This is a genomic window from Fluoribacter gormanii (genome assembly GCF_900156395.1).
Lineage (GTDB): Bacteria > Pseudomonadota > Gammaproteobacteria > Legionellales > Legionellaceae > Legionella > Legionella gormanii.
Genome location: NZ_FTNL01000005.1, coordinates 57,672 through 163,204 on the forward strand (window position 1 = coordinate 57,672; position 105,533 = coordinate 163,204).

Consider the following 105,533-nt stretch of genomic DNA (forward strand, 5'->3'; position numbering starts at 1 on the left):
ATTATCGCCATGTCTGGCGACTATTTTGGTGGAAAAGAAGTATCCCTTGATTTACCCAGTATTGGGGAGTTTAAGGCTAATCGGAAAGCTTTTGATCGCAAAGGAACCAGTGAAACTCTAGGGAAGTATTTAATTAAAAAACCAGTTAACGAGAGCGAGGAACAAAAATTAATCAGCTCTTATAAAAGACTGGCAAATAACAACGTACAACAAAGTGATATTAATACTATTTATACCATAAATAATGGTAAGTACATCCCATTTTCAAGCACTTTAAATTTCTACGCACAACAACTCATGTTTGCTCTACGGGTAAAAAATTACAGTGAAATTTTGACCAGAAATTTATCACATTTTACCCCGTGGTCTGTTCGTGTTTACACTATAGGTCATCATATAGCCCTCAAATATGCGCGCATTCATTATGAGTTAAAACAGTACATTACTCATAAAGATTATCAATCAAAGAACGATGAATTCAATGCACTGCTTAAGGTTCTCAAACAGACTCCTGACGGTTTGGATCGAGATAAATTGCTGGATCTGGCCCATCGATATCAGGCATTGGCATTGGGCATGGAGTTTTTTTGTTTTCACTATTATACCGACCACTTTGCTGCCGGTCATATTTCATTTGTGGGTGATTTAAGAGCCCTGCTTCCACAGCGTTTTGGAGTTTGGGGCAGTATTTTGGTCAACAGTTTACATGATGAATTAAACAAAGTGACCGTTTACACCAAACGCATTTATGATCCATCACCCGATAAAAGCGAGCCGCCAGTTACCGCGGGGGGGGATGATGATTTTGATGTAGCAAATAATTATTTTAATAAACAAGCCTGTTTGGCAGGCATGGCTTGTTCACTACAAGACCTAAATTTTGTGTTTAATGGAAGTAAATTACCTGAACAGACGCAATATGGCGGTTTGGAACAAATGCCTGATATTGATAAGGAATACCGACAACCACAGCCCTTACTATTGTTAGGTGACGACAATAAAATTTATTACCGTACCGATCTCAATCGCATTGAGATCTTATCGCCATCTCAATTGCAGGCAACCTCTGCTGCTCCAGCACAACACGGATATAGTGAGTTAAGTAATAAACTTGAAGCTTTTATGTTGGTTTTCAAACTTCGTATGTTACCTTTTATCTATACCAGTCAAGTCGAAACGCCTACCGCCGAGCAACTTCAATTACTGGAAGCAGAGGAAAATGAACTTAATCCAGGAAGAAGGCCTATACCCCAACCACCAACTGCTCTTGGGCCAATACCTGTTACAGTACCGGTCTGGCAACAACCTGCGAGCAAACACATGGTAACTCAGGGGATTATGCGAAATGGATTCTTAGCTACCTCAGGAGAAAGAAAACGTTCCTTGGAACAGGATAGTTTGGACATTGAAGCAACATTAACTGCTTCTTCACTATAATAAGTGCCAGCCTGTATTAAGAATACAGGCTGCTATTTCCACTGAAAATATCTTTTTGCATCAATCCACGAAGATTTCCGGTAGATGCTGATTTTTTCATAGCAAACAAAGAGAGTTGACGATGAGCAGACATCGCCCCATCATTGCCATGAATATGTAATGGATTACTAACTTCTAGCTCATCAATTGGCTCAACATTCTTTCCAACTCCAGCAGGGAGAGTTTGTTGTATTGGTTGTGTTTCTTTGAGCTTTAATTGTTCACTTACTTGAGTTACTTTTTCTTCTGCTGCTGCTAGTTTAGAACTTAACTCGTTCTTCTCTTGTTCCAAACGATCTATTTTTTCTTGCATTGTATTAATTTGCGCTTTATCTGCTGCCTTCTCCTGAAGCGCCTTTATCTGAGTATTAATGTCATGAATTAATTCGCCTAGTTTTTCTGTCTCTTTATCCACAACAGTTGGTTTGCATAATTCATCAATTTTTTCTTTATCCAGGCCCTTCCAACGGCTAATCAGATTTTCAATCCCCGGGCGCTCAACAAACCAGTACACGGCCAGTGCTGCAAAGCCTACACCAACTGCAGCAACAACAATAGGCCAGGCCGTTGCAGACATAGTAGCGACGAATAAACTGGCAATTGCCAAGGATACCGTTTGCCCGGCAAAAAAACCGCCACTGAAAAAGATAAAACCTGCAAAAATTGCCGTAAGTTTTTTCGCAGTGTCTAAGTATGGATTATCGGAAGCTAATGTTAGATCCCCACGGACTTTATTTAACTCCAAATGTCTTTGGAGTAACATTAGTGCGAGCTTGCGATATTCATCAAGCTCTTCTTGTGTTTTATCTTGTTTAGCAAGGCGGGTAAGGCGTGCGCGAATCGCTTTTATTTCTTTAAACTCTTCGAGCGCCGCATCAATTAACTGGGGCGTTTCTGAAGATTTAACCCCCAGATTCTTGGAAATTTCAACTAAATCAAAACTGCAAAATACAATCACCGAAACAATTGAAAATACCAGGCCTCCCGCAAAAATCGCGATCGTAGGAATTGAAGAAAAAATTCCCATGAATGCGGTAATACCATCAAACCCCTCACAGCCAAAATAAATAGTTCCCGCAAGAGCAAGTAAGGCATATTTAGCTTTTGCAGACATTGGAGTTTTTGTAGTTTCTTCTTCCTTTGCCCCTGGATTTAATGACTTATTCAATTCTTTTAATAAGGAGGCCCGTAAGGAAGTGACTAAAAAAAAGGTATTCTCATCACTCTTAATAAATCGAGTTTGTGCAAACCAATCAATTATAGTCTGTACATCAATATCCGCTTTGTTTGCAAATACTGTAACGAGGGTTGGATTAATTGCTCCTAATTGTACTATTAAATCTTGTATCGTTTGAGTCAGTTTGACTGGATCGGTCATATCGCCTCCCCCCTAAATTTCTGGGCTTATTTGTTTTTCCCAAGCGATATGGGAATAGCTTATATAATACTGACCATTTATTAACCAAACATTAAATAGTATAAGTAAATGCTGTAATAAGTATTGATTTCGTTAAAAATGATCAAAATAAGCCCATTTATTCACATTCACCAAAGGAAAAAAGTGTAATTAGTTTTATTCGCTGATTTGAGCTATTTGTGAGAACATATAAAAACTTGGACCTTTTCTTACCGATGGATTCGGATAGTTAAGAGGAATGTGGCACCGTAACGATGAAGGACTAATCATGCCCAAAAAGGTAATCGAAGTTCCCGAATTACTTTCTTATGAAAAGTATGGATTTACACAATGTATTCAATACAGTGATTTGATTTTTGTCACCGGGCAAGCAGGGCAAGATAAGGAAGGAAAAATAGTCGGCCTCGATATTGAATCTCAAACCCGACAACTGTTCCAAAATATCGAATATGCCCTTCATGCAGCCAATTCAAGCTTGGAACATATTCTCGCCATGACATCGTACATTGTCGAGATTGAGAAAAATGGCCCTGCTTATTTTGCAACCAGGAAAAATTGTATGCCTGTTTCCTCCTATACAAGTACCTCTATTGGAGTTGCCGCATTGGCATTACCTGGGCTGCTCGTTGAAGTCAGTTGCATTGCAGCACCTGGAAAGTAAATAATTTTAGGGAGATTTTCAATGATAATTTTATATTCTTACCCAGAGCTCTTTGGCCTTCCTGATAATAATCCTTTTGGTCTAAAAGTAGAAACTTTTCTTAGACTTACGCAAATAGATTACCAGCATGAGCATATTATTAATACCCAAAATGCACCACGAGGACAATTACCCTATCTGATTGACGATGAGCAAACCATTACAGATAGTAATAATATTTTGCAATATCTTTCACAAAAATATGTGAATTTAGATCACGATCTAACAGAAGAACAAAAGAACATCCATTTTTTAACTACTCGTATGTTAGATAATCATCTGTATTGGGTTATGTCCTATTCACGTTGGCAAGATGAACAATTTTGGCCTTTATTCAAAGCTGGATTCTTAAAACAACGTTCCGAATTATCAGAAACTACTCTTGAACAAATAAGAAAATATAATATTGAAAAATATCATTACCAGGGGATTGGCAGATATTCGACTAAGGATATATATCAATCCGGAATTGATGATCTGCGAGCGATTCTTAATATTTTAGGAGATAAAGATTATATATTTGGAAATAAAGTACATACACTGGATGCTTGTTGCTATGGCTTTTTAGCAAATATTCTCTATTTTGAGATTGAAACGCCACTGAAGGATTTTATGATGCAAACTTCATTAAGAAATTACATCAATAGAATCAGAGCGTTGCTTGGGTACTAGGATGTATTGACATCCCCTAGCAAAGAAGAAGATTAATTTTTATTCCAAATAACATCAAGAGCCCGCAACTCGCTCTCAGTTAAAAGTTCATATTGATCCATTGCACGAGTGACATGATTTGGATAGTGCTCAAGACATTTTTTAATCAACTTCAACAAGTCCTGCTCATTTATAGGCTTGGTAATGAAATCAATTGCACCCGCTTTTATTGCTCTTACGGCCATGGGAATATCACCATAAGCGGTAATAATAATGACGTTGAGTAGGCTATTTTGTCTTTTTAATTTTCCAAGGAGCTCTAGACCATCCATGTCAGGCATACGTACATCGGTAATCAAACATCCGGTATGTTTGGGATCATATTGTTCTAAAAAACTTGTCGCATCCAAGTAAATTTTTACTTCAAAGCTCATTGAGTCAAAAAGCCATTTCAAAGCACGCAATACATTTTCATCATCGTCAACAATATATATTGTCTTATTCACTCTGTGACTCCAAAATATGATTAGGCAATCTAAAAGAACTTATAGTTCCCTTGCCAGCAGTATTTTGTTCTATTTTAATGCTCCCGCCATGAGCTTCTATAATTTTTTTACAAATGCTTAACCCAAGACCCAAGCCATACTCCTTGGTGCTATAACATGAAGTAAATAGATTATCGAGTACACCTTGTGACACACCAGGTCCATTATCAACAATAGTAACCACTACGTCCGTATCAAGATTTGCTATCTTAATCAGTAACGAAGGATTTTGGGTTTGGGAATCAAACATAGCTTCAAAGGCATTATTAATAAGGTTTAAGAATACCTGTCGCATTTGATTGCGATCCAAATAGACTTCGGTCAAATTCGCATCAAATTCATATTGAACTGTTCCGGAAAAACTCGAATAAAATTTTGACAAGATGACAGACTGTTTTGCTAATGAAACCAAATTAACTCGCTCAAAGTGTAATTCTCCATGGGTAACAAAACGTTTCATTCGCTTAACAATAGTACTTATTAGTTCAACTTGTTCTAAGGCTTTTTGGAGTACGTCGATGAACTGATTTGAGCCTTTATCCTCTTGCTGTAAACGCAAAATACTACCAAGAAGATAGGAGTTCAGTGCTAATAAGGGTTGCGAAATTTCATGAGATAATGAAGAAGCCGCTTCTCCCGAAAAATAACATCTTGATATACGATCAAGCGTTGTTTGTTGCTGCTTTATCAATTCCTGATTTTGTTTTTGTTCTGTAATAAAATGCCAGGTTCCAATCATTTTAACTGGGTTATTCTCTGCATCACGAATATAACGACCACGAGCTGATACCCATTCATAATGTCCTTTGGCTGATAGAATGCGAAAATCAGAGTAATGATCCTCAAAATGGGTTAGAGAATTAATTAATGCATTGGCTATTTCTTCGCGATCCTCAGGATGAAGCCGTGTTATGAAATGATCAATATGGCCCACTTTGCTGTCTAAATTTAAAACAGATAACGATTCAGAATAACCAAAATCAATAATTTCATTTGTACTCAAATCCCACTGCCACACATTTAATTTGCCTACATCCAATAATTCCATTAAGTACGTATGGGAAATTTCATAGGTGAGATTGTTTGAAAATAGATCCTCAGAATATTTCCTTTCTAGATCCAAAGACAACTTGGAATTCATCATGATGTATCCCCTATGAACTTGAGTGGAACCGGCTCTATTTTGTATCAAACAAGGAAACTATTTCTTCAATTTTGCAAATAATACCACAGTATTTTTATCATATATGTGCAAAAATATGAATTATTATTTAACACAATGATTTTTATAGAAATTTTTAATTTAGCGCATACAATAGTTTCTCAATGATGATTTAGGTTAACCCAAACCACCATTGAGAAACTATTTAATCGGTAAGCTGATACGGTTTATAAACTGGCTCCCATATATTGTCAGCAAGCTCCTCCCCAAATTCTGATTCATTCACCCCAGCAAGACCTTCCAATATCGCCTGCTTCCCTACTGCCTTTGCTATAGCAAGACTAATTGAGCGGAGGTTTGCCAGCGGAGGTAATAAATTAGCCGACTTATTTTCCCGAGCTGGAGAGCATTCGGCAAGCGCAAGTGCGGCAGCCTTGATCATGCCATCGGAAACTCGTTTAGCCTTAGAGGAGATAATGCCTAAAGCTAAACCGGGAAAAATGTATGAATTATTTGTTTGGTCAATATGAAATACTTTCCCATTGTACTTCACTGGCTCAAAAGGACTTCCTGTCCCAATTAAAGCACGACCTTCCGTCCAATGAAGCAGATCTTGCGGAATTGCCTCGCTATGAGAGGTTGGATTGGAAAGAGGGAAAATAACAGGGCGATCCGTATACTTCGCCATAGTACGCACCACTTCTTCAGTAAATGCACCTTGTTGTGCTGAAACGCCAATGAGGGCGGTGGGTTTTACATTGCGAACCACATCGAGTAGTCCGATTTCCTCAGAATTTGTCACCTGCCATCCGGTTATTTCGGAGCGTTTGCGCGCAAAATCAGCCTGATCTTCGGTCAATCCCTTTCCTCCTTCAACAAGAAGTCCATATCTATCTACTGCATAGATGCGTTCAGCGGCTTCTTGCTCACTTAATCCAGCATCTCTAAGGGCGCCACGTATTAATTGAGCAATTCCATGGCCCGTGCCACCAAAACCAACAAAAACGATTTTTTGCTCGTTTAGTGGAATTCCAGTGACATTAATAGCAGAAAGTAAGGTTCCTGTTGCCATCGCAGCAGTTCCCTGGATGTCATCATTAAACGTGCACAGTTGATCTCGGTAACGCGCCAATAAACGTGTTGCATTGATGCCAGCAAAATCTTCCCATTGTAAAAGAACATGCGGCCAACGACGTTTCACCGCAGATACAAATGTATCCACAAACTCATCATACTCTGCGCCACGAACACGATTGTGGCGCCAACCAACATAAAGAGGGTCTGCCAATCGTTCTTCATTGTCCGTCCCTACGTCCAGCAAAATAGGCAAGCAATATTGTGGCGGAATCCCAGCCAAAGCCGTATAAAGAGCCATTTTACCAATCGGTATTCCCATACCCCCTGCGCCTTGATCACCAAGACCGAGAATACGCTCACCATCACTCACAACAATACACTTAATTAAATCATAACGTGGATGGGATAAAATTTGATCAATCAAATTCTTGTTTGGATAGCTAAGAAATAGACCTCGAGGTTTGCGAAATATTTCGCTGAACTTTTGACACCCCTCTCCTACCACAGGAGTATAGACAATGGGCAACATTTCCTCGATATTATTAATAATCAACGAGTAAAAAAGCGTTTCATTATTATCTTGAAGACCACGTAAAAAACTGTATTTTTCTAATGAAGTGGGCAACTCAGCTAATCCATCGTAGCGACGTTTTTGCTGTTCTTGCAGAGTACTCACCTGGGGCGGTAATAAACCGTGAAGAGAAAAGTCATCTCGCTCCTTATCAGTAAAAGCAGTCCCCTTATTTAATCTGGAATTATTCAGCAAATTATAACCTGTCAATTTGGTTTTAATGATTCCTTCTTTGAGATATTGAGTTTCCTGATCTGATTTTTTCATTTTTCAAGGTCCTTTTAATGAAGTATCTATAACTGGCTGCAAAATATGTTTATTCTGGCAAAGGTATCGATTCTTTATCATCGCCAGGTATTTTCCCAAATCGTCCTTCTTTCCAATCCAATTTTGCTTGTTCAATTCGTTCTTTAGAACTAGCTACAAAATTCCACCAAAGATATCGCCGTTGTTCAAGTGGCGCACCACCCAGAATAATCATATGAACATCAGAGATAGCTGTTATCTTGACTTCAACTCCTGTTTTAAGGATAAGCATTTTTGTAGCTTTATATTGAGTATTGTTTATAGTTATCTCTCCACTTAGAAGATGAATTGCTCGCTCTTCTACTGTCGATGGGATGCTAAATTGAGTATGAGGCTTTAATTTACATTCAACAAAAAGTGCATCGTTTGGAGTGATAACCGATGATTTCAATCCCATCCATTCCCCAGTAACAATCCGCAAACTCAAATTTTTATCATCGTTATATGTAGGAATGGCACTTTTATCATAATGGGTAAATGAAGGATTGGTTTCTTCTTTGTGAACGGCTAATGCTAACCAGCATTGAATTCCAAAAAGATGGTGTGGATAAAAACGAGCTTCGTGTGGTGTGCGCTCTGAATGAGCAATCCCTCGTCCAGCAGTCATTAGATTCACTTCACCAGGAACAATAATTTGATGGCTACCAAGTGTATCTCGATGCTCCAGTTTCCCAGAAAATAAATAAGTCATGGTTGATAGACCAATATGTGGGTGTGGGAGTATATCAATTCCCTTGCCCGATAGGAGTTCGCCTGGTCCTGCTTGATCCCAAAAAACAAAAGGACCTACAGTTTTTTTCTCCTTAGAGGGGATTATGCGGTCTACTTGAAATCCGCCCAGATCAACCGCTCGAGGAAGCAACGCTACACTAATTTGCTGCGGACATCCTTGAGTTTCACATATCGGGTCCTTTGCATTAAAGTAACTCATTCTTGGTATTCTCCCTGGATGACTCTAGACCTCAATATCGCGCGCGGACCTATTTGAAATAAGCATAGCTCAAATTAAGAATTAAGGAGAGACCAAAAAGTCACACGCTTATAATGAACAAACCCATTTAGATAAAATTTAAACCATCATGCCCCTAAAATAATTCAACAGGTTTTTTACGGCTATACTTAATAGTACTTTAAGTCAAGGAAAGGATAGCATATGAACACTCTTCGTTTGGACTTTCCAGAATTGATCAGTCGTTTTTTCAAGTTGATGATAATCTTGTTGCTTTTAGCTCTTTTGAGCCCAACATCGTTCGCAGATCAAGCTAAGGTAGTAAAAAATTCTGACGGTTCTTCGGTTGAAATAAAGGCTGACGGCACCAAGATTATTACCAACACAGACCATTCTTCGGTGGTAGAGAAAAAAGATGGTACCAAAATTATTACCAATGCGGATGGGTCTATGGTACAAAAAAATCCTGATGGCACTAAAATTATCACCAATGTGGATCATTCTTCCATAATCTATAAACCAGACGGAACCAAGATTATTACCAATACAGACGGTTCGTCAGTACAAGTTAATCCTAATGGCAAGGAAATTGTTAAGGATCCCAAGGACAAAGTGAGCCACTAATTCAGTAGAGCTCATCCTATCCTCCTAAAAAAACTGTTGCCCTTGCTCTTAATCAGATTTTTTACAAGTTTGATTAAATTTTGCTGCAAACTCATCTAACATACTTTGTTTTAACTTGGTGTTACCTGCGGCAACATAAGAAATGAATAATTGATTAAAGCAAGACTGGAGCGTCCCCTGATCGGGCATTTCTTTGGTATCTGCAATAGTTCCTAAATCAATGTAATCCAATTTCAGCTGAGCATTCGAGTCCACGCTATAATAGGCTTTAGCAACACAGCAAATGGCACATGCGGCCAAATCATCATATGCTTTAATACTAGGATCAGACTTTTTAGATAATCCAACCAGATCATAGGCGGTAAGGTTTTGACTAAAGCTTAAGTGATTATTGACCTCTAATACGTCTTGCAAACCTCCATTACAACGATCGCCACCTGCCAACGTTTCAAGATCCAAAATATCTGCATTTTTTCTTTTTACTCGATGGATGGCAGTAAAATGCCCTGTGCCACCACCACTATTAATAGTGTAAAGCCAATATGTTTTCTCTCCAGCATTAAAAAATTTGTAATAGCTGTAACCTTGTGCTGAGTCTGAAAATTCGGGATCTTGCCAATCATAGCCTATATAACCGTTTGCAATGAGCTTGGAATTTTGTCCTTTCATAACATATTTTTGTTTTGCTAACCCGCATTGATTCAGGTCAATTACGTTTCCTTCCATATTAAAAAAACACAAAGCATCGAGGGGCTTGTTATGAAACATAAAATCAGCAGGAACTGCTGCCCAAATTTTTACAGTAAATAGATATGAAAAGTAAAAAAACCAAAATATTCTATGCAGCATATTAAAATCATTCCTCAATTACATGGGCCACTCATCCCCCAAAAGGCAATCATGTGGTACTTTTTTGAATTTTATTCTACAGAATAAACCATCCCTGTTTGCGCACCTTCGACACTTTTGCAAAATGCCAGCGCAACACGACTGGCTGGCACCGGTTCAAAACCAGGAAAAAAAGGTGCATATCGACTCATTGATTCCGAGATGACCGTAGGGCTTACTGCATTAATACGAAGATGATGTGGCATTTCAATCGCAGCACTTTTAACAAAAGAATTGAGTGCACCATTGACCATAGAGCCAGATGTGCCCATCAAAATTGGATCATGACTTAAAATACCGCTTGTTAAAGTAAATGAACCGCTCTTATTGATGTATTTAAGACCAACTAATACCAGTCTAATTTGTCCCATCAATTTACTATTCAGGCCGAGAGCATATTGTTCTTCAGTAAAATTCGTTAATCGTTCAAAGCACACTTCTCCGGTTACCGAAACAACTGCATCGAACGAGCCTATTGATTGGTAGAGCGTCTCGATTGAATGGGTATCTCTAATGTCCACTTGAAAATCGCCATGTGTATGGCCTACGGTAACTACTATGTGACGCTGTGCCAGTTCTTTACACACTGCTTCACCTATTATTCCAGTTCCACCGACTACAATAATTTTCATTTGCTTTTCCTTTGCTTAAGATTGCGCCGTCAAAAAATTAAGATAATTAATAGCTAAATGGTGTAATTTTATTTCATTCTAACCCGTATAATTGTTCTAATATGGCATCAATATTTTTTTGGGCAATAGAAATTTCTGTGGCTGAGTTACAATTCATTTTAGTGGTATCCGTTAACAATCTATAAGAACGATGCAAATCCGTCCTTGCGTTAAACCAATATTCTTTTAATATGAACTGCCCGCTGCGATCTACTAATTTTGCAGATTCCTGGATTATGGATGAGCAAGAGTTTGTTTGATCAACGCTTAACGCTTCGATGTTTTGAGACACTTCATGACATTGATTTGCAAGATAGGCTTTTGCTTCTTCAGGCATACTATAGGCTGAGCAAGATAATAAGAAAAAAGTAGTAAGGATAAGAATTTTTTTTAGCATGTGATCATCCTTTATCAATTTAAGTCCAAAATTTTCACACGAAATTCTTACATGAGATGTTCAACTTTTCAATCTTATTCATTTATTAATTCTCGCTACTTAGATAGAAAATACAAATCGACTAATAAAATCAACTAATGTACAATAATTCCCATGATTGCCTAGTTAGAGCTCACTTATGTTCAGCAAAATTTATGTAGCGGCATTACAAGCAAAATCCAAAGAAGATTTAAGGCTGAAATTAAAGAATCTACACCTCGAGTCAAAGGGATGTCACATTGATGAGAAAAGAGGATTTAACCCCTTACTTACTCCGGCAGGTGAATTAGCATCTCAAGGATATACTCAACAAGTCGAATGGTTGCGTGAACTAGGAGCAAGCGTTGATCACATTGCCTATGGTTATGCGCTAGCTGGAAATCATGCTAAAGTCGAGGAATATCGTGACGATCATAGAGCAAGCGTGGATCTAATTGCTCAAGGTTATGCATCTGCCGGAGATATTTATTATCTGAAAGTTAAAGAGTATCGAGCAAAGCACGCGGCAAGTGTCCATGCAATTGCTAAAGGCTATGCTTTTTCAGGAAAACATCAAAGAGTAGAAGAATATCGCACTCAGTATAATGCAAGCGTTCATGAGATTGCAGAAGCTTATGCCATGGCAGGAGACCATGAAAGTGCCGAAATTTATCGAACAAAACACCATGCAAACATTGAGCGCATTGCTAAAGGGTATGCGTTGTTTGGTAATACACCAAAGGTTGAAGAGTATCGCCAATTAAGCCAGCAGAAAACATGTATAGACGCAATTGCTCAAGGTTATGCCAGAGCCGGAAATCACCTTCATGTTGAACGATATCGTACGAAACATAATGCAAGTGTTGATGCAATTGCCCAAGGCTATGCGATAACCGGCAATCATCTAAAAGTAGAAGAATACCGAACAAAATATAATGCAAGCGTTGATGCAATTGCCGAAGGTTATGCATTAGCTAATTATCATAATCAAGTTGAAGAGTACCGGACGCAACATAAAGCATCGCCCTTTGCAATTGCTAAAGGTTATGCGCATGCCGGTAATCATACCAAAGTTGAAGAATATCGTAGCGCCCATAAAGTAGGTGTGAGTGCAATTGCCAAGTATTATGTGCTAGCAGGAAATGATACGAAAGTTGAAGAGTATCGGCGGCATGGCGCAAACGCTTATGCGATTGCTCAAAGCTATGCCATAGTTGGGAATCATGAAAAAGTCGAAGACTATATCTTTTTACCTACTGTAGAAACTTCTAGCATAGTCAATTTCATTGCTAAAGGCTACGCTATAGCAGGTAATCATGAAAAAGTGCAGGAATTTCGGGAGCGATTTAAGGCAGACGCAACGGCGATTGCGCAAGGTTATGCTTTAGCTGGAAATCATGAGAAAGTTGAAGAATATCATACGCAAAAGAATACTGATGCGATCGCCCAAGGTTATATTTTTGCTGGAAATCATGAAAAGGTTGAAGAATACCACGTGAAACATGGGGCGAGCGTTGATAAGATTGCTACAGAGTATGCACTTTTCGGAAATCATGAAAAGGTTGAAGAATACCGCGTGAGACATGGGGCGAGCATAAAGAAGATTGCCGAGGTATATCATTCCCTTCAAAATCAGAAAAAAATCCGAGAATATGACATCCACGCACTCCTTTCTGGCTATCTCGAAGATAGAAAAAAAATAGTAGATTCTTCAGGGAAAACTAAAGAGTATTTTTATAATTTTTTTACACGTTTCCAGAAAAGCTTGAAACAAAAATGCGACGCAGTTGATGCCCTAAGCAAAGCCTTAAATGGAGAAAAGATTGATTTAACCCGACATGTAGATACTTTAAGAAACGGTAATTTAGGCAAGGAGTTAAGAGCGTTTATTAAAGCGGGTAAAGCCGATGAGCTCGTTGATGAAAAAGTTCGTACTGTCAGGGATTTTTTGGATGCGCTGCAACGAAAGAACAATCCTCAATTGGTACAACAGGTTTAAAATTTACTCATGAAAAAGCGAGCCAGACTCGATTCGATAACAGAATGCATCAAAAATATCGAGTCTGGGCCACTCACTTTTAAAAAATACACTCGCGGAAGGAGCATTTAAGTTTTTTGATTTTCCCTTATGCAAAATTACGATATATTGTGGAAACTAATTACAGCTCCAGCATAATCTGTAGATAACCCAGTAATGAATGAACAAATTCAGTTTAGGCAAGAGCTTTATTATCGATTAATTAATAAGGACGATTATGCACCGCTTTATGAATAGAGTTTTATGTACCATACTTTTTTTAGTTAGCACTTCTGTTTTTGCGTCCCCAATTGAAATCAATCTTGACTCTCATAAATCTACTATATTAACGAATACCAATATACAAAAAGTCTCTATGCTCTGTGAAGTACATGCCGTTTCAAGCGCAAAAAGCCAAATTTCCATACAGATAATTCATGGAAAAGGCACATTCAATGGAACTACATTTAAACAAGGAGATTTTTTAGTCTCAACTATCAGCAACCTGCAACAAATTCCTGTCGCGGCAGATCCTGGCACTCAAGCTCAGGTTAACAATTTAGGTGCTTATCCAATAAGAGCAATCTGTAACGGCAATATTTAGTTTTTATACGGGCAGGAACACCCCAGCCCATGTTTCATTTGCCGATTATCTCCCTGCCAATTAGTACTTACCCCAAAGCTATCGCATCGTACTTGCGACTTTGTTCTTCAAGAGCTGCGATGTCACTGCTACAAATATACTGTTTTAAGTGATTAAATTTTTCTTCAGGCCATGAATAGACATCCAGATTGAGAATACGTTGAATCACATTGTCTGAAAATCGTTTTTTTACCAGTTTAGCAGGACTACCTGCAACAATGCTGTACGGCTCAACATCTTTCGTCACCACACTATTGGCAGCAATGATTGCACCTTCACCAATTGTGACACCCGGCATAATCATCGAGCGCATACCAAGCCAAACTCCATCTTTAATGATTGTATTACCCTTGCCTTGGTATGCCTGCACATAATTGTCTGCAAATGGATACAAGCAAAACCAATCGGCTCGGTGATTATGATTTCCTCCCAACATAATAATCACCTCGGCTGCTATGCACACATAATCACCTATGTAGAGCTGATCAATGCTCCATTGAGGCTGCCAATTTCTTAAGCTGAATTCATCTCCATAGAGATATCTCACCACCGTTTCTTCAAAACTACCTGTCCAGGCATCACTGTAGTAACTGTGCATCCCTTTAATGTGAATATTGGGATTTTTTACGTTCTTGTGTAGGTACTCTACTCGAGACCAGTGTTTTTCTACTGTTCTTATCATGATTATTGTTTTTGTTAATAAAAAAAATGATTCTATCTAAAAAGAATAAAAAACTAAATTTTTAAAAATTATATAGATAACCGATAAGACATTGGCTATTCTCAATGAGGAAATAATAAAATTTACAAACACAAGGAGTGTCCTAATATGAATCGTTTCTTTTTAAAAGGAATCGGTATTTCCATTCTTGCAATGCTGTGTTCCTTATCAACTTATGCCGACACCGCCGAAGACTTTCAATCTCGATGTACAAATGCCTGGATGAAAAAAGCAGATGAAGTAAAAGACAAAGTAGATTTTAAGAATTTTGGTGAAAAATATTGTGGTTGTGCAGCAAAACAACCATTAGATAATGAAGCAGCCGTTCAAAAAGCGGCCCAGGTATGCATATCAAGAACATTGCTTCATGACGCGATGGATTCTATAGAAGAGGATGTTGGCTTAGATAAAGCAAAGGATAGTGATGTAGCGGATTATTGTCAGAGTCGATGGGCGCTGGTCATCCCCAAACAAACGGATGAGGATAAAAAATTAATAAATACTTTTTGTGATTGTGCTAAACCCAAATTAGTGGATTTGCTCAAAAAATCCAATGATATGACGGACAAACAGTATTATGCAGAAATTGATACGGTTGCTGATACTTGTGCTGAAAGTACAGCTTCTTCCTCCAAATCAGAACCTGCGCCCGCAGCACCTACACCTGCAAATTAAGAAGCGCTTGAAGCCTGGGTGAAGCATGAAACCCGGGCCACAATTTTTCTCACTGCTTTTCCTTCTGCCCATACAATCAAGTAGGGTCAGATACATTGATCGAAACGTTTTCTAAGAATAAATAAGGTTTTTTTCCTGCGTTAAGCCACTTTCTTCCCCAACACGTTTGACAGGGGATAAATCTCTTGATACAGGCAATTTTTTCTTTGGTGATGTAAATCATACAGGTTCTAAACGCAATATGATATTCCAAACCGGCACCAATTCTCTTTGCTATAGCATCACAATTCGGTTCTACCACCTGTGTTGCCAATGCCTCTGTCGCGGCGAGGGATTCATTAGGCGTTAAATGACTATAGAGCTGACTAAATTTATTATCATAAAAAACCATCTCTTTCTCCAAACAATAGGCATACCTGTCGCGAGTAAGAGTAAACTGACATTTACCGCTGTATCTAAGATAATTTGCATGTACATGAGCCGAAATTAAAAAAACACATAAAAAAACGATATGAGATGTTTTTTTCACAATACACTCCCTGTTTCAATGGATGGCTCCGTACTTCTGTCGAGTTAATGGAACTCCTTAAATTCACTATAAATGCTAATGCAACATTAATTCAACTAATCTATATGTTATGATAAAACCTTGATAAATTGAGTTAATGCAATGCATGAAATACACTAAATTCGGTTATAGGATAAAACAACTGACGAACGGTTTGGGCTACTCCTGGCTCTTCTTACCTGGTGGTCCAGGCTTGGGATCGGAATACCTGACTGATTTATGTACCAAATTGTATTTGCCAGGGTCTGTTTTTCTTTTAGACTTCCCCAAAGATGGCACTAATACTCAAGGCAAACTGGGTATCCCATATTGGCAAGACGGTTTAATTGATTTATTAGAATCCTTTTCCAAACCAGTATTGGTCACCCACAGTTTTTCAGGAATGTTTGCGTTAAACCTACCCGAGCTTAAGCACCATCTGACCGGGTTGGTATTAATGAATACCACTACCAAAAACAGCTTTTTTCAGCATGTAAGTTGCATGCAACAGTCATATCAGTTACCCGATTTGGTTCCTGCTGCCAGCCAATATCATTTGACTCCCTCCAATGAAACCTATAAAGAATTTTGGAACACTTATAAATATTATTGCTTTACAACCGATGAATTGGAAGAAGGAGAAAAACTCATTTCTCTTTTTGCATTTAATAATGCGGCTTACTATCATGCTATTGAACATTTTTATCCGGATTATTTCTGCAAATGGGCTCCAGAAGCAATACCAACAATGACGATTGCCAGTGAACATGACTTTATTTGTCCACCAAACATCTTCATCGAAAACAAAGACTTTCAAAGAAAAAACAATATCAATAAAATAATTGCTAAAGCAGGCCATTTGCCATGGTTACTTGCTTTTGAGCAAGTTCAGCAGTGTTTTGATGATTTTATAGTAAACCTGAACTCTGTAACAACGGATTAATAGGACGTCTTATATTCATTTTTATTGGAGGAGTAAAATGTATCCGGTAACAACCATAAGCAGTTCATTGTTGGCCCTAGCCTATGTTTATCTCTCAATCTATGTTGTGACCCTACGTCGAAAACATAAAGTTTCTATTGGCAGTAAAGAATGCGTTGATTTGGAAATGGCAATAAGAGCTCACGGCAATTTTGGCGAATATGTCCCGCTTACCTTAATATTGCTTTTTTGTGCGGAAGTAAATAAAGCAAACTGGTTAATCCTCTCCATTCTGGTTTTTTTATTTATCTTGGGACGATTATTCCATGCCTATGCGTTTCTTCAGGAAAAGCATCATTTGAAATTTCGTGTTCGAGGAATGATGTTAACCTTTGGCGTGATGGGCTGTCTTTCATTTTTAAATCTAGGTATGCTCGTTCTAAAATAATAACGGATGCGTCTTTATTTGATACTTTTGATTGGATGAGTTATTTTCTTTTAATGAAGAATCGCATAACCTGGGTTAATGGATGACCAATCACCTTATAAATAAAAATGTTGATATTTATAAGTATCCAAATGAATTGGAACACAATTTAGGCTCGATCACCCTCGGTGATTTACATGGCAATCCAATCAAACTCATCCATTTCCTCTTTCGCCAGCAAATCATTCAATTTAAAGATACCGTTGAAAATAATGAAAAAACGTATGAGCAACTCGTAACACTTTATGAGCAATATGGGGAGATCCTTGAAGCGTATCTGGAAAACCGTACCCTTCTGCAATTAACACAAGTCAAAATAGATAATGCAAAAGAACGGATTGCAAATCAGGATAGACAATTATCACTTGAAGCAAATAGTGACACGCATCAATATCAAGCCATAATCCAATTGCGGCAACAAACACTAGAAAAGTTACAAACAGCGGAAGAAGAGTGCGTAAAATTAAAACAAAAATTAACTGAACCTAAAGATAAGCTGTCTCACTGTATTGCTCAATTTAATCTCTTCATGAATCAAGTAGAAGTTCGTGATAATCAAACCATGATTCGTCTTCTTGGTGATGAAATTACCGATCGTGGAAATTGTGATTACTTCACCTTTAGAATTCTTAACTTACTTAAACAAACGCATTGTCCATTAACTATTCTTGTTTCTAATCATGGAAGTGAATTTATCTATGCGTTTGAGCAATTCATGGCTGGGAATCCCTTTTTGCCTCAAGGTTATATTGCTGATTTTCAAATCCCCTCGTTCTGGGGCCTTAAGCTTTTACTCGAAAACGATATTATTTCCCATGAAGAGTTAACCCTTTTAGTCAATGAACTCTATAAACCCACGTTGAAAATAATCGACTACACAATAAGTGAAAAGGGAATTACTTTATTTAGTCACGCTCCCATCCGTTTTGATGCCATTCAATTGATGGCTCAAAGTTTGGGAGTACACTATGATGACGCCACAGCAGAAGCTTTAGCAGCAACTATTGAGCAAATTAATTATCGATTTCAATCCTACCTTGAGAATAATAGTGTTCACACCCTGTTTCATACAGATGCAATTCACGACAGAACCAATATGTCAGAACAAGAAAGAGCTGCATGGCCTTTAGTTTATCTTTTCTGGAATCGATGGGATGAGACGAAAGAAATCCAAACAGCAAGACCAGCAACACACAATAACTACTGCATTACTTATGTTCATGGACATGATTGTTTTCAAAGTCTTCTAACTCATATTTTCAATTTAGACACGCCTTGTGGTAAGGAAGCACGCAAAACTGAAGAGAAACAAATCGACCTGATGTTTCGCTATATCATAGAAAATCGCAATAAAACTGTGGATAAAACGGCTGCAGAATTTTATCTTCGTCATGTTTTAAGATATAAAGTACTCAATTCAGATGAGGCCCACTTAGAACATAAAGAACGAAACAAACCTCAGTCGATAAAAACTCCTCAAGATCATGAATTAAATAGCAGTATAAAAATACTAAGTCGCTTAGGCAGATCTGCACTACCACCTCCAATGTCATACATGGAGTTAAACGCAGCAAACAAACTCAACACCAAAGAATTGATCGTTGCCTCGAGAGAAGAAGAAATAATATTTGCTTCTGCTTTGGGTATAACCAACTAAAAAAGCAAATGATTACCTACCCAAATTCAGGCCAAAAGAAATGATTGCTACGCGTTCCGGGGTTAGAGCAGTGCCTTCACCCGGGCTGCGATTGGATGTTTAATTTATCGTTGGTGTTGAAAAAATAATGTCTTATCACCATAATTTGACGCCAATAAAGGGCTTTCCAACACTAATGTTCCTATATGGTACTCTGTACCTTGATATGCTCCATATACTTCATAGATTGGTCCCATAGGTACTTGTAATAAAGAGACTCTGAAATCTTCCCGAGAGGTTTCAGGAATCAAATCTTTGACTAAACCAGTTGGTCTGAAATAAAGTCGCTCAGGAAAAACTGGAATGCCATTATATTTACCTTCACTTGTCCAAGCCGCTAAATGCCATAGAGGCAGATTATTCGCCGGGTCACGAGTAAATTCAAAAATTTTCTCAATGGCAGTCAAAGTCCAACTGGTAGGATGCGGGATTTGATTGGAAAAATCTTTGGCAAAATAATTCCAATTCTCTTTTTGTCCTTCAAGCAAATTCATAACATGCAAATTTAAAGAGGAATGCTTAGAAATTAAAATTTTAATTGCCATCCCAGGAATGTAATTATCATCAGCAGGCGGAGTTGCCAGAGAAAGGCGTGCAACCCCAATTCCACCGGATTGATAAATGCCGGTGAATGGATGGCCCTCTGCTGGAATCAAAGCGATTTTCCCTACTGAACCATTAGCATGAATAATTTTTACTCGCCCTTCAGGCAGCTCATCACTGGTATAATCAAATGTAGGCTTTAAGTTAAATAAGCCTTTTAATTTTTCGAGTACTTCATTAAAGCTACTCCCCGTCAGTGGAGGTAATGAATCTTCGGCATTGCTTAAGGTGATTTCATTCCATAATAAATTTTGCTTTTCTGCAGCAGATAAATCCTGATAATTACAGGGTAACTGCGCATATAGATCAAAACTCATGAGCAAATAAATGAGTCCATTTAAAACCAAAGTCAAACAACGGCGCATCCTAACCTCCTTGTCATCAAAGTTTATTTTTGTGACAGAGTATACGAAATAAGGAAGCTTTTCTAATATTTTTTTGAGCAGTTTTGTGGCTTGAGCTCAACGCTATAAGCCTCCGTCGTCCCGGGTGCAACGCGAGATGACGGCAAAAACAGATAGGTTACGGTTAAAGCGATTAAGATTATGACTTCATGAAATGATCATAGATAGCACGACTTGCAAGGGCAATAGCGCGGCTGCGCGGATAATCACTAGCTGATTTTGATTTAACATACACTGCAATTGCAATATGTCCTTTATTTTTGGGCAAAGTAATAATCCCAACATCACTAACAAAACGATACAGTTTTTTAGATCCGGGATACCTTAAATAATCCCGTTCATAAATTGACCATGTCCCTGTTTTATGCGCTACCTTTACATTAGGTGGCAGTAACCCCTTTATTCTGCTGCGGCCCGTGCGGCATTGCTCCATAATCTTCATCAAAAGATCGGTACTTGATTCTGAGAGTGCTTGCTTTTTATATAATTTTACGAGTAATTTTGCCATGTCATCCGGTGTTGTGGTGTCACGTATATCTTTTTGAAAACGTTGCCATGCTTGTTGCTTTTCTTTAAGAGGCACACGATTCGATATTTTTTGCCAGGAATAGACCGGTTGGCGTTTTTTTAAAAATGAATGATCGACATGATTTGTATCCAAAAACATTTCCATAATCGAGCGATTAATAAAAGTATTCTTGAATCCTAGTGCACTCATCCGTTTTGCTACATATTTAGGTCCGTTCGCCGCCTGCAACAATGCATCACTTGCACTGTTATCACTATTTTTGAGTGTATGCATCAATATTTGTTTCAGGGAAATGTTTAATTTTTTCTTTTCAAATAAATAATGCAATGCTCCGGAACCAGGAACTGAATTACTTGAATCCATTTTAATCACACGATCTAATGAATCCTTCTTCTCATCAACGCGATGTAAAAAAGCCATCGCAATGGGTAACTTGATGGTGCTCGCCATGAAAAAACGCTGGGAGCTATTATGTTCAATGATCTTATTTTTCTCTATATAAATGGCAGTAAGCCCCATTACGGTATTCGAGTTTTTTTCAATCGCTTGTAATTTTTTTATCAGTTCCGCATCACTTGGAGTAGCAAAACCATTCACTGAAAACACAAAACCCAAAAGCCAACATAGTAAGGTACTTTTTTTCCTTAAAATATTGACGCGTTGCGCCAGTAATTTTATTTTCATAAAGTATTTAATCCATTTCTGATTATTTTTATTCAATATTTTTAGCGTACATATCAGTAAATATGTTTCATTGCGGCATATTTCAACTCATATGTTCAATGTATGTTAGACATTTCCCTATCAGCATGTAACAGTCCATAGTTTTTATGAATCTTTGTGACTTGGATAAGGGGTTTAAATTCTTTTTGTACCGCACTTTTAACTGATTGTCATAGTCTATGCAAAAAATGATACAAAGCATCATGTCAATTTTTATTCTATTTTTGGGTTGATTACAACCTGTTGCACTTATAAATAACAATTTGTTGATAATTTTTTCTCAAAAAGCAATCGCATTCACGAGCGAAATAATAACCTTAATAAACTATCTTCGATAGGACTAATGTATATTCTGAATCAAATTGGAGGACCAACATACAAATAAGAATCTTCCATATGATCCAATAACGCATCCTTATTTACTGGCTGCTGGGTTAAGCCAATATATTTATCAGGACGAATCAGTACTGCCGTGGCTTGATTGATATTAAAGTACTGATGCATTTTTTGATCCTCATCAATTAATAGCGACAGATTTTCAGCAGGTAATGTCATTTCAGCATTGGAGTATACAATGTGCGCTTTGATTAAACCTTTAAATCGCTGCTCTATTGCCGCTGCGGTTTCAAATAAAAGCGATGACTGATTAGAAGCAAATCCAGTAAACAAAAATAAATGATGCCGTGTTCCTTGGGTTAATTGGTGTAGCTCCTTTCTCTCCTTACTTTTGGCATCAATCAAAGAAAAATCAAGAAGAAACTCACCTATTTTGAACTGTGTCTTTTTCCCCAGAACGGTTACTATAGGACTCTTAGCGTAACTCACTGTCAGCTCAGCCAGATCGTTAAGAATCAAATTTTTCATGGCATCAAATGACATGGCTGTATGTAAAATAAAATTACGTATAGCAATCAGCAGTGGATTGGTCATCATGATTAAATGAGTCATTATCCCCGTTATTTTTAATACTCCTGCTGCAACCGGATGACGTTCACTGTGGTAACTATCAAGTAATGAGTCATGTGCCACTCCTTTGTTTACGAGTGCCAGCTTCCAAGCCAAATTATAGATATCTTGTAACCCGGTGTTTAAACCTTGTCCCCCCATAGGACTATGAACATGAGCTGCATCACCAGCAAAAAATACTCGTCCATAACGATACTTTTGGATTTGTTTGTGATCGATACCGAATTGGCTGATCCATATAGGATCATGGAGATTAGCTTGGTCGGTGCATCGCGATTTAAAAGCATGTACTATATCTTCCAATGTGGGCTCCTGACTCATCATTTTTTCTGGCGCAGTCATGACGATACGGTACCGTTTTTCACCCATCGGAAAGCACGCAGCTGGACCTTTGTCACTTACATAAAGAATAAATTTATCTTCAGGTAATTTCCAATCAATCAGCACATCAGCAAGCCACCATGTTTGCTTGTAAGAAGAACCTATAAATTCAGCATTAACTTGCTTTCTTAGAGTGCTGTGTGAACCATCACACGCAATAACCCAACTCGCCTGAACTTTTTCGATACGGCCATCAACATGTCTTAGAGTAGACACTGTATGATTGGATTTTTGCTCCATTTCCGTAAGCTCTGTTTGCCATTCAACCTGCAATCCTCTATCAACTAACCCTTGATAGAGAATCTGTTCTGTTTTACTTTGTGGAAGATCAATAACAAAATGATAATCTGCTTCAACGTTTGCATAGGTTGCATGGATTAACTCGTTCCCTTTGGATTTAAACAAGACACCATGTACCTTTTGTCCTTGAATAAGAATTTCTTCGATAAAACCGCAATCTCTAAGCAGATCGAGTGTTCGAATATGAATAGCTAGTGCCTTGGATTTATCACTAATTGTTGATTTTTTATCAAAAATTCGACAACTCAAACCCTGACGAGTTAGTTCATTTGCACAAAATAACCCTACTGGTCCAGCCCCAACTATCAGAACATCTAATAATTCGTCAGACATAGTCGCTCCATGCGTTAAATCAGACTCAAATAAACATTACTTATTTAGTGTAGCAATTTTATTCATCACCAGTTCGAAGGTCTGAATTTTTTCCTTGATAACTATCCTTAAAAAGTTGAGTTAATCCTTCACGATAAGAAGGATAAAGCAGGTTTATGTTTAACTCCTCTTTAATTTTAGCATTAGAAACTCGACGATTACTTGCATAAAATTGTTGTTCCATTGCGGACAGGGTTGCTGTTTCATAGGATATGAGCGGTAAAGGCTCTTGATTGAGTAATGAGGCAGCGTAAGCATCTACAATATGCGCCGGGGCAGGTTCATCGTCAGCAACATTGTAAATCGAGTAGGGTCGCGGTTTTTTTATCGATGCGCAAATCACTGCAGCAATATCAGCAACATGTATCCTGGAAAATACCTGGCCCTCTTTATAAATACTGACTTTTTTTCCGCCGATAATCCGTTCTATTGCATTTCGATAAGGTCCATAAATTCCTGCCAATCTAAAAATATGAAGTGGTATTCCCTGGGTTCTGGCAAAAACCATCCAATTATTTTCAGCAACCAACCTTAATTTAGCTTGGGCTCCCGCCGCTCTGGAGTCAGATTCTTCCGTTACCCACGCACCATGATGATCTCCATAAACACCTGTTGAGGATAGATACCCCAACCATTGAATATTCACTTTGTTTTCTATCATTAAATCGCTAAAGCGGGAAAGAACTGGATCTCCTCGCTCTGAAGGAGGTATGCTGACTAAAAGGTGGGTTGCCTTACTTAAGTACAGTGCTATTTCATCTCCATCAAAATCAATAAGTTTGAAATCTTTTTGAGTGCTGTTTAGAATTTTATGCTTATCTCGCGTCGTACCAACCACTTTAAAATTCAATTGAGAGAGTTCTCTTGCTAAAAATTCGGCGGTATAACCAAAACCAAAGATAAAAAAACAAAGGGGGTTAGGATGATTTTCCATGACAGTAGCCTATAAATTTTGTCTCATTATTTGATTTTATGTCTTCAAACCCAGATTCGCACGAAACCCAGGCTACGTTTTTAATTGGTTAGATAAGTCGATATTCTATGTCAGCGTGGCGTATGTTTACTACCAGAAACTAATTTCATGACGCGATTAAGAAAATCGGGACCAGGATCCTCCTTATCGGTTTGATAATTCGGGTCTCGTTCAAGCCAAAGTGGCGTGTTTTTAAAATTCAAATATTCATTGTGACCAATAACATACTTTATTTCAGGATATTTCTTTTTGAGATAACACACTAAAAATGCATTGGCTTTTGTTTGTGCTTCGGTTAGATCATCCTTACCATCTATGCCCCCTATATTTTCAATACCAATAGCATAATGGTTCAACCCGATAACATGCCTTGCCATCCAGTTATCAGGCATGAGCTGATAGATACTTCCGTCGCGATCTACTACAAAATGGCTTGAGACATTCAAAGTACCAGGTAATTCTTTAATACGCGGTGAATTCTGTGGAAATGTAGGTGGCTCAAATACACGAAAAGTTGCCTTGAGCGTGGGAATACAAGTCCAATGCAAAACTATCATTTTGGGTTCAATTTCAATTGACTTTGAGTCAATTCCATAATGAGCTAATTGATACTGCCGTGTTAAAGTAATGCGTTGTTTATCAAACTGGATCGGCTTCTGATGAATTTTCTGCGAATCATAACAAGAAAATGCATGTGCCAAAGAACTTATAAAAAATGAGCAGAATAGGAACGTTTTCATTTTTTTAATACCATAAAATAGGCAGCCACATAATCGGGCAAATGACGAGTTGCTTGGGTGAATGCTTCCCTACCCGCATAACTCCCCGCTAGATAATCAACTTGATACAAATTATTTTGGAACGCACCGCCTGTATCAGCAAAAATACCGGCACGCGCCACCATTTTTCCAGTTCGATCAGGGTATTGCACCAACAAAAGTTTTCCTAAACCAAAATGCTCAAGATCTGCTGCAAAAGTGACTTCTGTATTGACCGTAATTTTATGATCTGCATCTTTGCCATACCCTTTAATCCCAGCTACCGGTTTAAAATACCAGTACCGTTCTTGTTGATAAGGGTTTTTCGCTTTGTCGTATGCAATATTGTTGCAACGATGAACATTAAAGATTTTTGTCTGATGATTTGGGCCGAAATCTGCGATAAGGGTTCCCTGCATTAATGCCGCTTCCAGATCATCTCGATTGAGATAAGCCAAGACCGGAACATTTTTATTCGCCAATGCTCCTTTTAATATGGCTTGCTTCCCATATTGGAAACGTAGCAATTCGGATTTTGCATCGGCTTCTTCGAGTGTTAGTAATTCTTCATCTCGAGGAAGTCCATAAAGAGCAAACGAATAGGCTGCGCTGCGTTTCATTGACGCCTTTGCACGATGTACATAATATTTGGTCATTAAAATTTTATCTTGAGGTAAATGAGCAAGAAGCGGTTTTTTTATCTTTAGGGGCTTAACTTGGTCCAGATCGGGATACCAGCGAACAAAATCAAAGTGTCTTTTTATAAATGCAGGATTGTTCAATTCGTTTTGGTGTTGACAAATAAATATCAAAGTCGCTTTGACTCGTGCGAGCGGAACTGGAAAAACGTTACCATCATGAATAACGCGGGGATCATAATGGTTACCCTTATTTAAATACGCCAGAGTTTCTTTAGCGGTTGCGCATAATGCAGGCCCATTGATCTGATATTGAGGAGCTGGCGATGGTTCAGCCGGTACAAAACGAGGTGCAGCAAAAGCCTGAAGACTTACTAATAATCCATAAAAGAAAATTTTTATTTTCATTGTTTGCAATAATTACATGTGAAAACAAAATGATATCACATGCATCTGCTGAAATTCTAAGAATTACATCTAGAAGAGCATTATTCATCCCTGAGGACGACAATTTCGGAAGCTATTTACCTTACTTAGGAATATAAAAAGCGGCGTTACTTATGGTAAATAGCTTGAGCCAGGCACTACGCGGCTTCCGCCTCACCCAATTCTGAGTCATTAGATTCTGCTGTTATACGGTTAAAATGCCAGGAACTATAAAGCGCACCAATCCCGCAAGCAATTAGCCCTAAAGGCAACGCGTTAAGCGTTTGCATCAGCAAATAGGCACTTAAGATTGTTAAAACAGATGAACCAAACATCCGAACGGTATGAATTATAGCCAATGCAAGACCGGTATTTTCTTTATAATCTGCCAGCATGATCGACATAGTAGCTGGTGCAGTTAAACTAATGCCTAAATTACAAATTAAAGCAAAAGATAGAGCATACAAATTGAATTCGTAAAAAACTGCGCATACTAACATCGCGAAACCACCGCTAATAATAAACCAACTACCAAGATAAATGGTCGCTGCCATGCTGAAATATTTACGCAGCCAAATACCTAAATAATTACCGACAATAATATTTAATCCATTAATAATAAAAATGATACCGTACACCAACGGTGAAAAACCAAATTGTTCTATAATAATATAGGACGAATTAATCACCGAAAGCATGACCGCTGCAAAACTAAACATCATAATAAAAGAACCACTCCAGAGCGTAGGAGATGGAATGATCTCTTGATAGGCTCTAATTACTTTTTTAACAATGAAAGGTTCACTGGGTCGAGTCCAAAATGGTGATTCAAATAATCCTTTACGCGACTGTAGCCAGAGTATTATCCCAATCACCGCCATTAAGATGAAATTAGCTTGCCAACCATAATAGGTAAAGATAAGAGAACCCAGAACTGGAGCAAGGATAGGCGATATTGAAACAATCATCGAAACATACGACAGAACCTTGGCGCGCTCTACTGTATCATCAAAGTCTCGGGAAGTTGAAAAAGCAATCAGATTTGCACAGCATAAAGCAAATCCCTGTAATGCCCGACCGAGAATGAGTACAAAAATATTCGGTGCAAATGCACAAATTAAACTGGCAAGAACAGCAAGAACTAAACTGCCAGGTAACAAACGACGTCGTCCAAAATGATCAATTAACGGCCCCCAAACTAATTGGGTCACACCAAAAACAAACAGATAAATACTTAAGGTTAATTGACTTAAACTATGCGTTGTACCAAAAAAACTGGTGATATAAGGCAACGAAGGTTGATAAAGATCAAATGTAAGTAACGAGAAGGCTGATAACAAGCCAATAAGCAAAATCGAAGTTCTTGGTTGGGACATAATATTCATTATATAAAAAGCAGCGGAGCATTATAGTAAAATCTGTTTATTTTTTCTCTAGATTTCGGAAAAAATTTAGAGGCTTCACCAAGAATATTTTGTAGATACTGGGTGAAACGAGTCCGGGCTACCATAAAATGACTATTCCCTTCTCCCAATAATTGGAAAGGGAAAATTTCATTTCACATAATGGCTGCCCAAACTCACTTCCCAGTGAGCTAATCTTAAGTCAATTAACCTTTACGAATCACATAATTGCTCCCCGCATGAATTATTTTTTTCATCCGATTATCTTCTTCTGGATTAGGTTGACATGCTTTAAACTCATCTTTTACTGAGGCGACACTAATAGGTAAAACAGGACGACTATCTGTTTCTAAGTATCCATCTTTATTCTTAAAAATAGTGAACTGATCTGACGCAAATTCCCGACACTCAGTTAACGTTTCATCCTGACAAATCGAAAATTTAATAGATCGCTCCACACGATAAGATTCACCTACTTCATCAGCAAATACCATATCGCCATATACGACAGTATGGCGGGTTCCACAAAAATAATAGCCGTACTTATATTGGCCATTCTCAGTAACATCAGTTCGAATATATCGTCCGTCACCTTGAGCCAAGCCATTGAGTGTCACAATATGGCGCACTTCCTCTTTGGGCCCGCTTTTCGCAATTGCCAAACCAGTCAGAGCCAATCCCATGATTAATAGCGTAATTCTTTTCATTTTTTTATTCCTTATCTGAAAAAAACATCCTCAAGGAACATGTCTTTAAGGACCAATAACCTACTCTAAAGTCAATTTGAAGGAAAAATTTTTACCAAACTGACATCGCGGGCTCATTATCCTAAGAAAAAATCGATTTGAACAGATTAAAAAACATTACTATTTGATTTGCAAAAAAACAAATTGACTCAATAATAGGGAATCAGAGTCTATTGAAAACCGCCTATGCATAAATCAGGATAAAAGGTAAATTACAACGTGATATTGGGAGTACTTAAAACAGTTTTTTAAGTACGTCCCTTGCTTATCGAAAATACCAATGTTAGATACTTCCATTGATATTTAAGTTAGCAGTCTGTTGATGCAGATGAGCATGGCAATCCTTGAAAAATAATAAAGTGCCGGTATCTGGAGCACAATCTTGAGGACTGCTTTTATATTTATCAGCAATATCTACAGACGCACCAGATTGCATAAGCATTTTAATCATCTGTCTATCGCCATTTTTTACAGCTTTGTGCAATGCAGTCTGCCCTTCTTTATCTTGAAGATCTAAAGATACACCTGCGTTGACCAATGCCTTGGCACAATCATAATTCCTGCTTGTAACGGCCCAATGAAGTGCCGTACGCTCATAAGTTCGATCTGCTTTATCCATTTCCGAGAGTGACATCGATTTAATCAATACCTTAAGTTCAAATAATCGCCCCCATGTGGCTGCTCTTCTTAAAGCTTGATCATACACTGGGCTACCCATTTCACCTGATTTACGTAATGAAGCGCAAACCGTAGCCAGTTGGACGGGATCTTGAGTTTTCCTTGAATTACCTAAAAAACCAAGAAGTTTTGATGCGATTTTTCCACTGGCCTGCTCGATAATGGCCTGATTCATATCGGCCAATCTTGAGCTTACAGAAGATATTTCCAGCAGATCTTGAGTTCGTTCCATATTCTTGCGGGAAAGTGGTTTGTTAGCAAAAAGCAAATCAGATAATTCAATAATCATATCAGGCATTGCTCCAAACAGGGAATTATCACTTGCAACCATTGACTTCACCGCAAGTAAATAAGCTGCAACAAATTCCGTGTTGTTCAACATATCTTGATAATAAGTCAGCTTTTTGTCGCGCATGGCTTCCAGAGTACTAGTAACTCCAGTTGATAAAACCAATGGGCTTTCTGCGTGAGCAACTGCTTGACGCATCACTTTATAGGGCAATGATTGATGGTATTCAATTTGTGGTAAAGGCTTAGAGGTGGTCAACGTTGTATCATGTTCATATGCATATCTAATATCATACTTGTTGCTCGCAAAATCCCCAACCAGTACATATGTATCTTGGCCACTTAATTTAATGTATTGTGCAATTAATTTGTAATCTTTAGATGGATCTACTGCTGCAAGATACATAAACCCATAGTCTTTTTTGGGAAGGAGTGCCTTAGCTGACTGCTCAGGAACATTTAAATCTGGTAAATCTTCCGCTTTAGCAATAGTGGGTAATCCTAATCGATCTTGACCAAGACCCGCACTACCTACCATCATATCACGGTCATTAAACGATTCGTAAAGGCCTGGTTGATCCAGTTTGGCTTGCATACGATATAAGGTTTGCGAAAATAAATCCGCAAAGGGAAGCTGGTTTACATTCCCTACAAATAATATTTTACTGTCAGGAGAAAGTACTCGTTTGACCAGGTCTGCTGCTGGAAATTTACATCGATTCGCATCAATAAAGGCTACAACTGTATTTTCAACAGCATCAAACTCCTCTAAAGAGGAAAGCCCAATACTCGTTTCTTCTACAGATATGCGTCCGTTAACAGCAGCACCATACATACTTGTAAACTTACCTATTCCATCAAGTGTACTTACTAAAATGACATCAATATCATTTACACCCCGATCTTGAAGTTCATGAAAAAGGTCCTTTGCGATATTCGCTGCAAAAGCAAAATCACCTTTTGCGGTAGGATTGCGACAATTAGCATGAATAAGAATAACTTTGCCCATAAGTACTCCCTGATTGACGACTTCATGAACAAATTTTAAATCCTTAAACTTAACAAAATATTAACAATGTGTTTTTTTTATATCATAACCACTTGTGCAAAATAGCACGCGATTGCTAAATATGCCTTTGGCGTTAGGTTCTTTCATGCTAGAATAATATTTGTACATTGGGGGTGCCCGTCATGGCTGAGAGGATGAAACCAACCCTTTGAACCTGATCTCATTCGTCTGAGCGGAGGAAAATGTGTCCATTGTTTTGTTTTCAGGCAGTGTTGCTTTTATTACTTCTTTTATTGGTTTATTACCACAAATTATCAAATCATTAAAAACGCGATCAACTCAAGATCTTTCGATGATCATGCTAATCAACTACCTCATTTGTTCTTTAGCTTGGATTATTTATGGGAGTAGCACCGACTCCTTCTTTGTAATCAGCTCCAATGTGGTGGGTTTGATTGTCAGTTTGCTGCTTATTTTATTAAAAAGATATTATGATGCACGATGTAATTAATTTAAGCGGCTATCAATCTATTTTATGCCTCAATGGAGAATTACCCGATTCATCTTTTTTTGTTGCGATGAATTTGCCCATTATCGCAGCTGATGGCGCCGCAAACAGTTTATTTAAACTTGGAATTCGTCCCCAACTAATTACCGGAGATTTGGATTCTGTGCGCCCAACTCTTCTAGAAAGCCACCCTTTTCTTCATGACCGCGATCAAAACAGCAGTGATTACCAAAAAGCACTGAATTATTTAAAAGATAATGATTTATTGCCAGCTATTATCGTTGGCATGAATGGTGGGCATTTGGATCATATTCTCAATAACATAAATATCTTTATGGAAACAAACTGTCTTTTGTATGCTCCACCAATAAGAGGTTTTGTGCTTAATGAACAATCCAGAATGAAGCTGTCATTGCCAGTACAGACAAAAATTTCATTAATGGGAATTCCCGAGGCAACTCTCTCTTCAATCGGTCTGCAATGGGATCTCAATGACACTCATCTTTCCTTTCCAGGGAAGACCTCGTGTTTTAATCGAACGCTCTTGCCGGAAATCGTTTTGGAGGTTCATCACGGTTCCGTTTTAGTTTTGATTTATGAACGAATGATTGAGGATGCAGCGCTATCTGTCCGATAGACTCCATATCGACACAGTCCAACGCACACATCAGGCAAAATAAAATGGCTTTTTGGGTTCCTTTTTAATTGACTACAATAGAGCAACGCTCACCTTTAGTGATCAAAGTTACAATACTGTCTTTGGTTAGAACGTGAGAGCCGCATAAAACATCGGGGCCAAATGCCGAATTTTTTCTATATCCAAACACATATTCTCTATTGACAGGTCCTTTGCCTTCATAAGATTTTCCGCGAGCCCCTGATTTTTTACCATCCACTGTATATCCTAATGCAGCCGCTGTTTTTTCATTAGTTTTGACATGCACTCGTATCGTATCATTAGCAACGGCTTGAATTGAAAAAGAAAGGATGACGAGGCCACTCAAATTCTTTATGGAATTTTTTATCATAATAAACACTCCTTGTTTTATGAACTTTTAATATACCTCATTTAATGAATTAAATTATAGTTAAAATATTATGGATTCTCTTTCATGCTTTTTTCCAATTAAAGGACTGTTCCCAAGAAAAAACAAATATTCTTCTCTTTCAATGATAAACGATGAATTACTAAGATGCGTTCTTGAATTCCAACCCAGATACACTATGATAAACATATACTCATCTTGATTATTTTAATTGCCATTGTTGAGATTTTTGACCAAAGGATGGCCGATGTCAATGCGATAAAAGCAAGTACCAATTATATTGAGGATTTAAATTATGCTCGGTAGGATTAGATTTTTTGGCAGCCGCGTACCTTCCAGTGAGGTCTATTCTTCGATTTATGCGGTTCACGCCTCACATAGACCCAGCTTTTTCAAAGGAAGCTTATCTGGGGATCTTTGGCGTCATGATAGTATCTATAAAACAATAGTTAAGGTAACCACTCCCGAGGAATATAAAGGCTTACAGAAAGCAGCTATAGATAATATGAAGCGTTGGAAAGAATTAAACTCTGCAGCATCCTCTTCATTTGTCGCGAGAGTTGAAGTTGGATATCAAGATTGGGGTGATGCAACTTTTAAAGCCACTAAAGAGAATGCCGTAACTTATACCGTATTGAATCCGTCAAGTGACCGCTATCCGGGAGGTGCTGGATTAGAAGGAGGGAGCGCTCTCGAAGAAAATATATGGCATCGAAGTACATGCATGCTTTCATTAATGGATAAAATAGTTACCTTAGATAAGGACACGAACCTGTTTGTATATACTGAGGAAGGAACCGCATTAGTCCAAGGCAGAAAAAAAATGACAGCAAAAGAGCGTGACATTCTAAAAGAACGTTGCTCCATAATTTATCCTGAGGAAATCTATAAAACCCTCCATAGCACAGAACCTAGAATATGTTTTAGAGGCCCGGAAATAATGCTGCCTTCGACGATGGAAGATTTTGGAGCATCTGGACGTGTTGTAAGTCCAGAATTGAGTTATGCATTTCTTCCTCAAGACAGTATTTTTCCTTTTTACGAATTAAGGTCAGCGGCTCCCGAGCACTTTGCTGAGTCCCAATCCACAGCGCCTCAGGTATTAAAAGAACACAGAGAAGATATACGCCGACGAATCGCGGCCCAACTGGACACATTAATTCTTGCTGGACAAACTCACGCAGTCCTTGGCGCCTGGGGTTGTGGCGCTTTTAAGAATGAACCCGAACTTGTGGCAGAAACCTATGCCGAGGAAATTGAAAAAAGAGCCGGTTTTTTTCAACATCTTCTTTTTCCCATACTTAATACCGAGTCAAACTCCAATAATTACGACGTATTCGAAAATGTACTTAATGGCATGAAGCTTGGCGACACCAAAGCAAATACTCCCTCACTTTAAAATAGACCCAGTATCTCATTTGAGACTATTCTGCATGGAAATAGCTTGTTTGTTGCCTCCAAGGCTACACTTTTTTCTGGTATCAATTGGACGTGTTTTTTCTGTTACTTAATTGCATCTCCTCATCATTTTCTGCATCATCCTCATGCTCACTTTTTTCGCCTCTTTCTTCATCATCTTCAACTGGATTCCTAATTATGCGTCTAAGCATACGAGGAGCAGCTGTGCTCGCTGTAGACGTTGAAGTGGGCTCTTTTGACATTTCGCTCCCCCCCCATGAAACCAGAAGCAATGAACTATAGAGAAGTTGAAATAAGTACATGACTTGTCCAAGTATCTGCTCATCATCAAACACCAAGGTAATTGCTAACCCCAGTATAATGGCAGAAAAAATCGCTTGCAGTCCTTGAATCACTTTTTCATTAAGATGGGTATCTGCGCGGCATAGAGCGTAACCGGAATTGAGTACCTGGGCAAAAGATATAGGGATTAAAGGAATAGGGCTTGTTGCGTTAACAATTTGCATGCCTGCTTGTACTGAGAGTTGGGTCACTGCCAATCCAGCGTTACCACGTTGTGCGTTTCTATGGGCAGATGAGGACTGTGGCGCACGTGCCTGAAGACGCTCTAATACAGTAGAATAAGTTGTTCCTTGTGGCATTTCTAAAATCCTTTTTAAAGTAGCATAAATTGAGATCAAATTAGAATTTAATCGTGAGTTGGTTGTAACTAATTAAAACTCTTCAAATATTCGAATTAAGGTTTTTCATAGGTAACTAATTATTTTAACTCGTTTTTTTTCTACTTCAATGCTATAAGTGAAAAAGAATCAAAGTGACTCAATCAAAAAAATCGAGCTCATTTTAAAATTTATAATTTACCTTATAATAGCGTGAGCAAAAGAATGACTTTTGGGTTCTAAAACACAAGGAGTACTAAAAATGGCTTATGAAAAACAACATCAAACAAACTCAAAACCAGTAACGATGTACAATCTTTTAAATTGGAGCACGATATATCGTGGTTACAATGCACTGGTTGCCACACTTGTTATGTTTCAATACGTTAATAACCCAGAAGCCGCAGCAATAGAATATCTTCCCGATGTTGCAATTCATGCATTCGAAGCAATTGCTCCTAACTCATTAAATAATTTGGCCGCCGCTGCCAATTTTGCCCGCGGAATACAAGCAGGACTCGCCTTTTTTTCAGGCAACTCTACTATTCCCAGCGTCGCTAATGTTACTGACGTATTCAACCATGGGGTTAATATTTATCATCGATTATCCTAGGGTGTTGACTATTGATCCATTCGGCCCATAGGCCGCGGATACCTCATGTCTCTTGATCACATTTGTACCCGCGGTATCTCTGAATGGAGATGGGCTAGTTTTTCAGGGTTGTGTAGAAGATTCAGGAATACGTCACGGGGTTTAGATGGCAGCATGGCAACCTACATGCTGTCTGGCTTATCGTTACATTCATCACTCAACTAGTTCATTTTCAATGAAGTTTAAAGAGAACAGCTCTAGCAAAAGCCTACATCAAGGGCACAACATGATCGCAATAAATTTGTGGAAAAAAGATCATTATCGCCTGATCACGGTGATTAATAACACTCCATGGTACCAATCCACTGGCAGAAATTCGGGTTATGCAGGAACCTGGTTTTTTTTTGGTGGGATATTAGAAAAGAAAAACGATCGACATTCCTCTAATTGGTTAATCAAACCCAATGCGCTTGTTAAGGAGCGCTATAGCAAAACTCAATTTTTTGGTAAAAATACCGCTCATTACATACGAAAGCACTCGATGCATAAGCTCATTAATTTTTCACGTTTTGGAGACATTCAAAAAATTTGTATTTCAGCATCCCTGGATGGAGGATTTTGGTTATCCGACAAGGGAAAAAAACTGAAAATCCATCTCCAAAAAAATTATCCCGAGCATTTTCTATCTAACGAATTAATAGAAGAAATACATCAATCTGCAATGTGTACCGACTTACCTGTTTATACCAACTGCAAAAAAGTAAACCGTTGGTTATCTGAACAGGGTGTTGCCTCTGTCGGAGTATTGCCTAATGAGTCGCTCTTAGTGAAACCTTAGTCAACAGAGCGCTGCAAAGGGCTCGAGGTACGGAGTTTACATGACGGAAAATGAGCGTCAGAGAACCATTTGTAACTCAGCAATAAAGCAAAAGATGCAGGTCATGCACAAGCGCTAATGAATAGCCCAGAGTCTGCAGGTCTCTGGGCTACTAAAATGTTGCTAGTGTGCTGTTTCTCCTTTGGCCTCACCAAACAACCAATCCATACTTACCTCAAGCTCATTGGCAATTTTTTGCATGGAATTAGAATCCACAGCAACGACGCCATGTAATAGGGCTTCAATTTTAAATTTAGGTAATTGGAACAGTTTAGAGCATACGTGTACGCGTTCTGTCATTAGGGCAGGAACTCCAAGCTCATCAAGCTCTTGATTTAAACGTTCAGATAGTTTCTTGTTTGACATGGTAGTCTCCTCTTGACTTTTCTCCAGTGTAAAACAAGGAAGCTTAAGGATTGATTAACATAGAGAAATTTCACCTAAAAAATCTTTGCAGAGGACAATTTTTGAAAGAGAGATGAAAAATAAGAAATAACTCGCTGATTTTAAAGTCATTTTATATGATTCTTTTCGCCAAAAAAGAGGATTATATGAATAAAATCAGCGAGTTGAAGAGAATATTAGGTGAAAATCTTCCTTGGAACAAGGCCAGATTAGATTGTTTTGCACTCATGCTACTGGCTTTATTTGTAGTTCGCACAGTCAATTTAAGTGAAATCGCAGGACTTTTGCATCGAAAACGGAAATAAGTTCTCGTTATAAACGACTTCAACGCTTTTTCAGGTAATTCAAAATCGATTACTCGATTCTTGCGCAGTTAATCTTTAAAATATTTTTTTCTAACACATAAACAATCTATTTAACACTAAGGTGTCTTGACAGATATGGACACTGCCGTGCCTGGCATATGAGGATGCTCTTTCCTATCAACAAATTATTTGCCGCATCCTAATTCTGTAGCAAAAGGTTTGACTTCAAAGTCAATGCTCTCTAAATTATTTGAATGTTGTTCACAAAAGTTAAGTAACAACGCTAGATTACCAGCATCAAGCTTAGGCAAAAAAGTTCTTTTTGTACCAAGGCCCAAATCTAAAGTCTGGTTAAAGAGATTCCAAAGAAAAGCCCCAGACAAATTTGAGAGGACTTTATTACCAACTTCTTGTAAAAAAGAGGGAGCTTCGCCATACAACAATTCGTCGCCAAGAATATAATGTAAATTAGATACTGGTTCTTCTCGCACAGATGAAACAAGGTGTACAATATATTTTTTAAATTCATCGTTACAACGATAACCATATTTTAAGTCGTCACAAGCCATGGCAAAAATAACTCCCCCTAAAAATAAGCTAATCATTTGCTTTTGTTTATCAGGATGAGTTATTCCCTTAATGTTTGAGAATGCTGCGTTCAGGTTTCCCAATATTTTATTTGATATCAAGGATAATTTGTTATCGTGCCCAGAAATAGAAGAAAAAAGCGTATTAAGTAGTTTCTGAATATTAACTTTCAAATAGGCACTAGATGCTATCAAATCACGGTAAAGTTCATCGTCAATAATTTCTTGAACCTTAGCCAATGAAATTTGCGATACCTGAGATTGTTCTATCGTCTCAGGTATCTTAAGAAAAACCTTGGTTGGCATCCCAGCTTGATTATTCGATGCAATGGATAAACAAGGTTTAAATAGTTTTATGCTATTCGCAACTTGCGCTCTTGTAGTAGCATCTACGCAAGCCTCAATATTTGAAGGATAGGTGTAGGCTTTTTCTATTCCATGCAATTTTAAGATATTACCTATGGCTATAAATAAACTTGATTCTGCCCATGATTGACCAATTATTACCATGCTTTTGATTACAGACAACACATAATCCAAACCATACTGAGCTATCAAGCTATTCATATAACTTACTGGATCTTGATTTTCATACTTAATATTAGGGGCATTTATTTCAGAAATAGTTCTAAATAGGGAGGGATGTTCTTGCAAAAAAGACTTAAAAGACGCTTGAAAATTTTTTGGGGCAACGCTCTCTGCCAAGCTCCTCAGTAGCCTCCAAAAACGAATAACTTTGATACTATTATCCACAATAATAAGCTTGGGTATATTCTCTTGATTAGCAAGCTCGCAGATTAAACCAAGCGATCGTAAGCCAGAAGTTCCAACTAAAGCAATTTTTCCTATTGGAGTTACATAGGGTTCCAGACCTTCTATTTTAGGATCATTGCCAACCAACCAGGTAGATTCATAAGTCAAATCCACATCTCGCGCATGATTAATACCAAATTTTTTTCTATGAAGTCTTCCTCGGATTGTGCTTTGGATACGAGTAATGGATTGTTCTTCTTCGGGTGTATAAAAAACTTTGCCGCGCATTTTTACCAAATCGGTGGTTGAATTGATGTCAAATTATACATCCATTTATCCTTAAGAAGAAATTAAAATTATGAGCCTAATGTATTGTTGGAGCCGCTTAAAAAAATTGGGTTTGTTACCGCTCAAAAGAAATACCGTTTCTTTTTCAAAATTTAAGTTGGATTTCACCAGGATCGCACTCAGGGTATGGACTCTATTTTTTAATAAAGATAAGGTTTTTTTAGCTATAAACAGAAGGAATTGGCCTTGGGGTTTGCCTGAGCTCATCGTATTGGTGAATGGAACGCATCTATTAAACCTATTCCTCTTAAAAAATTATGAAATCAAAAAGGACCCAAAAATAGTTTCTCCGATTGGGCTTAGATCATCTTGGATGATTTGCTAGCTAATTCCAAAATTAAAATAAAGCTCTCAAATTGAATTTGATTTAATCTTGAAGAGACTGTTTTTTAAAAAATTGTCCAGCACAAAGCTAAAAAATTAAATTGAAAAATATAAGCAAAACTTTTATCTGCTCCCCCTATTTATTTTTTCAGCACTTTCAGTTAAAAAAGTAACTCCCCACGTCATCCCGAACCCAAGCGCAGCGAGGGTGAGGGATCTCCTGCGATGTATCTCGGATACAGTCATGTAAAAAAAAATTTCAAAAATTATGTGGTTGTGATCAAATAGCTGCATGAAATACTACGAACAAATCATCAGCACACTATTGGCTAGGATTGCGGAACTAGAAAAGAGAGTGACGCAACAGGCGGCAAGGATAGCAGAGCTGGAAAAACGTTTAAACAAGAACAGCAGCAACAGCTCAAAACCACCATTCAGTGATGGCTTAAGAAAACCAGCACTTGATACCAGAGGATCGGATTCAGCAGATGTTTAGGGATATGTATAACCTGCCGATAACGACGGCTTCCATTGCTCCATTTAACAAAATGGCCTATGAGCAATTGGAACTTTTTGAAACGAAGGTCCTGTTACGATGCAGGCACCGATAGGGTGATAAACCTATCCCACAACAGGCGTTACCAATGATTTGATTCGTCGTGTCTATGAGCACAAAAATAAGCTAGTTGCTGGATTCACCAAAAAATACAACGTGGATCGATTGGTATACTATGAAGCTTGTGGGAGTATCATTGTAGCCATTGAACGAGAAAAACAAATCAAGGGTTGGTCACGAAAAAAAAAGCATGATTTGATTAATGCATTGAACCCAGAGTGGAATGATTTGTATCAATCGATTCTTTAAAAATTGTTCCACCTGACAGGAGATCCCTCACCCTCGCTGCGCGAGGGTTCGGGATGACGCGGGGATTTACTTAAAAAAATTCTTATTGGAATAAAACAAAAGCATTAAGTAACATTATTAATGAGCAAGTTACCTCAAGAACCTTAATCATGAACAAAATCAATTTAGAAGAATATCTGCAAAAGGTAAAAGTTATTGTTCCCCCATCGCTAGGTGAGGCCGCCTGTGAGGAAAAAATTAATTTTTTAAATTCTATCTATTTGGCTCATGTTAAGACTTTTCCTTACTCAAATTTTGAATTACGAAAAATCTCCAAACAGCATCTTCTCCAAAGAAATTCATTATCGTTTTTTTGCTATAAGAATTTACTTTCTGAAGAACCTGGGGGATATTGCTTTCAAATAGCAGCATTATTATTTGATGCACTATCACAGCTGGGGTATGACGTTACATTTTGCGCTGCACGAGTCCTGCTCGGAGCAACTCCCAACGACCATGAACTGCTTAAGCTTCCCCCTACCCATCTTGTATTAACGGTCCAAATTGACGATCAAAAGTTCCTTCTCGATCCAGGGTTGGGTTCTTCAGCCCCTCGATTTCCAGTACCCATTACAGGAACCAATGAGTCAATTTCGCAAAATGAAGATGAATATAAGTTTTATTCTATTGATAACGTTCATGTTCTTGAGAAAAAAACCAGACTAGGATGGTTTCGTTTGATGCAGACAGACTTAGTTCCTATTAGTGAAAAACAAGCAGCAATGAATTTACTCAAACTGGGTCGACATCCAGCACCAATTGGCATTCGCGACTCTAAAACTGTAATTGGAATCATTACGGAACATGGCCGTAAATCATTAATTTGGGATGCACAATCCAAACAGTTAAAATATTCTGCAAATGAAAGTACGGAATACACACAGAAAACGATAACCAGTTTTGCAGAAGGCCACCAAATACTTGCAACCGAATTCGACATCAAGCATGTTTCAGTTGAAGCCTTAGAAGCATACTGTACCGGAAGTGTACCTTTGCCAATAAAACCCTGGACAATTAATTTTCCCCTGGATCACTTTGAGTTAAACGAAATGGAAAAAAACTTAAGACCTGCATTTTGACACTCAGCACATTTTGTTCTTTTGCCATTTTATCTCAGTTTGAGAAATTTCTTACACGAATATGAGATAAAAAGACGATGATAATTTAAAACATTTTGTTATGCTAAATACAACGAGGAATGACAGTGGATGTCTTAAAAGGAGTTTATAGCATCATGGAAGACGCTATACCACAAGGATGTGGTTACTATCCTCGTATTAGTCTGCATATAAGTCTGATTATGCGCCCATTAATCAGACTTATTCCATTTTTCATAGGCCCCTGAATTTTTTTGCTACAACACTTAAGAATAAAATTTCATTTTTTTGTAACTGTTTGGCGAAATACACCTATTCTTGCGGAACAGCTACTTTTAGAAAGTTATTTCCACAGATGAATTTGGGTGCAGGTCAGGGTTTTTAATCATGCCAGTATCCTTATTACTACCAGACTTAGTTTTAAATAAAAGGGGAGAATAATTATTTGTGGTTGTTATTTCACTCGTTATTTCTTGCCGCTCACTTTTAATAAATAAATCTTTCTGCTCTTTGTAATCTAATTTTAAAATTTCCCCTGTGTATTTTAGCCGAAATCTGGGATTGGTATCTAATGCGTCAAAAATATACCCATATAATTCTTTATCTCCACTAAGCTGGCATCTTTTCATATTAGAATCGTCCAAGATGATATCTCTAGGAGTTTCAAACGAAACTACATATCCTGAGTAAGATTGAGATGATTTAGATATGGGCTGAATATTTGTATAACGATAGGGTAACTCGCATTCTCTGTCATCTTTTCTTCTAATCAAAAATTGATCTAAAGATCCGCCTAAATCATATGGTCGAATAAGAAAAGGTACTTCTAACTCAATAAGTAGATGCCACATATCCTCTGGAACATAGTCTGAAGGGTTTTTATTATTGCGTAGGTAATAACAGCCATCAGCCAGTAAAATTCCGGTAAAAGGTTTTAAAAGATTGTAGGCTTGTAACAAAGTACCTACTCCATCTACTAAGTGAATGAAAGTCCATCGAGATAAAATTACATCTACTTTTTGAGTCAATGGAAGATTTCTTAACTTAAATTCATCAGTCAAATTTTCTATTTGAAAGCGGCCAAATTTATATAGGTTGCATATGCCTATTTTTTCTAGTTCTGGACCTTCATAATTTTCCCCGCGAATACCAATAATATTAATTTCAATATCCTTTGGAATTTCTTGGGAATCGTTAATTTGCTCAGTTAAATAAGAACTAAGTGAAAAATCGCCAGCGCCGATGTCTAAAAGATAGAACTCTTTCCTTTCAGGATTGTTTTTTATAATATTTTTTATTAGCAAAAACTCATCTACACCACATAAATAGTAATGAGAACTTCCCGAATATACCCACAAATCATTAGGATGATTCGCTAAATTATCCCATGCTTCTGTTATTTTTGATTTTATTTCTTGAGGCCTATCTTTCCACTCTAATTTAGATTTCATATATTTTCCTGCTAAATGGTACACTATATTGCAATGTGATTGTAAATGCAGCAATTCTAACAGCTACAAGAGCGAGGGACTAGCATAACTATCTGGCGAAATACGAGTGGAATTTAGGGCGTGTTGACAATTGCTCTTTCCACCTACGTGCCTCGGATTGCCCCGGTCTCTTGATCACATCTTATCCATGAAGATGCTTATCACGAGCTCTTTGTTCAATCGTATAAAGTTAACGATTACAGGCATAATAACGCTCCCTTTGCCATATTTTTCACCCATCAATATTTTTTTTCGCAACACTGGCACTCAAATACCACTCAGATCAAATTGAGAGCCAAAAGTACAAATAACATCTTGACTCAAGATCGTTTGTAGTACATCTTATATTTACGTTATCCTTTCGAGCCAAAAGATGATCACTAAGCTATTTAACTGGCTTCAAAGCGATGAAAAGATTTTTCATCTATCCAATCAAATCCTGTCTCGAGATCTTCTCGAAATGGAACAAATCCAAGCAAACCAGAAAAACCGTATGCTTCTGAGTAATGTCCGTCTTGCCAAGTTACAAGGCCATGATCCAGGCGATGATATCAGTAAGTTAGAACAACACATCTTATTCATGGATTATCTTCAATTTTGCAGAAAAAGATTTGATGAAGCTCCGCAAGACTCTTTATATTTAATTACGCTAAAATACCTGCTGGCCAAATCTAATGAAGAAACCCCATTTGCAAGTGCTAAATTGAATATGTTATTTGAAGCTTTATTGCAGGATGACAAGGACAATACACTTGCTTTTTATCAACAAAATGAAGCTTTATTCAAAGATTTCCCAGAAGTTCAAAGCCGTGTTGAAACTGCGTTGCATCAACAGAAATTTAATGACGCAACGAGACGAGTTGAAAACTATTTAAAGCATTTGAGCAACAAGTTATCCAACCAAAAGAATCCTTTGGGAATTATTGGATTATGCAGAGATTGGGTTGGTGATACAGAGCAGTTCGCAGCATTAATCCTCTGGTTATTAAAGCGCAATGTAAGCCCAGAACAAATTCTGCAAACCTATTTACTTCATGATTTCTTGAAATACAATTTATTTACGCTACATTCTGAAGACAGTGAAGTTGTTTACTTATATGCTTTGCTCAATCATTTCTCGGAAGCCAAGTTACTTGTGGAAGAGGCCCAAAAAACGGGTAGTGATGAGCGAGGATTCCAGAACTATACACTCGATGGAGTCTTCAGAGAACAAGAACTTCAGAATATTCCTAAAAAGGAATGGCCGTTACAATTTTCCTTAACTGCAACGAATTTTTCAGCCTTACATGAATTGTTTGGACAAAGATTCCTAATCGCCGCTGTAATCACTTGTGAAGAGCATAACAATGCAACATGGTTAGAGGCCTTAGGCCATACCCTGAATGAAGCCAGAATGCTCTCAAAAGAACTCCCCAGTCTTATTAATATTATTGCGCGCGAGTCCTCCCCCGCAATCTTGGAAAATTTAGCTCATTTAATTGACGATCAAAATGCACAAGAGCTTTTATCCAATAATGAAGGAGCTGTATTTTATCTATTACCCTATAAACCAAAACTTTCTGAATACATCAACGAAAAAAATGTTACTGAATTTATCCATCAAATCACTCAAAAGCATACGTCTGACCCTGAACCTCTTTTCCAATTAATGGCATTATTCTCGCTCCTATCGAAGAAAAAAGGTCCTGTTACCCAACTCGTATTCCAAGCAATTATCGATAATCTTGTCCAACATCCTCTTCTATTAGAAGATGAAAAATTATTGCTTCAGCTAAGAAGATACCCGGATTGCGACGTGATACTTTCTCAACAAAGCGAACAAATAAAACAACGTGTCACTGATTGCATAGTAGAACAAGTTGCCGACCGTGCATTTAGCGCCAGCAATTATCAGATTATCGAAGATATTTGGCTTGAAGCAACTCGCAAACTTAACGTATTTAAACTCATCAAACCGCAACCAAAATACAACCTCAATCATAAGTATGCCTTGCAGGCAAAAATCGCTGAAACTGCTTTTTTTCACCATGGGAACCAGTTTGATTTGGATGCCTTTATTGAAGCGCTATCTTTACCTCCTGTAACTCCAGAGGATGGAGTAAGTGAGTACGAGCGTGTTCTTATTGAAATTCTCGCCGCTATTGATAATGAATTAATCCGAAAGGAAATCATTGAAAAGCTGGAAAGTGCTCCAGTACAACGACTTAACTGGGTAGAAAAAGAATATGAAGGGAAAACCATCCTTCTTAAAGCAGCAAAATATGGCAATCTTGGCTTAATCACTCTTTTGGAACAACAAATCGTTCCGGACGATTTTAACAAAGCAATAATTACCGCAGCAAAAGAAAACCAATGGAACGTTGTATCTCATCTGTGTCAAATCGATGAAGTGCAATTGAATAAGGACGAGCTCGAACAAATCATGCTTTTAGCAGCAGGGCAAGGTCAGTTAAACGTTATAAAGAGCCTCCTAAGCATTTACGATTATAAACCCTCTAGTACAGAAATTAGTAAAATTCTTAATCAAGCCATCAATAATGGCAATTTAAATATTGTTAAATATTTTTATAATTCTGCAGACAAGATGCCAAACCAATCAATAATCAACAAGTTGTTTCATTCAGCAATCGAATTGGGATTTTGGGATATTGCTCTGTTTATTGCAGATTCAGAACAATATGCCCCCTCTCTCGCTGCTATTGAAAAAGCATTTAACCATGCCGCAAACAATATGCACATGGAGGCAATACAACGACTTTGTAATTTATCAACAAATGCTCCACGACCAACTGTCATCCTGAAAGCTTTTTTAAAAGCCTGTCAAGCCGGTCATTTATCCTTAGTTCGATGCTTGCATGACCTACTTGGAACATTCGTGCGAGCAGGGTTTGAAGAGGCCGTTGACCAGGCCATCATTAATGGGCATATGGAAGTTGTTACCTTTTTATATAACTCGCCTACTTATTCCTCAAATCAAAATTTGGTAAATCATGGACTTATAACGGCTGCAAAAAAAGGAAAGTCAGCGCTAGTAGAATTTTTTTGTTCCATGACAGCCCAAAACAAACCGACCCAAAATGCGGTGAATCAAGCATTAAACTGGACAGTTAAATGCAATCAACCGGAAACATTAATGACTCTATGTCGTTCATCCCTGAATCGGCCGAGCAAAGCAGCTATTAAAGATGCTTTTTTACTTGCGGCTAAAGGGGGCAAACAGGACATCGTGACATATTTATGTAGTCATCAAATGAACTCACTAAATCAGCGTGCTATCGAGGAAGCGTTAAAATCAGCAGTTAAATCCAAACAACCAGAAATTGTTCGCTATTTATGTGAACTTGCTATCAATTCACCGCAAAAGGAATCACTAAAAATAGCGTATAGGAAGGCTCTTACGAGTGGCCAAACCGAAATTGCCGACTACTTAAATGAGCAATTACACAAAAAAATAAGCCAGAAAAAAATAGACCCTGAAATTGATTTAAGTTCCGGAACTGATAACGATTCAGAAATTGAAGCCATTTCAGAAAGCGATAGCTTATGCGAATCTGACGTAGAAATGTTTCGCAACCCAACTTTTGAGCACGATCCAGTCATCGATAACAGTTCGGAAGGTGAACCGATTGTTGATATTGAAGTCGGTGTATCATTAAAAAAACATGGTTTTTTTAAAACAAATACCCTGCAAGATCCCACTTCGGTATCCGTTGATTTAACTAAAGGATCCATCTTACGTTAAATAGAATCAGGCGATACTAAAATGTAGCATAGCGCCTATACTAAAATCTTAGTATAGGCCAGTTTGCTTGAGAGCGCTTTATGCAAGGATATTGTATTCAAGCAGCCATGTTTCGGCTGCCAATCCCTTTTTTAAATCGTTTTGTTCATGATTTTTGGATTTTAAGAGCGATTGAAAGTAATACCGTAGTCGCCCAACTACATGGCCTTGCCACTTCGAGAAAAAATGGCTGTATCGTTCCTATTGGATACAATAAAGATCATAGCTTAAGAGCTTACTGCATTGCATATGATACTCAATTTGCCAATCAATACGGCTTGCATACAGGTACTTTTGCATTACCGATTCATGCACACCACACGGTGTATCAACAAGAAGATTGTGTCCAACGCTGGCTACAAGGAATAAAAGCAGTTAAGACGATTAATGCGCTGGATCTTAATTATCCTCCATGCGGATTCAAAATACCTTTATCAGCAACCATCAATAGTAATTCCATCTATCATACTTTTGCTCACGTAATGGATATCCCTTTGCATACCTTTGCAGGCTTTTTTCATATAGGAATAAATACTTCTCTGTACGAGCAAATTAAACAGTATTTATAAATAAAAATATTTAAACTTCAATAGATTAATGATAAATCCAAGTCAATCAAACCAACATGTAGCGTCTCTCTTTTTATAAAATCAGGACTTAAGAAACCCATGGTCGAGGCAAAAAATTTTTTAAATAAGGGAGTTGAGAACTAAATGACCGAATTAAAAACATTGTTTAACAAAGCGATTGGGGTTTTCATAAGTCCAGAAAATAATTCTTTACCACTGTTGGTATTTTATATAGTCTTCGCTTTTTAAATTTGATGAATAAGGATCATTCATGCCCAAATTCTCTAAGTTCAGCATTTATGAAAAGGAAATGCAAGCATTCATAAAAAAGGTTGTCGAAACCACTTCTTTAGACCAAGATCAATTGACTACCTGGCTTTATAGTGATGGAATAATGCAATTTCGTGGCGGGCAAAGTGCCGATTATTATCCTTACGTTGCTGAAAATCTAAAACAGTTTGGTCATCGGCCATTAATCTCCAAACAACATTCTATGGGACAAATATTAACTGGCTTTATGACACTAAAGAATGCATTCCTCAACCAGTTTGCCCGAGATCAACCTGAACTCAAAGAACAATTAGAACAATTATTTACCCTCAGTCTTTATACCGCCATAGAGAATCATTTACCTTTTATTGCCCTTCAAAGTGAAATTTCTTCTGAGTTAAGTGCCTATCAAGATAAAAATGGCCCGCTTGAACCAGCTGAGGCTCTTAAACTCTCAATTAAGATATTTGAAGAAAAACGCGTAGCGAATCCTCTGTTGGAAGAAGATTTTAAAAATCAATTAACACTAATGAATGAGTTTTTAGAGTTTTTAAATAAGCAAGCAACATCTTCCGGACAACAATTCTTTAAACCCAGTGACAACAATCTTGATAGCCTAACAACACAGCTATTCACGATAAAAAACAGTTAACTATGCGTTTTTAATTGGCTTGTTCCCTTCCTATATCCCGAGGGTGGCCACGGGATATAGGGACGACACACTATAAAGCACATTATCATTTCACATCAGAGCGCAATCACATCTGTTTGTGAAGGTATGGAATAGAGCCCTGATGTGTTTGTATCATTTGAAAAAGTTATAGTCATACCCAGGTTATTTGCAGGCAAGCCATCTATAAGTACATTAAAAGCACCGGTTAAGGGCGTAACTATAAGCATAAACGTTCCTGAAATCACTCCTCCCATAGTCCCAGCCTGATCCCCATTTGATTCGGGAATAATGGTTCCTGTATTACAGCTTGGCGATGAATTGATTAATACGACCGGGACGAAATCCACACTCATGAGCCAAGTACCAATATTCATAAAAGGATTAGGAACACCTCGAGGAGGCATTTTGCATAGATCAATCGGACCGGGAGTGAGTACCTCGCCCCCCATCATACACGCCATTGTCATTTGTTCACCCTAATTGAATTTGTTTTGCAGCAATTTTAGCATCACCCTCAGCATGAATTTCCATTTCATCACAATCAATCCGATAATTGTGTTTCACAATGGTTCTTAATCGACCCAGGAATTGATGTTCCAGTTCATTTACCCATTGATAAACACGTAATGCCTGGGTATTAATTGTGTCACTAATTGTTTGTATATACTGACAAATCATCTTGAGTGATTGATAGGAAAATTTTAACTCTTCTCCACGAAAGTGAGCATGTATTATCGAAAACTTCCCCGTATCACAATCGATATTCTGTGATGATGCACTTAAATTAATGGTGTCATCTGCCGTCAGGCTAATCGTCGGTGCATGAATTTTTAAATGGTTATTCTCGCCGACCAGACTTAAATTGTCTCCCAATTTAATCGATAAAGCGGCTGCTTGATGACGATGAATAATCGACAAAATATAATAATTACTTGCGTCTTTAAATAGTAAGACTTCGTCATCAACTAAAGGAGTTAGTAAACAGGAAAAAGCTGGCTGAGCACTAACCAATTGTCCTTGAAGAAGGATATGGTATGTGTCATCTGAAAAGAATTTAATTTTCCCCTTCAGCAACTCGCCTTTGGTACTTATACTGGCTACATCAGATTCAAGCATGGTGAATTCCTTAATTTTATGACCATTGTTCTGCTTCCAATAATTCTGGATTTGTGTTTAGTACGTTATCAAGAGCAGCATGCTCCCAATTGACTCGAACTTCGGTAATATGATGCAACGAGGTTAAATTTAAATTTGCCTTAGCGAAATTGCAAGCCGTTAAAGAACTGTTATTGAATCGAGCATAACTGAGTTCGGCTTGTATAAATGAGCTGTCATTTATTTGCGACTCTTCAAATAACGACTGGGTTAAGTTAGCAAAATCAAAGAGACAATTAATTATCCTGGACTGATTAAAATTACTTGGGTTTAATTGGCATTGAGAAAAATCAACACCCTCTAATTGAGCCTCCTGAAGACACGCTGCGGACAGGTCCATTCCTTTAAACCTAGTATTTTTTATAGTCGTTTTGAATAAATTGATGTGTTTTGTTTCAGATGCGATTGAAAAATCGGTTTCCTGAATTTTAGCCTCAATAAATAAGCTTCTATGCAGATTACAACGGTCAAATTGAATTTGATTAAATTCGCTTGCTTCAAAATTTGCCGCCGTCAAGTTGACCTGTTCAAAGAGGACTGCAACAAATTTTGAGTTTTTTGCAGTTATTTTTTCCATCGTACTGTTTATAAATTTACCTTGGGATAAATCACATTTTGAGAAATTGATTTTCGTCAGATTACAGTTAATGAACTCACAATTTTTAAGAGCCTGGCCACGAAATTTGCTGTTAGAAAAATCCGATTCGGTCGCACGAATATCAATAGAGCCCTCATTGGAGTTGAAATCCATAGCAGTCCAGCTGGACTTGTGACTTCTTAGTTGACTGATTGTGGAGGAAATTACGGTACATAACTGCATGCTGCATGATTCAAAGGTAACCTGTTCAAAACGACATTTTTCAAAGACGGATGCAACAAACTGGACGTTTTTAAACACCACGTTTTTAAACACGACGTTCAAAAACACAGCACGGCGTGATTCAATATGATCAATGGTTATGGAGTCCAGTGACACGTCTTTAATTAGTTCTCTTTTGGCTAGTTTAGTTGCTAATTCTTCCGCGTTCATAAGGACTCTTCTTGTTTTAACGAAATGTTTCTCACTAGACAATCCATTGTTTTTACATTATTTTTCTGACAGTCTGTAAACGGTATGCTGTATAAATTACAATGGTTAAATTCAGTATTTTCAAATGTTGAACTGTGAAAAATCCCTTGAAAGAAATTGATATCCTTAAAGAGGCAGGAGTCCACTTTACAATTAACAAACCTGAACTTTTTAGCGTTACATTTGCTGAAATTTGATTTTTTCACAGTGCTATTAATAAACTGGGATGAGTTGATATCACATTCGCAAATAGAAATTTGCTCGTAATGGCCGCCTAATATTGCTCCTTTGCTCAGATTACAATGCTCGAAATTGCAAGTTGATATATGAGTCTGGTCATTACCCCGCAAATTCGTTATCACACATTTTACAAAATCGCCACGAGTTAATTGGGCATTCATCAGGTTTAAACCAGGCAATGAGCAGTTGGAAAAGCGACACTTAGAAATAATTGTTCCTTTACAGTTCAAATGCTCCAAATTGCTATCTTCCATCATTAGATTATCGATAGTACATTTAGTTAGTGAGAGTTTAGGGGCAAGGACATTGTTCCCGCTCACATTGGATAATTTTGTGTCATCAAAGTGTGCATGAGATAAATCGGCTTGAACAAAATTGGGATTTATCCAAACGCATCTATTAATATTGGCAAATTGCAGCCTTGCCTCAGAAAAATTACACGAATCAAAGCGACTGTCTGAAATATCGAGAAAATTGGCTTTTAGACTGACAAATAAGCTTCCATTAAACTGGCAATTTTTAAGTTTGGCATAATTTAAAAAAGCTGCAGAAAAATTGCATTCAACTCCTGAACACCCTTCAAGCTGTGTTTTATGCATGTCGCATTCTTTAAAATCAGTTCGATTTATAGCAGCATTTTTTATTAAAGCCTGGGATAAATTGGCATTGACCAATATTGCTTCGGATAAATTGGTATTAATCAGGGTTGTTGTTGATAAGTTCGCTTTGTACAATCGGGTACGGGTCAAATTGCATTCGCTTAAATTACAGCCTGATAAATTGATGCCTGATAAATCCAAGTCGGATAAATCGATACCCGCCAAATTTTCACTGGAAAATTCTTTTCCTTCTTGGAACGCTCGAATAATATCTTCTCGTGAATAAGCTGATTTTCCAGCTTTTCCAGTGCGAAATTGTGTAAAGGCACTGGCTTTTTCCAAGCGTGCAAATTGTTGTTTAAATTGTTCAAGCTGCTTTAATATTTCTGATTGTTTCGCTTCTGGAAGCTCATTGTTGATGATTTGTTTTTTAAGATAGTCTAAATGGTTTATATGCTGTGGGTTTATGTTCTTTTGAGCATTTGCAAAAGTGAATTTATCAAATACGGGTACCGGTTGATTTTGATTTTTATAAAACTGCGCTACTTCCTGCAGTATTTCCTGTGGGGTTTTTCCTTTAAAAACCTTTGCCGCTTCAATTTCTTCCAGGCTCTTTCCCGGATGAAAAATTTTGGCAATCTCTTTGAACTCTTTATCTAAATCCAAACCGAGTCCAATCGGGGGAGCTGATCGGGCCCTGGTTCTTGATTCTCTGGGTTTGGCTTGCATAGCCATTTCTTTGGGTTTATTGCGGAGTTTAACGTAATAATCGATATCCTTTTTCGGTTCATTTAAGAATTCACTAACGCTGTAAATAAAATCGATATCATTGGCGGCTATATCCTGAGTATCAAGCATACCATGCCAAATGAGGATTCCTTTTTCTTCATCGGGCAATAACCAGAGTGTATCCAAATTTAGATTTAATTCGCTCAAACTCTCCGGACTGTCAATGCGTTTATAAAAACAACGTACACGCAAACCAGGCAGCTGGCCTTTAATTATTGATTGTTCAGCATGCATATTGGTACAAGTAAATACTTCATCACCATTAAAGTAATGCTCATTTTGCTGATCTGCTTCTGCTCGATTAAAATAAAGCCAATCAATGTCAGCAGGATAATAAGGACGTTCGTTTAACAACCAATCCTCGTTAAACGTTCCAAATTTATCCAGTTGGTACTTGCACGTAGGTGAGTGAGGTAGCAATAAAGCCGGCTGAGGGGTATCAGATGGTTGTTTTATCAGTTGTGTCGGTACCTCAACATTTGGCACTTTTATCTCATGGAAGGCACCGGTTGTTATAAATCCTGTACCATCAGGATTGATATCATGTCCCTTACCACCGAAAGCGTTCGTTAAGGTAATCGGTATACTACGAAAGCAAGCTGGTTTAGATAAATGGTAGTTTGATTCTACTTCTACCCATTGCCTGTCGCCAAAAACAGTTAATTGTTTTTGCATGCCATCCAGCGTTATCTTAACAAAACTTGTACTGGTATTGTCGTCATAGGCATAACAAGACCCTTTGACAAAAAACTCCGCTTTTTTTTTGGGCATGTATAAATCGATAAATTCGCCCTGGCTGGAGTTAAATGATTTTTTGGCAACCTTCCAAAAATCCGCATAACTCAGAAATTCACCACTTTTTGAAAAGGAAAACATGGCCATAATCGTAACTGCTAACTGCGGTTTACCCTTGTGGCGGTGGTTGAACGTAATAAGCGTGTGTGGTTTATCTTTAAGTATCTTCATCTTTGAAGAGTAATCCTGATGCGGCACATCAACTTTAACAAGTTGATGACAATATGATGGATGAAAAATTTATTGTCAATGTTGTAAAATTAAAAAAAGTGATATTAATGAATCAACTGGATTAACAAAAGTATGCGGCTTGACAGGCGCAAGAGTACTTCGATATTGTCATCATCATTAGAAGTCCTAACCATTTCAAGGCACAGGAGTGTTAATGAAAACCCAAATAGTGATGCCTCAACTAGAAATTCCAGGAGCTAACACGTCCGAGATCATTGTTTTAGAATTCGAAGGCAAACAGGCTATTTCTGAGTTATATCAGTTTAATATAGAATTTGTGAGCAAAAGTTTAATTCTGGCAAAACAAGTAATCAATCAAAAAGCACAATTAATCTTCCCTAAAAAAATAAGTGGAACGACTCCTTTGCATGGAGAGGTTGTATCCTTTACACAGCTTGATGGGATCGATGAGTACTATAGGTACAAAATTAGCCTAATGCCCAAAGTTAATCGCTTGCTACATACAAAACAAAATGAAATTTTTCTTAAGAAATCAATTCCCCAGATTATTAAAAAGATATTAGATAAAAATGGAATTACACAAGTTGAATTAGATTTGATGATGGAGCACCAGCCCAAAGCGTTTATTTTTCAGTATAATGAAGCGGACTGGAATTTTATTTCACGCTGGATGGAGCGTGAGGGTCTATTTTATTATTTTAGTCAAGATAAAAATGGCGAAAAACTGGTGATTACAGACAGCAACTCAACGCTGAAAAACAACCAGGATATTAACGAAATTTATTATCAGTCCTACACCTTGGCCAGTGAAAAGAACCCCACTGCAAATCTAGTTTATAATTTTCAACTTACCACCAAGGCACTTCCACAGAAAGTCACGGTAAAATCATACAATCATGCACAATCATCCAAACCCTATACCTCGAAAGCGATAATCGATCCACAAAGTTCTGGCGAAGTATCGTTTTGGACAGAAAACGTTAAAAGTAATAAAGAAAACCAGCAAATCGCGAATTTTATTAGTGAAAGTTATAAATGTACAAAAGAAATTCTAACAGGCATTTCTTCAGGTTCGCTCATCATTCCAGGTACTATAATTCATCACCAAAATTTCAAAATCGCCTCATTAAATATTCCAATGTTGATTATTGAAAGTACCTACAGTGGCTCACAAAAAGGTTCATTTTTATCCATTCATTCAGGAGAAGAGCATTCTCCCGAGGATTATTTCAAATGCGAATATCGAGCCATTGATAAATCGATTGCTTACAGAACTGCCCTACAGGAGAGTATCCCCCGTATTCATGGCTTATTTCCTGCGTTTATTGATCATGAAGGAAATGATGATACGGTACAAATTAATAGCAAAGGAATGTATAAATTTCGCTTTGCAATGAGTGATGACAGTCCAGGAAAAGGCTCTGCCTGGGTGCGGAAAATGGAGTCATACATTGGCGATCAATACGCATTTGATATGCCGCTTCGTAAAGGCGATGAGGTGGTAATCGGTTTTCAATTTGGTAATCCAGACTTGCCGATTATACTTGGGGCAGTGAGCAACTCCACTCATCGAAACATCATTACCTCTAATAGCCAAAATTATATGGGGCTGTACACAAAAGAAAACAATGTATTCATCATAAACGAACAGGATGGTAAGACAAAAGGGATACAATTTTCCACAACGAACAATAATACGACGATGGTACTCGGTACTGATAATGTATTTAACTCACAATTAGATGCCGGTTATTGTCTCAGAACAGACAATAACGTATATCAGAGTATTGGAAAAAACTCGGTTACTGATATAGCTAATCATCACGCGGTGAGCATTGGGGGAGATCATATGATGAGTGTTTCGGGCACCTCGTCGAACACCATTTATGGAGCTGACTATTACTCTTGCTATGGTGCTCGTTCCGTTTCCGTGCTCGGACTCGATTTTGTTTCAAGAACTGGTGCAATAATCGACTCTACATCGGGTTTTCAAGTAAAATTAGGCGGTGGTTGGCGATATGAACAAGATACCTCGACAAGTTTGAAAACAGCTCCCGATATTATGCAGGAAGCAGAGGTATCTATTTCACTTACCGTGGGAGCCTCTTCAATTACCATCACTGAAGAGGGAATTACCATCACCGCCCCTACTATTGATCTTGTATCAGAAGCGGCGATCACGTTGGCTACTGATGCGACAATAAATTTAGCAAGTGCTGACGTCAATATATTGGGCAATATATCGGGTGGACCTATGATGGAATTAGGTGCTACAGGTGGAGAACCTGCAGGCCCCTTAAAAGCTGTTGCAATGGCTCAGGTTATGGCAGATGCAGCTATGAAGGCAGCAAAAAGTTCGCCTCTGTACGCGGCGGGAGTAGCCACATGGAGTTCTGCCAAACAAGGGTTTACTGCTACAACCGAGGCGTTTGTTGACATGGGTAGCGCATTTAAATCAGAGTTGAAGCCACTCCAGACCGGAATACAAAAAGTCAAGGGAGGCATAGCGATAGCAAAACAATCGGCTATTTACCCAACAATATCTTATGGGGGTTATTTTACATCATTGGCGGCGAAGTACCAACTATTAGGCCAAGGAATGTCAATCCCTAAATATGAAGCTAAATATGACGAGGACTAATAGACACTTCAGAACCTACTTGACGCGATCGAGATTTATATTCAATTTCAGCCACTTAATTAATTGATAATTACATCGAATAATTTTGCAAATTTGGAGATTTATGCTAGCTTAAATTATATATGAGAAGTTTTTTTTATTTTATCATCCCTTTGATAAGGAAATAAAAAATGACTAATAAGGAACAGTCTGTCGCTCCTAAAGAACGCATTAATATTGTTTATAAAGCCCTCATTGAAGGTGTTGAAGAGGAAATTGAACTTCCTTTACGCCAACTCGTTCTGGGAGAGTTCTATCCTGGCGGAATAAACACCCCTTTAGAAAAACGCCGCACCGTAAATATCAATAAAGATAATTTTAATGATGTGCTAAAAGAACACGACGTCAAATTATCCGTTCGCGTACCAAATCGTTTTAGTAAAAACAAAGACGATACCGTAAGTGTTGATCTAAAATTCGAAACAATGAGAGATTTTGATCCAGATGGAATTCTTCATCAAGTCCCTCAGTTACAAAAACTGTTTGAGATACGTGAGGCGTTAAAAGCGCTGAAGGGGCCTCTTGGCAATATTCCAGAGTTTCGACGCAGATTGGATGCGATCATCAAAGATTCCGCAGCACGCGAAGAGCTGGTCAAAGAAATTAAAGACAAAAAATAAGCAGTATCGAGTCGCTGAATCAAGGAGACAGCCATGGCTGATGCACAAGATAACGCTAAGAAGAAAGAAGAAAAATCGCTGCAAAAATTATTTGCTGGAACGAATATTACTGATGATGAGGAACAGTATGCCCTCACTCAGAAAGGATTGCTCGCTTTTATCGACAATATTGTCGAAAGCAAACTTACTGATGAAACTGTAACTCCTGCTTTGGTAGATGATATTATCGCAAGTCTGGATAAACAGTTATCGGCCCAAATGGATGAAATTCTCCATAATTCTGAATTTCAAAAACTTGAGTCAGCATGGCGCAGCTTGAAGTATTTAGTTGATCGCACAGATTTCCGCGAAAACAGCCTGGTCGAATTCATTCATGTATCAAAAGATGAGCTTTTTGATGATTTCATTGATGCACCTGAAATCCCTAAATCCGGCTTGTATAAACAAGTTTATACGAAAGAATACGGACAATTTGGTGGTAGGCCTTATGGTGCAATCATCGGAAATTATTCATTTGGTCCAAGTTACAAAGATGTAACCTTACTCAGAAATATCGCTGCAGTTTGTGCGATGGCACATGCTCCGTTTATTGCCGCAGCAAGCCCGGAGTTTTTCAACATCAAATCCATGTCTGAGCTGCCACATTTGAATGACATTGAAGCAATATTTGAAAGCCCTGTTTACATTCCCTGGCACAGCCTGCGTGAATCTGAAGATGCACGTTATATAGGCCTGGTTTTACCTCGATTTATGTTGCGGATGCCTTATGGTAAGGACTCTTATGGTGTGCGCACGTTCAATTACGAGGAAAATGTAAGTTCTGGTGAAGATGCTTTTTGTTGGGGCAATAGTGCTTTTGCGTTTGCTGGATGCTTGTCTCAGAGTTTCGCTAAATATCGTTGGTGCGTCAACATTATTGGTCCCCAAGGTGGCGGGGCTGTTGAGAATTTACCTTCTTACTTTTTCGAGGCAATGGGTGAAATTCAATTAAAAATCCCAACGGAATTACTCATATCAGAACGACGTGAGTATGAATTGTCTGAACAAGGATTTATTCCACTCACCATGCGTAAGGGTGCAGATAATGCTGCCTTTTTCTCTGCCAACTCAATCCAAAAGGCGAAACATTTTCCAGATACCCCTGAAGGCAAAACAGCACAAACAAATTATAGTTTAGGAACACAATTTCCTTATATGTTTATAATTTGCCGGCTTGCTCATTACTTAAAGGTAATACAACGTGAAAAAATTGGTCTAGCCAAAGAACGTGATGATATCGAACGTGAATTGAATACCTGGATTAATGGTTATGTTGTTGATATGGATAATCCAGTCCCCGAAGTCAGAGCAAAAAAACCATTAAGGCTTGCCAAAGTAAATGTAGAAGATGTTCCTGGTGAACCTGGATGGTATAAATGTGTATTAATTGTTCGTCCTCATTTCAAATTCATGGGGGCGTATATCACACTCCAATTAACTGGTAGTCTAGATCTTATACAAGGAGAATAAAAGTGGCTTCAAGAGAAAGTGACGGACATGACATAGCCATGTTACCTATACTCCCAGACAGTGAAGTTGCCAGAACTCAGTATAAGTTAATGGCAAAAATAACCACTCAAGCCTCAGGTGTTGTCAAAGGAAGCAGTACTGTAAAAGGATATGAGGGGTGGGTCGCTCTCCTGGACTTCAAACAACGCATTACTCGAGCATTCGATGCGCAAAACCAACTTATTGGCGTTCCCGATTGCAAATATTTTCGCCTTACCGGATTATGGGATCAAGCAGGCGTTGTACCTCATACTCAAAGTATATTTACAGGTGAAAATATAAATACAGCCCTCATCCATTGCCTTCGTTCCAGTGCCTCAGGCGAGGTTGAAGTAGCGGTCGAGATCACCTTGGAAAACGCCAAAGTATTAGAAGTAGATTATGCCTATTCGCATCCAGCAGGCCCATTATTCATTGTGGACATGCGTCCAACAGTTTATAAGGTAATGGATAAGAAGAATAATCAAGAATTCGGTTGGGACTTAACTAAATTAATGCGGGTTGGTTAATGAGAGCTGAGCGTTTAACTGAACGAGTACGTCGTTATGCTCGTCAAGGGGCTCTTTTGTCAGCCAAAATGGATTCATCGATATTAATTGAATCCATACGCAACCATATTGAAAAGATATTATCTACAAGACAAGGTAGCGCACCGATTGACAGAGAATATGGACTATCCGAATTACCGACTCTTGTAGAGGATTATTCATTTGCCTATCAAGAAGAGCTGAGGACCCATTTGGAGAAGACCATTCTTCGTTATGAACCGCGCCTGGAGTCTGTGCAAGTGTCTAAAATCTTAATCGATCCAGGTAAGCAAATCATTACCTGTGATATTTTAGCGCATTTGAATCAATCATATGATGGCCTCAAGGTTTTTTTTACTACTATTTTAACAAGTAAAGGGCGCGTACTTGTTACGTTGTAAATCAAGGTAGAGACATGATAATCGATTACTACCAGAATGAATTAAATAAAATCAGAAAACTCGCAAGAGAATATGCCGAGCATTATCCTGCAATTGCCCCACTGCTCAGAGAGCAAAGTACTGATCCCGATGTTGAGCGCATCCTGGAAGGAGTTGCTTTTCTTACGAGCCAGGTGCGGATGGTAATTGATGAAAAACTACCTGGCATGGTAGATGATTTAACGCAGTTATTTTTTTCTCAATACTCAAAACCAGTACCAAGCACGTCAGTGATTCAGTTTATTCCTAAGGCTAACTTGGGAGAAGCCCTCATAGTGCCTAAAGGGACTGAATTAGCATCAATCCCGATTAATGATGTAAGGTGCCTCTTTCGCACAACAGTACCCATCACCGTTGAACCGGTACTAATTACAGACATTAATTTTCAAGACACCATAAGTGGCATAAGCCAGATCGAAATTAATTGTCATCTTTGCGGCATCACATTGAAAAATTGGCAAGCATCTTCCCTACGCTTTTTTATTAATCAAAATTGGCATGATGCCAGCAATACCTTTTATTTACTTCAGCGATGCGTACGCAGAATTACAATTGAAGCACCTGGAGAAGATAAACTGGTTTTATCACCTGAGCATCTACAACCGTGTGCATTTGAAAATGAAGAAACTTTATACCCAGCACCTCCCAACATTCATCATCCTCATCGAGTTTTATATGAGTATCTCCATCAACCCTATAAATTTTTATTTCTTCGTTTAATCGGCTTGGAACAATGGCAAAAAGACACGGATGGATTTGATTTTAAAATCAATTTTGAGTTAGAAGAAGTACCTCCATGGGCGGCTAATTTAGATAATTTTCAATTGGTCTTGCATGCTGTACCCATAATTAATTTATTTTCTCATCATGCAGAACCAATTTACCTTGATCATAAGCAACCTGACTATCAAATTATTCCCAGTAATGATTTCAATGAAAACTATTCAGTCTATGATGTAAAGCAGGTTACCGGTTATCGCCAACAGGAAAGAAAACGCATCGAATACGATCACTTATTAAATTTTAATCAAGAGCTCAATCTAAATTATAAATATATTTATCATCACCGACCTTCTGTGACAGGACCGGGTCGAAACACCTATATTAGTTTTTTTTATGATTTTGAGAAGGAGTTTCCTGTTGATGAAACTCTATCTATTGAACTCATATGCAGTAATGGCGCTTTAACCAGACTCCTGGATAAAGGGGATATTTTTTTACCTACGGACAGCTCACCTGAGAATCTGACTTACACTAATCTTATTCCGCCATCATCCTTCCTTGTCCCAACTTATGATCGCGGTTTAATCTGGAACTTTCAGTCCTTATTAGCGCTTAATTTACTCCAACTCTTAGATAAAAATCACCTGAAGCATATTTTTAATTTATATATCTATGAAAAAGGGGAAAATTATCAATTGAATATGAGCCGGATAAAAGGGATCGAAAATATAGTTGTTGATAAAGCACGTCGCCTCTATTATGGGGAAATGATCCCAGGATCGCATATCACCCTAATCTGTGACCCTGATTGCTTTAGATGCATTGGAGATATGTATTTATTTGGCTGCATAATGGATGCTTTTTTCGGATCAAATGCTCCTTTTAATACATTTACTCTATTACATTTGCAAAATGCAAGAACTAAAGAGGTATGGAAATGGCAACCGAGGTTGAACAACCCGAGCTTAATATCTTAGATAAACTACTCACTGAGCCTAAAAGTTTTAATTTTTACCAGGCTATTCGCTTAATCGGCCATCTCTTGGCTTATGAAGCAAAAAATGGGCTTAAAGGCTCATTAGATATCATTCCTTTGTTAAGCTTGGCCTTTCCTAAAACAGATATTCATGAGATCGAGAAAAATCAAAAGAACAATCAATTTACACTGACCGCCACTTTTTTTAGTCTTTATGGAACAACCTCTCCCTTACCCACATTTTATACGGAACAGTTAATCCAGGATAATGATCTGGATTCTGATGAAATGAAATGCTTACTTGATATTCTTCATAAAAGACTTTATAAACTGCTGTACGATGCATGGTCAAATAACAGACTATTCGAACAATATTCAGAACAAAATAATGAATTCTATCAAGACGCACTTTATGGATTTATTGGACTGGCAGTCAAAGAGGTTCGAGAAAAAATACCTGATTACAATTACCTCTTGCGGTATGCCAGCCATTGGGTCTCTGATACCAAGTCAATTTGGAGTTTACAGAGCCTATTAACGGATTACTTCAAAGTACCATTCAATGTCCATTCATTTTTCCGCTCCATGCAAGATATACCTGAAGAGCAATATTGTCTTATAGGCAAAGAAAACCACTGCTTAAGCAAAACTGCATATTTGGGTAGTCAGTATAAATCGAACAGCAATAGTCTACTCATTTCTATAGGTCCGTTAAGAGCGGATATTTTTCCTACATTTTTAGCAAATACCGAAAATATAAATCGATTAAAATTACTCCTGCAACTCTATGTGAAAGAACCATTCTCTTATTTTATTGAAGTCATTTTAGACAAAGGTTGCTTCAAACCGATACAATTGACCTGTGAGACTACAAGTATTTTAGGAGTTGTTAGTTGGTTGTCACCACAAAAAGAAATAGACATGTTTAAAATACGTTACTGGCTTAAATAATCAAACTTAGAATAGTAATTACGATTTCATTTCATTGATTGAATTATAATTTTTAGCTTCGGGAAAGCCTATAGAGGATCTATTGTTTCCTAAAGAGTTCTGATACTATGGAATAAATATTCATTTTGTTACTAATTAACGCTCATCTTATGTTAAGGATAATAAAATTAACGTCATGCTAAGAATAATATTTTGTATTTTATTTCTGATGATCGGTGGATGCACGACAGGTGGAAAGGAAAAAGAGCCGCAGTTAGCAAGCAGCTACCAAGATAATGCCATCCTTATTCGAGCTGTGGCCAGCAAGGAATTGAACCAATATGACCATAGAAAGCACACATTGAAATTTGCTGTAGTACAAGTCGAAAAAATAGAAGATGTACAAAATCAAATAGTAAATGCGGAAGGGATCAGCCAATTGCTTGATGGTGATACGGAAGCAGATAACACCACGCAAACGAACAAGAAAGTCCATATTCAAACCTTTTTTATTGCGCCAGGAATGACACAAACCTTTACGCTTGCTCGCATGGCAGCAGTAAAGAAAATTGTTGTTGTTGCAGGATACTTCAATCTAACTCCCGCGAATGCAGTACGCGTCTATGAAATTCCAGTGTTTAAAAAATGGAATCCGCTTACATTTTGGAAAAAAACAAAACAAATGGGACGAATTGCCATTTATCTTGAATTTGGGTCACAAGGAATTAACTATACGGAAAGTTCTTCGAAAAAGACAATCATCACGAAGCAGAAGAATCGTGAGTCCTTAAAAAAATATTGGGATAAATAAATATGATTTGGAATACACCAATTGACTGGGAACATGGACTTTTTCTACAGCCCCAACATTTTCAATATACTGAACTCAATCAACATTACATACACTCTCAATTTTTACGCTACATAACCCCCTTCTTTTGGGGATTTACTGATTTGGTAGTGAATGAAAAATCACTGAAAAGTGGCATTTTCGACGTGGAAAAAATGGCCTTCTTTTTACCCTCTGGCGAGTTTGTTGAAATCGATGTTAATGCCAAATTTTTACCTCGTTCCTTTATGTCGGAATGGCCAGCGAATGCAAACTCACTTAAGGTGTATATCGGTGTAAAAGAGCTTTCAAAAAATATAGGCAACGTCACTGTTGTAGAGAGTCTCGACAACTTAAGCAATGTGAATACTCGCTTTATTAGTTGGAATGCGGGGGATGAACTTCCAGACTACTACCATCAAGGAGCACAGGCTCATCTCAGGTGTCTATACTATGTTGTCAAATTATTTTGGGAATTCGAAATTGAAAATACCCATAATTACTCGATCATTCAAGTAGCAGAATTGAGACGAACAACAAAAGATGAAGTTGTTTATGATCCTAATTTTTATCCTTCCTGTGTCAGCCTGAGTGCTCACAAAAATCTCAATTCATCAATGAATCACCTTTTAAGCGATTTAGTTAAGACAACGAGTAAATTAGAAAAATTTAAACAACCGCTTGATTCATACAGTACCCAAGTAGATAAAAGTAACTTCGGACGTTTATTTTCTTTACGCTCATTATTACGAAATGTTCCGGTTATGGAACATTATCTCAATGCCAAAACGGTTCACCCATGGCAAGTGTTCGGCCTACTTCAGCATATGATTGGTGAATTAAGTTTTTATTCTACGGAGATTAACTTTTTCGAAGGCGGAAGTGGTAATGTATCAGCCATACCTGTATACGATCACAGTAATTTGAGTAAAAGTTTTAACCTGATTGTCGAGCTAATGAATAAGCTATTAATGGCTATTACTGCAGATCCCGATCGTATCCGACGAATGGTTAAAGAGAAAAATCATTATTGGGCCGATCTGGGTAATAATTTTATCCAAAAAAACAGAAACTATTTCTTAGTTATGTATGCACAAAATGATCAAGAGGAAATTGCTGAAATGATAAAAGATTTTGGTAAGTTATGTGCTCATTCAGAAATTGAGAATTATATAGACTTTGCTTTACCCGGAACACCTATCTCCAGACTTATCTCAGCTCCAGAGGGAGTACCTAAAGGCGCGAACTGTCTTTATTATCATATTGATCACAATTCGGGAATGTGGTCCAAAATCGAGCTGGAACGCAAGGTTGCCTTTTATCTTGGAAAAACACCTGTAGACATAATAATCGATATTGTCGCGGTAGGAGGCTAAGGTGAATCTTCAAACCATTTTTTATGATTTATTTAAATACGTCTGGGATTTAAATACAAATCAGTTCGCGACAGTGAGTTATGATGAATTCAGAGGCAAAGTTACTACTTTAATTGCCGAGATTAAATTGAAAGAAAATGAGGTAGATAAGCATAATCTGAATTCCGCTTTATTTGCGGTTTGTGCCTGGATTGATGAATTGGTACAAAAAACAAGTTGGCCAGGTGTTAGACAGTGGCAAGACAAATTATTACAGGCTGAGTACTTTAATACAACCAGCGCTGGTGAGGAGTTTTTTGTCCGTTTAAGCAAGATCCCAAGCAAACAAGAAGACCTGTTTAGAATTTATTACCGATGTTTGGTTCTAGGATTTGAAGGGGTGTATCATAAACCACTGGATAAGCCTGACTTGCTAAAATATAAAAATTTTGCCTTAGAACAACTAAGCCATGGGTTTAATATGGCAAATTACCCTTCTGAATTTGTTGCATTCCCTTTGGCTTATAAAAATGATAACTTGCAAATTACCCCCCCAAAATTAGATCAATATCGAAGTTTACTTTGGTGGTTGTTACCTATTCCAGTGATTTTAATCATTTATTTCTTTTTTTATTTTGTAATTAATAATACAGTTACTAATTATTTACATTTAATTAAGTAAGCAAGAGAGTCAAATGGGACGATTAGGACATATCATTTTTTGGATCTTGCTTGTGGTTATTTTGGGGGCCTATGCCACCTTTATAACATTTCATCTAGATTATCCAATATGGGTAGGAATACTCATTTTCTTAGCAATGCTTCTGGGTTTTATAATACTCGATAGCATTACCTGGGCTATTAGAAAATGGTATAAAAATAGGAACGCCGCGAAAGCCAAAGAAGCCGGCGAAAAAATTGAGACAGAAGGATTGCGCTTAACCCTGGAAAATGCGCTCAATCATATAGAAACAAATCATATCGCCGGTGGTGCAAAGCGTTTTTGGCAAATGCCCTGGATCATTTTTTTTGGTAAAACAACAATCCTCCTTTCTAATGGACTGAAACTACATACCCATTTTATGGTAGGTGATGCTGAAGACGAAGCCCTGCAACGCAATCAGGTTTATGTTCTTGATAATTTTGCCATATGGTGTGTTGATGCAGAACTCCTGGAATCCAACACCTCAAAAAAAGTAGAAAAACAATGGCTGGATTTTCTTAAGTACATTAAGAGTCAAAAGAAAACAATTACGCCTATTGATCAAATTGTTATCGAACTACCCGCCTCCAAGCTCTTAAATGACGATAAATCAGATATTGCCCATCATGCTCGAACATTAAAAGACAGAGTGGATCAAGTCAGCCTAATGACCGGTTATCGCCAGCAAGTCCTTTTTTGCATTACCCAATGCAATGACTTGACCGGTTTTGATGAATACGTAGAACTCATGCCTGACAACTTGTGGAGTCAAGCAATGGGTTATATTGTGACCAATCCATTAAAAGATTCAACATCAGTGGAACCGCTTAATTACATCAGCAATCGTGCGGATGAGGTAATTGATATTGTTTTATTTGATACTCAAAAACCAATCGATGTAACTGTATTTAACTTTCCATTAACCTTGAGAAAGCTTGAAGAAAACTATTCAAGGTTTACCAATCTATTTTTTGCCTCCTCCCCCTATACAGAACCCGCAGTACTGCATGGGGTTTATCTACTGGGTGAATATCAGCACAATGGCAAGGAAGAGAGTGTTTTTTATTATGATTTTATTGATCAAATCCAGCTCTCCCTCATCCGTCCTATGTCTTTATTAAACTCCGAAATTAAACAACGTAATAAGCGGAGATGGGAATATCTAGGTGTTTGGTATTTTGCGAGCGCTCTTGCTGCGGGTTATCTAATTTATGTCTACAACGCAACATCAAATCGTTTGGTTGAACTGATAAAACCTTTACCTAAAAAAGAATCCTTTTCAGATCAATTGGAACAAAATTTACTTCAGTTTGGCGATTATCATGTTTTGATGGGGCAGCTTGATCTCTTTAGAAATCAGTTGCAAATTAAAATATTACCTTACCGAGGCGGTTTAAATCGATTATACGCTTATTATAGCGAGCAATATGTCAATCATTTTAAACAATACATCTTAATGCTTCTTGATAATCGTATGGAGCAGATGCTTACTCACGGAGGTCTTACTGACACCCAGAAAGCCTACTTGGTTCAGAATATGGTAAGTCGGATTAATTTAATCCAGGCCAAAATAATTAGCGGTGTAAGCCCCACTACGCTAATGCAGATGCCTGATCCACAGATTAAATACTTGGGTTACAATCGATTACCGGAGCGTTTTCTTAACACGTTTGGCCCATTATACAAGGATTATGTCATTTGGAATTCAAATTCCGAGCAACTAAGGGGTGAGGCTGGTAAATTAACTCTCTGGCTTGATCAATCACATCTCTTGGCATCGGATTTGCGTTGGCTACTTGCATGGGCGAATACTCAAGACAATGCATCTGAACTGGGATTAAACAGCTTCTGGATAGGATCTAATGTTGTTAAAGAGTACCTTATTGACCCCGCATACACAAAAGCAGGATTTGCGGCCATTCAATCGTTACTAGTACAAATTAACCATGCTCTTCCCTTATACATCGATATGAGCCGATCCAAAAGTAGCTTTGAGGTGTGGTATTCCGAAACACGTCTTAATGTATGGAAAAACTTTGCACTTAATTTTTATAAAGGAACGAAAACCCTGGCCTTTCAATATGAATGGGATCAAACCTTTAATGACATGCTGCAAACCACCAGCCCTTATAATGCCTTCTTGCAAGATTTAGCATCAGAATTTCAGGGCAACCTTCCCTTTGCCAAGCCTCATTGGATTCAACTTGTTTTACAATTTTCCGACCTCATGGTGTACAGCCATAATAGTGAGACAGGAATTGAGTTTAAGCAGCTTTCCGATCTCATGTCAGATTGGATGAAAAAACTGCAGGAAAAGCCCTCTCAGTTGAAAGCAGATAGTCCCAGTAATGTTTATAACAGACCGCCGAGTGTTGCTAATAAGCTAAACTTCAACACTCAAGTGAATGCGGCCAAATCTTATATGAGATATCGTGATTTATTAAAGCAACTTTATAAGGAACCTTACGTACAATCAGTCAAGGCTTATACAAATGCTCGGGAGTTGTATTTAAGTCAAAGTGAAGTCGACAGACAATCTTCATTAGTTATGCAGGCTTATCAAGCTTTAGTTGATATGAGAAGAGCTCTTGAACATTTTGATCAACTCGACGCTTCTAATCCTTTTTGGACACTGATGCGTGGTCCATTGGACTATTACATTGACTATACAAATCGTTTTGCATCGTGCTATATCCAACAGAAGTGGCTGGATGAAGTGTATCTCCGAACGATTGCTTTAAGTGGTGAAGAGTTAAATCAAACATTATTTGCTAAAGGTGGCCTTGTCTGGATCTTTAATGACAAATACGCTCTTCCTTTCATGAAGCAAATAGGAACCCATTTCTTACCCAGATACATTTTAGGCCATGAATTTCCGTTTAAAGAGCAGTATTACCAGTTGTTAACCTTTGGAATGAGAATCAATGAAGATCTGGAAGCATTAGGCCATTTGAAACAAAAACCCGAAGAGCGCTCCCCGGTTAATTTAATGATCTATGCTCAACCCACAAACCTTGATGTGAAGGCTACCGTATTGCCTTATAAAACAGTATTACATGTTGAGTGTAAGGAAAAAGAATACAGCTTGGAAAATTATAATTACCCATCACAACAAAAAATTCCTAATTGGCAATTAGAGAGTTGTGGCCCAACTGAGATTACGTTGTTCTTCCCAGGGGCTAAATTAGTAATTCCATACCAAGGAGATGAAGGGTTTTTACACTTTTTACAGGACTTTGACACTGGAATTAAAGATTTTTATCCGCATAACTTTCCTGAACATACAAAATTTTTACAAGCGAATAAAATTGATAAGATTCGTGTTAGTTACTACATAAAAGGTGGCCATGACATCATGTGGCAAATTGCAAAATACTTTGCAGCACAAAGAGATTACAGAGTAGCGCAAAAGAATCTCTCGCATGTATCAAAGCTTCCAAGAACCATCACTGATTGCTGGGCCCAGGGTGAATACGATGTTTAAAATTGACTCGATCAACAAATTGGGAACCCAACCCATCCCGGGCTTGAATAAAGCAGGCCAAGAATGTTATGAGTTTTCTCAATACGCCCTGATTCGCAATGAAGTGCAAAAATTATCTCGAGTCGGGCAATCCTCAGATGTCCATTGGTTAAGCATTATTGATAATTCGATTGAGTTATTGACCTATTATACTAAAGACATTCAAATCGCTTCTTATTTGGCTTATGGCCTCTTTAATCAATACCAATTTAGAGGGCTTGCAGCGGGGTTAAATTTTCTTTTAGATTTTATCGTACATTTCTGGGAAGAAGCCTATCCTCAGGGACGACTAAAAGCCAAAATTGAGGCGCTAAACTGGTATGCGACCCAATCACTGAATCATTTAAAGCAGATCAAATTAGGTGCAGAAGATGAAGAGTTTGTGCAACCAAGTAGTAGCACATTAAAAAATCTCGAGCGAGAATTACTCACCCGTGGTGTAAATATCGAGCTTTTTTCAAATTTGCAAAAAAAGATCGAGTCCACTGAAGTCATTGTCCTACCCACAGCATCACAAGAGCAACCGATTATTGAGATGCAGAGCTCAAATCAACAGAACGAAGCGAGTGTTAATTTAGAACCGGCCTTCCTTCTATGCACTCGCTTCGCACGCGAATTAATCGAAAAGGATCGAGCCAATCCTTATGCTTATTATTTAAATCGTGTTGCAGCATGGGGTGGAATAGCAAGGATACCTTTTAACGACGATGGGTTGACGCTGGTAAAACCTCCTGAGTATTTCAATCAAGAACGCATCAAAAGAGTTCAAGATACGAAAAATTGGGCTGAAATAGTTGCCACAACAGAAGAAATACTCCCTCAAGAACCTTTTTGGCTCGATTTAAATTTAATTAGCCTTAATGCCTTGCAAAAGCTCGACGGCGCCTTTAATCCTGCCTATGAGACAATCAAATGTGAATTGGTTCATTTTATAAATAGAATTCCAGGTATTGAAAAATTAAAATTTAGCGACAAGACTCCTTTTCTAAGTGAAGACTACGTACCACAACTTAACCTGTTTATCGCCAAAAAGAACTCACAAAGTATAGACAGTGAGAAAACCTTATCTGCAATAGAGCAAAATCAGTTACAAGAAATAAAAGAAGTCATTGCTCAGTTGAATACCAAAAAACCCAATATATCTCCCCTGCAAATTGAATTGCTGCACAAAGACGCCATCAGTAACAAAGTAAAATTATTATCCTACATCGCCATGTGCGAATCATTGCTTGATGCAAATGAGCAATCGATTTTAAAACCCTATTTAACGTTTATTCTGGAATTAATCGATCAACATCAACTAATAGCCTGGGAACCCGGCTTAGCATTAGACGCACTTACTTTGACTTATCGCAGCATGAAGTTTTTGAAGAATTCCTTTTCAACCCAGGAAATGGATCATGTATTTTCCTTGATCACGAAATTGGACCCCAATACAGCAAGGGAACTCGCTTAACTCTGAGGAATAAACCTTCTTTAAAATTCGTTATGAAACGAGTACAATCCGCTTGATTTTTAACTTATTTCATTACTTCCCCAAGAAATCGGTAATGACGGAGGACAGGTAACTTAGCAATCTTAATCAAAAATCCAGCTTGGCTGTTGAGAAAGATTATAAGTAAACTGCCCTCTTGATTCTCGATGAAAACACCTTCACGTTTTATCCAGGAAATCTAAAAACCGTTCACTCATATTTTTCTCATTCAATTGGTCAGCTGATTTAACACTTATGCACTTAAAGTTTGAAACTGATCCATTGGTTGCTCAATGTCCTCATATATGTATCCAGTATTGAAAAGGAATTAAATAATGAAAAATTTAAAAGATCAAATCAAAAAGATCTACCCCCATATACCCACCTACAGTATTACCGATTTGCTATCCCAAATAGAACGATTTATTACCCAGCTCAGTGAATTACAAAACTTCTTCAATTTTTATGGCACTCCCAGTAATGAACTACTCAAAAGTACTGATCCTTTTTCCTATAACATGATTCATATTCTTTTGTCACTAAAGAAAAGGATTGGAAATCTGCAAGAATTTTATAAATGGGAGAATCTCATCTATGTGATCGCCCTGCGAAATGAACTTGATGATGTCCAAGTTCGCAACCATTGGACTGCCTTTTTTTTAACATGTGACGTGCTTCAAACCAGTATCATCAATGCTTTTGCTAAACGACTCCCCAATACTGATAGAAAGCATAACGTTGAAAACATACCCAACCATAAGATTGATGATGAATTGCACCAATTGCTAAAGCAGCTTCGTGCTCAGATTGATGATTTAAAATTAAAAACGCATGAATTATTTGGGTTTGTGAACAACGCTGCATTTAGTGACCAACAGACGGCAGTGCCTTCCGTCATGACCTCAAAGGAAGAGCATCTTTTTTTTTCGATGCCAGAAGAGGTAAAAGTGAGTATTTTGACTCATTTGGATGTAGAGGATTTAATCTCCGCCCAGCTTGCATCAAAAGATTTATCAACTACTGCAGGTACCGCTTTTGCAGTGCGCTTTAAAAAAAATCCAGTGCAAGTTCTCGCCCATTTAAATGAAGTCGCCCCAAAGGAAGCCTATGACTTTGTTGAAGGATACCAACGGACAAGCGAATACAAGGCTCTAAAAAGTCTGGTTGAACATAAAATGCCAATGTCAGATTACGAGGTAGCCTGTTACATGTTGACTCGTCATGATCAACGGCTTCCCGATATCGAACAATTAAAAAGGATCAGCACTGCTTCGCATATCGATGAACAGACGAGAGACCATCTACTTATACTTATCCAAAATACCCTACAGATTGATATAGCAACTCAATTTGCTTATTCAGCGCACAGCTTCGTGAAAGCAAATGCATTATTTGAATTATTTCTAAAAACTTTTCCTAAACGCTACCTCAATCTTTTACCCTTTGTCTATTTTCCAAATGTCCAATTGGTTGATGCAGATTTATCGCATGCGCCGCTTTCTCATACTTATATCTTCTCGATGGACATGTCCAAAATAAACTTAGCTCACGCAGACTTAAGATATGCAAATTTGAGAAGTAACTCATTGAATTTTGCTAATATGCAACAAACAAATTTGAAATGGTCTAATTTGAGCGGTAGCTCATTGAATTTCGCTGATATGCGGCAAGCAAATTTGAGAGGGGCTAATTTGAGTGGTGCGGTACTTGATGGCACCCTCATTGATGGGGCTGATTTTAGCGGCGTGAACCTAGCCTATGCTCAACTTATTGATCTGGATATGCGCAACATCGATTTGAGCCAAGTGAATGTTGAATGGAGTTATTTGAACAATGTACGCCTGGTTCCCGATGCAGCTCTTGAACATGTAGAAGCATTGGAAGATTTTTTTAACTCCTTTGAAAAAAATCTTGCGGAGCATCCTCTTGAGAGTCAAATAAAATGGAGGATCCAGATGTTAAAGGATCTGAAACGACTGATGCATTCATCTGCAGAAAGACATGAAACCAATCTACTGTTTTTAAAAAAAATACTCGCGCATTATCCTCCGCAAACATTATCAAGCACTATTTTTACCAAGAAACATCCATTTGGCCACCTGTTCGAACACGTTCAATTAATTCAAGCAGAACATCGAACGGACAAGGCAGAACTCCCTCTTCAAGAGGAGGTAATTTCCATACTTGATGAGTGGAAACTTCAAATTGAGCAGGCCCCCTTCCCTGACTATCGAATCACCACTGGGGACTTAGATAAAAGATTCGGAAATTGTTTCGCAAAAGTGCCTGGGTTAACGAATGTGAATCAGATTTGTCAACTCTCAGGCAAGCATTTTTTTCTTCAGCAACTGTTTTATTTAGACTACAAATACTCAAAGCTTAAACCTTTTTTAGTGAATTACCCACAACATGAACGGAGTGTTGGAGGGGATTACTGGCGGTATGCCAGCCAAATATTTGATGGCGAGCTGTTTAACCTTGAGCAATTACAAAAAATCCAACCCGAAGAGTTGGACAATTATCTTTATGGCGAGGAGGATTTTATTATCAAGAAAAGTGGGCGCAACTTAAATAGAGTGAAATTGGGCGGCTTATTTATCAGCTATACCCCGGGAGGGAACGGCTCTTGTCCGACAAAGGTAGAAATTATTGATTTTCAGAACAAACGTCTAAAATTTGGGTTCGATATTGGACATTACTCTTCAATAAATTCTGAAATCTACCTTCCTATGGATCTCCTCAATCTTGAGTCGACTCGTTATGGATATTATCTATATCCCAAGGATGTAGCAGCTACGCGAGCAGCCCTTGAATTGAGAGCAAGCGTCACTCATTATATTTTTGCAACCCAAAAGGGGCCTGTACCTGAATTAGTTCCAATCACAACAATAGAGCCCTTCCCTGAAAAGGAACGTGAAGTGACCGAAACTCCGAAGGATGAAGCTGAAAATCCGTTACCAGGAAAGAACCGTTATGGCTTATACCACCATAAACCTAAAAAACCGTGTTTAATGGTTTCGGAAACAATGCTTTGCGTACTAACATGAGAAATTGGAGGCACATTTTATGTGGCCAGCACAACGCTGGTATATAATATCTCTCACCGTGTCATTGTTATTATTTAGAGTAATATCTTTGATTTTATTTCAAAATTTTGTCGCTTTTAAGGTATCCAATGAAATCGTATCGAAAAGAATTATGGTTCCACGTTCCTGAACGGATGGGGTTTATCAATATAACCGAACAGGTACGTGAATGCCTGAGAGATAGCCGCATTCAGGAAGGATTCGTTTTAGTCAATGCAATGCATATTACCGCATCGGTTTTTATTAACGACGATGAGGAAGGTCTGCACCAGGATTATATAAAATGGTTAGAACAAATGGCCCCGCATGAACCCATATCGCATTATCAACATAACAATACTGGAGAAGATAATGGAGATGCTCATATAAAAAGGCAAATAATGGGCCGAGAAGTTGTAGTTGCTATTACTGAAGGAGCGCTTGATTTTGGACCATGGGAGCAAATTTTTTATGGCGAATTCGATGGATGCCGCGATAAAAGAGTCCTTATAAAAATTATTGGTGAATAAAGGATATGTTTGATCATTATCCACACTGCTTACCTGCCACAAACTCATCGCGGGCACGCAGGTAGAGATGAGTTGAGCCATCATCTGAGCACAAAGATTTTCATGTAGGCCAAATTCAAAGCTCTATAAAAATTTTTATTTTTATTTTCAATGAATTGATTTCAATGTACTCATTTAAAAAATCTTTTTAAAATTGCATTCTTTGTTTTAATAAAGTTGAAAATGGCAAAAATAAGCGCATTAAATTATCTACCAGTTTCCTGTTTTAATAGGTCTGTACTTACTATCCAATTCAAATTGAAATAAAGCATTGGTAATTGTCTATGATTACCTTTAATTTCTGTGTATTATCCCTGGCAATTTGTGTTTATTTTAATAAAAGGGGAGTTTTATGAAGCATCTTGCCAATAATATGCTGCGCACAAAAAACATGGTGGGATTGTTGAGCGCTATGGGTGTTCATATAGATGATACCAAAGTGGTATGTCATGATGAGCGCGTTGTTTTTCACTCCAAAACAACAAAGGAAAGTGAACGTCTGGCGGCTGAGTTGCAAGAACTTTTACAGCAAAATACTGTAAAACCAGCCCTGAACAGAGTAACTCTTGCTGAGTTACTGACTGATGAGATTAATCAAGCCTCCTGCGCTGATAGTGTAACCGCTGATACACACAGAAAATCTTGCCTGGCCGTATTGAATGTTTTGCAACTTACTGGACTCGATTTCACTATAGATGAGCAACAGGAATACTTGAACATCCAATTACCCTCTGCCGCCTATGCTCCATTATTTAATTCCCTGAATTATCAATACATGAGTATTGAAGGTGAGAAGATAAAATTTAACGTCAAAGAGTTTCTAAAAAATCACCAGCAAGAACTCATTTTAATTGATGGAAAATCACCTTTGCTTTTGGTGCACTCGAATTCATTTGAAGATAAAAAGATTTTTTATGCAGAAAAACGAGTGAGCGAGGATACGCTTGAAGTGACTCCCTATTTTTTCGTTCCCGAAGCACTGACACCCCCTACTTATCATTTTGTTTTAGACACCAGTGACAGTATGCAAGGACCGCGCTTAACCAAGTTGAAAAAGAGTGTCATTGAGTTCGCCGATGCCTTATTTAAATTTCAGCCCGATGCAGTGATTAATATTAGTGAGTTTAACAGCGAAACTAAAAATGTTGGCATGGGCAGTTACCGACAAAAGGATTTTGTCCAATTGTCTGAAAATGTGAATAGGTTAAAAGCTAAAGGATATACGCGTCTTTTTGGTACGGTCTCCGATCAATTATCGATGCTTATGAAATCAACCCAACATAATAATATTTTATTATTTACCGATGGCGAGAATACTATAGGCGATAACACCGCACTCAGTATGGCTCTTGAAAAATCAGTTATATCCTTGAAAAACGAGTCCTCTCTGGTTCCTGCTCGTAATAAATTCTTTATCTTAAGTTATGGTATAACTCAAGCTTCAGTATTGGATGAAGTAGCCAAACTCTTTGGCTCTCTTGTTCTTAATACAGATACGATTGATTTTGCTGAGGCTTTAGATAAAAAAGAGAAACTGCAGGAATGGGCGGCTGTTCGAGAGTTATTTAACTGTCGCATGGAAGTGGTTGATAACACAACCCTTGATGCAAAATCAGAGGAATATGTTTGTGCTTATGATATGTCGGGGCAATTTGTTGCACTAAAATCAAAACAATATAAAGACAACGAAACCCTATATTTAACTATTACCGACAGTAATGGTAAAACACTGCTTGATGATAAAAAATTGTTTGCTAAAAAACCTGTAGAGGTTTCTCTGGCCCCAGGTAGCGCAAAAACAGCAACTCAACTTGGTGTATTTTCCTTGCAGTCAGGAAATAAGAGTCAAGAAGAAAGTTATACTCCATCAGTATTCTCTACCAATCTATAAATTTTAATTTATTGTTTTTGAAACCATAGGCCAATCAAGGCCTATGGTTTGTTGCAGACTCAAATAGGTAGACCGAATTTTTTTGATGAATAGCTTTTTCTTTTTAAATTCCCTACTTAATGAATTTAAAAATTGTCTTGGAACATGAGATAGAATCCGTCAAAATGAATGATTTGCCTGCTCAAGGGTAAGCTATAAAGGATAAACGATTGAGCGCTAAGAATATTACAGATACTGATTTCTTTGGAAAGACGATAATTTATCGCACGCATGATTCCTGGGGGGATATTTTCGTAATTGATAGAGGAAATATTAGAGCGCTAAATTTCGATCCAGTCTATGATCAGACCGGTATTTATATTCAATATCCTCATATTCCCGTACATGAGTATACTCGCGTGATGTTGTTAGTTCTTGCATTCGTAAAACCAAGCCATATCACTTTATTGGGCTTGGGCGGAGGGAGTTTGATTCATTGCCTTCACTTTCTTTTACCCGAGTGCCCGCTTTTTTGTATTGAACTACGCCAGAAAGTATATGATGTAGCAACGAATTTTTTTCAATTACCAGAAAGTCAAAATATTGAAATATTAATTGCAGACGCCCAGATTGCAATCAAATTTCAAAAAAGTAACAACACGCAAGTCATTTTTGCTGACATGTACCTTGATTATGGAATGGACTCATTTCAAATCCAACAACAGTTTATCGAACAAGCTTATCGTGTTTTGGATGATACAGGCTGGCTGGTTATCAATTTCCATGAACTTCCTGAATTGAATTCCCCTTTTATTCTATCCATGCGAGATTATTTTGCTGAATTATTTATTTGTCCTACAGTGAGCGATAACTATATTTTATTTGCCAGCAAGTGTTCTGTTGCAGAGTTACACTCCGAGCGCTATCAAACAATCCTTACTGAATTAGAAAATAAACTCAACATCAAGCTACTCCGCTTATTTAAAAAAATAAAAAATTATAAAAGTGAATAGCACCGAAAAGAAACCATTCATTAAATCTAATATTACGTCAACAGTAAAACTGCTTTACAATAATAGACAAACCAACTAAAAGAGTGTTTGTCACTCGAACAATAGAATACAGCTATGCAAAAAAAATTCGTATCATCCATTTTACTCATCACTTGCTGTTTATTAACCGGGTGCTGGTCCGTACAAAAAGGGCAAAAATCCGGAGTTATTGTGAAGGTTGCCAAAGAAGGTAGGATTTGGGGGACCTATGAAGGAGAAATGATTCTGGGTGGTTTAGAAAACGCCAGTGGAGCAAGTGGACGTGCTTTTCATTTTACTTTGGGGCAATTCAAATCTGAACTGGTAGAGCAAGCTGATTTTGCCATGCAAAATAACAAACATGTAATCATTAGCTATCATTGTGATGCCTATACTCTCCCCTGGAGTGGCGAAACTAAATGTTTTGTAAACAAAATTGATGTATTGCCGGATAAATAGATTAACAGCATAAAACCTGGGAATTTTTTAAGTCTGTCTATCCTTATGAACACGCCAACTCAGCGTCTTTCAAGGAACATATGCTCATTTTAAGAAATATCTTACAAAAATTTAAGCACATAAGGTAATGACCTTTTAGAAAATTTTGCTATCCTTAACAGAACGAGGAAATAAACAATGGATGTTTTCAAAAGGAATACAGAGCGTCATGGATGACGCGAGCCACATGGACGTGGTAGCTCCTCCTCGTTACTTCATGATTATAAGACTCAATATCAGCAGATCCTACTAAATCATTTCTAAGCATAAAAAACTTCATATTGATTGAACCGTCACTTTTTCTAAAATCAACTGATTCTTCTTCATAAAACAACATAATAAAAAAATATGAGTGAGTTTGGTTTATAATTGGAAGAAGAACATTTTGAATTCCATGAGGGATACTATGATCAAAGGTTCCGAGCTCTTAGTTGCAGCCCTTGAAAACGAGGGGGTAGAACACATTTTTGGTATTCCCGGCGAGGAAAATCTCGATGTTGTAGAAGCACTTCGTAACTCCTCCATCGAACTGGTACTCACCCGGCATGAGCAAGCAGCTGCATTTATGGCCGCGACTTATGGTCGATTAACCGGGAAACCCGGAGTTTGTATGACCACCCTTGGCCCCGGAGCACTAAATCTCACGACCGGCGCAGCTTATGCCCTTCTGGGGGCGATGCCGATGATCATGATTACAGGACAAAAAGGGGTTTTATCCTCGCATCAAGCGCGATTTCAGATGGTGAATACGATAGCTACCATGCAGCCCTTAACCAAAATGTCGCGTCAAATTATATCCCCTGCAATGATCCCAACCATTGTACGCGAAGCATTTCATCTTGCCCAAGAAGAAACACCGGGGCCGGTACATTTAGAACTCCCTGAGGACATTGCCGCAGAACGAATCAAAAAGGTTGCCCTCATCCCGCCACACCCTATTGAATATCCCGTAGCAAGCGAAGCAGCCCTTAATCGCGCCGCAGAAATGATTATTCAAGCCAAGCGACCACTCGTGATGCTCGGTGCGGCCGCTTCACGTCCCAGAGCGACGAATGCGCTTGCGCAATTTATTTTGCGGACCAAACTTCCTTATTTCACCACACAGATGGGAAAAGGGACTGTTTCAGGAGCCACAGAGCTTTATATGGGGACAGCCGCACTTTCAGAACGGGATTATGTTCATGAAGCAATAGAACAGGCGGACCTCATTATTACCATAGGCCATAGTACCGTAGAAAAACCTCCTTTTATCATGGGAACCAGCCATCTTAAGGTCATTCATGTTGGATACCAATCGGCTACCGTGGAACAAATTTATTTTCCTCAAGCAGAAGTTATTGGTGATATGGGGCCCTCTTTAAATTTGCTCGCAGACAAACTTGAAGGAAAGCTTCCTCATGCGAATGCGCTTTTGCATTTACGCGAAGGTATTTTGAACAAAATTACTGCGCGAGCTACTGAAGATCGCTTTACTCCACAACGTATGGTCTATGACGTACGGCAAGTCATGCCGCATGATGGAATTCTCGCATTGGATAATGGAATGTATAAAATCTGGTTTGCCCGCAATTATCGGACACAAATGGCAAATACCATTCTTCTTGATAATGCACTAGCGACTATGGGCGCTGGGCTTCCATCAGCAATTATGGCCTCACTTTTATATCCTAAGCGTCGCGTCATGGCTGTATGCGGTGATGGGGGATTTATGATGAACAGCCAAGAGTTAGAAACCGCAGTCAGGTTAAAGTTAAACCTAGTGGTCCTGATTATTGAAGATCATGCATTTGGAATGATTCGTTGGAAACAGGCGGTAGATCATTTTCCTGATTTCGGCATGACCTTCACGAATCCTGACTTAATCAAATATGCTGAGTCCTATGGAGCACATGGGACCCGAGTTGAAAAAATTGAAGACTTTCAGTCCATTCTCGAGAATGCATTCACTGCAGGAGGAGTACAGCTTGTTATTTTCCCAATCGATTATTCAGAAAATAAACGTGTCCTTGTCGATGAATTACAACAACGTCTATCGCCAGCACCAGCGAAAAAGGGAGCATCATGAAAAAAACACTACACGTGGTACAAGCATTTGACCGGGCATTGATCAAAGAAATTCCCGTAGATGATGAGCAAGCACTGAGCACAAAGCTTAAGATCGCAGCATCAACATTAGAACATCGCAACGGTTGGCTTAAACCTTATGAACGCATGGCCATCTTGAAACACGCAGCTCAATTATTAGCAGCTGAGCAGGAACGCTTTGCCAGGCTCATTGCGCAAGAAGGAGGGAAACCGTTTACTGACGCTGTAATTGAAGTGACACGCGCCATAGATGGGTTAAACGATGCCGCAGAAGAGTTGCGGCATTTCGCAGGCAAAGAAATTCCTATGGGCCTTACCCCTGCAAGTGATCATCGCTGGGCGTTCACAATTAAAGAACCGATTGGCGTCGTAGCAGCTATTTCAGCATTTAATCATCCTTTAAATCTTATTGTGCATCAAATCGCTCCAGCAATCGCGGTGGGATGCCCGGTAATTATTAAGCCGGCTACTACAACACCCTTATGTTGTTTAGAACTCATCCAATTACTACGAAAAGCAGGCCTTCCAGAAGCATGGTGTCAAACCTTTATCACCGAGGATAATTCCCTGGCTGAGCAACTTGCTACCGATGAACGGATTGCTTTCTTAAGCTTTATTGGCTCGGCCAAAGTCGGTTGGAGTTTACGAAGCAAACTTTCCCCAGGAACTCGTTGTGCCTTAGAGCATGGCGGTGCAGCGCCGGTAATTGTAGATCGCAGCGCCAACATCCAGAAAACCACCCAGTCTCTTGTCAAAGGTGGGTATTACCATGCCGGACAAGTATGTGTTTCTGTACAACGCATTTTTGTGCATAAAGACATTATCACGCCATTTATGGATGAATTCGTGAAACGGGTCACATCATTGCGCGTAGGGGATCCGCTCTTAAAAGAAACAGAGGTGGGGCCATTAATTCTCCCACGTGAAACAGAACGCGTCATGTCGTGGATCGATGAAGCAGTGGATAAAGGCGCCCAACTATTTGGTGGAGGCAGGCTCTCTACAACAACCCTACTTCCAGCCGTCTTACTCAATCCACCTGTTGATGCTAAAGTGTCCCAATTGGAAATTTTTGGCCCGGTAACCTGTGTTTATGAATATGAACAACTTGATGAAGCAATTCGTATTGCGAACTCACTACCCGTTGCCTTTCAAGCCAGCGTATTTTCTGAGGATATAGAACCGGCATTAAAAGCAGCAGAATGCCTTGAAGCCTCCACAGTACTGATTAATGATCATACCGCATTTCGCACCGATTGGATGCCGTTTGCAGGATTAAAGCAATCGGGTTACGGTATCGGAGGAATACCATGGACGATGCACGATATGTCCAAGGAAAAAATGATTGTTTTGAAAAAGAACTGAATATGCGTTACAGCTAACTTAATAAGAAAATCTATACCTTGTTGGCCCGGACGGCGAGGAGAGATTTCTTTTAGTTTGCTAAGCCAACTAAAGGGTTTAAGCAAACCAAATATTAGATTCTAAAGCAGTACAGCAAGTTCATGCAAAACCTATTACCAAGGCACCGATGAAAATTAAAAGTCCTCCAATGATGACTGAAAAATTCACATGAACTTGATTAAATAAAAACCAGGTAAAAATGATAGTAAATAGAGGATAGGTTAATTCGACGATACCTGCGATTGTAGCGTTTTTAAGGTTAATGGAGGTGGCGATAAAATAACTGGCGATGAGTACAATTGCAATTTCGGCAATAGTTAACAAAAGTAAACCAGAATCCGTTGTTAGTACTTCAATGTCTCTTTTCATCGTAGTAAAAAAAGAAATACCGGAAAACAATATAGCGCCAATTATCATTTCTAATGCCAATAGGGTAATCGGTGAAATACTATTTAGTATTTTTTCAGCTAAAGCATAATTAAATCCCCATAAGATGGCGGCAAGGATAGCAAAAGTGAACCACATGATTTACTCCATGAAAAACGATTTTCTTTTTTGATTTGTTTTTATTTGAACAAGAACGAATCTTTAAAGCAGAACTGGAACTCAAAACCGAGTGTCTATTATAGCAACAAATAGATAAATAATCAATCACTTGTTGCATGAACAACATATCGAGAAACCTTATAAGTCCGCAGAACCTTTGAACGATTTATTCCGGATTCTCTTTTTGTTGCACTACATTGAATAAAAAATACCTGACATATTCCTGTCTAAATGTTCGAGCATACTCTATATTAGAAACTGTATTTATCACTCAAGTGTGATATCGCAAAGAGAAGAAAAATGATCCACAGAAAATTGAATTTAATCTTTGATTTTGATGGTACATTAGCCGATAGTTTCCACATTGCCATTGAGAAATTGACGCTATTAGCTAATGAACTTAATTTGCGCAAAATAGAACCCTCCGAATTAGAAATACTAAGAAATCTCACATCAAAAGAACTCATCCATTATTTAAAAATTCCATTTTTTAAACTTCCTCACCTAATGCATCGAGCAAGAGAGCATATGAAAAATGAAATTTCTACCTTATCCATATTTATCGATCTGCCTGAAGTACTTACTGAATTGAAGCATTTAGATTGCACCATGGGAATAGTAACCTCGAATTCATTAGTAAATGTTTCAACCTGGCTTGAGCAACATCAAATGCAGAATATATTTAATTTTATTCACGCAGAATCGAGCTATTTTGGTAAAGGATACTTATTAAAAAAAGCAATTAAATCATACGCAATGAAATTGGATGATACTTTTTACATTGGAGATGAAACCAGAGATATTGAAGCGGCTAAAAAATGTCATATTCAATCTATTGCTGTCACCTGGGGCTTTAATTCAGAATCATTACTGACTCGTTATAATCCAACCCATATTGCAAGAAATCCGCAAAATATATTAACTATTGTGAACGATCTATTTTAATTGTTCCGATTGAAAAATATCTTCAAATCATAATATGAATAGTAATGCTGATTAGAAAGACGAACACCAACGTAAAAAATAGGGTAATAGCCTGAAGATAAGTGCTTGATAATGTAATCCTTCGCTTATAACAGAGCTCGACTCATATCGCTAACTCCTAAATGTAGCTGAAAGTAATGGTATTTTTATGTCATCTTGCAGATTTTTTATTTCTAACAAAGCTGCAGAAAATTGTTGGGCAATAACATGCTCAGGACACAGGCTCACACAATATTGAACTTTTTTATACCAGGATGAATTTTTAAATTCTTGGCTTTCTACAAGAAATGATTCAATAATTTGATACAATTGACTATTTCCTGGACCAGAAAATATGGATACTAGGGTACTGATTCCATATTCGCGCGCTATAGCTCTTTGAATTTCATCCAACCTTTTCTGACAATAAAATAGTTTTGCTAACGGCTGAGTTAAGGAATTCACTTCACTCTCTAGCTGCTTTAACTCACGCACCTGCGCAGGGCGTCTTCGAGCCTCTTTGGAGTACCTCTCAACGTTTTCCAGCAAACTGTTTAGCATTCCGTTAAAATTATCAACTGAAATTACCGTTGGCTTGTCACGTGCAACTTCATTAAGAAACAATTCTGCAGCAACTATTACTAATTGTCGCCACTCCTTGCTCACCTTAGATAAGGAATTCCAATCCCGAATGGGAAGAAATGTAAGCAGTTCACATTTTACTTCTGCAGGTACTAGATGAATAAAAGGAGTAATTTTTGTCAGAATTTCTGGAATAAGAGAATCCTCAAAACTATTGTTTTGAATCAATTTAATACTTAAGAAAGGATCTTTAGCAATTACAGCAAGTACCATATCTCGCAAGCTTTGGATAGAGAATTTTTGTGATTTGCCTTCTGTTGCCTCTGATGCTGATGCATCTATCGTATCTGTTGTATCGATCTCTTTGTTATTTTGTGTATCCTGATAAACACCATGCATTTTGTTTAGCCATTCAGTCAAGAATGGAAAAAGTGTACAACATTTCATAAAAACACAACACTCTGTTTCTATACCCTTTTGTCTCAGTGCATGTCCCAAGGAACCATAACTCGAGTTCCACTGCGCATCACCCAGGCTTGTCCCTCTTCATCATATATTCACTGCTAAGATGCTTATTAGTTATATTTCAAAGCCACAAATGTGGCACACGATTGTTTTCCTTTGACCTAAATGTTAGATTATTGTCCTAAAAAGATGCATTACATTGTGACTCACAATTAATTGATTAGGTGTTTAGAAAAAAACATGACCCCTCGTATTATATACTTTCAGGAACAAATGAATCTTATTCATGCAGTCTATTTTCTATTAGAAGAATCCTATAACTACTTAAGCAGTTTCAATCCACAAGACTCAGATAAGCACAATGAAGTGAGTCAATTATTAAAAATCAAACAGGTACTGGAAGAACGAACAGAACTTGTAAACAATTTACAAGGGATGATAAAGGAGCTAAAACAACAAAAAGATAACAAATCGGCTTTTAATTCCCTGAGTACTGAAATAGGGATACGAGTAGAAAAACTACTTATTGACCTCATTGATCTGAGCTGCCCTGTTACATCCCAAACGGCCCTTAAGAAGCAATATAGTACGCTTCTGGCGAAAACCTTTAGCTCGCTACAGTCTCAAAATAAATCGTTGTTGACCCAGTTTACTTCAACTCTTACTGGCTCTCCCGCGATTAAACAATTTAAAGTGGGATTAAAACAATACATTGCCGAATTGACGGTGGCAATTCAACAAAAACAAAAAGTCATCGAACGCGAATTACCGCAAGAAATGCAAAATGAATTAATTACTATTAGGGCAGGTAGTTTTAGTAGATTACCCCGAGAAATTACAGCCTGCATTACTTCTTTTCTAAAACCAAATGATCTATGTAGACTCTCAGAAACAGGACAGTTTTTTAGAAAAATTACCGAGACCCCAAGAGCCAATTGGAAAATTTCTTTTGAAAAGAATGTAACAACAATTATGGTTAATCTGATTGGTGATACAGATATTGGCATTAGAAGCCTAATCTGTCGACTTGCCGAAAACAAATTCATTGATTCGAATAGGACACAGATCGAGAAAAGTCATGTTCAGAATGATAAGTGCTATGGAACATTGTTGTTGCGTTATGAAAGCCCTTTAATTCAAGGACGCGATTATCCAGTGACTCATAATGCGACGCCTTATTATGGAAAACAATATATGGGAGACAAAGTTCATCTCTTGTGCTTTGATATCAGTTCTCGTGAGAGTTTTAATAATTTAAAATTCTGGTATCACGATGTTTTTCGATATAACGAACATAATCCTCAATTCAGGTTCTTATTTGTAGGCTTGAAAGGCGACACTGATTCCGAGCGACAAGTAAGCAAGCAAGAGGCAAAGGAACTTGCAGCAAGTTTTCATACAGTTTATGTTGAAACATCCGCGAAAGAAGGGATTGGGATTAAGCAATTAAATTCTCAAATTATCGAAACTTACGCGGAAATTCATAGGTCCATGTTCGTAAAGCAAAAAGAACAATCCCACTATTTTATAAAGCCTTAAATTAATCAGAAGGTTTTATAGACAGCCGAAGTCGTGTTGGAGCTTAAGAACTGAGAAATCATCTCATTTTTGAATTATTTATTTTAGATATTTGTATCTAACCAATCAAATGGTATATATTTTACTCATTATAGACAATTAAATTCCATGGTTGTTTCTATGAAAAACTCTGAACTGCTGGAAATAGCACACGAGGCATGTGCATATGCAAGGAAACATATAAAACAAGGCGAGACAACGCCTCGGATTAAGTTTTATAAGAAGAATACCACTTTATTTGATAAAGATTTAACTGCAATAAGAAAAGACGACCTAAAAATAAAATACAAAAATCGTTATGAAGAACGCAAAGCAGCTGGACATAAAGAAAGCTCCATTTTCCATAATTTAGAGTATCTGGATAGGTTAGCACTTACAAATGAAGTTGCTGATCTGCGGGAACAAGCTGACACCTTATGGAACGATTTTTGTACGCATAAAGGCATCAACAAAAACTCTGAACGCGGTCAGTCAATTAGAAGACACGCATTAGAACTCTGTGTGTTAGAGAAAAAAATAGGCAATTGCGGCGAATTTGCCACACTGGCCTTTCACTATATTCAAAAAAAATATCCCGAGCGACTGGAAGAAATGAATCTTATTGTTCTTGGGGTCAATGGTGACAAACATGTTGTTGTCAGTTTGGGGCGTGATGAGGATAGGGTGATATGTGATCCCACCTTGGATCTTGTTTTTGAATTAGAGAAGGAACCTCAAAAATTACATAGCTTTGGTCAATTTCATGGCAAGAACTATTATTATCCATACTCCCCTGAGTTTGACACGCTCAATAAATTAGCCACATACACCCCAGAAGGAACGCTTACTCCGGAAGAAATAGAAGCATTAAGCCAATTCAAATTAGAAGAACAAAGCCACGTTGATTCACCATCTACTCGAACTGGGAATTGAAGAGAGTCATGTAACCTGGTTGCTTGCAACCAGAAATATTGTTCTTCACTCATCCCGGCTACAAATAACTGTCGTTTTTAGTCACAAGAATAAGCTGCAAGCAGCAAGACTACACCATGTGACGTTAAATACAACATGCAGAGTTGCCCATTTGGTGCTCATCAAGCACAGACTCCACATTAGGATAGTTATTTAAAAATTTTATACCTGTTTCAAGTTCTTGTAGTTGTTTATCTCCTATAAACCGCGCATCGACATAAACACTATAAGCAGCCGCTGCAAAAACGAGTACCGACAAAATGGTCATCCCGACCCCTAAAAGAGCGAGGCTCAAGGGGCCTGTAGCTATAGAAGCCCCAAATAAAACAACCCCCAGAGCACCTACAGAGGTGACAATCGAATTGGAGAACAAGTTACACCCGGAAAAGCACTTTTGTAATTTCTTATATTCTTCAATCTCATCTTTTAATTGCGAAAATTTATTGCTTAATGTGTTTGAACATTGAACCGAACTAAAGTGAGGGTTAGATATTGCTTCTTGCATCGCCTGCTCAATAAGCAAATACATTGAATCAATCTGTTTGGCCTCTGTAATTGCTTTTAATTGCGCAAGACTTGCCGTCATGCGTAAGAGATGCTTCTTCAAGTTCAATAAAGCTTGATATCTAGTTGGCTCCCAATTCAAAATTTCTCTATCTGAAAGTTTTTCCTGAATTGTTCTTTCAAGGGGTGTTGGAAAAAAACGTGGCAAATATATTTTGGAATATATAAACATAGCATATTAGGATGATTAACATTTAGGCATTATAAAAATTTAATCCATTTTTTCAAGCATCTACTTATATTTTTTTACTCAAGCATCCAAGTGATTGACCAGTACGCTTTCATTACAAACATATTCAATGTATTTTTGACTCATCACGCTCACAATAAAAACAATTCTCAAATATATGCTTTACTGAGCCCCCCTATTGCGTCAATAACCCTCTTAATAAAATCTTAAGGTTTGCTCAATACAATATAAATTCCAATTATTAATCAAAATGTAAATAATATGCCTACTTATATCCACGTTTCAGAAGATGATGCCGTACAATATTCTCCAAGCCAATCAGTCTATTATGAATTGCATCCCAAATTCGATAAGAAATTTCATGCATATAAATCCTCTTATGAGCCAACAACGATCGATCCCAAAGAGGAAATAGTTTTAAAATCAACAGGTGTTCATCATTGTCATACTGTGATTGTCAGGGATCGCACATACAACAATTATTTTTTGCTCCATGTCTCCCCGCAAGCACTACGTAGACCCTATGACCCAGTTAATAAAGAAGTTGGAACAGCAGTAAGTACAAGTGGGCTTGGTATGTTTTTTATGGACAGTGATATAGCGATGACTAATGCCAAAAAACCAGCCTATATTGATTTAGATCCTTATTATTATAATAGTGAATTGATAGGAACCCATGCGAACTCAGAATTAGAAGTGATTGTCGTTGCAAACAATGAATATTGGAACGTTGAGGAAGTCCAAGTAAAGATTTTAAGTACGTTACAAGAACGAGTTCCGGGAAAAATAGTCAAATCGAATGTAATTATTAATGACGCATTAAAGCACGCCTATTATTATAGCGTTGCATTTAATCCAAAGTCTGATTCTTTAACTGTTATTTCAAATAATGGCTTATACACCGAACCTTATGAGAACGCATTTGACAATAATATTCATAAATATGCGTATGAGGTGCTCTCAGCAGAAAAACAATGGGAACTGAAGCAAAGACTGCGAGATTTACAAACACAATCTGACAAAATTTTAGGCGAACTACTTAGAGTAAGCCCCCCCCATGAACCATTTGAGCACCTCGTGTTCAACCCATCTCATGAGTTCATTAAATTGGCTCAGGATAATCGAATAACAATAGAGGAACTTATCAATGGTATGGAATCTGTAATTAGCGAGAGTAAAAACCCTGTAATGAATCTCGGCAGTCCTGCTTTGTATGATGCCTACAAGAATTTAGGCTTACTGCATTTATGCGCAGGAAATTATGATAAAAGTGGGTTCTATCTTAGCAAAACAGCCGATTATGCCACCAATATAAGCAAAGCAGAATTTGATGAGGACAAGGTATTCTTTTCAACTCTTGCAGGCGCTGTATTAGAACGCAGTGGAAATTTTGAAAATGCTTATCCTTATTATAAGGAAGCAACAAACTCATTTCTTGGCTATGTTAACCAAGCCGATACCCAAATGAACTTTGCCCGCATTGCGTCACAAATAAAAGGAAAAGAAGTTGAAGCGCTAAATGCGGTTATTGAAGCCAAAAAAAATCTAGATGAAGTAATCAAGCGAGTTAAGCAGGGTCAGTCCCCAGAGCAGGAGAAAATTCTCAAAATATTAAACTCAAGACAGACTGCATGTGACGGTCTGCTGCACTCATTACAAGACGTTTTAATTGAACATCGCCATGAGGATGAAGAGTTGCAACATGAATACGATAAACTTTTTGCCCTCTCAACAGTAACATTGTAATTGCACGTTGCAGCAAAGGATAGTGTAACCCGGGTAAAGGCGAGCGCCTTAACCCGGGGAGTCTGTTTGGAAACCCGATATAAGCCTCATGTTGATCCGATTAGGGTAATGCAAAATGCCAATTCATGGCTTTAGACAACCCTTGGAGCATGATTTCGCCGCGAATACTATTTCCTTTCGCATTAACGCGTGGGCTTAATACAACAATCCCTGCTTTACCAGGAACAACGGCGATAGTATAACCAGAGACCCCGCTTTTAGCCGGCATTCCGGTTTTAACCATATGAGTCCCTGTTTCATCATATAGTCCACAAGTTGCCATAATTGCTAACGTAATTTTACACGTTTCAGTAGAAATGATTTGCTCCCCGCTTTCTGGATGTCGTCCCGCATTCGCTAATAAAGTAGGCAAAAAGAGCATCTGTTCTAAGTTGGCTTCATAGGAGCATAGAGCAAAATATAAATCGAGCGTTTCATGAACATCCACCCCAAGATTGTTCCTGCTTTTCAATAAATAAGCGAGTGCGCGATTGCGATTCCCTGTGCGTTTTTCTGAAGCAAAAACCAAAGGATTAATACTGAGGCGCTGATTAAACAATTTCTGGGTCCAATGTTCTAACCATCCAAATTGTTGCTCGCCTTTGCCAGGAATCCGTGAACATAAAGTAATGGCCCCAGCATTCAACATGGGATTTGAAGGTTTAGGACCAAATTGTTCCAGACGAGTAATTGATGCAAAATCATCTCCAGAAGGCTCAACCTTAACCCATTCGAACACTTGTTCGCTACCAACCTCTTCAAGCAATCCAATTAAAGGGATCATCTTGGATGTACTTTGCAGTGTTACTGGGCTCAGGAGGTCGTTGCTGTATGAAAGAGGTTGCCCTCCTAATGGTTGAACGGCGATCGCGGTTAAATCGGGATTCACATTAGCGAGTTCTGGAATATAATCTGCAGTCTTACCCTCTTGATTCAACTCAGCGGCACGAACTAAATCTTCTAACAAATTGATTGTAAGCAATGATGACATAAGATCCTTAGACGAAAAAAGCAGCCATTATGATAAATTTAGCACATTAAAACAAATAAATTTGCAAAACGGATTAATTCAAATAAGTAGCGCATTTAATTGTAACTTGCGTTAAAAACCAAGAAAGGTGAAAGGTAAAAACTTAAAAACGAGGCCCTTCATGCTTAACCCCGTCACAGTTTTGTTAATTTAATGATATGATTGAAATAGCTTGTATAACTATCGGAATTTAATGGTGAATAGTTTAAATTCTTTATTAAGCCTGTCAGCTTCACAAAAAAATCACGCGCCTGCTCTTTCTCAGTAAATTCATATTCTTTCGTAATGATATCAAACAGAAGATTAAAAAATTCTTTTTGGCGGTTCATGGGTACGGAAACATCGATTGGATCATAAGCATCTTGTTGTAAGTAAGTCATATCAAACATAAGCGATTTTTGATAGAGAATGTAATCTCTCATGGTAATTCCTTCTTCGCCTGTAACCTGCATCATATTAAAAATCTCTTGTCCTTGATGCAGCAGCTTGATTACTTCCATCACTTTAGTTATCCATGTTGGCTCTAGATTGGTTTCAAACCAAGGTTTAAGTTGTTCAAAATAACGCGACCAGGAAATCAATGGATCAACCGCCGGATAAAAACGCTTATAAGCGCGATCATAACTTAAGCCAAGAAACGTTTTAACTGAGCTTAATGTGGATTGTGTTACCGGCTCTTCAAAATTTCCGCCCGCAGGGGAAACCGTTCCAACTATGGTAAGACTTCCCTTCGATTGCTCATGGCCTTGAATAATGCCTGCTCGCTCATATAATCCTCTGATGCTGCTATCCAAATACGCAGGGAACCCTTCCTCCCCGGGAATCTCTTCCATTCTTCCGGAGGTTTCCCGCATCGCCTGTGCCCAGCGGGAAGTTGAATCTGCGATCAATAACACATTAAAGCCCATCTGCCGATAATACTCACCCAGCGTAATTCCTGTATAAATGGATGCTTCACGTGCAGCAACCGGCATTGAAGAGGTATTACAAATGATAATGGTTCTATCCATAAGCGTCCCACCCATTTTGGGGTCAACGAGTTTTGGAAATTCAGTAATGGTTTCTACGACCTCTCCTGCTCGTTCACCACATGCCACAATGATGACGATATCAACATCAGAATAACGCGCAATTAAATTTTGTAAAACAGTCTTTCCTGCACCAAATGGCCCTGGAATACAAGCGGTTCCACCGCGTGCAATGGGGAAAAAAGTATCGATCAATCGCAAAGTAGTCATCATCGGCTCGCTAGGATAAAGGCGCTCTGCAAGATTATTTTTCATCAGGGTTTGCGCAATGGAAAAACGAACGGGCCACTTCTGTAACATACTGACTTCGCGCACGTTATTTTCAGAATCGATGAGTTTTGCTATGGGGGTATCAGCAGTAACAGTCCCCTGCTGCAACCACTCCACCTTAATGTGTTTCCCCATGTCAAAAGGAACCATGATCTTATGGGTAAATCGACCTTCTTGAACTACCCCCAATACGCTGCCAGCATTCACTGTATCACCTGCATGCACACAGGTTGAAAACACCCATTTTCTATGTGGGTCAATTGGTTCTTCACGTACGCCACGGGGTAAAAAAAAGCCATACTTGTTGGCAAAATTAGTTAAAGGATTTTGTAAGCCATCATAGATCATTCCTAATAAACCTGGGCCCAAAGTTACAGAGAGCAACTCCCCTGATTGCTCAACACGATCACCAATAGCAATACCGCTCGTTTCTTCGAATACCTGAGCAATCGCAGTATCGCCTTTTACGTGTAAAATTTCAGCCATTATGCGTTCGTCAGTAGGACTTTGAGCGGGACAAATATAGATAATTTCATTCTTGGTGATGGGCTTAGCTCCTTTTTGCTGGATATGCACAACCCCCTCTTGAATTGCAATCACTGTGGCATTATGAACTAATTGCTGAGGCCGTTTATCCTTCATGACATGCTCCCTTTGTCGTTCAAGATAACATCATGTGACAGCTGCTTGCTTAATAATAAAGTAGATAGCTCATTCAAATAAGTTAGCGCATTATCTTTATTAAATTGTGACCAATAATGAATGATATTCCATCTGAGTAAGTAAATAATGATTGCCTCAAAATCAAAGTAATGCCCCATTTCAAGAATCGATAAATACTTCCAAATATAGGACAATAAAAACTCTTCGACCGCGACCGTATCTTTTTTGGCAACGTCTGCAGCAACCTTGGGCAGCCAAGGATAAATGGATTTCAATCCAAAATCTGGATCCCCCCAGTTTCTGAGCAATTTATGATTCCATCGCGTAATCCAATACTCTTGAGGGTTTTCGGGTGGTTCTTTTGTTTCATTTCTTATGCGCAATGCCGCAATAATACTGCGTAAATCGAAAAACCAGATGAGGATATCGCGAATAAAAACAGACTCCGTGTCAATCAGGTTTTGAAACGCGCCTCTAAGGTCAGACATGGATTGATGAGGTGAAAACCAGCTTGTCCAAACCAATGATTCTACAGTAAAAGCAAGAGTAAATTTATCTGTTGGAAGTAGTTTTAGCCGTTTTTCCAATTGCAGCCTTGAAATAGGTGTTTCCTGAATTTGGAAATATCGGTTCATTCGTGGCAAGCTGCATACAACCGTATAATATTGAACGCTCATTTCAATAATCCTTCCAGGAGCGCTCTAAATCGAGGCTGCATATGCTTGATGAGTAAACTGCTGACTGCGTCTTCCGTCAAATCCAGGACAATTTCTTCATTCACAAGGTGCACTCGGATCCCGGCGATTTTATTTTCTTGCTGATTGACGCGGATACTCATGCCTTCTCTGAGCATGCGCCCAGTTAAACACTTTACCATCGTTTTTAAGAAATCCTTTTCCAGTAATTCAGGGTTTTTTCTAATCTCATCAAAATCGAGTACTTTTTGGGGCAATTCTATTTCTATATTTTTTGCTTTAAACGCGTGGAGTTGCTCCACAGAGTCTGTTGCAATTAAAAGAATTAATTGTCGCAACACGTCCTTATCATCGAGTTCTTTATGGACAAGACATCTGACTTCTTGAGTAAAACGGTCAATTAGGTTTTGTCTGAGCTCAAGCCGCATATTCCGCGCTGCAAGCTTTAGTGCATCCTCCGCCGCCTTTTTTTCCTGTTGAATCAATTGGTGTGCTTCATTCATCATGGCTTTCGATTTTGTCTGCGCGCTATTAAGGATCGTGTTCGCCTTCTCTTGTGCGTCACTGATTAATCGTGCGGCTTCCTCTTTGCCGGCATTCACGCCATCCTGTTTTAACCGTTCGATTAGTACTTCAACGCCTTGAGAAATCATGTTCGCATCTTGATTTTGCTTGGGTTCCATAAAAGACTCCTATATTCCATTGCTTATTACCAGAGCAAATACAAATATGAATACTGCAAAACCTTCCACAATCGCTGCTGGGGCAATGGATAATCCAAATATTTCCGGCTTGTTTTTTGTTGCATTGATGGCACTGGCGCAACAATATCCTTGTTGTATGGCGCATATCATCAAAGCGATTCCAGCCAGAAACCCAATACCAAAGAGTCCTCCAGCAATTTGAGGCGTCACCGCTCGATTTAAAGCAAACATAATAACTATCCCCATAATGGCTTGGGTCGATGGAAGCACTGAAACACCGATGTATTTTCCATAACCACTTTCGGTATCTAACATCACGCCAATTGCTGCTTGACCTGCAATAGCGCAGCCACAAATACTTCCAACTGTCGCCAATGCCATTGGCGCAAATATGCCTACCCACCCAAATAGTACCATTAACTCATTCATGGGATATCTCCTGTTTCTTAAATGGCTGATAACAATATCCATCCTCCTTGATACTCCACTTAAAAAACTCAATGTAATTAAGACGAAGTCCATGGACTACTGCACTCATGAGACATAAAGCCAAATTAAGCGTTTGTCCAATGAGTAGAATAAGAATCGCTAATATCCAACTACTTGGCTTACCCGATTGCGAAATGTGGTGCGCCATCGTGTTAAATGTTACTGCTAACGAAGCTCCTGCTAATCCTAATGCAAATAAGCGAAGATAACTGAGGATGTCGCCAAATAATGTAGGCAATTCAGTTAAGGCGCCCACGCCATGAGCAATTCTTTTTAAAAGACTCTTAAAGCTAGTAATTGACTCGTTTGAAGCAAAAATCATGATGAGCAACAAGCTCAGGATAAACAGGAGAATAGCCGGTTGGGTCATCGTACTGTTATGTTTCATCGAACCGATGGCATAGATTAATACGGCAATGATTAGTAAAATAAACCCTAAAGAATGAATTCGTTCATTACGATGTTGGGCAAACCAAGCGCGCATACCACTGCCGATACAAATATGCAGACATCCTATGAACAACACAAGAGTCATCATCAATTTGAAATCATTGATATCAATTATTTTGAATGTCGCTAGCCATGTCCCTGCTTTAGGTTCGATACCAAAATAACTCCCAAGCATGGCACCATATAGAATGGAAAAAAGACTAATAACCACTAGTAAAGGTCTTAACCATATTGCGGCATTGAATTTTCCTAACTTTTTCCACCATAGAACGGCGAACAACGCTAATAAAATTCCATAGCCTGCATCCGCAAGAATCATCGCAAAAAAGATTGAAAATGAAAAAAAGACCATTATGGAAGGATCTAGTGCGTGATATCCTGGCGTTTGATAAAAATTAACGAGCTCTGCCCCACCTTGTAACCAGGGATGAGACTCCATAAGCGTCGGCGGCAATTCTTCTGGTAACGGTTTTTCGATAACCAAGCTTAATTGTTTTTCTTGGCAAAATAGCGTGAGCCGTGATAATTCATTATGCGGCAACCAAGCTTGTAACAAGAAAAATTCATCGTGCTCTTGTGTTAATCCTGAAGCTTTCTGTAACTCGGTTCTATCCGAAAATTGAGCCACCTCGCGGGCTAACAAATAACGATAACGCGTTAAATTACGTCGCTCATCCATGAGATCATCAATTTTCTCATTCAATTCGTTTAATTCAACACGCAGTTCTTCTAAAGCGATCGAGCCTGTATGAATCCGATGAAAAGAAAATTGGTCTTCTTGAGGCTCTTCTTCGGATAGCACAATAATAAAAGCAAAACGTTGATTCCGATACACTTCGTGCAAAGGAACATCTTTGGAAATCCGGGTTATTTCTTTCAGTTTAATTTTATAAAACCATAATTTGATTCGACCTAAATCTCCCTCAAGAGGTAATGTAAACTCACCCCATTCAGATACCTCACGAATTCGTGTGGTTAAAAAATCACGTCGATCAATTGCAACTCTCAAATCATGTTGATTTGCTAAAATCTTTTTCACCACAAAATCCGGATTAAAATCTTTCCAAATGAGGCGAGGATTTCCATGTTCTGGTGAATTATTAAGATAAAGCAAGGCACATCGTATTTGATCGAGCAATGTTGTAGAAGTAGTGGTTAATGCCATTTTTCTGGGTGGATTAATAGCAATTAAATGCATGCAGCCTAATTCTTGTAACGCACTTAAAATATCTGCCTTGCATCGATTCGGTCCCAAAACACTCACTTTTTCGAAGATTGCGATGCTCATCGTAGTATCCTTTTCTTTTTAGCAATTTTCGAGCGAACCACTGCTGCACGCTCATTATCGGCCAAAAAAATCTGAATCAGCCGGATGTTATTCAAAGCCTTGGGGATTAATATTTTTTCAAAGAGATTTTTTCGCTGGGTTACCGTTTGAATGGATTTTGCCAAGCGTCGTTGTCGTTCCATTGCAATTTGCAAACGCAGCTGTAATTCGATTTTTTCAGTAAGTACAGTAATTAACCGCTCAAACCACTGCGGTGTATTAAAGTACACATAGTCTATGGGATAAAAAATAATCGTTCGCAACACCGGCAACTTGATGCCAACAATATTTTCTTCAGCAATGGCAATTTCTTTAATTTCAATGAGTTTACTTAGGATGTTCATAGTACTCGCAACCATAGGTAAATCATTTTGTATACTGTGTTCTAATGCCTCTTTTTTTTGCCTTAATTCATTAACTTGAGTATCAACACGGCCTCGTTCGGACAATAATTTTTTCCTTTTCAACTCTAAGGATGGCAAAAATCGCTGATAATTCTTCAGATTTTTTTGCTCTAGACTTAGTGATGCTTTATTGAGTTTGATTTGCGCCATGCTCGGTATCCCGTTGAGTCTTGGCATTAAAATATTTAGCAATCAGTTCTTGTTTCATAAGTAATTCATTTTCATGAAAACACTCCACAAGCGTTTGCCAGCATAAATCTAATGCTTTTTCTAAAGGAATAGACACTTTAATGTCCATAAATCGTTCACGAAACAAACGACCAAATTTAAGTAACCGTTCATCAAATTCAGAAATTTCAAAAGCCATTGCTTGTTTTTGCTCCGCTTCACAGGCAGCCGAAAAAAAGCGAATCATCGTATTCATAATTTGACCGTGATCATCACGAGTCTGTTTGCCAATCACATGTTGTTTGAGTCGGGATAGTGAACCAAATGGATCAATGGAACCTGAGTGCAAATAAAGCTGTCCTTCGGTAATGTACCCGGTATTATCAGGAACAGGATGAGTAATATCATTACCTGGCATCGTAGTTACCGAGAGAATAGTAACGGAGCCGGCACCTTGGAAGTCACAAGCCTTTTCATATCGTCTTGCTAATTGAGAATAAAGATCGCCCATATACCCTCTGTTTGATGGCACACGTTCCATGGCAATACCCACTTCTTTTAATGCATCAGCAAACGCTGTCATATCGGTTAGTAACACTAACACCCGTTTGCCTTCTTCAATAGCCATTTTTTCAGCGACAGCCAATGACATATCCGGAATAAGCAACCGTTCCAAAATAGAATCAGAAGCCTGATTCACAAACATGATCGTCCGGGCGATTGAACCATGATCTTCAAAGGTTTTGCGAAATGCATAATAGTCATCAAACAATAACCCCATTCCACCAAACACAATCACGTCTGCCTCTGCTTGAGTTGCAATTTTTGCCAATAATTCATTGTAGGGTTCGCCTGCGATTGAAAATATAGGAATTTTTTGACTTTCAACCAAACAATTAAAAACATCAATCATCGGAATATTGGTGCGGATCATTTTGGAAGCCAGCGTTCGTCGTGTAGGATTTACAGTAGCTGTTCGAATAGGTGTCGTATCGTCTTGTTCTAGATTAGGACCACCATCAATGGGTTGACCAACTCCATTAAACACACGTCCCAGAATGTTTGGGGAATAACTTACCCGCATCGGATGGCCAAGAAAGGTAACCGAGGCGTTTGTTGATAACCCTTTGGTGCTTCCGTACACCTGCAGGGTAACGATCTCGTCTTCTAAATGGGTAATTTGCGCAAGTAATACCCCTTTTGAGGTATGGATCAAAGCTAAATCATCGAGTCTTGGAACTGAAATTGCTCTCATATCATGAGCGTATGGGACAACAATTTTCAGTATATCCCCAGTAATTTCATGAACATTTTTATAGTGAATATTGCTCATTATACTCCCTTGTTTTATTCGCGTTGGCCATCATAACGGCCACTGCACATGATGCAATCCGGGAACGAATATTGTCAGAACGACTGGTTAAGATAATGGGTACAGCGGCGCCTAAAATGATACCCGCAGACAGTGCATCAGCAATCAATACCATTTGCTTGGCTAAAATATTACCGGCTTCTAAATTGGGTACAACAAAAACATCAACATCACCAATTACGGTGGATTTGATATTTTTAGTTTGGGCCGCATGGAGGCTGAATACATTATCATAAGCAAATGGACCATCGACAATTGCTCCGGTAATTTGTTCACGTTCAGCCATTTTTGCCAAGCATGCCGCATCTGTTGTCGATGTCATCTCGGGATGCACGGTTTCTACGGCGGATAAAAGCGCTACTTTCGGTACTCTTTCTTTGTTAAATGCATGAAACAGATCGACTGCATTCTGAATGATGTCTTTCTTAGCCATCAAGTCAGGGGCGATATTAATTGCTGCATCAGTAACGATAAATGGCTTATGATATTTTTCTATCGCCATAATAAATGCATGACTGATGCGACGACGAGTTCGTAATCCATTTTCTTTCTTAATAACCGCATGCATCAATTCATCTGTATGCAAACTCCCTTTCATTAAAGCCGCAACCTTTCTCTCTCGCGCCAGTCGCACAGCTTTCTCAGCAGCCGCCTGAGGCTCTGCAATATCAATCAAATCATAATCGCCAATATCTGCTTTTATGCCTTTTGCAATATCTTGAATTTTTGATTTAGGCCCAATAAAAACCGGGTCAATTAACCCCAAATGATGGGCTTCGATTGCGCCTTCAAGGGAATCCTCACTGCAAGGAAATACCACAGCTACCTTGATCTTTGGTAAAGACTGACATTTTTGTAGAAAATTTTTTGTTAATTTATCCAAATCAAGTCTTTTGTGATCCATGTCTTAATCCATCCTTTTTCACCAAAACACCCTGTTTTTGGATAAAAGTATTTATTTCTGGAATGATGGTCTTTCGAAACTTGCTGCCATTGAACAATCCGTAGTGTCCGACCCCTTTCGCGAGGTAATACTTTTTCTTACTTTCAGGAAGATTTTTGCATAAACTAATGACTGATTTTGTTTGTCCTAGACCAGTAATATCATCGAGCTCACCCTCAATAATCAAAATCGAGGTATTTTTTATATCCTGTAAACGAATACTAGATCCTCTTGATTTGTATTGGCCTTTAGCAAGCAACTGCTCTTGAAAAACAGTATTGATTGTTTGCATGTAGAATTCAGCCGTCAAATCCATCGTAGAAAAGTATTCAAGATAAAAGCGTATCGTTTTAAATGCTTCTTCTCGTTTATTAACGGCATAATTATCAATAGCCGATTGCAACGATTCGATATGACGTTGCCAGTTCATGCTCATGAAACCAGAAAGTTGCATAAACCCAGGGTAGACTAACCGCATTGCTCCTGGAAACCGACTTGGAACCATAGAAATGACATTCTGTTGAAACCAATCATCACCTCTTGAAGCAGCAAGTTCATTTACCGCAGTTGGAGAATGACTTGTGTCGATAGGCCCACCCAATAAGATGGCGCAACGAGGTAATTTAGGATCTTTAGCAGTTGACATCAACGCAAGGGCAGCCAATACAGGAACTGTAGGTTGGCATACCGCCATCACATTCAATTCAGGTCCCAAAAGCCTGAAATAGGAAATCATATATTCAATAAAATCATCTAAATCAAATGCTCCCTCTGACAAGGGAACATCACGTGCATTGTTCCAATCGGTAATATATACGTCATAGAATGGTAACAATGCTTGCACCGTATCGCGTAACAAAGTCGCATGATGACCCGACATCGGAGCAACAAGAAGCATTGGGGGAAATGCATTATCTTCTAATCCCTTTTTCTTAAATCGCAATAAATTACAAAAACTTTTACTGTCAACCAGTTCCTCCACAACATCGTAATATTCATTGCCTAATTTTATATCCTTAATATCGAATCTCGGCTTCTCATAAATATCCGTAACCATATGAAAAACATAAAAATAGCCAGTTAACTCTCTAAAATATTTAATTGACGAATACATGGCCGATTCACATAACTCTTTTTGCATGTCAGAAAGAAATGGCAGATTAATCGGTAAATCCATGGTATCCGCAATACGTCGAAACCGTTTGGAAAGCATAAGACAATAATCTGAGTAGGGCTGGAGCGACCTCATTGTCAAATCATACCAGTTGTACAAAGAACGACTATCAATCGGGTTGTGCAACATAGAACTATCCTTAATCTTATGCAGCATTGATGTTGAAATTGGCTATTGAAAAAAGTATAGATCATTTTGTTTTTTATTGTATCCATTTGGCTAATTTTTAAAAATTTCGCTTCATTTATTGAAACAATAAGTCTTCCCTATTTTAAACAAAATAGCGCCAGCATGTGTCTAGCCAAGCTCATGACGCAAAACAAGCTGATTGATTTTCGATCTTAAAGATCAAATATTGTCTAAAATTACTTATAAGACGTATTCTTTAGGTTGAAATGTTATGAGTGATGCCAGAAAAATATTTAAGGGCAAATATGGAGAATATGAAAAAGGAACCATGCATGTACAAGAAGGAGGTACTGTACCGAAAATACTCAGAAAGGTGAAGCGCAGTGAAAACGATGATAATGAAATTCATTTTATCGAAAAAATGGAGGATGGTGCTCGCGGAAGTGTCGTAAAAGAAAAAATTTGTCTTGATTTTTATGGACTCGCTGCCAAATCACCATCCTCTCGAATCGGTTTACATCAACAAGACTACATGACCGATTTACTCTTTAAATACTTTAAAGCAAAAGGTTGGGAGCATGAGGAGATAGAAGAAATAAGTAGAGAATTTTTAGCAAACATGACCTATTATGGTTCAGCTCATAATAGACAATATGTTACTTTTTTAGGAAAAAAAATTGATCAATACAGCGATCTTGGCCATGAGTTTGTTGAATACATTCGCGAGCATGAAAGACCACCCGAGGTGGTGGTAAAAGATGGAAGAGAATACCCTTTAGACGGATTAATGAAAATTGCTGCGATGGCTAAAATACTTGGCGACCCTGATTGGTTGGGTGGTTCTGGTGGTAACTCCGGTTTTACGATAGAAGATGGGCGTGCAGAAGCAATTATTGTAGATAGCGGATTAGCATTATCAAGTGAACACCCTGATAAGTTTCTGAGTAAAGACATCCAGTTTGGGAATGCAATAGATTTTGAAATTAGGTTTGAAAGCCTAACAGAAAGACAAAAAGACGAATATATAGGTACTCTGAATAAATTTATTTGTTGCGAAAATCAAGGGGCTTTAATTGAATATATAGTGAAGAGAAATGGCGCCTTTAATACACAAAAAGACGACTCAGGACATCCAATTATCTTATTGGATGATAAGGCGACAATAGATATTATTTCAAAAATTACTGAAAATCTTAATGTGTTGGCTCAAACCTACAGTAACGAGTTGGAGCTTTATAGGAAAAAATACAATTTGCCTGAAACAGTACCTTTAACTGAATTTGCTATTGAGATTGCTGCACAAGAGGAGCAATTTACAGATACCGTAGAAAATGATGTTCTGATATCAGAGCAAACCGCAGAGGTAAAAAAATGTGAGAGTAATTACAGTTTTTTATTAAAAGCAGGACTTGCAGTTTCTGCAGGGCTTGTTATGTCATTGGTTGCTGGCTTTGCATTGAAAAAAGTAGCACAAGAAGATGTTCCCAATGATTATAAGTCATCATTAGGAATTGGTTCCGCTCTCGCGTTAGGAGGATTTGGTTTGTATAAAGCTGCAAGCACGATAAAAAAGAGATTGAGTGATGCAAAAAACACTCAGGAGGAAGACCAAGAATTGAATCTGCGACAAGACATGAAATGATGATATCGGCTCACGAGTAAGGAAATATACGCATGGACAGCACATTACTTGCAGGAAAAAAAGCATTAGTCATTGGCATTGCCAATGAAAGCTCCATTGCTTTTGGTTGTGCACGAGCACTAAATAGGGCGGGCGCTGATCTGGCAATCACTTATCTAAATGATAAAGCCAAACCATTTGTAGATAAAATTGCCAAAGATCTCAAACCATCTATTTATTCTCCGTGTGACGTGACTCAAGATCATGATTTAGATAATTTATTTTTACAAATAGATAAAAAATGGGGGCAAATCGACATCCTCATCCATTCAATTGCTTATGCACCCAAACAGGATTTGCAAAACCCTGTGCATGAATGCTCTAAAGATGGCTTTCTCATGGCTATGGATATTTCCTGTCATTCGTTTATTCGTATGGCCAATCGAGCGAAACCATTGATGAATAATGGGGGCTCATTATTTGCCATGTCGTTTTATGGTGCGGAAAAAGTTGTCGAAAACTATAATCTCATGGGACCTGTTAAAGCGGCTTTGGAGGCTTCTGTGCGCTATATGGCTGTGGAACTGGGGCCCAAACAAATCCGTGTCATTGCACTTTCTCCGGGTCCGCTAAAAACCCGTGCGGCCTCAGGCCTTGAAAAATTTGATGATTTAATCCAGCAAACCAAAGAAAAATCACCGCTAAAATCATTAGTTGATATCGATGATGTAGGGGCAATGGTTGTTTTTCTTGCAAGCCAATATGGGAAAAACATTACAGGAGATGTCATTTATATTGATAGCGGCTACCATATTATTGGTTAGGGTTTGATGAAAACCTGATGGTATTCAAGTCTGTTGTGTCTACTGTTTACGGTTCTTTTTTAGGATTAACCCGATATAAAATACAATAAAAGACCGGAACTAAAAGCATGGTGAGTATTGTTCCTACCGTCAATCCAAACATGATAGTTACAGCCAGAGAACCCCAAAAAATATCTTGCAATAAAGGAATAACCCCCAATATGGTAGTCACTGCTGCATTGACTACCGGTGACAATCGGCTTAACCCCGCTGAGATGACTGCATCATATGGTTTCATTCCGTTCGTGATATTTAAATTCACTTGGTCCAATAAAACCACTGAGTTTTTAATCATCATCCCCGACAAACTCATTGCCCCTAGTAATGCAATAAAACCAAAAGGAACACCAGTAATAAGTAAACCAAACGTAATCCCAATCATCGCAAAAGGTATTACGGCAATAATAATCAGCGGTGGTCGATATGCATTAAAAAGCATGACAATAATCAATAAAATGATAACCACCGCGGGAAAAAGCCCTGGTTTGAGTGCATTTGCAGATTCGGTACTGCTTTTATATTCACCATCCCATGTCAAAGTATAACCAGGAGGCAATTTAATTTTTGCAAACTGTGGCAAGATATCCTCTCGTAACGTGTTTGCCGTGACTTGATAAGGAGAACATTGAACGGTAATTGCTCTTTTACGATCCCAACGCCAAATAATGGGGTCTGTCCAAGCAAGTTTAATGCCATTTACTACTTGTGAGACAGGAGTTGTTTTAGTGCTAAATTGCGAATTAACTTGTAGTAATGGCAAGTCAACTGCCGCAGTTTCTCTCTCATTTAAGGGCTGACGCAAGATAATCGGAATCAGATTGTCTTGTTCACGATAAAGACCCACCGTTACCCCATCACTGGCTCTTTGTAAAGCGTGTGCCAAATCAAGCCGTGAAATATTCGCCCAACGCGCACGTTCTTGTTGATAATCAGGAACAATTTGCAACACCGGTTCCCGCCAATCGGTGCGCACATCAATCGCGTGTGGATTGTTCCTTAGTATTGCGACCGCCTGATCTGCAAGATTGCGTAAAACAGCTGGGTTGGCATTCGCAGGACCACTAAATCGTGCAGCGATTTTCCAGTTATTAAATGCACCCACCGCGTATTTGCGAACTCGAACCATAGATTGTGGATAATTTTTATTATTCCATGAGGGTAACGTAGCGACTATGCGATCAACATCCTGTAAGCTCTTCATATTTACAATTAACTGAGCATATGAGGAATAAGGAAACTCTGACTCCACTGGTAAATAAAAACGAGGTGGGCCTTGACCAACAAATGTGCTCACACTCGTAACACCTGGATCAGTCAACAACTTTTTCTCAAGTTTTTCAAGATCTTCAGATACAACCTCGATGCGAGTTCCTTCCGGTGCCCAATAATCAATCATTACTTGCAATCGAGAAGAATCAGGAAAATAGATGATTGGAACATAGCGAAAATCAATAATAGAAAGCACGAGCAGCCCACACATCATTAGGGAAAAAAATAGGCGATAGCGAACTACTGCTTCCAATATAAACTTATATCCTTTATAAAACCGGCTTGTATAGGCATTCCCCTCACCGGCTAATTGCCTTGGAGCAGGCATAAATAAAATACACAAAAGAGGCGTGGCTGTTTGGGAAAATACCCAGCTTAAAGTAAGCGAAACTGCAATTACAGTAAACAGACTTCCTGCATATTCCCCAGTATCATACGTCGATGCAAAAATAGGAAAAAAGGCCATGGATGCAACAATGGTTGCTCCAAGCAGTGGCCAAGCAGAGATATTTGCGGCTTCTACCGCAGCTTCTTGCCGTGTCATGCCTTGCTGCAAACGAGTAATAAATCCATCAACTACCACAATTGCATTATCAACCATCATCCCCATAGCAATAATCAATGCGCCTAAAGAAACACGTTGCAGATCAATGTGCAACACGTCCATCACGATGAATGTTCCTAAAATTGCCAAAATTAGACCGGACACTCCAATGATCATGCCGGCCCTAATCCCCATGGTGAATGCTAAAACCAGTAATACAATGACGACAGCTTCAACTAAATTGATGAGAAATGCATTAATAGACTCAGCAACGATATCAGATTGCCATGAAATTTTATGTATTTCGATTCCTCGAGGGAGTTTTTCCTGAAGCTCATTAAGCCGCCTATCTACATCTTGCCCTACTTTAACTGCATTGACGCCCGGCAATGGCGCTAATGCAATTCCAATTGCCGGGTAGCCTGAATAGCGCATCAATTTATCTGGAGGATCGATATAACCTTCTTTAACCTGGGCAAAATCACGAATTCTGATGATTTCTTCGTTCTTTTGAGATTTATTATCTAATTTAAACTTTGGAATAATTGCTAAATCGCCTATGGCTTCCGCTGCATTAAACTCACCTGTTGGTGCAATACGCAAACGTTGTAGTTGATAATTTACATGGCCGGCATCAACAACCTGATTTTGTAATTTTAATGTGCGCTCCAAATCATCTAAAGTCACCTCTAATTGAGAAAGCTGTGTATTTGAAATATTCAAATAAATTCTTTTTTGTTGAGCTCCCCATAAATCAACACGAGCAACACCAGGAACAATGCTAAGCTCCTTTTGAATTTCTTTCGTATAGTTTTCAAGCTCACCATAACTGAATCCATCTGAAGTCACGGCCAGAAGAAAACCAAATACATAACCGAAATCATCTCCTACTACGGGTTTGTCTACTCCGGGAGGTAAACTGCTTTCAATATCCTCTACTTTCTTGCGTAAATTGTCCCAAACTTGCGGTAAACGATCTGACCAATATTCGTTTTTAATATTGACTTTAATAATTGAAAGACCTGCTCTGGAAATGGAAGATATATCTTTCACCTCCGACATTTCTTGGATTTTTTTCTCAATCCGATCTGTGACCTCTAATTCAACTTGTTCTGCACTAGCTCCCGGATAATGCGTGGTAATTGTCGCCGTTTTAACCGTAAATTCAGGATCTTCCAACCGTCCCAGCTGGAAGAAACACAGCGATCCTGCAACAAGGAACAATATGAGGATAAATGAGGTTACTGTTTTATTTTTAATTGCATAGTCCGCTAAAGCCATAGCTAATTATCCTGCCCATTCAAAAGAGTCACTTGCTCTCCCTCTTCTAAACTATGGATACCTGCTGTCACCACCCAGTCACCTTCATGCAGTCCTTTTATAACCGAAATTCCCGTCGGAGTGAGTTCGCCAATTTGGATTTCACGTCGATTCACTTCATGTTTTTTTAGATTGATTATCCATACATAAGTCTTTTTTTCTGAGTCACTCGTGAGCACTGCAGACGCAGGAATTGTAAATTTGTTTTGTTCCTTTTTCGTTGGATCAACACGTCCAGTAGCTTTACCCGCCATACCCGGTAAAATTTCAATCTCTTTGGGTTGTTGCATAATTAACGTGACTGGATAAGTCCTGGTTTCTGGAGATGCTTCATTGCTGACTTCTTTTATTTTTGCCGGAATCGCATAATTAGGGAATGAATCAAAATGCACAATAATGTCTTTTACATCTGAAATATAGCTAATCGCTCCCTCGGGGATCTGGATTACCATTTCAATTTGAGAAGTATCTAAGAGCCTAGCTATATTTTGCTGATTGGCTATTGTCTGGTAATTTTCAACATATAAATTTGAAATTTTTCCATCAAAGGGGGCTTTTAGCACACTGTCTTTAAGTGATTTTTCCGCTAAAACTTGATTCGCTTGCGATACCCCAAGTTTTGCTTTTAAAAGATCATAATCAGCCTTTGAAATATGGCCTTTGCCTACCAATGCCTTGGCTCTGAGGAAATTTTGTTCATCACGATTAAATTCAGCCTGGGCTGCTTGCAATTTTGCCTCAAACTCTCGCGGATCAAGTTTTGCAATCAATGAACCTTTTTTCACGTTATCGCCAACTTTTACTGGCAATTCAATTAAAGAACCGCCGACATTAAACGACAAATTGACTTGTTGAACAGCACTTGCCCGACCTGGAAAGGCGCGGCCATTGAATGCGCTTATATTTCCAACTTGAATGGCCTTAACCGGTCTTGCCGAGACAGAGGATTTTTCCTTTTGCTCTTGACTGCATGAAATTCCCAAAGCAGTAGCAAGGATTAAAATAAAATAAGAAACTCGCGATGAAACAGGTATTCTCATAAAAATCATCCTTGATCTTAAGCACATGCCCTTTCTTGTTACTAGCTTCTTTATCGATGTTTGGGTATTACCTTGTACCAGTATAGCTCAAAAAGGTTAAATAAGTTTTTTATTTTATTCATTTTTTACTCAACCACCAAGCATGGTATCATATTGGGGTGGACTGATCATAGGAAGAATTCGAGGATGAGTTGTCAACATACTCTTAAGACTGGAATTGAAGTCATACCATCGATTCGACATCCAAGCTTCTCTTCCGATAATCCCACAATGATGCGTTAATATGCTAAAATCAAAAATAATATTGAAAAGCGCGCTAGTGCTAAATCACATACTCCATACTTAATGTAAATTAATGAAGACCGTCATGAACAATCATCAAAAAATCACATGCCCTATTTGTGGGAAACAAAATACCTGGCGCCCTGAGAACCAGTTTAAACCTTTTTGCTCTGACCGATGTAAACTCATTGATTTAGGTGAGTGGGCCAGCGAAACACGAACAATTCCTGGAAATCCTCTTGATCCTGATCTCAACATTGCAGTCCATCACAAAGAAGATGAATAGTTTATTCAGAAACAAATAATAATCTATGAGTCCCCAGGAAATCACCATCATATTATTTTATAGATTTTTGTTTTATTTGTTCCTCTGTAGGTAACTTGATTTCTTGGACTAATCCTATGCGCGATAATAAAAATATTAATATATAAGAAATATCAATTTGCCATTTTTTTATCCCATGTTTGGCAGAGCTCGGAAAAGCATGATGCCCATTATGCCAACCCTCACCATAAGCAAGAATTGCCAAAAGCCAATTATTTTTACTATTGTCCTGAGTTATAAAGTCTTTTCTACCCCAAATGTGACAAATAGAATTAATAGACCAAGTGACATGTTGTTGGAAACAGATTCTGACAAAGCCACAAACAATGATGCCTTCCCAGAACGAATACCAGTTCATGTACAATAATCCATTGATGATTCCAGGAATAATTATTCCAGCCAGAGCAATAAGACCATAATGTTTATTTATAAACAATAAATCGCGGTCCCGGAGCAAATCGCCCAGGTAATATCGCCAGTTCTCTATGGTATGATGCGTCATCCAACCCATATGGGCGTGATAAAAACCGTACAGCCCTCCTTTCTTTGTTAAAATGGGTGTATGCGGATCAAATTCAGTATCGGTATACTTATGATGTCTTCGATGAGCCGCTATCCAAAAGAATGGTGGCCCTTCATACGCCATGCACCCAAAACAAGCAAAAACAATCTTAACCCATCGTTTTGCTTTAAATGAATGATGCGTTAACAAACGATGAAAGCCAACCGTAATCCCTAAAACGGTACAACTGTAACAAATCAAAAGTAATATTAATGTACCAATGCCAATATCAAATAACATCCCTGAGGTAATACTGTAGAGTGTCACCAATAAGGGTATCCAAATGATCGCTCTACTGTATCTTTTTTCCGAACTGGTTAAACCACGGTACAAATGCAATTCGGTCTGTTTCATAACTACCTTTTATAAAAGCCTCGTGTAATCACGCGGGATGAATTGATTGTTTTATTAATATAGGCAATTAATTTTCATAATTCAACCAAAATGATCAATATTTAAACATTAATCTATGGTAATAATTCGTCCCGAGCGCTTAGCCACAATAATTTTTGACCGGTCATATATATAAAAAATCAGCGTAACTCCCCACGTCATCCCGAACCCGAGCGCAGCGAGGGTGAGGG

The 105,533-nt window shown here is 38.2% G+C and carries 91 protein-coding genes, 1 pseudogene and 1 riboswitch (1 of these 93 only partly in view); of the genes and pseudogenes, 48 read left to right on the forward strand and 44 right to left on the reverse strand.

Features of this window, described 5'->3' with window-relative positions; translation table 11 throughout:
* A protein-coding gene (locus BW930_RS04720; RefSeq protein WP_058467230.1) for a hypothetical protein crosses the window boundary here: on the forward strand, positions 1–1,437 show its 3' portion. Its footprint begins 177 nt before the window's first position; only the last 1,437 of its 1,614 coding nucleotides appear in the window; the start codon falls outside the window, past its left edge; the stop codon is at positions 1,435–1,437.
* A gap of 16 nt (positions 1,438–1,453) precedes the next feature.
* On the opposite strand, the gene BW930_RS04725 is transcribed toward BW930_RS04720, so the two are convergent.
* The gene (locus tag BW930_RS04725) at positions 1,454–2,854 is read right to left on the reverse strand and encodes a coiled-coil domain-containing protein (protein ID WP_058467231.1); all 1,401 of its coding nucleotides are present in this window, start codon (positions 2,852–2,854) and stop codon (positions 1,454–1,456) included.
* Positions 2,855–3,161: 307 nt separating this feature from the next.
* Here BW930_RS04725 and BW930_RS04730 point away from each other — a divergent pair, with 307 nt between their 5' ends.
* Together BW930_RS04730 and BW930_RS04735 are read left to right on the forward strand one after the other, a co-directional pair.
* A complete protein-coding gene (locus BW930_RS04730; protein ID WP_058467232.1) occupies positions 3,162–3,554 on the forward strand; it encodes a Rid family hydrolase in 393 nt (130 codons plus the stop codon).
* Positions 3,555–3,575: 21 nt separating this feature from the next.
* Positions 3,576–4,265: a glutathione S-transferase family protein gene (locus tag BW930_RS04735; RefSeq protein ID WP_058467233.1), complete on the forward strand. Its 690-nt coding sequence runs from the start codon at positions 3,576–3,578 to the stop codon at positions 4,263–4,265.
* Between the two features lie 32 nt (positions 4,266–4,297).
* Here the strand turns inward: BW930_RS04735 and BW930_RS04740 are convergent, their stop codons facing one another.
* The 4 genes from BW930_RS04740 to BW930_RS04755 form a co-directional block, all read right to left on the reverse strand.
* Positions 4,298–4,750: a response regulator transcription factor gene (locus tag BW930_RS04740; protein WP_058467234.1), complete on the reverse strand. Its 453-nt coding sequence runs from the start codon at positions 4,748–4,750 to the stop codon at positions 4,298–4,300.
* Entirely contained in the window at positions 4,743–5,933 is a 1,191-nt protein-coding gene (locus BW930_RS04745; protein WP_058467235.1) for a sensor histidine kinase, read from the reverse strand. The genes BW930_RS04740 and BW930_RS04745 overlap by 8 nt, the downstream gene beginning before the upstream one ends.
* Before the next feature lie 223 nt (positions 5,934–6,156).
* Positions 6,157–7,866, reverse strand: coding sequence for an NAD-dependent malic enzyme (locus tag BW930_RS04750; protein ID WP_058467236.1), 1,710 nt, complete (start codon positions 7,864–7,866; stop codon positions 6,157–6,159).
* A 49-nt stretch (positions 7,867–7,915) separates the two neighbouring features.
* A complete protein-coding gene (locus BW930_RS04755) occupies positions 7,916–8,836 on the reverse strand; it encodes a pirin family protein (protein WP_058467237.1) in 921 nt (306 codons plus the stop codon).
* A 222-nt stretch (positions 8,837–9,058) separates the two neighbouring features.
* Here BW930_RS04755 and BW930_RS04760 point away from each other — a divergent pair, with 222 nt between their 5' ends.
* Positions 9,059–9,478, forward strand: a complete 420-nt coding sequence (locus tag BW930_RS04760; protein WP_058467238.1) for a hypothetical protein — start codon at positions 9,059–9,061, stop codon at positions 9,476–9,478.
* 48 nt (positions 9,479–9,526) lie between these two features.
* Here the strand turns inward: BW930_RS04760 and BW930_RS04765 are convergent, their stop codons facing one another.
* The 3 genes from BW930_RS04765 to BW930_RS04775 all read right to left on the reverse strand — a co-directional run bounded on the left by BW930_RS04765 (position 9,527) and on the right by BW930_RS04775 (position 11,434).
* Complete coding sequence (locus BW930_RS04765) at positions 9,527–10,327, reverse strand: hypothetical protein (RefSeq protein ID WP_058467239.1); 801 nt, start codon at positions 10,325–10,327, stop codon at positions 9,527–9,529.
* A gap of 71 nt (positions 10,328–10,398) precedes the next feature.
* A complete protein-coding gene (locus BW930_RS04770) occupies positions 10,399–10,998 on the reverse strand; it encodes a short chain dehydrogenase (protein WP_058467240.1) in 600 nt (199 codons plus the stop codon).
* Positions 10,999–11,071: 73 nt separating this feature from the next.
* Entirely contained in the window at positions 11,072–11,434 is a 363-nt protein-coding gene (locus tag BW930_RS04775) for a hypothetical protein (RefSeq protein ID WP_058467241.1), read from the reverse strand.
* 178 nt (positions 11,435–11,612) lie between these two features.
* Between BW930_RS04775 and BW930_RS04780 the strand changes: the two genes are divergently transcribed.
* Positions 11,613–13,451, forward strand: coding sequence for a hypothetical protein (locus tag BW930_RS04780; RefSeq protein WP_058467242.1), 1,839 nt, complete (start codon positions 11,613–11,615; stop codon positions 13,449–13,451).
* A 268-nt stretch (positions 13,452–13,719) separates the two neighbouring features.
* Positions 13,720–14,073: a hypothetical protein gene (locus tag BW930_RS04785; RefSeq protein WP_238587830.1), complete on the forward strand. Its 354-nt coding sequence runs from the start codon at positions 13,720–13,722 to the stop codon at positions 14,071–14,073.
* Between the two features lie 67 nt (positions 14,074–14,140).
* Here BW930_RS04785 and BW930_RS04790 read toward each other — a convergent pair whose 3' ends face one another.
* Positions 14,141–14,794: a CatB-related O-acetyltransferase gene (locus BW930_RS04790; RefSeq protein ID WP_058467244.1), complete on the reverse strand. Its 654-nt coding sequence runs from the start codon at positions 14,792–14,794 to the stop codon at positions 14,141–14,143.
* Between the two features lie 147 nt (positions 14,795–14,941).
* Here BW930_RS04790 and BW930_RS04795 point away from each other — a divergent pair, with 147 nt between their 5' ends.
* Positions 14,942–15,508 (forward strand): hypothetical protein, encoded by a 567-nt coding sequence (locus BW930_RS04795; protein ID WP_058467245.1) that lies wholly within the window; start codon positions 14,942–14,944, stop codon positions 15,506–15,508.
* A gap of 76 nt (positions 15,509–15,584) precedes the next feature.
* Here the strand turns inward: BW930_RS04795 and BW930_RS04800 are convergent, their stop codons facing one another.
* On the reverse strand, positions 15,585–16,037 hold the full coding sequence (locus BW930_RS04800; RefSeq protein ID WP_238587831.1) for a hypothetical protein: 453 nt from the start codon (positions 16,035–16,037) through the stop codon (positions 15,585–15,587).
* Between the two features lie 136 nt (positions 16,038–16,173).
* Here BW930_RS04800 and BW930_RS04805 point away from each other — a divergent pair, with 136 nt between their 5' ends.
* The 3 genes from BW930_RS04805 to wip all read left to right on the forward strand — a co-directional run bounded on the left by BW930_RS04805 (position 16,174) and on the right by wip (position 19,121).
* Complete coding sequence (locus tag BW930_RS04805) at positions 16,174–16,998, forward strand: alpha/beta hydrolase (protein WP_058467247.1); 825 nt, start codon at positions 16,174–16,176, stop codon at positions 16,996–16,998.
* A 37-nt stretch (positions 16,999–17,035) separates the two neighbouring features.
* Complete coding sequence (locus tag BW930_RS04810; protein ID WP_058467248.1) at positions 17,036–17,425, forward strand: MAPEG family protein; 390 nt, start codon at positions 17,036–17,038, stop codon at positions 17,423–17,425.
* Positions 17,426–17,507: 82 nt separating this feature from the next.
* Positions 17,508–19,121 (forward strand): Dot/Icm T4SS effector Wip, encoded by a 1,614-nt coding sequence (wip, locus tag BW930_RS04815; RefSeq protein WP_058467249.1) that lies wholly within the window; start codon positions 17,508–17,510, stop codon positions 19,119–19,121.
* Between the two features lie 104 nt (positions 19,122–19,225).
* Here wip and BW930_RS04820 read toward each other — a convergent pair whose 3' ends face one another.
* From BW930_RS04820 to ankY, 9 genes are all read right to left on the reverse strand, one after another.
* Positions 19,226–20,128 carry a hypothetical protein gene (locus BW930_RS04820; RefSeq protein WP_058467250.1) on the reverse strand — a complete coding sequence of 301 codons (903 nt, stop codon included), beginning with the start codon at positions 20,126–20,128 and terminating at the stop codon, positions 19,226–19,228.
* Between the two features lie 178 nt (positions 20,129–20,306).
* Positions 20,307–21,380: a class A beta-lactamase gene (gene bla / locus BW930_RS04825; protein ID WP_058467251.1), complete on the reverse strand. Its 1,074-nt coding sequence runs from the start codon at positions 21,378–21,380 to the stop codon at positions 20,307–20,309.
* A gap of 396 nt (positions 21,381–21,776) precedes the next feature.
* Positions 21,777–23,399, reverse strand: coding sequence for an FAD-dependent monooxygenase (locus BW930_RS04830; protein ID WP_058467252.1), 1,623 nt, complete (start codon positions 23,397–23,399; stop codon positions 21,777–21,779).
* 58 nt (positions 23,400–23,457) lie between these two features.
* On the reverse strand, positions 23,458–24,372 hold the full coding sequence (locus BW930_RS04835) for an SDR family oxidoreductase (protein ID WP_058467253.1): 915 nt from the start codon (positions 24,370–24,372) through the stop codon (positions 23,458–23,460).
* A 110-nt stretch (positions 24,373–24,482) separates the two neighbouring features.
* Complete coding sequence (locus BW930_RS04840) at positions 24,483–25,151, reverse strand: peptidoglycan recognition protein family protein (RefSeq protein ID WP_058467254.1); 669 nt, start codon at positions 25,149–25,151, stop codon at positions 24,483–24,485.
* The gene (locus BW930_RS04845) at positions 25,148–26,215 is read right to left on the reverse strand and encodes a hypothetical protein (protein ID WP_058467255.1); all 1,068 of its coding nucleotides are present in this window, start codon (positions 26,213–26,215) and stop codon (positions 25,148–25,150) included. The genes BW930_RS04840 and BW930_RS04845 overlap by 4 nt, the downstream gene beginning before the upstream one ends.
* A gap of 176 nt (positions 26,216–26,391) precedes the next feature.
* Positions 26,392–27,609 (reverse strand): multidrug effflux MFS transporter, encoded by a 1,218-nt coding sequence (locus BW930_RS04850; protein ID WP_058467256.1) that lies wholly within the window; start codon positions 27,607–27,609, stop codon positions 26,392–26,394.
* A gap of 233 nt (positions 27,610–27,842) precedes the next feature.
* The gene (locus tag BW930_RS04855) at positions 27,843–28,343 is read right to left on the reverse strand and encodes a hypothetical protein (protein WP_058467257.1); all 501 of its coding nucleotides are present in this window, start codon (positions 28,341–28,343) and stop codon (positions 27,843–27,845) included.
* A 322-nt stretch (positions 28,344–28,665) separates the two neighbouring features.
* Positions 28,666–30,357 (reverse strand): Dot/Icm T4SS effector AnkY/LegA9, encoded by a 1,692-nt coding sequence (gene ankY / locus BW930_RS04860; RefSeq protein ID WP_058467258.1) that lies wholly within the window; start codon positions 30,355–30,357, stop codon positions 28,666–28,668.
* 159 nt (positions 30,358–30,516) lie between these two features.
* Positions 30,517–30,615, forward strand: a riboswitch (TPP riboswitch).
* On the opposite strand from ankY, the gene BW930_RS04865 reads away from it, so the two are divergent.
* Together BW930_RS04865 and BW930_RS04870 are read left to right on the forward strand one after the other, a co-directional pair.
* Positions 30,602–30,868 carry a SemiSWEET family sugar transporter gene (locus BW930_RS04865; protein WP_058467259.1) on the forward strand — a complete coding sequence of 89 codons (267 nt, stop codon included), beginning with the start codon at positions 30,602–30,604 and terminating at the stop codon, positions 30,866–30,868. It overlaps the preceding riboswitch by 14 nt.
* Complete coding sequence (locus BW930_RS04870; RefSeq protein ID WP_058467260.1) at positions 30,852–31,502, forward strand: thiamine diphosphokinase; 651 nt, start codon at positions 30,852–30,854, stop codon at positions 31,500–31,502. Before BW930_RS04865 ends, BW930_RS04870 begins: the two co-directional genes overlap by 17 nt.
* A 64-nt stretch (positions 31,503–31,566) precedes the next feature.
* On the opposite strand, the gene BW930_RS04875 is transcribed toward BW930_RS04870, so the two are convergent.
* Positions 31,567–31,893 carry a hypothetical protein gene (locus BW930_RS04875; RefSeq protein WP_058467261.1) on the reverse strand — a complete coding sequence of 109 codons (327 nt, stop codon included), beginning with the start codon at positions 31,891–31,893 and terminating at the stop codon, positions 31,567–31,569.
* 313 nt (positions 31,894–32,206) lie between these two features.
* Here BW930_RS04875 and BW930_RS04880 point away from each other — a divergent pair, with 313 nt between their 5' ends.
* Entirely contained in the window at positions 32,207–33,310 is a 1,104-nt protein-coding gene (locus tag BW930_RS04880) for a poly(ADP-ribose) glycohydrolase domain-containing protein (RefSeq protein WP_058467262.1), read from the forward strand.
* 82 nt (positions 33,311–33,392) lie between these two features.
* Here BW930_RS04880 and BW930_RS04885 read toward each other — a convergent pair whose 3' ends face one another.
* Positions 33,393–33,971: a hypothetical protein gene (locus BW930_RS04885; RefSeq protein ID WP_058467263.1), complete on the reverse strand. Its 579-nt coding sequence runs from the start codon at positions 33,969–33,971 to the stop codon at positions 33,393–33,395.
* Between the two features lie 280 nt (positions 33,972–34,251).
* On the opposite strand from BW930_RS04885, the gene BW930_RS04890 reads away from it, so the two are divergent.
* Both BW930_RS04890 and BW930_RS04895 read left to right on the forward strand, forming a co-directional pair.
* Positions 34,252–34,602: a hypothetical protein gene (locus tag BW930_RS04890; protein ID WP_058467264.1), complete on the forward strand. Its 351-nt coding sequence runs from the start codon at positions 34,252–34,254 to the stop codon at positions 34,600–34,602.
* Between the two features lie 145 nt (positions 34,603–34,747).
* Positions 34,748–35,419 (forward strand): hypothetical protein, encoded by a 672-nt coding sequence (locus BW930_RS04895; protein WP_238587832.1) that lies wholly within the window; start codon positions 34,748–34,750, stop codon positions 35,417–35,419.
* Between the two features lie 162 nt (positions 35,420–35,581).
* Here the strand turns inward: BW930_RS04895 and BW930_RS04900 are convergent, their stop codons facing one another.
* Entirely contained in the window at positions 35,582–35,824 is a 243-nt protein-coding gene (locus BW930_RS04900; RefSeq protein ID WP_058467265.1) for a hypothetical protein, read from the reverse strand.
* A 185-nt stretch (positions 35,825–36,009) separates the two neighbouring features.
* Between BW930_RS04900 and BW930_RS17110 the strand changes: the two genes are divergently transcribed.
* Positions 36,010–36,168: a hypothetical protein gene (locus tag BW930_RS17110; protein ID WP_154668513.1), complete on the forward strand. Its 159-nt coding sequence runs from the start codon at positions 36,010–36,012 to the stop codon at positions 36,166–36,168.
* Between the two features lie 185 nt (positions 36,169–36,353).
* Here BW930_RS17110 and BW930_RS04905 read toward each other — a convergent pair whose 3' ends face one another.
* Positions 36,354–37,676, reverse strand: coding sequence for a hypothetical protein (locus BW930_RS04905; protein WP_131756841.1), 1,323 nt, complete (start codon positions 37,674–37,676; stop codon positions 36,354–36,356).
* Positions 37,677–38,472: 796 nt separating this feature from the next.
* Here BW930_RS04905 and BW930_RS17505 point away from each other — a divergent pair.
* From BW930_RS17505 to BW930_RS04920, 3 genes and pseudogenes are all read left to right on the forward strand, one after another.
* Positions 38,473–38,676 (forward strand): DUF6444 domain-containing protein, encoded by a 204-nt coding sequence (locus BW930_RS17505; RefSeq protein ID WP_139325577.1) that lies wholly within the window; start codon positions 38,473–38,475, stop codon positions 38,674–38,676.
* 135 nt (positions 38,677–38,811) lie between these two features.
* Positions 38,812–39,045: pseudogene (locus tag BW930_RS04915) on the forward strand (GIY-YIG nuclease family protein); the annotation flags it as partial.
* 149 nt (positions 39,046–39,194) lie between these two features.
* Positions 39,195–40,163, forward strand: a complete 969-nt coding sequence (locus tag BW930_RS04920; RefSeq protein ID WP_058467076.1) for an arylamine N-acetyltransferase family protein — start codon at positions 39,195–39,197, stop codon at positions 40,161–40,163.
* Between the two features lie 353 nt (positions 40,164–40,516).
* On the opposite strand, the gene BW930_RS04925 is transcribed toward BW930_RS04920, so the two are convergent.
* Positions 40,517–41,632 carry a hypothetical protein gene (locus tag BW930_RS04925; protein ID WP_058467075.1) on the reverse strand — a complete coding sequence of 372 codons (1,116 nt, stop codon included), beginning with the start codon at positions 41,630–41,632 and terminating at the stop codon, positions 40,517–40,519.
* A gap of 412 nt (positions 41,633–42,044) precedes the next feature.
* Between BW930_RS04925 and BW930_RS04930 the strand changes: the two genes are divergently transcribed.
* The 3 genes from BW930_RS04930 (at position 42,045) to BW930_RS04940 (ending at position 46,943) form a co-directional block, all read left to right on the forward strand.
* Positions 42,045–45,413 (forward strand): ankyrin repeat domain-containing protein, encoded by a 3,369-nt coding sequence (locus BW930_RS04930; protein WP_058467074.1) that lies wholly within the window; start codon positions 42,045–42,047, stop codon positions 45,411–45,413.
* A gap of 80 nt (positions 45,414–45,493) precedes the next feature.
* Positions 45,494–46,021 carry a hypothetical protein gene (locus BW930_RS04935; protein WP_058467073.1) on the forward strand — a complete coding sequence of 176 codons (528 nt, stop codon included), beginning with the start codon at positions 45,494–45,496 and terminating at the stop codon, positions 46,019–46,021.
* Between the two features lie 271 nt (positions 46,022–46,292).
* Entirely contained in the window at positions 46,293–46,943 is a 651-nt protein-coding gene (locus BW930_RS04940; protein ID WP_058467072.1) for a hypothetical protein, read from the forward strand.
* A gap of 95 nt (positions 46,944–47,038) precedes the next feature.
* Here the strand turns inward: BW930_RS04940 and BW930_RS04945 are convergent, their stop codons facing one another.
* Genes BW930_RS04945 through BW930_RS04960 form a run of 4 tightly spaced genes read right to left on the reverse strand, consistent with a single transcriptional unit; the run spans position 47,039 to position 51,782 of the window.
* Positions 47,039–47,431, reverse strand: coding sequence for a PAAR-like domain-containing protein (locus tag BW930_RS04945; protein WP_082647061.1), 393 nt, complete (start codon positions 47,429–47,431; stop codon positions 47,039–47,041).
* A gap of 4 nt (positions 47,432–47,435) precedes the next feature.
* A complete protein-coding gene (locus tag BW930_RS04950) occupies positions 47,436–48,080 on the reverse strand; it encodes a DUF3540 domain-containing protein (RefSeq protein WP_058467070.1) in 645 nt (214 codons plus the stop codon).
* 16 nt (positions 48,081–48,096) lie between these two features.
* Positions 48,097–49,149, reverse strand: a complete 1,053-nt coding sequence (locus tag BW930_RS04955; protein WP_058467069.1) for a pentapeptide repeat-containing protein — start codon at positions 49,147–49,149, stop codon at positions 48,097–48,099.
* On the reverse strand, positions 49,146–51,782 hold the full coding sequence (locus tag BW930_RS04960; RefSeq protein ID WP_058467068.1) for a DUF2169 family type VI secretion system accessory protein: 2,637 nt from the start codon (positions 51,780–51,782) through the stop codon (positions 49,146–49,148). Before BW930_RS04960 ends, BW930_RS04955 begins: the two co-directional genes overlap by 4 nt.
* A gap of 214 nt (positions 51,783–51,996) precedes the next feature.
* On the opposite strand from BW930_RS04960, the gene BW930_RS04965 reads away from it, so the two are divergent.
* From BW930_RS04965 to BW930_RS05055, 19 genes are all read left to right on the forward strand, one after another.
* The gene (locus BW930_RS04965; RefSeq protein WP_058467067.1) at positions 51,997–54,444 is read left to right on the forward strand and encodes a type VI secretion system Vgr family protein; all 2,448 of its coding nucleotides are present in this window, start codon (positions 51,997–51,999) and stop codon (positions 54,442–54,444) included.
* 170 nt (positions 54,445–54,614) lie between these two features.
* Positions 54,615–55,103 (forward strand): type VI secretion system contractile sheath small subunit, encoded by a 489-nt coding sequence (tssB, locus tag BW930_RS04970; RefSeq protein WP_058467066.1) that lies wholly within the window; start codon positions 54,615–54,617, stop codon positions 55,101–55,103.
* Between the two features lie 33 nt (positions 55,104–55,136).
* The gene (gene tssC / locus BW930_RS04975; protein ID WP_058467065.1) at positions 55,137–56,612 is read left to right on the forward strand and encodes a type VI secretion system contractile sheath large subunit; all 1,476 of its coding nucleotides are present in this window, start codon (positions 55,137–55,139) and stop codon (positions 56,610–56,612) included.
* A gap of 2 nt (positions 56,613–56,614) precedes the next feature.
* Entirely contained in the window at positions 56,615–57,160 is a 546-nt protein-coding gene (locus BW930_RS04980; protein WP_058467064.1) for a type VI secretion system tube protein Hcp, read from the forward strand.
* Positions 57,160–57,579, forward strand: coding sequence for a type VI secretion system baseplate subunit TssE (tssE, locus tag BW930_RS04985; protein ID WP_058467063.1), 420 nt, complete (start codon positions 57,160–57,162; stop codon positions 57,577–57,579). Before BW930_RS04980 ends, tssE begins: the two co-directional genes overlap by 1 nt.
* A 14-nt stretch (positions 57,580–57,593) precedes the next feature.
* Positions 57,594–59,318 carry a type VI secretion system baseplate subunit TssF gene (gene tssF, locus BW930_RS04990; protein ID WP_058467062.1) on the forward strand — a complete coding sequence of 575 codons (1,725 nt, stop codon included), beginning with the start codon at positions 57,594–57,596 and terminating at the stop codon, positions 59,316–59,318.
* Positions 59,279–60,268 (forward strand): type VI secretion system baseplate subunit TssG, encoded by a 990-nt coding sequence (tssG, locus tag BW930_RS04995; protein ID WP_058467061.1) that lies wholly within the window; start codon positions 59,279–59,281, stop codon positions 60,266–60,268. Before tssF ends, tssG begins: the two co-directional genes overlap by 40 nt.
* Before the next feature lie 175 nt (positions 60,269–60,443).
* Complete coding sequence (locus BW930_RS05000) at positions 60,444–61,058, forward strand: type VI secretion lipoprotein TssJ (RefSeq protein ID WP_058467060.1); 615 nt, start codon at positions 60,444–60,446, stop codon at positions 61,056–61,058.
* A gap of 2 nt (positions 61,059–61,060) precedes the next feature.
* Positions 61,061–62,452 (forward strand): type VI secretion system baseplate subunit TssK, encoded by a 1,392-nt coding sequence (gene tssK / locus BW930_RS05005; RefSeq protein ID WP_058467059.1) that lies wholly within the window; start codon positions 61,061–61,063, stop codon positions 62,450–62,452.
* 1 nt (position 62,453) lies between these two features.
* Positions 62,454–63,113: a DotU family type IV/VI secretion system protein gene (locus BW930_RS05010; RefSeq protein ID WP_058467058.1), complete on the forward strand. Its 660-nt coding sequence runs from the start codon at positions 62,454–62,456 to the stop codon at positions 63,111–63,113.
* 13 nt (positions 63,114–63,126) lie between these two features.
* Positions 63,127–66,618 carry a type VI secretion protein IcmF/TssM N-terminal domain-containing protein gene (locus BW930_RS05015; protein WP_058467057.1) on the forward strand — a complete coding sequence of 1,164 codons (3,492 nt, stop codon included), beginning with the start codon at positions 63,127–63,129 and terminating at the stop codon, positions 66,616–66,618.
* Positions 66,611–68,113, forward strand: coding sequence for a TssA family type VI secretion system protein (locus BW930_RS05020; RefSeq protein WP_058467056.1), 1,503 nt, complete (start codon positions 66,611–66,613; stop codon positions 68,111–68,113). The genes BW930_RS05015 and BW930_RS05020 overlap by 8 nt, the downstream gene beginning before the upstream one ends.
* Positions 68,114–68,466: 353 nt before the next feature.
* Complete coding sequence (locus tag BW930_RS05025) at positions 68,467–71,178, forward strand: pentapeptide repeat-containing protein (protein ID WP_058467055.1); 2,712 nt, start codon at positions 68,467–68,469, stop codon at positions 71,176–71,178.
* Between the two features lie 128 nt (positions 71,179–71,306).
* A complete protein-coding gene (locus tag BW930_RS05030; protein ID WP_058467054.1) occupies positions 71,307–71,726 on the forward strand; it encodes a secondary thiamine-phosphate synthase enzyme YjbQ in 420 nt (139 codons plus the stop codon).
* Between the two features lie 391 nt (positions 71,727–72,117).
* Positions 72,118–73,656, forward strand: coding sequence for a VWA domain-containing protein (locus BW930_RS05035; RefSeq protein ID WP_058467053.1), 1,539 nt, complete (start codon positions 72,118–72,120; stop codon positions 73,654–73,656).
* Between the two features lie 209 nt (positions 73,657–73,865).
* Positions 73,866–74,648, forward strand: coding sequence for a class I SAM-dependent methyltransferase (locus tag BW930_RS05040; RefSeq protein WP_058467052.1), 783 nt, complete (start codon positions 73,866–73,868; stop codon positions 74,646–74,648).
* Between the two features lie 114 nt (positions 74,649–74,762).
* A complete protein-coding gene (locus BW930_RS05045) occupies positions 74,763–75,125 on the forward strand; it encodes a hypothetical protein (RefSeq protein ID WP_058467051.1) in 363 nt (120 codons plus the stop codon).
* A gap of 445 nt (positions 75,126–75,570) precedes the next feature.
* Positions 75,571–77,229 (forward strand): acetolactate synthase large subunit, encoded by a 1,659-nt coding sequence (locus tag BW930_RS05050; RefSeq protein ID WP_058467050.1) that lies wholly within the window; start codon positions 75,571–75,573, stop codon positions 77,227–77,229.
* Positions 77,226–78,614: an aldehyde dehydrogenase family protein gene (locus BW930_RS05055; protein ID WP_058467049.1), complete on the forward strand. Its 1,389-nt coding sequence runs from the start codon at positions 77,226–77,228 to the stop codon at positions 78,612–78,614. The genes BW930_RS05050 and BW930_RS05055 overlap by 4 nt, the downstream gene beginning before the upstream one ends.
* Before the next feature lie 138 nt (positions 78,615–78,752).
* Here the strand turns inward: BW930_RS05055 and BW930_RS05060 are convergent, their stop codons facing one another.
* Entirely contained in the window at positions 78,753–79,178 is a 426-nt protein-coding gene (locus BW930_RS05060; RefSeq protein ID WP_058467048.1) for a DMT family transporter, read from the reverse strand.
* 321 nt (positions 79,179–79,499) lie between these two features.
* On the opposite strand from BW930_RS05060, the gene BW930_RS05065 reads away from it, so the two are divergent.
* Positions 79,500–80,144, forward strand: coding sequence for an HAD hydrolase-like protein (locus tag BW930_RS05065; RefSeq protein ID WP_058467047.1), 645 nt, complete (start codon positions 79,500–79,502; stop codon positions 80,142–80,144).
* A 150-nt stretch (positions 80,145–80,294) separates the two neighbouring features.
* On the opposite strand, the gene BW930_RS05070 is transcribed toward BW930_RS05065, so the two are convergent.
* The gene (locus BW930_RS05070; RefSeq protein ID WP_131756884.1) at positions 80,295–81,191 is read right to left on the reverse strand and encodes an F-box protein; all 897 of its coding nucleotides are present in this window, start codon (positions 81,189–81,191) and stop codon (positions 80,295–80,297) included.
* A gap of 291 nt (positions 81,192–81,482) precedes the next feature.
* Here BW930_RS05070 and BW930_RS05075 point away from each other — a divergent pair, with 291 nt between their 5' ends.
* Positions 81,483–82,748 carry an F-box-like domain-containing protein gene (locus BW930_RS05075; protein WP_058467045.1) on the forward strand — a complete coding sequence of 422 codons (1,266 nt, stop codon included), beginning with the start codon at positions 81,483–81,485 and terminating at the stop codon, positions 82,746–82,748.
* Between the two features lie 159 nt (positions 82,749–82,907).
* On the forward strand, positions 82,908–83,699 hold the full coding sequence (locus BW930_RS05080; protein ID WP_058467044.1) for a hypothetical protein: 792 nt from the start codon (positions 82,908–82,910) through the stop codon (positions 83,697–83,699).
* Between the two features lie 124 nt (positions 83,700–83,823).
* Here BW930_RS05080 and BW930_RS05085 read toward each other — a convergent pair whose 3' ends face one another.
* The gene (locus BW930_RS05085) at positions 83,824–84,324 is read right to left on the reverse strand and encodes an apolipoprotein L family protein (RefSeq protein ID WP_131756886.1); all 501 of its coding nucleotides are present in this window, start codon (positions 84,322–84,324) and stop codon (positions 83,824–83,826) included.
* 429 nt (positions 84,325–84,753) lie between these two features.
* Here BW930_RS05085 and BW930_RS05090 point away from each other — a divergent pair, with 429 nt between their 5' ends.
* Positions 84,754–86,238 carry a hypothetical protein gene (locus tag BW930_RS05090; protein ID WP_058467043.1) on the forward strand — a complete coding sequence of 495 codons (1,485 nt, stop codon included), beginning with the start codon at positions 84,754–84,756 and terminating at the stop codon, positions 86,236–86,238.
* 100 nt (positions 86,239–86,338) lie between these two features.
* Here BW930_RS05090 and glsA read toward each other — a convergent pair whose 3' ends face one another.
* The 10 genes from glsA to phaZ all read right to left on the reverse strand — a co-directional run bounded on the left by glsA (position 86,339) and on the right by phaZ (position 97,123).
* Complete coding sequence (gene glsA, locus BW930_RS05095) at positions 86,339–87,268, reverse strand: glutaminase A (RefSeq protein ID WP_058467042.1); 930 nt, start codon at positions 87,266–87,268, stop codon at positions 86,339–86,341.
* A 173-nt stretch (positions 87,269–87,441) separates the two neighbouring features.
* Positions 87,442–89,247, reverse strand: coding sequence for a V-type ATP synthase subunit A (locus BW930_RS05100; protein WP_058467041.1), 1,806 nt, complete (start codon positions 89,245–89,247; stop codon positions 87,442–87,444).
* Positions 89,244–89,945 carry a DUF2764 family protein gene (locus tag BW930_RS05105; RefSeq protein ID WP_058467040.1) on the reverse strand — a complete coding sequence of 234 codons (702 nt, stop codon included), beginning with the start codon at positions 89,943–89,945 and terminating at the stop codon, positions 89,244–89,246. Before BW930_RS05105 ends, BW930_RS05100 begins: the two co-directional genes overlap by 4 nt.
* Positions 89,942–90,646: a hypothetical protein gene (locus tag BW930_RS05110; RefSeq protein WP_058467039.1), complete on the reverse strand. Its 705-nt coding sequence runs from the start codon at positions 90,644–90,646 to the stop codon at positions 89,942–89,944. Before BW930_RS05110 ends, BW930_RS05105 begins: the two co-directional genes overlap by 4 nt.
* Positions 90,647–90,655: 9 nt before the next feature.
* Positions 90,656–91,096, reverse strand: coding sequence for an ATP synthase subunit C (locus BW930_RS05115; RefSeq protein WP_058467038.1), 441 nt, complete (start codon positions 91,094–91,096; stop codon positions 90,656–90,658).
* Positions 91,089–92,894, reverse strand: a complete 1,806-nt coding sequence (locus BW930_RS05120) for a V-type ATP synthase subunit I (protein WP_058467037.1) — start codon at positions 92,892–92,894, stop codon at positions 91,089–91,091. The genes BW930_RS05115 and BW930_RS05120 overlap by 8 nt, the downstream gene beginning before the upstream one ends.
* Positions 92,891–93,487: a V-type ATP synthase subunit D gene (locus BW930_RS05125; RefSeq protein ID WP_058467036.1), complete on the reverse strand. Its 597-nt coding sequence runs from the start codon at positions 93,485–93,487 to the stop codon at positions 92,891–92,893. Before BW930_RS05125 ends, BW930_RS05120 begins: the two co-directional genes overlap by 4 nt.
* On the reverse strand, positions 93,465–94,838 hold the full coding sequence (locus tag BW930_RS05130; protein WP_058467035.1) for a V-type ATP synthase subunit B: 1,374 nt from the start codon (positions 94,836–94,838) through the stop codon (positions 93,465–93,467). The genes BW930_RS05125 and BW930_RS05130 overlap by 23 nt, the downstream gene beginning before the upstream one ends.
* On the reverse strand, positions 94,819–95,781 hold the full coding sequence (locus BW930_RS05135; protein ID WP_058467034.1) for a bifunctional enoyl-CoA hydratase/phosphate acetyltransferase: 963 nt from the start codon (positions 95,779–95,781) through the stop codon (positions 94,819–94,821). Before BW930_RS05135 ends, BW930_RS05130 begins: the two co-directional genes overlap by 20 nt.
* Positions 95,762–97,123: a polyhydroxyalkanoate depolymerase gene (phaZ, locus tag BW930_RS05140; RefSeq protein ID WP_058467033.1), complete on the reverse strand. Its 1,362-nt coding sequence runs from the start codon at positions 97,121–97,123 to the stop codon at positions 95,762–95,764. Before phaZ ends, BW930_RS05135 begins: the two co-directional genes overlap by 20 nt.
* A 271-nt stretch (positions 97,124–97,394) precedes the next feature.
* On the opposite strand from phaZ, the gene BW930_RS05145 reads away from it, so the two are divergent.
* Together BW930_RS05145 and fabI are read left to right on the forward strand one after the other, a co-directional pair.
* Complete coding sequence (locus BW930_RS05145; protein ID WP_058467032.1) at positions 97,395–98,765, forward strand: hypothetical protein; 1,371 nt, start codon at positions 97,395–97,397, stop codon at positions 98,763–98,765.
* A 32-nt stretch (positions 98,766–98,797) separates the two neighbouring features.
* On the forward strand, positions 98,798–99,568 hold the full coding sequence (gene fabI / locus BW930_RS05150; protein WP_058467031.1) for an enoyl-ACP reductase FabI: 771 nt from the start codon (positions 98,798–98,800) through the stop codon (positions 99,566–99,568).
* 46 nt (positions 99,569–99,614) lie between these two features.
* Here the strand turns inward: fabI and BW930_RS05155 are convergent, their stop codons facing one another.
* Positions 99,615–102,701 (reverse strand): efflux RND transporter permease subunit, encoded by a 3,087-nt coding sequence (locus tag BW930_RS05155; protein WP_058467030.1) that lies wholly within the window; start codon positions 102,699–102,701, stop codon positions 99,615–99,617.
* Positions 102,702–102,703: 2 nt separating this feature from the next.
* Positions 102,704–103,780, reverse strand: coding sequence for an efflux RND transporter periplasmic adaptor subunit (locus BW930_RS05160; RefSeq protein WP_058467029.1), 1,077 nt, complete (start codon positions 103,778–103,780; stop codon positions 102,704–102,706).
* 367 nt (positions 103,781–104,147) lie between these two features.
* On the opposite strand from BW930_RS05160, the gene BW930_RS05165 reads away from it, so the two are divergent.
* Positions 104,148–104,348: a DNA gyrase inhibitor YacG gene (locus BW930_RS05165; protein WP_058467028.1), complete on the forward strand. Its 201-nt coding sequence runs from the start codon at positions 104,148–104,150 to the stop codon at positions 104,346–104,348.
* Between the two features lie 52 nt (positions 104,349–104,400).
* Here BW930_RS05165 and BW930_RS05170 read toward each other — a convergent pair whose 3' ends face one another.
* Complete coding sequence (locus BW930_RS05170; protein WP_058467027.1) at positions 104,401–105,303, reverse strand: acyl-CoA desaturase; 903 nt, start codon at positions 105,301–105,303, stop codon at positions 104,401–104,403.
* Positions 105,304–105,533 lie beyond the last annotated feature (230 nt).

Coding starts and splice junctions, on each gene's coding strand:
- BW930_RS04805 (WP_058467247.1), top strand. CDS start 16,174: ATGCAATGCATGAAATACACTAAATTCGGTTATAGGATAAAACAACTG.
- BW930_RS05025 (WP_058467055.1), top strand. CDS start 68,467: ATGAAAAATTTAAAAGATCAAATCAAAAAGATCTACCCCCATATACCC.
- tssE (WP_058467063.1), top strand. CDS start 57,160: ATGAGAGCTGAGCGTTTAACTGAACGAGTACGTCGTTATGCTCGTCAA.
- BW930_RS05115 (WP_058467038.1), bottom strand. CDS start 91,096: ATGAATGAGTTAATGGTACTATTTGGGTGGGTAGGCATATTTGCGCCA.
- BW930_RS04850 (WP_058467256.1), bottom strand. CDS start 27,609: ATGTCCCAACCAAGAACTTCGATTTTGCTTATTGGCTTGTTATCAGCC.
- BW930_RS05135 (WP_058467034.1), bottom strand. CDS start 95,781: ATGGATCACAAAAGACTTGATTTGGATAAATTAACAAAAAATTTTCTA.
- BW930_RS05145 (WP_058467032.1), top strand. CDS start 97,395: ATGAGTGATGCCAGAAAAATATTTAAGGGCAAATATGGAGAATATGAA.
- BW930_RS05120 (WP_058467037.1), bottom strand. CDS start 92,894: ATGAGCATCGCAATCTTCGAAAAAGTGAGTGTTTTGGGACCGAATCGA.
- BW930_RS05100 (WP_058467041.1), bottom strand. CDS start 89,247: ATGAAGGATAAACGGCCTCAGCAATTAGTTCATAATGCCACAGTGATT.
- BW930_RS17505 (WP_139325577.1), top strand. CDS start 38,473: ATGAAATACTACGAACAAATCATCAGCACACTATTGGCTAGGATTGCG.
- BW930_RS04810 (WP_058467248.1), top strand. CDS start 17,036: ATGTATCCGGTAACAACCATAAGCAGTTCATTGTTGGCCCTAGCCTAT.
- tssC (WP_058467065.1), top strand. CDS start 55,137: ATGGCTGATGCACAAGATAACGCTAAGAAGAAAGAAGAAAAATCGCTG.
- BW930_RS04745 (WP_058467235.1), bottom strand. CDS start 5,933: ATGATGAATTCCAAGTTGTCTTTGGATCTAGAAAGGAAATATTCTGAG.
- BW930_RS05130 (WP_058467035.1), bottom strand. CDS start 94,838: ATGAGCAATATTCACTATAAAAATGTTCATGAAATTACTGGGGATATA.
- BW930_RS04900 (WP_058467265.1), bottom strand. CDS start 35,824: ATGTCAAACAAGAAACTATCTGAACGTTTAAATCAAGAGCTTGATGAG.
- BW930_RS04890 (WP_058467264.1), top strand. CDS start 34,252: ATGGCTTATGAAAAACAACATCAAACAAACTCAAAACCAGTAACGATG.
- BW930_RS04750 (WP_058467236.1), bottom strand. CDS start 7,866: ATGAAAAAATCAGATCAGGAAACTCAATATCTCAAAGAAGGAATCATT.
- BW930_RS05125 (WP_058467036.1), bottom strand. CDS start 93,487: ATGGCGCAAATCAAACTCAATAAAGCATCACTAAGTCTAGAGCAAAAA.
- BW930_RS04735 (WP_058467233.1), top strand. CDS start 3,576: ATGATAATTTTATATTCTTACCCAGAGCTCTTTGGCCTTCCTGATAAT.
- BW930_RS05165 (WP_058467028.1), top strand. CDS start 104,148: ATGAACAATCATCAAAAAATCACATGCCCTATTTGTGGGAAACAAAAT.
- BW930_RS04870 (WP_058467260.1), top strand. CDS start 30,852: ATGCACGATGTAATTAATTTAAGCGGCTATCAATCTATTTTATGCCTC.
- BW930_RS04845 (WP_058467255.1), bottom strand. CDS start 26,215: ATGAAAATAAAAATTTTCTTTTATGGATTATTAGTAAGTCTTCAGGCT.
- BW930_RS05085 (WP_131756886.1), bottom strand. CDS start 84,324: ATGACGGCAAGTCTTGCGCAATTAAAAGCAATTACAGAGGCCAAACAG.
- BW930_RS05065 (WP_058467047.1), top strand. CDS start 79,500: ATGATCCACAGAAAATTGAATTTAATCTTTGATTTTGATGGTACATTA.
- BW930_RS05105 (WP_058467040.1), bottom strand. CDS start 89,945: ATGAGCGTTCAATATTATACGGTTGTATGCAGCTTGCCACGAATGAAC.
- BW930_RS04725 (WP_058467231.1), bottom strand. CDS start 2,854: ATGACCGATCCAGTCAAACTGACTCAAACGATACAAGATTTAATAGTA.
- BW930_RS05030 (WP_058467054.1), top strand. CDS start 71,307: ATGAAATCGTATCGAAAAGAATTATGGTTCCACGTTCCTGAACGGATG.
- tssF (WP_058467062.1), top strand. CDS start 57,594: ATGATAATCGATTACTACCAGAATGAATTAAATAAAATCAGAAAACTC.
- BW930_RS04780 (WP_058467242.1), top strand. CDS start 11,613: ATGTTCAGCAAAATTTATGTAGCGGCATTACAAGCAAAATCCAAAGAA.
- BW930_RS05000 (WP_058467060.1), top strand. CDS start 60,444: ATGCTAAGAATAATATTTTGTATTTTATTTCTGATGATCGGTGGATGC.
- BW930_RS04875 (WP_058467261.1), bottom strand. CDS start 31,893: ATGATAAAAAATTCCATAAAGAATTTGAGTGGCCTCGTCATCCTTTCT.
- BW930_RS04885 (WP_058467263.1), bottom strand. CDS start 33,971: ATGCCACAAGGAACAACTTATTCTACTGTATTAGAGCGTCTTCAGGCA.
- bla (WP_058467251.1), bottom strand. CDS start 21,380: ATGAAAATAAAATTACTGGCGCAACGCGTCAATATTTTAAGGAAAAAA.
- BW930_RS05015 (WP_058467057.1), top strand. CDS start 63,127: ATGGGACGATTAGGACATATCATTTTTTGGATCTTGCTTGTGGTTATT.
- tssB (WP_058467066.1), top strand. CDS start 54,615: ATGACTAATAAGGAACAGTCTGTCGCTCCTAAAGAACGCATTAATATT.
- BW930_RS04955 (WP_058467069.1), bottom strand. CDS start 49,149: ATGAACGCGGAAGAATTAGCAACTAAACTAGCCAAAAGAGAACTAATT.
- tssK (WP_058467059.1), top strand. CDS start 61,061: ATGATTTGGAATACACCAATTGACTGGGAACATGGACTTTTTCTACAG.
- BW930_RS04790 (WP_058467244.1), bottom strand. CDS start 14,794: ATGATAAGAACAGTAGAAAAACACTGGTCTCGAGTAGAGTACCTACAC.
- BW930_RS05060 (WP_058467048.1), bottom strand. CDS start 79,178: ATGTGGTTCACTTTTGCTATCCTTGCCGCCATCTTATGGGGATTTAAT.
- BW930_RS05020 (WP_058467056.1), top strand. CDS start 66,611: ATGTTTAAAATTGACTCGATCAACAAATTGGGAACCCAACCCATCCCG.
- fabI (WP_058467031.1), top strand. CDS start 98,798: ATGGACAGCACATTACTTGCAGGAAAAAAAGCATTAGTCATTGGCATT.
- BW930_RS04795 (WP_058467245.1), top strand. CDS start 14,942: ATGAATCGTTTCTTTTTAAAAGGAATCGGTATTTCCATTCTTGCAATG.
- BW930_RS04935 (WP_058467073.1), top strand. CDS start 45,494: ATGCAAGGATATTGTATTCAAGCAGCCATGTTTCGGCTGCCAATCCCT.
- BW930_RS04820 (WP_058467250.1), bottom strand. CDS start 20,128: ATGCGCCGTTGTTTGACTTTGGTTTTAAATGGACTCATTTATTTGCTC.
- BW930_RS05045 (WP_058467051.1), top strand. CDS start 74,763: ATGCAAAAAAAATTCGTATCATCCATTTTACTCATCACTTGCTGTTTA.
- ankY (WP_058467258.1), bottom strand. CDS start 30,357: ATGGGCAAAGTTATTCTTATTCATGCTAATTGTCGCAATCCTACCGCA.
- BW930_RS04920 (WP_058467076.1), top strand. CDS start 39,195: ATGAACAAAATCAATTTAGAAGAATATCTGCAAAAGGTAAAAGTTATT.
- phaZ (WP_058467033.1), bottom strand. CDS start 97,123: ATGTTGCACAACCCGATTGATAGTCGTTCTTTGTACAACTGGTATGAT.
- tssG (WP_058467061.1), top strand. CDS start 59,279: ATGGCAACCGAGGTTGAACAACCCGAGCTTAATATCTTAGATAAACTA.
- BW930_RS05050 (WP_058467050.1), top strand. CDS start 75,571: ATGATCAAAGGTTCCGAGCTCTTAGTTGCAGCCCTTGAAAACGAGGGG.
- BW930_RS04960 (WP_058467068.1), bottom strand. CDS start 51,782: ATGAAGATACTTAAAGATAAACCACACACGCTTATTACGTTCAACCAC.
- BW930_RS05155 (WP_058467030.1), bottom strand. CDS start 102,701: ATGGCTTTAGCGGACTATGCAATTAAAAATAAAACAGTAACCTCATTT.
- BW930_RS04835 (WP_058467253.1), bottom strand. CDS start 24,372: ATGGAAAATCATCCTAACCCCCTTTGTTTTTTTATCTTTGGTTTTGGT.
- BW930_RS05055 (WP_058467049.1), top strand. CDS start 77,226: ATGAAAAAAACACTACACGTGGTACAAGCATTTGACCGGGCATTGATC.
- BW930_RS04730 (WP_058467232.1), top strand. CDS start 3,162: ATGCCCAAAAAGGTAATCGAAGTTCCCGAATTACTTTCTTATGAAAAG.
- BW930_RS04765 (WP_058467239.1), bottom strand. CDS start 10,327: ATGCTGCATAGAATATTTTGGTTTTTTTACTTTTCATATCTATTTACT.
- BW930_RS04840 (WP_058467254.1), bottom strand. CDS start 25,151: ATGAAAACGTTCCTATTCTGCTCATTTTTTATAAGTTCTTTGGCACAT.
- BW930_RS04950 (WP_058467070.1), bottom strand. CDS start 48,080: ATGCTTGAATCTGATGTAGCCAGTATAAGTACCAAAGGCGAGTTGCTG.
- wip (WP_058467249.1), top strand. CDS start 17,508: ATGACCAATCACCTTATAAATAAAAATGTTGATATTTATAAGTATCCA.
- BW930_RS05160 (WP_058467029.1), bottom strand. CDS start 103,780: ATGAGAATACCTGTTTCATCGCGAGTTTCTTATTTTATTTTAATCCTT.
- BW930_RS05035 (WP_058467053.1), top strand. CDS start 72,118: ATGAAGCATCTTGCCAATAATATGCTGCGCACAAAAAACATGGTGGGA.
- BW930_RS05170 (WP_058467027.1), bottom strand. CDS start 105,303: ATGAAACAGACCGAATTGCATTTGTACCGTGGTTTAACCAGTTCGGAA.
- BW930_RS04855 (WP_058467257.1), bottom strand. CDS start 28,343: ATGAAAAGAATTACGCTATTAATCATGGGATTGGCTCTGACTGGTTTG.
- BW930_RS04785 (WP_238587830.1), top strand. CDS start 13,720: ATGAATAGAGTTTTATGTACCATACTTTTTTTAGTTAGCACTTCTGTT.
- BW930_RS04925 (WP_058467075.1), bottom strand. CDS start 41,632: ATGAAATCTAAATTAGAGTGGAAAGATAGGCCTCAAGAAATAAAATCA.
- BW930_RS05090 (WP_058467043.1), top strand. CDS start 84,754: ATGCCTACTTATATCCACGTTTCAGAAGATGATGCCGTACAATATTCT.
- BW930_RS05110 (WP_058467039.1), bottom strand. CDS start 90,646: ATGGAACCCAAGCAAAATCAAGATGCGAACATGATTTCTCAAGGCGTT.
- BW930_RS04965 (WP_058467067.1), top strand. CDS start 51,997: ATGAAAACCCAAATAGTGATGCCTCAACTAGAAATTCCAGGAGCTAAC.
- BW930_RS04930 (WP_058467074.1), top strand. CDS start 42,045: ATGATCACTAAGCTATTTAACTGGCTTCAAAGCGATGAAAAGATTTTT.
- BW930_RS04775 (WP_058467241.1), bottom strand. CDS start 11,434: ATGCTAAAAAAAATTCTTATCCTTACTACTTTTTTCTTATTATCTTGC.
- BW930_RS04760 (WP_058467238.1), top strand. CDS start 9,059: ATGAACACTCTTCGTTTGGACTTTCCAGAATTGATCAGTCGTTTTTTC.
- BW930_RS04770 (WP_058467240.1), bottom strand. CDS start 10,998: ATGAAAATTATTGTAGTCGGTGGAACTGGAATAATAGGTGAAGCAGTG.
- BW930_RS04895 (WP_238587832.1), top strand. CDS start 34,748: ATGGCAGCATGGCAACCTACATGCTGTCTGGCTTATCGTTACATTCAT.
- BW930_RS17110 (WP_154668513.1), top strand. CDS start 36,010: ATGAATAAAATCAGCGAGTTGAAGAGAATATTAGGTGAAAATCTTCCT.
- BW930_RS05080 (WP_058467044.1), top strand. CDS start 82,908: ATGAAAAACTCTGAACTGCTGGAAATAGCACACGAGGCATGTGCATAT.
- BW930_RS04880 (WP_058467262.1), top strand. CDS start 32,207: ATGCTCGGTAGGATTAGATTTTTTGGCAGCCGCGTACCTTCCAGTGAG.
- BW930_RS04755 (WP_058467237.1), bottom strand. CDS start 8,836: ATGAGTTACTTTAATGCAAAGGACCCGATATGTGAAACTCAAGGATGT.
- BW930_RS05070 (WP_131756884.1), bottom strand. CDS start 81,191: ATGAAATGTTGTACACTTTTTCCATTCTTGACTGAATGGCTAAACAAA.
- glsA (WP_058467042.1), bottom strand. CDS start 87,268: ATGTCATCATTGCTTACAATCAATTTGTTAGAAGATTTAGTTCGTGCC.
- BW930_RS04830 (WP_058467252.1), bottom strand. CDS start 23,399: ATGTCTGACGAATTATTAGATGTTCTGATAGTTGGGGCTGGACCAGTA.
- BW930_RS04940 (WP_058467072.1), top strand. CDS start 46,293: ATGCCCAAATTCTCTAAGTTCAGCATTTATGAAAAGGAAATGCAAGCA.
- BW930_RS04945 (WP_082647061.1), bottom strand. CDS start 47,431: ATGACAATGGCGTGTATGATGGGGGGCGAGGTACTCACTCCCGGTCCG.
- BW930_RS05075 (WP_058467045.1), top strand. CDS start 81,483: ATGAATCTTATTCATGCAGTCTATTTTCTATTAGAAGAATCCTATAAC.